This window comes from Paraburkholderia silvatlantica, from assembly GCF_003096715.1.
Taxonomy (GTDB): domain Bacteria; phylum Pseudomonadota; class Gammaproteobacteria; order Burkholderiales; family Burkholderiaceae; genus Paraburkholderia; species Paraburkholderia silvatlantica.
In genome coordinates this window covers 56,768-170,130 of sequence record NZ_QEOL01000014.1, presented here as the reverse complement: position 1 = coordinate 170,130, position 113,363 = coordinate 56,768, and the positions used below count along the sequence as shown (strand labels likewise).

The 113,363-nt window shown below is 66.4% G+C and carries 103 protein-coding genes and 6 tRNA genes (1 of these 109 cut by a window edge); 61 read left to right on the top strand and 48 right to left on the bottom strand.

Annotation, left to right across the window (positions count from 1 at the left end; translation table 11 throughout):
- Positions 1–403, bottom strand: the 5' end (the start) of a protein-coding gene (locus tag C7411_RS19835; RefSeq protein WP_110387428.1) for a M48 family metallopeptidase. Its footprint begins 875 nt before the window's first position; the window shows 403 of its 1,278 coding nt (coding positions 1–403); it begins with the start codon at positions 401–403; its stop codon lies off the left edge, out of view.
- A 112-nt stretch (positions 404–515) separates the two neighbouring features.
- Between C7411_RS19835 and orn the strand changes: the two genes are divergently transcribed.
- A complete protein-coding gene (orn, locus tag C7411_RS19830) occupies positions 516–1,145 on the top strand; it encodes an oligoribonuclease (RefSeq protein WP_110387427.1) in 630 nt (209 codons plus the stop codon).
- A 64-nt stretch (positions 1,146–1,209) separates the two neighbouring features.
- Here the strand turns inward: orn and mog are convergent, their stop codons facing one another.
- Both mog and yjgA read right to left on the bottom strand, forming a co-directional pair.
- Positions 1,210–1,845, bottom strand: a complete 636-nt coding sequence (gene mog, locus C7411_RS19825; protein ID WP_110387426.1) for a molybdopterin adenylyltransferase — start codon at positions 1,843–1,845, stop codon at positions 1,210–1,212.
- Positions 1,832–2,446, bottom strand: coding sequence for a ribosome biogenesis factor YjgA (gene yjgA / locus C7411_RS19820; protein ID WP_221206927.1), 615 nt, complete (start codon positions 2,444–2,446; stop codon positions 1,832–1,834). Before yjgA ends, mog begins: the two co-directional genes overlap by 14 nt.
- Positions 2,447–2,732: 286 nt before the next feature.
- On the opposite strand from yjgA, the gene pmbA reads away from it, so the two are divergent.
- On the top strand, positions 2,733–4,103 hold the full coding sequence (pmbA, locus tag C7411_RS19815; RefSeq protein ID WP_110387425.1) for a metalloprotease PmbA: 1,371 nt from the start codon (positions 2,733–2,735) through the stop codon (positions 4,101–4,103).
- Between the two features lie 12 nt (positions 4,104–4,115).
- Here the strand turns inward: pmbA and C7411_RS19810 are convergent, their stop codons facing one another.
- The 9 genes from C7411_RS19810 to C7411_RS19770 form a co-directional block, all read right to left on the bottom strand.
- Positions 4,116–4,613: a dihydrofolate reductase gene (locus C7411_RS19810; protein ID WP_110387424.1), complete on the bottom strand. Its 498-nt coding sequence runs from the start codon at positions 4,611–4,613 to the stop codon at positions 4,116–4,118.
- Between the two features lie 97 nt (positions 4,614–4,710).
- Entirely contained in the window at positions 4,711–6,237 is a 1,527-nt protein-coding gene (locus tag C7411_RS19805; protein ID WP_243413246.1) for a sigma-54-dependent transcriptional regulator, read from the bottom strand.
- A gap of 16 nt (positions 6,238–6,253) precedes the next feature.
- Complete coding sequence (locus C7411_RS19800) at positions 6,254–7,747, bottom strand: hypothetical protein (protein WP_373682691.1); 1,494 nt, start codon at positions 7,745–7,747, stop codon at positions 6,254–6,256.
- A gap of 151 nt (positions 7,748–7,898) precedes the next feature.
- Entirely contained in the window at positions 7,899–8,744 is an 846-nt protein-coding gene (locus C7411_RS19795) for a peptidase C39 (protein ID WP_110387421.1), read from the bottom strand.
- A gap of 13 nt (positions 8,745–8,757) precedes the next feature.
- On the bottom strand, positions 8,758–9,480 hold the full coding sequence (locus tag C7411_RS19790; protein WP_181431389.1) for a C39 family peptidase: 723 nt from the start codon (positions 9,478–9,480) through the stop codon (positions 8,758–8,760).
- A 116-nt stretch (positions 9,481–9,596) separates the two neighbouring features.
- The gene (locus tag C7411_RS19785; RefSeq protein WP_110387419.1) at positions 9,597–11,174 is read right to left on the bottom strand and encodes a cell wall anchor protein; all 1,578 of its coding nucleotides are present in this window, start codon (positions 11,172–11,174) and stop codon (positions 9,597–9,599) included.
- Between the two features lie 27 nt (positions 11,175–11,201).
- Positions 11,202–11,855 (bottom strand): hypothetical protein, encoded by a 654-nt coding sequence (locus tag C7411_RS19780; protein ID WP_243413245.1) that lies wholly within the window; start codon positions 11,853–11,855, stop codon positions 11,202–11,204.
- A complete protein-coding gene (locus C7411_RS19775; RefSeq protein ID WP_181431388.1) occupies positions 11,852–12,352 on the bottom strand; it encodes a hypothetical protein in 501 nt (166 codons plus the stop codon). Before C7411_RS19775 ends, C7411_RS19780 begins: the two co-directional genes overlap by 4 nt.
- 120 nt (positions 12,353–12,472) lie before the next feature.
- Entirely contained in the window at positions 12,473–13,015 is a 543-nt protein-coding gene (locus tag C7411_RS19770) for a hypothetical protein (RefSeq protein WP_110387417.1), read from the bottom strand.
- A gap of 546 nt (positions 13,016–13,561) precedes the next feature.
- Between C7411_RS19770 and C7411_RS19765 the strand changes: the two genes are divergently transcribed.
- Together C7411_RS19765 and C7411_RS19760 are read left to right on the top strand one after the other, a co-directional pair.
- Positions 13,562–14,947, top strand: a complete 1,386-nt coding sequence (locus C7411_RS19765; RefSeq protein WP_110387416.1) for a sigma-54 dependent transcriptional regulator — start codon at positions 13,562–13,564, stop codon at positions 14,945–14,947.
- 179 nt (positions 14,948–15,126) lie between these two features.
- Positions 15,127–16,098 (top strand): thymidylate synthase, encoded by a 972-nt coding sequence (locus C7411_RS19760; RefSeq protein ID WP_110387415.1) that lies wholly within the window; start codon positions 15,127–15,129, stop codon positions 16,096–16,098.
- A gap of 106 nt (positions 16,099–16,204) precedes the next feature.
- Here C7411_RS19760 and C7411_RS19755 read toward each other — a convergent pair whose 3' ends face one another.
- Positions 16,205–18,721, bottom strand: a complete 2,517-nt coding sequence (locus C7411_RS19755; protein WP_110387414.1) for a DUF6600 domain-containing protein — start codon at positions 18,719–18,721, stop codon at positions 16,205–16,207.
- A 230-nt stretch (positions 18,722–18,951) separates the two neighbouring features.
- The gene (locus C7411_RS19750; protein WP_110387413.1) at positions 18,952–19,674 is read right to left on the bottom strand and encodes an ArsR/SmtB family transcription factor; all 723 of its coding nucleotides are present in this window, start codon (positions 19,672–19,674) and stop codon (positions 18,952–18,954) included.
- Positions 19,675–19,890: 216 nt separating this feature from the next.
- Between C7411_RS19750 and C7411_RS37580 the strand changes: the two genes are divergently transcribed.
- The 3 genes from C7411_RS37580 (at position 19,891) to C7411_RS19740 (ending at position 21,879) form a co-directional block, all read left to right on the top strand.
- A complete protein-coding gene (locus C7411_RS37580; protein WP_165822842.1) occupies positions 19,891–20,037 on the top strand; it encodes a hypothetical protein in 147 nt (48 codons plus the stop codon).
- A 102-nt stretch (positions 20,038–20,139) separates the two neighbouring features.
- The gene (locus tag C7411_RS19745) at positions 20,140–21,249 is read left to right on the top strand and encodes a GlxA family transcriptional regulator (protein ID WP_110387412.1); all 1,110 of its coding nucleotides are present in this window, start codon (positions 20,140–20,142) and stop codon (positions 21,247–21,249) included.
- Between the two features lie 126 nt (positions 21,250–21,375).
- Complete coding sequence (locus C7411_RS19740) at positions 21,376–21,879, top strand: acyl-CoA thioesterase (RefSeq protein WP_042261109.1); 504 nt, start codon at positions 21,376–21,378, stop codon at positions 21,877–21,879.
- A 95-nt stretch (positions 21,880–21,974) separates the two neighbouring features.
- Here C7411_RS19740 and fumC read toward each other — a convergent pair whose 3' ends face one another.
- From fumC to C7411_RS19715, 5 genes are all read right to left on the bottom strand, one after another.
- A complete protein-coding gene (gene fumC, locus C7411_RS19735; protein WP_110387411.1) occupies positions 21,975–23,384 on the bottom strand; it encodes a class II fumarate hydratase in 1,410 nt (469 codons plus the stop codon).
- Between the two features lie 261 nt (positions 23,385–23,645).
- Complete coding sequence (locus tag C7411_RS19730) at positions 23,646–25,334, bottom strand: phospholipase D family protein (protein ID WP_373682688.1); 1,689 nt, start codon at positions 25,332–25,334, stop codon at positions 23,646–23,648.
- Positions 25,335–25,523: 189 nt separating this feature from the next.
- Positions 25,524–26,486: a ketopantoate/pantoate/pantothenate transporter PanS gene (gene panS / locus C7411_RS19725; protein WP_110387410.1), complete on the bottom strand. Its 963-nt coding sequence runs from the start codon at positions 26,484–26,486 to the stop codon at positions 25,524–25,526.
- 190 nt (positions 26,487–26,676) lie between these two features.
- A complete protein-coding gene (locus C7411_RS19720; protein WP_110387456.1) occupies positions 26,677–28,083 on the bottom strand; it encodes an MATE family efflux transporter in 1,407 nt (468 codons plus the stop codon).
- Between the two features lie 145 nt (positions 28,084–28,228).
- A complete protein-coding gene (locus C7411_RS19715) occupies positions 28,229–28,450 on the bottom strand; it encodes an RNA-binding S4 domain-containing protein (protein ID WP_028206712.1) in 222 nt (73 codons plus the stop codon).
- A gap of 307 nt (positions 28,451–28,757) precedes the next feature.
- Between C7411_RS19715 and C7411_RS19710 the strand changes: the two genes are divergently transcribed.
- Positions 28,758–29,270 carry a hypothetical protein gene (locus C7411_RS19710; RefSeq protein WP_110387409.1) on the top strand — a complete coding sequence of 171 codons (513 nt, stop codon included), beginning with the start codon at positions 28,758–28,760 and terminating at the stop codon, positions 29,268–29,270.
- Positions 29,271–29,457: 187 nt separating this feature from the next.
- Entirely contained in the window at positions 29,458–31,716 is a 2,259-nt protein-coding gene (locus C7411_RS19705) for an ATP-dependent helicase (RefSeq protein ID WP_243413248.1), read from the top strand.
- A gap of 45 nt (positions 31,717–31,761) precedes the next feature.
- Here the strand turns inward: C7411_RS19705 and C7411_RS19700 are convergent, their stop codons facing one another.
- From C7411_RS19700 to fdxA, 8 genes are all read right to left on the bottom strand, one after another.
- Positions 31,762–32,523 (bottom strand): DUF4088 family protein, encoded by a 762-nt coding sequence (locus tag C7411_RS19700; protein ID WP_110387407.1) that lies wholly within the window; start codon positions 32,521–32,523, stop codon positions 31,762–31,764.
- A gap of 134 nt (positions 32,524–32,657) precedes the next feature.
- Positions 32,658–32,981 carry an AzlD domain-containing protein gene (locus C7411_RS19695; RefSeq protein WP_110387406.1) on the bottom strand — a complete coding sequence of 108 codons (324 nt, stop codon included), beginning with the start codon at positions 32,979–32,981 and terminating at the stop codon, positions 32,658–32,660.
- Positions 32,978–33,751 (bottom strand): AzlC family ABC transporter permease, encoded by a 774-nt coding sequence (locus C7411_RS19690; protein ID WP_110387405.1) that lies wholly within the window; start codon positions 33,749–33,751, stop codon positions 32,978–32,980. The genes C7411_RS19695 and C7411_RS19690 overlap by 4 nt, the downstream gene beginning before the upstream one ends.
- A gap of 91 nt (positions 33,752–33,842) precedes the next feature.
- Entirely contained in the window at positions 33,843–34,745 is a 903-nt protein-coding gene (locus C7411_RS19685) for a helix-turn-helix transcriptional regulator (protein ID WP_110387404.1), read from the bottom strand.
- A 28-nt stretch (positions 34,746–34,773) separates the two neighbouring features.
- Positions 34,774–35,265, bottom strand: a complete 492-nt coding sequence (locus C7411_RS19680) for a CreA family protein (RefSeq protein WP_110387403.1) — start codon at positions 35,263–35,265, stop codon at positions 34,774–34,776.
- Between the two features lie 108 nt (positions 35,266–35,373).
- A tRNA-Asn gene (locus tag C7411_RS19675) sits at positions 35,374–35,449 on the bottom strand.
- Between the two features lie 81 nt (positions 35,450–35,530).
- Positions 35,531–35,606, bottom strand: a tRNA-Asn gene (locus tag C7411_RS19670).
- Positions 35,607–35,766: 160 nt separating this feature from the next.
- Entirely contained in the window at positions 35,767–36,090 is a 324-nt protein-coding gene (fdxA, locus tag C7411_RS19665; protein ID WP_110387402.1) for a ferredoxin FdxA, read from the bottom strand.
- A gap of 326 nt (positions 36,091–36,416) precedes the next feature.
- Here fdxA and pncB point away from each other — a divergent pair, with 326 nt between their 5' ends.
- The 5 genes from pncB to C7411_RS19640 all read left to right on the top strand — a co-directional run bounded on the left by pncB (position 36,417) and on the right by C7411_RS19640 (position 42,432).
- Entirely contained in the window at positions 36,417–37,631 is a 1,215-nt protein-coding gene (pncB, locus tag C7411_RS19660) for a nicotinate phosphoribosyltransferase (RefSeq protein WP_110387401.1), read from the top strand.
- An 82-nt stretch (positions 37,632–37,713) separates the two neighbouring features.
- Positions 37,714–38,376, top strand: a complete 663-nt coding sequence (locus C7411_RS19655) for a LutC/YkgG family protein (protein WP_110387400.1) — start codon at positions 37,714–37,716, stop codon at positions 38,374–38,376.
- Entirely contained in the window at positions 38,366–39,802 is a 1,437-nt protein-coding gene (locus C7411_RS19650) for a sodium:proton antiporter (RefSeq protein ID WP_110387399.1), read from the top strand. The genes C7411_RS19655 and C7411_RS19650 overlap by 11 nt, the downstream gene beginning before the upstream one ends.
- Before the next feature lie 105 nt (positions 39,803–39,907).
- Entirely contained in the window at positions 39,908–40,897 is a 990-nt protein-coding gene (locus tag C7411_RS19645; RefSeq protein ID WP_110387398.1) for a 2-hydroxyacid dehydrogenase, read from the top strand.
- Positions 40,894–42,432, top strand: coding sequence for a DNA recombination protein RmuC (locus C7411_RS19640; protein ID WP_110387397.1), 1,539 nt, complete (start codon positions 40,894–40,896; stop codon positions 42,430–42,432). Before C7411_RS19645 ends, C7411_RS19640 begins: the two co-directional genes overlap by 4 nt.
- A 79-nt stretch (positions 42,433–42,511) precedes the next feature.
- On the opposite strand, the gene C7411_RS19635 is transcribed toward C7411_RS19640, so the two are convergent.
- The 6 genes from C7411_RS19635 to C7411_RS19610 form a co-directional block, all read right to left on the bottom strand.
- Entirely contained in the window at positions 42,512–43,009 is a 498-nt protein-coding gene (locus C7411_RS19635) for a GNAT family N-acetyltransferase (RefSeq protein WP_110387396.1), read from the bottom strand.
- Positions 43,009–43,284 (bottom strand): hypothetical protein, encoded by a 276-nt coding sequence (locus tag C7411_RS19630; RefSeq protein ID WP_028212919.1) that lies wholly within the window; start codon positions 43,282–43,284, stop codon positions 43,009–43,011. Before C7411_RS19630 ends, C7411_RS19635 begins: the two co-directional genes overlap by 1 nt.
- A gap of 67 nt (positions 43,285–43,351) precedes the next feature.
- Positions 43,352–44,656, bottom strand: a complete 1,305-nt coding sequence (gene moeA / locus C7411_RS19625) for a molybdopterin molybdotransferase MoeA (RefSeq protein ID WP_110387395.1) — start codon at positions 44,654–44,656, stop codon at positions 43,352–43,354.
- Between the two features lie 107 nt (positions 44,657–44,763).
- Complete coding sequence (mobA, locus tag C7411_RS19620) at positions 44,764–45,396, bottom strand: molybdenum cofactor guanylyltransferase MobA (RefSeq protein WP_243413243.1); 633 nt, start codon at positions 45,394–45,396, stop codon at positions 44,764–44,766.
- Positions 45,397–45,403: 7 nt separating this feature from the next.
- Positions 45,404–46,525: a GTP 3',8-cyclase MoaA gene (gene moaA / locus C7411_RS19615; RefSeq protein ID WP_110387393.1), complete on the bottom strand. Its 1,122-nt coding sequence runs from the start codon at positions 46,523–46,525 to the stop codon at positions 45,404–45,406.
- A gap of 164 nt (positions 46,526–46,689) precedes the next feature.
- A complete protein-coding gene (locus tag C7411_RS19610; RefSeq protein ID WP_110387392.1) occupies positions 46,690–49,908 on the bottom strand; it encodes an Rne/Rng family ribonuclease in 3,219 nt (1,072 codons plus the stop codon).
- Positions 49,909–50,789: 881 nt separating this feature from the next.
- Between C7411_RS19610 and C7411_RS19605 the strand changes: the two genes are divergently transcribed.
- Genes C7411_RS19605 through C7411_RS19590 form a run of 4 tightly spaced genes read left to right on the top strand, consistent with a single transcriptional unit; the run spans position 50,790 to position 53,981 of the window.
- The gene (locus tag C7411_RS19605; protein ID WP_110387391.1) at positions 50,790–51,833 is read left to right on the top strand and encodes an RluA family pseudouridine synthase; all 1,044 of its coding nucleotides are present in this window, start codon (positions 50,790–50,792) and stop codon (positions 51,831–51,833) included.
- Positions 51,834–51,866: 33 nt separating this feature from the next.
- Positions 51,867–52,526 carry an HAD-IIIA family hydrolase gene (locus C7411_RS19600; protein ID WP_110387390.1) on the top strand — a complete coding sequence of 220 codons (660 nt, stop codon included), beginning with the start codon at positions 51,867–51,869 and terminating at the stop codon, positions 52,524–52,526.
- The gene (locus tag C7411_RS19595; protein ID WP_042261152.1) at positions 52,523–52,927 is read left to right on the top strand and encodes a Rieske (2Fe-2S) protein; all 405 of its coding nucleotides are present in this window, start codon (positions 52,523–52,525) and stop codon (positions 52,925–52,927) included. The genes C7411_RS19600 and C7411_RS19595 overlap by 4 nt, the downstream gene beginning before the upstream one ends.
- A 49-nt stretch (positions 52,928–52,976) precedes the next feature.
- Positions 52,977–53,981, top strand: coding sequence for a S49 family peptidase (locus tag C7411_RS19590; protein ID WP_110387389.1), 1,005 nt, complete (start codon positions 52,977–52,979; stop codon positions 53,979–53,981).
- A gap of 101 nt (positions 53,982–54,082) precedes the next feature.
- Here the strand turns inward: C7411_RS19590 and C7411_RS19585 are convergent, their stop codons facing one another.
- Together C7411_RS19585 and C7411_RS19580 are read right to left on the bottom strand one after the other, a co-directional pair.
- On the bottom strand, positions 54,083–54,814 hold the full coding sequence (locus C7411_RS19585; RefSeq protein WP_110387388.1) for an SAM-dependent methyltransferase: 732 nt from the start codon (positions 54,812–54,814) through the stop codon (positions 54,083–54,085).
- Complete coding sequence (locus tag C7411_RS19580) at positions 54,811–55,449, bottom strand: Maf-like protein (protein WP_110387387.1); 639 nt, start codon at positions 55,447–55,449, stop codon at positions 54,811–54,813. The genes C7411_RS19585 and C7411_RS19580 overlap by 4 nt, the downstream gene beginning before the upstream one ends.
- A 487-nt stretch (positions 55,450–55,936) precedes the next feature.
- Here C7411_RS19580 and C7411_RS19575 point away from each other — a divergent pair, with 487 nt between their 5' ends.
- From C7411_RS19575 to nagZ, 22 genes are all read left to right on the top strand, one after another.
- Entirely contained in the window at positions 55,937–56,578 is a 642-nt protein-coding gene (locus C7411_RS19575) for a DUF177 domain-containing protein (protein WP_110387386.1), read from the top strand.
- A gap of 134 nt (positions 56,579–56,712) precedes the next feature.
- On the top strand, positions 56,713–56,892 hold the full coding sequence (gene rpmF, locus C7411_RS19570; protein ID WP_042261161.1) for a 50S ribosomal protein L32: 180 nt from the start codon (positions 56,713–56,715) through the stop codon (positions 56,890–56,892).
- A gap of 146 nt (positions 56,893–57,038) precedes the next feature.
- On the top strand, positions 57,039–58,178 hold the full coding sequence (gene plsX / locus C7411_RS19565) for a phosphate acyltransferase PlsX (RefSeq protein ID WP_110387385.1): 1,140 nt from the start codon (positions 57,039–57,041) through the stop codon (positions 58,176–58,178).
- Entirely contained in the window at positions 58,178–59,167 is a 990-nt protein-coding gene (locus C7411_RS19560; RefSeq protein ID WP_110387384.1) for a beta-ketoacyl-ACP synthase III, read from the top strand. The genes plsX and C7411_RS19560 overlap by 1 nt, the downstream gene beginning before the upstream one ends.
- A gap of 124 nt (positions 59,168–59,291) precedes the next feature.
- Entirely contained in the window at positions 59,292–60,230 is a 939-nt protein-coding gene (fabD, locus tag C7411_RS19555; RefSeq protein WP_110387383.1) for an ACP S-malonyltransferase, read from the top strand.
- A 48-nt stretch (positions 60,231–60,278) separates the two neighbouring features.
- Entirely contained in the window at positions 60,279–61,028 is a 750-nt protein-coding gene (gene fabG, locus C7411_RS19550; RefSeq protein WP_110387382.1) for a 3-oxoacyl-ACP reductase FabG, read from the top strand.
- Positions 61,029–61,195: 167 nt separating this feature from the next.
- A complete protein-coding gene (gene acpP, locus C7411_RS19545) occupies positions 61,196–61,435 on the top strand; it encodes an acyl carrier protein (RefSeq protein ID WP_004197638.1) in 240 nt (79 codons plus the stop codon).
- 192 nt (positions 61,436–61,627) lie between these two features.
- Positions 61,628–62,869 carry a beta-ketoacyl-ACP synthase II gene (gene fabF / locus C7411_RS19540; RefSeq protein WP_110387381.1) on the top strand — a complete coding sequence of 414 codons (1,242 nt, stop codon included), beginning with the start codon at positions 61,628–61,630 and terminating at the stop codon, positions 62,867–62,869.
- Positions 62,870–62,949: 80 nt separating this feature from the next.
- Complete coding sequence (locus tag C7411_RS19535) at positions 62,950–63,363, top strand: protein YgfX (RefSeq protein WP_243413242.1); 414 nt, start codon at positions 62,950–62,952, stop codon at positions 63,361–63,363.
- 112 nt (positions 63,364–63,475) lie between these two features.
- Complete coding sequence (gene rpoE / locus C7411_RS19530; protein WP_027795258.1) at positions 63,476–64,075, top strand: RNA polymerase sigma factor RpoE; 600 nt, start codon at positions 63,476–63,478, stop codon at positions 64,073–64,075.
- 88 nt (positions 64,076–64,163) lie between these two features.
- The gene (locus C7411_RS19525) at positions 64,164–64,805 is read left to right on the top strand and encodes a sigma-E factor negative regulatory protein (RefSeq protein WP_110387454.1); all 642 of its coding nucleotides are present in this window, start codon (positions 64,164–64,166) and stop codon (positions 64,803–64,805) included.
- Between the two features lie 5 nt (positions 64,806–64,810).
- Entirely contained in the window at positions 64,811–65,872 is a 1,062-nt protein-coding gene (locus C7411_RS19520) for a MucB/RseB C-terminal domain-containing protein (RefSeq protein WP_110387453.1), read from the top strand.
- 24 nt (positions 65,873–65,896) lie between these two features.
- Positions 65,897–67,414, top strand: a complete 1,518-nt coding sequence (locus tag C7411_RS19515) for a DegQ family serine endoprotease (protein ID WP_110387380.1) — start codon at positions 65,897–65,899, stop codon at positions 67,412–67,414.
- An 18-nt stretch (positions 67,415–67,432) separates the two neighbouring features.
- The gene (locus C7411_RS19510; RefSeq protein WP_110387379.1) at positions 67,433–67,756 is read left to right on the top strand and encodes a glutaredoxin family protein; all 324 of its coding nucleotides are present in this window, start codon (positions 67,433–67,435) and stop codon (positions 67,754–67,756) included.
- Positions 67,757–67,930: 174 nt separating this feature from the next.
- Positions 67,931–69,724, top strand: a complete 1,794-nt coding sequence (gene lepA, locus C7411_RS19505) for a translation elongation factor 4 (RefSeq protein WP_110387378.1) — start codon at positions 67,931–67,933, stop codon at positions 69,722–69,724.
- Positions 69,725–69,757: 33 nt separating this feature from the next.
- Complete coding sequence (gene lepB / locus C7411_RS19500) at positions 69,758–70,654, top strand: signal peptidase I (protein ID WP_110387377.1); 897 nt, start codon at positions 69,758–69,760, stop codon at positions 70,652–70,654.
- Positions 70,655–70,874: 220 nt separating this feature from the next.
- Positions 70,875–72,044, top strand: a complete 1,170-nt coding sequence (rnc, locus tag C7411_RS19495; protein ID WP_110387376.1) for a ribonuclease III — start codon at positions 70,875–70,877, stop codon at positions 72,042–72,044.
- 54 nt (positions 72,045–72,098) lie between these two features.
- A complete protein-coding gene (gene era, locus C7411_RS19490) occupies positions 72,099–73,004 on the top strand; it encodes a GTPase Era (protein ID WP_110387375.1) in 906 nt (301 codons plus the stop codon).
- Positions 73,005–73,022: 18 nt separating this feature from the next.
- On the top strand, positions 73,023–74,036 hold the full coding sequence (recO, locus tag C7411_RS19485; RefSeq protein WP_243413241.1) for a DNA repair protein RecO: 1,014 nt from the start codon (positions 73,023–73,025) through the stop codon (positions 74,034–74,036).
- The gene (pdxJ, locus tag C7411_RS19480; protein WP_110387374.1) at positions 74,033–74,797 is read left to right on the top strand and encodes a pyridoxine 5'-phosphate synthase; all 765 of its coding nucleotides are present in this window, start codon (positions 74,033–74,035) and stop codon (positions 74,795–74,797) included. Before recO ends, pdxJ begins: the two co-directional genes overlap by 4 nt.
- Before the next feature lie 56 nt (positions 74,798–74,853).
- The gene (gene acpS, locus C7411_RS19475; protein ID WP_110387373.1) at positions 74,854–75,252 is read left to right on the top strand and encodes a holo-ACP synthase; all 399 of its coding nucleotides are present in this window, start codon (positions 74,854–74,856) and stop codon (positions 75,250–75,252) included.
- A gap of 44 nt (positions 75,253–75,296) precedes the next feature.
- On the top strand, positions 75,297–76,337 hold the full coding sequence (nagZ, locus tag C7411_RS19470) for a beta-N-acetylhexosaminidase (RefSeq protein WP_110387372.1): 1,041 nt from the start codon (positions 75,297–75,299) through the stop codon (positions 76,335–76,337).
- Between the two features lie 90 nt (positions 76,338–76,427).
- On the opposite strand, the gene C7411_RS19465 is transcribed toward nagZ, so the two are convergent.
- The 4 genes from C7411_RS19465 to earP form a co-directional block, all read right to left on the bottom strand.
- On the bottom strand, positions 76,428–77,813 hold the full coding sequence (locus C7411_RS19465; RefSeq protein ID WP_110387371.1) for a sigma-54-dependent transcriptional regulator: 1,386 nt from the start codon (positions 77,811–77,813) through the stop codon (positions 76,428–76,430).
- A 329-nt stretch (positions 77,814–78,142) separates the two neighbouring features.
- Positions 78,143–78,352, bottom strand: a complete 210-nt coding sequence (locus tag C7411_RS19460; protein WP_042261231.1) for a CsbD family protein — start codon at positions 78,350–78,352, stop codon at positions 78,143–78,145.
- Positions 78,353–78,653: 301 nt separating this feature from the next.
- Positions 78,654–79,211: an elongation factor P gene (gene efp / locus C7411_RS19455; RefSeq protein ID WP_042261233.1), complete on the bottom strand. Its 558-nt coding sequence runs from the start codon at positions 79,209–79,211 to the stop codon at positions 78,654–78,656.
- A gap of 191 nt (positions 79,212–79,402) precedes the next feature.
- Positions 79,403–80,587 (bottom strand): elongation factor P maturation arginine rhamnosyltransferase EarP, encoded by a 1,185-nt coding sequence (gene earP / locus C7411_RS19450; RefSeq protein WP_110387370.1) that lies wholly within the window; start codon positions 80,585–80,587, stop codon positions 79,403–79,405.
- 202 nt (positions 80,588–80,789) lie between these two features.
- Here earP and uvrC point away from each other — a divergent pair, with 202 nt between their 5' ends.
- The 6 genes from uvrC to C7411_RS19420 all read left to right on the top strand — a co-directional run bounded on the left by uvrC (position 80,790) and on the right by C7411_RS19420 (position 85,057).
- Positions 80,790–83,033 (top strand): excinuclease ABC subunit UvrC, encoded by a 2,244-nt coding sequence (gene uvrC, locus C7411_RS19445; protein WP_110387369.1) that lies wholly within the window; start codon positions 80,790–80,792, stop codon positions 83,031–83,033.
- Positions 83,034–83,155: 122 nt separating this feature from the next.
- Positions 83,156–83,746, top strand: a complete 591-nt coding sequence (gene pgsA, locus C7411_RS19440) for a CDP-diacylglycerol--glycerol-3-phosphate 3-phosphatidyltransferase (protein ID WP_042261239.1) — start codon at positions 83,156–83,158, stop codon at positions 83,744–83,746.
- Between the two features lie 168 nt (positions 83,747–83,914).
- Positions 83,915–83,990 (top strand) — tRNA-Gly (locus C7411_RS19435).
- Positions 83,991–84,069: 79 nt separating this feature from the next.
- Positions 84,070–84,145, top strand: a tRNA-Gly gene (locus C7411_RS19430).
- A gap of 139 nt (positions 84,146–84,284) precedes the next feature.
- Positions 84,285–84,358, top strand: a tRNA-Cys gene (locus tag C7411_RS19425).
- Positions 84,359–84,568: 210 nt separating this feature from the next.
- Positions 84,569–85,057: a GNAT family N-acetyltransferase gene (locus C7411_RS19420; protein WP_110387368.1), complete on the top strand. Its 489-nt coding sequence runs from the start codon at positions 84,569–84,571 to the stop codon at positions 85,055–85,057.
- A gap of 39 nt (positions 85,058–85,096) precedes the next feature.
- Here the strand turns inward: C7411_RS19420 and C7411_RS19415 are convergent, their stop codons facing one another.
- From C7411_RS19415 to C7411_RS19405, 3 genes are all read right to left on the bottom strand, one after another.
- Positions 85,097–85,981 carry a cytochrome c oxidase assembly protein gene (locus C7411_RS19415; protein ID WP_110387451.1) on the bottom strand — a complete coding sequence of 295 codons (885 nt, stop codon included), beginning with the start codon at positions 85,979–85,981 and terminating at the stop codon, positions 85,097–85,099.
- Between the two features lie 110 nt (positions 85,982–86,091).
- On the bottom strand, positions 86,092–86,559 hold the full coding sequence (locus C7411_RS19410) for a copper chaperone PCu(A)C (RefSeq protein WP_110387367.1): 468 nt from the start codon (positions 86,557–86,559) through the stop codon (positions 86,092–86,094).
- A gap of 66 nt (positions 86,560–86,625) precedes the next feature.
- A complete protein-coding gene (locus C7411_RS19405) occupies positions 86,626–87,219 on the bottom strand; it encodes an SCO family protein (protein ID WP_110387450.1) in 594 nt (197 codons plus the stop codon).
- A gap of 360 nt (positions 87,220–87,579) precedes the next feature.
- Here C7411_RS19405 and otsB point away from each other — a divergent pair, with 360 nt between their 5' ends.
- Positions 87,580–88,332, top strand: a complete 753-nt coding sequence (gene otsB, locus C7411_RS19400) for a trehalose-phosphatase (protein ID WP_110387366.1) — start codon at positions 87,580–87,582, stop codon at positions 88,330–88,332.
- A gap of 112 nt (positions 88,333–88,444) precedes the next feature.
- Complete coding sequence (gene otsA / locus C7411_RS19395) at positions 88,445–89,872, top strand: alpha,alpha-trehalose-phosphate synthase (UDP-forming) (RefSeq protein WP_110387365.1); 1,428 nt, start codon at positions 88,445–88,447, stop codon at positions 89,870–89,872.
- A 156-nt stretch (positions 89,873–90,028) separates the two neighbouring features.
- Here the strand turns inward: otsA and C7411_RS19390 are convergent, their stop codons facing one another.
- Positions 90,029–91,864: an ABC transporter ATP-binding protein gene (locus C7411_RS19390; RefSeq protein WP_110387364.1), complete on the bottom strand. Its 1,836-nt coding sequence runs from the start codon at positions 91,862–91,864 to the stop codon at positions 90,029–90,031.
- 778 nt (positions 91,865–92,642) lie between these two features.
- On the opposite strand from C7411_RS19390, the gene C7411_RS19385 reads away from it, so the two are divergent.
- From C7411_RS19385 to C7411_RS19375, 3 genes are all read left to right on the top strand, one after another.
- Positions 92,643–93,707, top strand: coding sequence for a glycosyltransferase family 4 protein (locus C7411_RS19385; protein WP_110387363.1), 1,065 nt, complete (start codon positions 92,643–92,645; stop codon positions 93,705–93,707).
- 334 nt (positions 93,708–94,041) lie between these two features.
- A complete protein-coding gene (locus C7411_RS19380) occupies positions 94,042–95,001 on the top strand; it encodes a hypothetical protein (protein ID WP_110387362.1) in 960 nt (319 codons plus the stop codon).
- Positions 95,002–95,092: 91 nt separating this feature from the next.
- Positions 95,093–95,554: a DUF2214 family protein gene (locus C7411_RS19375; RefSeq protein WP_110387361.1), complete on the top strand. Its 462-nt coding sequence runs from the start codon at positions 95,093–95,095 to the stop codon at positions 95,552–95,554.
- 136 nt (positions 95,555–95,690) lie between these two features.
- On the opposite strand, the gene C7411_RS19370 is transcribed toward C7411_RS19375, so the two are convergent.
- The 4 genes from C7411_RS19370 to C7411_RS19355 all read right to left on the bottom strand — a co-directional run bounded on the left by C7411_RS19370 (position 95,691) and on the right by C7411_RS19355 (position 97,958).
- A tRNA-Val gene (locus C7411_RS19370) sits at positions 95,691–95,765 on the bottom strand.
- A gap of 48 nt (positions 95,766–95,813) precedes the next feature.
- The gene (dnaQ, locus tag C7411_RS19365; RefSeq protein WP_110387360.1) at positions 95,814–96,560 is read right to left on the bottom strand and encodes a DNA polymerase III subunit epsilon; all 747 of its coding nucleotides are present in this window, start codon (positions 96,558–96,560) and stop codon (positions 95,814–95,816) included.
- A 58-nt stretch (positions 96,561–96,618) separates the two neighbouring features.
- Positions 96,619–97,068, bottom strand: coding sequence for a ribonuclease HI (gene rnhA / locus C7411_RS19360; protein ID WP_110387359.1), 450 nt, complete (start codon positions 97,066–97,068; stop codon positions 96,619–96,621).
- A complete protein-coding gene (locus C7411_RS19355) occupies positions 97,065–97,958 on the bottom strand; it encodes a class I SAM-dependent methyltransferase (RefSeq protein ID WP_110387358.1) in 894 nt (297 codons plus the stop codon). Before C7411_RS19355 ends, rnhA begins: the two co-directional genes overlap by 4 nt.
- A gap of 20 nt (positions 97,959–97,978) precedes the next feature.
- Here C7411_RS19355 and gloB point away from each other — a divergent pair, with 20 nt between their 5' ends.
- The 6 genes from gloB (at position 97,979) to C7411_RS19325 (ending at position 106,970) form a co-directional block, all read left to right on the top strand.
- Positions 97,979–98,815 carry a hydroxyacylglutathione hydrolase gene (gene gloB, locus C7411_RS19350; protein ID WP_110387357.1) on the top strand — a complete coding sequence of 279 codons (837 nt, stop codon included), beginning with the start codon at positions 97,979–97,981 and terminating at the stop codon, positions 98,813–98,815.
- 155 nt (positions 98,816–98,970) lie between these two features.
- On the top strand, positions 98,971–100,614 hold the full coding sequence (locus C7411_RS19345) for a transglycosylase SLT domain-containing protein (protein WP_110387356.1): 1,644 nt from the start codon (positions 98,971–98,973) through the stop codon (positions 100,612–100,614).
- A gap of 573 nt (positions 100,615–101,187) precedes the next feature.
- Positions 101,188–102,324, top strand: coding sequence for a glutamine-hydrolyzing carbamoyl-phosphate synthase small subunit (gene carA / locus C7411_RS19340; protein ID WP_110387355.1), 1,137 nt, complete (start codon positions 101,188–101,190; stop codon positions 102,322–102,324).
- 147 nt (positions 102,325–102,471) lie between these two features.
- Entirely contained in the window at positions 102,472–105,726 is a 3,255-nt protein-coding gene (gene carB, locus C7411_RS19335) for a carbamoyl-phosphate synthase large subunit (RefSeq protein WP_110387354.1), read from the top strand.
- A gap of 218 nt (positions 105,727–105,944) precedes the next feature.
- Positions 105,945–106,421, top strand: coding sequence for a transcription elongation factor GreA (gene greA / locus C7411_RS19330; RefSeq protein ID WP_042261359.1), 477 nt, complete (start codon positions 105,945–105,947; stop codon positions 106,419–106,421).
- A gap of 87 nt (positions 106,422–106,508) precedes the next feature.
- Positions 106,509–106,970, top strand: a complete 462-nt coding sequence (locus C7411_RS19325; RefSeq protein WP_110387449.1) for a DUF4149 domain-containing protein — start codon at positions 106,509–106,511, stop codon at positions 106,968–106,970.
- A gap of 55 nt (positions 106,971–107,025) precedes the next feature.
- On the opposite strand, the gene C7411_RS19320 is transcribed toward C7411_RS19325, so the two are convergent.
- Entirely contained in the window at positions 107,026–107,571 is a 546-nt protein-coding gene (locus tag C7411_RS19320) for a YhbY family RNA-binding protein (RefSeq protein ID WP_110387353.1), read from the bottom strand.
- Between the two features lie 273 nt (positions 107,572–107,844).
- Between C7411_RS19320 and C7411_RS19315 the strand changes: the two genes are divergently transcribed.
- From C7411_RS19315 to glmM, 4 genes are all read left to right on the top strand, one after another.
- Positions 107,845–108,507, top strand: coding sequence for an RlmE family RNA methyltransferase (locus C7411_RS19315; RefSeq protein ID WP_110387352.1), 663 nt, complete (start codon positions 107,845–107,847; stop codon positions 108,505–108,507).
- 192 nt (positions 108,508–108,699) lie between these two features.
- The gene (gene ftsH, locus C7411_RS19310) at positions 108,700–110,586 is read left to right on the top strand and encodes an ATP-dependent zinc metalloprotease FtsH (RefSeq protein ID WP_110387351.1); all 1,887 of its coding nucleotides are present in this window, start codon (positions 108,700–108,702) and stop codon (positions 110,584–110,586) included.
- Between the two features lie 110 nt (positions 110,587–110,696).
- Complete coding sequence (gene folP, locus C7411_RS19305) at positions 110,697–111,611, top strand: dihydropteroate synthase (protein ID WP_373682681.1); 915 nt, start codon at positions 110,697–110,699, stop codon at positions 111,609–111,611.
- A gap of 101 nt (positions 111,612–111,712) precedes the next feature.
- A complete protein-coding gene (gene glmM / locus C7411_RS19300) occupies positions 111,713–113,065 on the top strand; it encodes a phosphoglucosamine mutase (RefSeq protein ID WP_110387349.1) in 1,353 nt (450 codons plus the stop codon).
- Positions 113,066–113,363 lie beyond the last annotated feature (298 nt).

Sequence of the window (113,363 nt, the reverse complement as noted above, 5' to 3'; positions counted from 1 at the left end):
CGAACTGGCGGTAGTAGTCGAGCGGCAGTTCGACCAGACCGGAAATGGCGAGCACGGCTCCGATCAGCGCGATCTGGCCCACATAGTCGCGCCCGATCGCATCCGAGATGCCGAGATCGAGCGCCTGCACGCCGCCGAGCAGCGTGAGCGCGATCAGCACCACGGCGCCGAGCACGATCTCGATCATGCCGAGGCGCGTGCGCGCGACCGTGTAGTCGGCGGCTCGCTGATGCGCGGCGAGCGGGATGGTGGCGGTGAACTGGGCGGGCACCGCGCCGCGGTGTGCGGCCACGAAGCGGATCTGCCGCGACGCGAGCCAGAGCCTGGTCGCGACCATGGCGAGCACGGCCACGACGAACAGCGCGCTGAAGGACAGCGCAGGGGAGGGGGACAGATTAGGCATCCAGGAAGTCCGTGGTATCTATGCGACAATTATATGTTCTCGCCGGCCGGGCATCGCATCCTGTCGATGCCGCGCACGCGCCGCGCCTCCAACGCTCTCCAGGTTGCCTTTCATGACTGACATTACCGCTGCCGGCGCGCCGCTCATCGAGCGCACCGACATGAACCTGATCTGGCTCGATATGGAAATGACGGGCCTCGATCCCGACAACGACCGCATCATCGAGATCGCCGTGGTGGTGACGAACTCGACGCTCGACAAGCTCGTGGAAGGCCCCGTGCTGGCCATCCATCAGCCGGAGCCGGTGCTCGACCGCATGGACGAATGGAACCGCAACACGCACGGCCGCTCGGGCCTGACCGAGCGCGTGCGCGCCTCGACCGTCACGGAAGAAACTGCGGCCGAGCAGATCATGGCGTTCCTTTCGCAATACGTGCCGCCGGGCAAGTCGCCGATGTGCGGCAACTCGATCTGCCAGGACCGCCGCTTCATGGCGCGCTGGATGCCCACGCTCGAGCGCTTTTTCCACTACCGCAACCTCGACGTGAGCACGCTCAAGGAACTGTGCCGACGCTGGCAGCCGACCCTCTACAAGGGTTTCCAGAAGCGCGCGATGCACACGGCGCTCGCCGACATCCACGAGTCGATCGACGAACTCAAATACTACCGCGAGCACTTCCTCGTTCCGGCGCCGGGCATCGTGCCCGACGTGGCGGCAGGCGAGGCCGGTCCGGCGCTCTGAGCGCCGGCGGGACACGCGGCAGCGGCACTGCCGCTGCCGCGCGATCAATGAAGACGTTCGAGTGTCAGGCGCGCGGCGCCCGCTGCGCGCTTTTGGGCCGGAACGCCGGCACGACGTCCGGATCGGTTTCGATATACGGGCCGCCGATCAGGTCGATGCAGTACGGCACCGCAGCGAAAATGCCCGGCACCTTCACGGCGCCCTGATCGTCGCGCAAGCCTTCCAGCGTTTCCCTGATCGACTTCGGCTGCCCCGGCAGGTTGATGATGAGCGCCGCGTGGTCGCCGTTCTCGCGGATCACGGCGACCTGGCGGGACAGAATCGCCGTCGGCACGAAGTTCAGGCTGATCTGGCGCATCTGCTCGCCAAAGCCCGGCATTTCCTTCGTCGCCACCGCGAGCGTCGCCTCGGGTGTCACGTCGCGGCGCGCGGGGCCGGTGCCGCCCGTCGTCAACACGAGGTCGCAGCGCAGGCCGTCCACGAGCGCCGTGAGCGTCGCGGAGATCGTCGCCGCATCGTCGTGGATCAGGCGCGTTTCGGCGCGCCACGGCGTTTTCAGCGCATTGCCGAGCCACTCCATCAGCGAGGGAATGCCTTTGTCCTCGTAGACGCCGCTCGTCGCGCGATCGCTGACCGACACAAGGCCGATCACCAGTTCGTCACGCATTGGGCCGGATTCGCTGCGCTCAGGCTTCGTCATCTTCGCGGTCCTCGTCGGCACGCCCGTCTTCGTGGTCTTCGCTTTCGTCGGCGCCCTGGGCGCTCGCGTCCTTGATCCACTGGAACAGCTCGCGGAAGGACCTGGGCGGCTTGCTCTGCTCCTGCTCGCGGCGCGCGTTGCGGATCAGCGTGCGGCCTTCCTGCGGGTCGGCAGCGGGATGCTGGCGGATGAATTCGGTGAGCGCGGCGTCGTCCGCGAGCAGCTTGTCGCGCGTGCGCTCGATCCAGTGCAGGCGCGCCGTCGCGGCCTTGTTCACCCCGCGGTGCTCGTCGAGCTTCGTGCGCAGCGCGGCGACTTCGGCTTCGGTCAGGCCGCGCATCATGCGGCCCACGTACTGGAGCTGGCGGCGGCGGCCTTCGTGGTCGGTGATACGGCGGCACTCGTGGACGGCGTCCGCGAGGTCTTCGGTCATCGGCATGCGCTTGAGCGCGTCTCTCGGCAGTTCCACGAGGGCCTGGCCGAGTTCCTGGAGCGCTTCCATGTCGCGCTTGAGCTGCGATTTGCTCGGGCGATCGTAGCCGTTGTCGTCCTGGTCGGCGACGGCGTCGTTCATCGGTTGAATGCGGGTTTTGCGTTTCATGGGGCGTATTGTAGCGTGCGCGCGCGTGCGGCTCGGGCTGGAAGGCGGCGGACGGCGGCGCCGGCGGCCCGATGCCGGGTGGTCGTTGGTGCGGCAGCGGGTGCGGAGCCCAGGCGACGAAAGTGCCTGCGATGCGTGTTCACATACCTTGCTATGATCGCGGGATGCGCTTCGCGGACGCAGCGCGTTCCGAAGCACCCGAAGCGCACCTGAAGCGCACCCGAAGCGACACAGCGAAACACGACATCAGCGGGCCGCACCGGCCCAGAACCGGACCGTAACGACAATGGCAGCAGACATCGAAGCCCGGCAACGCTTTTTCCCGCACACCCAGGACGAGCTGAAGGAGATCGCCTCAGACATCCTGCGGCACGCCAACGCGCTCGGCGCGAGCGACGCCGCGACCGAGATCTCCGAAGGCGACGGCTTGTCCGTCTCGGTGCGGCGTGGCGAGGTCGAGACCATTGAGCACAACCGCGACAAGATGGTCGGCGTGACCGTCTATATCGGCAACAAGCGCGGCAACGCAAGCACCTCGGATTTTTCGCCGCAGGCGCTCAAGGACACGGTGGCGGCCGCGTACAACATCGCGCGCTTCACCGCCGACGACGACTGCGCGGGCCTCGCCGAGCGCGATCTGCTCGAAACCGCGCCGCGCGACCTCGACCTCTATCACCCGTGGAATCTGTCCGCCGACGAAGCCGTGGATATCGCGCGCCGCGCCGAAGACGCGGCCTTCGCCGTCGACCCGCGCGTGAAGAACTCCGAAGGCGCGAGCGTGTCGGCACAGCATTCGCAGTTCGTGCTCGCGACCTCGGGCGGCTTCATGCACGGCTACCCCTACTCGCGCCACTACATCTCGTGCGCGCCCATCGCAGGCGTTGGCCGCAACATGCAGCGCGACGACTGGTACACCTCGCGGCGCAGCGCGGCCGAACTGGCCTCCCCCGAAGCCGTGGGGCGCTATGCGGCCGAGCGTGCGCTTTCGCGCCTGAACGCGCGCAGCCTCGACACGCGCAAGGTGCCGGTGCTGTTCGAGGCGCCGCTCGCCGCGGGCCTGCTGGGGGCATTCGTGCAGGCCGTGAGCGGCGGCGCGCTGTACCGCAAGACGTCGTTCCTCGTCGACAGCCTGGGCAAGCCGGTGTTCGCGCCGCACATCCAGATCGTCGAGGATCCGCATGTGCCGCGCGCGGCCGGCAGCGCGCCGTTCGACGAAGAGGGCGTGCGCACGCAGCGCCGCGAGGTCGTGAAGGACGGCATCGTGCAGGGCTATTTCCTTTCGTCGTATTCGGCGCGCAAGCTCGGCATGCAAACCACGGGCAACGCCGGCGGCTCGCACAACCTGCAGCTCCAGAGCTCGCTCACGAAGCCCGAAGACGATTTCGAGGCGATGCTGAAGAAGCTCGGCACGGGCCTGTTGCTGACCGAGCTGATGGGGCAGGGCGTGAACTTCGTGACGGGCGACTATTCGCGCGGCGCGTCGGGCTTCTGGGTGGAGAACGGCAAGATCCAGTACCCGGTGGAGGAAATCACGGTGGCTTCCACGCTGCAGGAGATGTTTCACCACATCGTCGCCGTGGGCGCGGATACGCTCGCGCGCGGCACGCGTCAGACCGGCTCGGTGCTGATCGAGAGGATGACGGTGGCGGGGCAGTAAGCGCCTTTTCGATCAATCCCGCCGCACGTAGCGCACGAACGCGAAATCGAAGTCGTTCGGCGCATTCGCATGCAGCGTCTCGCGCGACGTTTCCTGCCACACGTCGGGGTCGGGCGCGGGGAAGGTGGCGTCGCCCTCGAAGTCCGCGGAGATTTCCGTCACCACGAGTTCGTGTGCGAGCCCGAGTCCCTCGCCGTAGAGCTGCGCGCCGCCGATCAGGAACGCCGTGGGCGCCTGATCCTGCGCCGCGAGCGCAAGCGCCTCGCCGAGGCTCGTGGCGGTGTCGCAGCCGGGAAAGCGCTTGCCCGCGTCGCGCGTCACGACGATGTTGCGGCGGCCCGGCAAGGCGCGGCCGATCGACTCGTGCGTTTTGCGGCCCATGATGATGGGCGCGCCCATGGTGGTGCGCTTGAAGAACGCGAGGTCTTCGGGGAGCCGCCAGGGCAGCGCGTTGTCGCGGCCGATCACGCCGTTGCGGGCGCGGGCGACGATGAGGGTGAGCGTCGTCATCGAAAGGGTAGAGGTGCGAGGTTGCAAGCGGTTCGCAGCGATTCTACCTGAGCGCGCCGGGCGCCCAGGCGCGCTTGCTCCACGCGGGCCGGGTGTTTCAGTCGTGCAGGTCGGGCGGCAATTCCGCCTGGTTCTCCGCTTCGCCGCCGAAGAACGTTTTTTCGTCTCGCAGGCCGTGCGTGCCCATCAGCCGGTAAAGCGTCACGCGCGAGATGCCGAGATCGGCAGCGGCTTCCGTGAGCCGGTGCCGGTGCCGCAGCAGCGCCGCCTCGATGGCTCGCCGCTCCGCGGCCTCGCGCGCCTGCGCGAGCGTGACCGTCTGCTGCGCCGTGAAGTGCGCGAGATCGAGATCCTCCGCCGAGATCAGCTTGCTTTCGGCCATCACGATCGCGCGGCGCACGCGGTTGATGAGCTCGCGCACGTTGCCCGGCCAGTTGTAGTTGTACAGGGCCTCGATGGCGTCGGGCGTGAAGCCGCGGATGCGGCGCGCGCTGTCCTGCTTGAACTTGTGCAGCACGTGGTGCGCGAGAATTTCGATGTCCTTGCCGCGCGCGCGCAGCGGCGGCTCGTCCACGCGCAGCACGCACAGGCGGTGAAAGAGGTCGGCGCGAAAGCGTCCGTCGCGCATCGCCGCCTCGAGATCGACGTGCGTGGCCGAGATGATGCGCACGTCCACGGGAATCTGCTCGTGGCCGCCCAGGCGTTCGATCTTGCCTTCCTGCAAAAAGCGCAGCAGGCTTGCCTGGCTTTCCATCGGCAGGTCGCCGATTTCGTCGAGAAAGAGCGTGCCGCCGTTGGCCGATTCGACGCGCCCGATCTTGCGCTGGTTCGCGCCCGTGAACGCGCCGCGCTCGTAGCCGAACAGTTCGGATTGCAGAAGATGATGCGGGATCGCGCCACAGTTGATCGGCACGAACGTCGCCTTGCGCCGCGCGGAGCGCTCGTGGATCGCGAGCGCCGTGAGTTCCTTGCCGGTGCCCGATTCGCCCGAGATGAACACGGTGGCGTCGGTGTTGGCCACCTTGCGGATCGTGCGAAAGAGCTGCTGCATCGCTTCGCAGGTGCCGACCATCTCGTCTTCGTCGGGGCTCCCGGCGGCGGCCGGCGTGTCGAGATCGCACAGCGACACCATGCCGAACGCGTGGCCGACGAGGTAATCGAGCGTCGCATGCGCGACCGGCACATGGACGTAGTCGAAACAGTAGTGGCGGATCAGGCGCCGCACCTCGGCGTCGGTGAGGCGCGAATCGTCGGTGAGCGCGATCCATCCCACCTGCTGCAGCCGCAGGATCGTCTCGAGGCCCGCGAACTCGCGCGGCGCGAAACCCGTGAGATCGACGATGCCGGCATAGGCCGCCTCCGGCTTCACGAGGCGCGAGGCCTCGTGCACCGTGCGCGCGACCGCGATTTCCCAGCCGCGGCTCTTGAGGTAAGCGCACAGCAGCGGGTCGGGCGCGCGCGCGACGTACAGCAAGGTGCGCTCGATAGCCGCCTCGGGCTTCGCATCGCGCGCGCGGCCGGCGTCGGGGACATCCCCGGCAAGCGGTTGCCCGCCCACGGCGAAACGCTGCCCGGCTCCGGCGAGCGGTGTCACAGTGGCGCCCAGATGGGAGGATTCGCGCACGATCGGCCTCATGTCATCAGAAGGTGTAGGGGAAACGCACGCCGACGACGAAGTTCGGTGCATCGGGCGTGAGCCCGACGGAAACCGCGCCGTTGATCGTCAGGTGCTTGTTGACCACGTGATTCAGGCCGAAGTTGAGCACCGAGGCCGTCGTCTCGCTGCCCGGCACGCCAGTCCAGCTGCCGCCTGGCGCCCTGGTCTTCGACTGCGGCTCGATGGCCATGGTGTACGAGATGCTCGCCGAGTCCTTGTCCGAGAAGGCGAGCGCGACGCCGCCGCCGAACTGGATGATGTCGCCGAGCTTCACTTCGGCCGGCTCGGTCTGCCCGATGACCGAGGAGATGTCGGAGAACGAGCGCGAGATGTTGTACGTGTACGAGAAGCTGCCGAACAGCACCACGGGGTCGTAGGTCTTCAGCACCGAGATGCCGGCCGTCACGTTCCAGAAGCCCGTGCCGGTGGGCAGCTTGCTGGGGGCGACGAGATTGGTATTGTCGGGCGTGATCTGCTGAACCTTGATGCCGAACGGCGAGGTGCCGGTCGCCGTCTTCACGCGCAGGCTGCCGACCACGTCCGGAATGTTGCTGGTTTCCTTCAGGAACTGGTAGTAGATCCCGAAGTTCACGTCGCCGATGGCGTTCGAATTGACCGACGCATCCGTGAGCGTGCTGGCCGAGCCGCCCGCGCCGCCGACGATGAAGGTGCTGTGCCGGTAGACGTAAGGCACGTCCACATCGATGCTCATGCGGTCGGTGAGGCCGTAGCGCGTATCGAGGTCGGCCGTGATCGTGTGCGACTTGGTCTGCCCCAGATTGATGTTGCCGAGGAAGATCGCGTCGAGTGCAAGAAAGCCCGAAAGCTGCAGCTGGCGGCGATCGTAGTAACTGTCGCTGATGCCCCAGTCCAGCGTCAGCCTGTGGTCGAAGAGCGGCGCGTGCTCGCGCTGCACGACCGCTTCTTCGGCTTGCGTGCGGGACGGCTCGGCGCTCTTTTGCGTCTCGCCCACAGTCGGGCTGCCGTTGCTGGGGTTCACGCCCGGGTTGATACCCACGGGCGCGCCCTGCTGCGGCCCGCTCGCGGCCGAGGTGCCGGTCGCGCCGTTGGTCACGCCCGCGTCGGGCGAGGGCGGATTCACCGGCACGCCCGTGGCCGTGCCGGTGAGCGCTCCGGGCGCCGTCGCACCCGGCAGCGCCTGGGCGAGCGGCGGCAGCGGCACAGGCAGACCGTCTGCGCCCGGCTGTTCCGCGACCGCCGCGTCGGAAGCGGCGCCGGGCGCGCCCGCACCCGGCATGCCGCGGCCGCGTTGCGCCATTTCGAGGTTCGTCACCTGGCGCTCGAGTGACTGGATTTGCCGCTGCTGCTCGTCGACCACGCGCATGAGCGTATTCAGGCGCTCTTCGATCGACTGGCTTTGTAGCGCCTGCGCGTGGGCGGACTGCGAGAGCGCGAATAACAAAACCGCTGCTGGAATGGCGGCCGGCGACACGTGGGGCGCGGCCGCCCTGGACATCATCTTCATTGTTCTTCCCCCGGGATCGAATGCGGGCGCCAACCGGAACCCCCAGGTCCCATGCCCGCGCACGTCGATGCTCCTCCTTCAAAGTCCTGCTTCTCGCGCGGGTCCTCGCCCGCGTGGCGGTCTCCCTGGTGGTACGTCCCGGTTAATGGAGATTGCGCAGCGCCTGTAATACGCCGGTTTGCCGGATCATTCGCGACGTCATCTGCTGCGTCTGCAGACTCAGTTGCAGCTGGTTGGCAACCTGCTGGTTATTGCCCGCAACCTGGAGCAGCTGGGCGATCGCGCCTGCCTGCTGCGCGTTGCCCGGCACGATGTTCTGCGTGGCGATGCCCGCCGGCGTCTGCAGCGTCACGTTGACGCCGTGACTGCCGAACGAGATGCCCGCTCTTATGCTGCCGGTCGCGTTCGATGCCGACGCGCCCGGCTGGTTGGCGGCGCCTGGCAGATTGGCGAGCTGCGGCGCGTTGTTGTCATAGGAGAGGGTTGCGGCATTGGCGCCCGTATTGCCGTTGCCGGCCACCTGGGTGATCTGCGAGACGCCGTTGACCGAGACGCTCTGGCCGCCGGTGGCCGTCGCGTTCGGGTTGGCGCCGCTATTTGCGCCCGTGGTCCCGCCCTGCGTCGGGTCGATCACGTTTGCATACGTCTTCACCTGCGCACTCACCTGGTTGGCCGCGTTCTGGGCGACCGCGAGCGCGCCTTGCGCGACTGCGGTCGCGCCGTTTGGCAATTGCCATTGAGAAAGCAGGTTCAGAACGAACCCGGAAATCATGTCGCTGCCGGCATATTTGCCGGTCTGATGCGCGAGCACGTCGTCGCCGACGGCTTCGCAGCGGATGCCTTGCGCCTGCGCGTCGGCGTTCGAGAGAAACGCCGGCATCGGTTGCGGCAGGCCGATGCCTTCAGCCGCTAGCGCACCGCTCGAAAAAGCGCAGGCGAGCGCGGAGACGGCTGCCGCGATGCCACACTGTGAGAGGTTGCGTTTCATGATTCTTGGGACTTCAGAACATGACGGCCTTATCGAGGCCGTATTCGAAGAAGGGAGTCGCCGCGGTGCCGTTGAGCAAGGCTTGTTCGCGCAGCTTGAGCGCGAGCGACTCGTTGTTCTGCAACAGCGGAGAGTCCTCCAGGAACGGTTTGCCGAGCACCGCGAAGACGAGGCCGTTCCACGTCCTCGCGAAGTCGTCTTCGGCGACGATACGGTTGCCGAGCGCGGGGTCCGCAATGAAGATGCGGCCGTTCTCGGCGTGCTTGACGATCACGAAGTGCTCATAGCCATCGATGTTCATGAGCACCAGCACGGGAATCTGCAGGTGGTAGAGCGCGTCGGTGTTGACGCGAAAACCGCGGCCGCGCAAGCCGATCGTCTCGACGAACTTCTTCATGTCGAGCATGGAGAAGCCGTTCTTGACGACCACCTCGGGCGTGGAGAACACCATCATCTGGCGAATCAGCTCAGGTTCGGGGATGTCGATGCCGTAGCCGTACTTGAGCAGTGTGGCGAGTGCGGCGGCGCCGCAGCTGTAGTCGTACTGCTGGCTGACGATGCTGCGATAGCGCAGGTCCCGCATCGAGTGGACCGGAAGCTTCACCGGCACGCCGATGAGGTGGGTCGCGTCGAGCGTCGACTGCTGCGCATGCGCAGGCACAAGGGCCGCGCTGGCCGAGAGCGTCAGCGCGACGACAAACATCCTTGAGGCCGGGGTCGATACGGGCCCGGACATGGTGGTCTCCTGCCTTCTGGTATGCGCGCCGGCTGCGGTGGGACAGCCGGCGCGCGTTGCTTGCTGCGTTTTCTGCCCTGGGGCGAGCCCAGTTCCTGCGGTGCTGCCAGCCGTGCCTAGTGGCCGTTGTTCATCGCGGCGATTGCCATGCCGTTGTGCTGCAGGTTGCCGATGCCGCCGGCAATGTTCACGCCGATGTTGCCTTGCGCGCCGGTGAGCGTATTGGCGCCGAGGCTGGCCGTACCCTGGAACTGGCCAGTTGCCGCCATGGCGGCGTTTTGCGAGTTGTTATCCGTCGCGACCATCGCAGCCGTCGAGAAGGCCCCCTTGGTTGCCGTCGTCACGGAGCCGGCGAGGCTGTTGTTCTGCGCGTTGCCGATACCGGATGCGACGTTCACGCCGACGTTGCCCGACACGTTGGCGAGCGAGCCGTCGCCGACCGACGCATTGAGATTGAAGTTCTTCACGGTGGCCTTCCCGCTGGAGGCTTGCGTGTTGAAGATCTGCGCGTTGCCGAACACGTTGCCCATGTCGACAGAAGCGAGCGCGACATCGTTGCTTTGCGCGTTGTTGATGCCTTCCGCGATGTTCACGCCGAGGTTGCCCGTCACGCCGGTTGCCGCGCCGTTGCCCGTGTTGGCGTCGAGCGTGGCCGCCTTTTGCGTGTTGATGTGTTCGGTGACGGAGCCCGTCGTGTGCTCGTCGACGGTCTTGAGCGTGTCGTTCACGTCATAGCCCCAGCTCTTGCTCGAACTCGAGCTTCTCGACGACGAATGCTCGTGAAGGCTCGCGTTGGCGCTCACTGAGCTGTCCGAATGCGCATACGTGTTCGTCGACTTCTTCGAGTCTGAACTCGAGCCATTCGCGTAGGCCGAAACCGAGGCGCTGCCTTTGCCGTTGGCATAGGCCGTCCTGGTATTGGACGAGCTGTTGTCCGTGTTCTTCGCGTTGTTCACGTCCCAGTTCGCGCTGACATTCGTCGTGTCGCTGTTGTTGTGCGTATTGGTGGTCGTGTGCGACGTGCTTTCCTTGCCGCTGAGGTCGATGCTCGCCGAGCCGTTCTTGAAGTTGCCGGAATGCGACCACTTTGCGCTGGCGTCCAGGCTGCCATTGCCGCTTTGCGAATGCGTCGACGTGTTGTCGCCCTTGCTGCTATAGCTCGTTCCGAGGGACGCGCTGCCCTTGTCGCTATAGGTGCTGGACGTCTTCGAGTCGCTCGTATTGCCGCTGTTGGTGCTGACGGAATACTCGCCGCTGATGCCGGCGTTGAACTTCTTGTCGAAGCTCGAGTTGTTCGACGAGGTCGTCGTGGTCGAAGCATTGGACTGGTGCGCGCTCGCCTCGACGTTCAACGAGGACGACGTGCTCGACGAACTCGACTTCGAGTTCTGCCAGACTGTGTTGGTGCCCGTTCCCTTCGCACTGAGGTTGTAATTGTTGTACGTCGTCGTCTTGTTGCCGCTCGTGTACGTCTGTGCCTGCGGAAGGAGCGTGCCGCCACCGGTCGTCTGGCTGTTATTGATGACGGCGCCGGCGGTGCTCGAAACCGAGACGCAGCCGAACAGCCTGACAAAGCCGTCCATAAAAACGGTGTCGATTACGCCTGTGGTGTTGAAAAGTACTGCCGATGGAGCTGCGTAAGCGGAACCAGCCGCCGACGCAAGAACTGCCGCTGCTATGAGGGTGCGCTTCATGATTTCGCTCCGATACTGAGTGGTCAGTTAAAAAAGAGTGCCCGCCGGGGGACGGAGCACAAAACTGTTTGCCGTAGCATTACCGGCGCCGGCTGTCTGGTTCACCTGCACGAGGCCCGTCGCATTCCTGAATGCCGCATTGTCGATGCGTACCTCACGAATACCCCCTGCCTGGGCCATTTGCCCCTGACCGCCGCTTTGAGCAGCCGCCGCGGACAGTTCCCCGTCCGAGACCGCCACTACACCAATCGCCCCGCTGCTGATGAGAGCAGTGTTGCGCTGGACATTGCCCACGCCCGCCGACTGATTCACCATCATTGCGCCGTTCGTGTTTGCAAAAGCGCCTGCACCTATCGTCGCGCTCGCGCCTTTGAGCCGCGCCGTGACGCTGGCGAGCTGGTCGTCGCCGTTCACGTTGATCGACACGTTGCCGGTCGTGATCGTCAGCTGGTTGGCCTGCGCGTTGTCGAGACCCGCGGTCTCGTTCACCGTGAGCGCGCCGGTCGTCGACGTGGCGGCGCCCGGGGCGATGCTTGCCGTCGCGCCGACGCTTACCTGGGCCTGCGCCGCGCTCGCGAAGGCGAGCGCGGCGCAGGCGAGCGCGCCGGGAAGCGCCGTGCGCAACGTGCGCAACGTGCGCAACGTGCGCAACGTGCGTGACGTCTGGATCGAACGCCTCATTTCATGCCTCCCATGGCGCCCGTGAGCGGGGCGAGCGCGCCTGTGATCGTTGAGGAAATCGTGCCGCCGAGGCCGGCGCCGACGCCGGCGCTCGCGCCGGCCCCGGCCGCCACGTTCGAGCCGGTCGCGCTGCCCGTGAGAATGCGCGTGAGCGCCTCTACGCCGGCGGTTTGCGCGCTCAATGCGCCGTTCGCGTTCACGCCGCTCGAGCCGTGCGCGTTGGTGAGATCCGTGTCGGTGACGAGCGTCGCCATCGCCGGATCGAAGCTGTTCCTGGGAAAGGTCGTGGCGCGCACGAGTACGGGATCCTGACTCTTCGGCACGTTGTCGAAGGCGCTGCGCGGGGTGATGTCACGTTCGACGATGATGTCGCCGGGGTTCGTGACCTGCTGGGCGGCCACGCCCGCCGTGACGCTTGCGGCCAGGAGGCCGCACAAGGCGGCGGCGGCCTGGACCGAACGGCGGCTTGCGCCGCGCGTCGAGTTGCGAACTGCCATTCTGGTCTCCTCCGGCCGGAGTCGGCGCATCGGCGCCTCGTCCGGTCCTTTCGTCCTGGCTTCGCGCGTTTGCAGCGAACAGGACACCGCGCGGCAAGCGGCGCGGGTGCTATCTCATCGTTACTTTCTTGTGTAGCTCGCGAGGTTGCCCTGCGCGTTCTGGGTGGCGTCGACGGGGATCGGCAGCGGTGCGGGCGGCGCGATTTCGTCCCAGAGCGTCACGTTGTTGCCGCGCATCAGTTGCGGGGTGGCGGCCACCATCACCATGCCGACGGCGCCGCCGCGCTGGCGTGAAAGCGTCTGGTCGTCGAGCGAGCCGATGCCCGCGAAGACGCCTTCGTTGCCAAAGGCGACAGGGTCGGCCGGGGCTTGGGCGCCGGCAGCCATGGTGCTGGCCGGGTCCGCGGCGCTCGAGGGGGCATCGCCGGCCGGCGCGCTCACTGTGAACGTGGCGGGAACGAGCGCCGCAGGTGTTGCAGGAACGACATCCGGGGCGGCGTTCGCGACGCTGGCAACTGCGCCTGGCGCGGCAGGCGCATCGTCCACGGCCTGTGCGCGAGCACCGGGCGAGAGGACGAGGAGGGCGGCGGGAACGAGCATGGCGGCGCATGCACTGCGGTAGCCAATAACACTGCGCCGGACCTGCTGGATGTTGAGTCGCATGGCGTATCTCCTGGTGCGAGACATTTAGCGAAACGTGTGCCATCGCCCGCAATCCATTGATACGCTTCGAACCGCACTATTGCCTGCAAATTTTGAATGGCGGATATTCGCCAAAATGTTTCAACGCTGAAACGTGAGGCCGTTTAAACCCGTTTGGAATGCGATACGGGTTTCAAAGGAGAACGTTTGCGCGCCGGCTGCTTAACGATTGAGAGAAAGGAAACATCCGTAATTATTTCTGCACTGACAAAATACCGGCAAACTGATGGAAACATTTCCATCGGTCCCTTATCCATTCCTGTTGCATAAATTCTATCCAAGTGCCACGAGGCTATAGTAAGCTTCAGAAAATGCCGTAATACCTAAAAGAAAAAGCCCGCGACTGGGCAAGTTGACACACACGCCACAACTCGGGGATTCACTGTCAGCAAAAGCATGCGCGTTCACTGTTTTCAGGCACGCGAAAGCCGCTTTTTGCTGCGTGTCTGTACATTCAGGTGCGTGCCGTCATTTCCAAACGATGGTGTTGGCAAGAGGATCTGAATAATGGAACCTGCAACGCGGCAATTGGTGTACGTGACGCGAAGACCGGTCGAAGCGTTGAACGAGCGGTTCCACGAGCGTGGCTGGCAGGTGGAGATCGTCGGCAACGCAAGGGACGCGCGGCGCGCCTTCCGCGCAGGGATGCCTGCGGGCGGGCTGCTCGATCTTTCAAGCGAATTTCACCTGCATGAGATCGGTTCGTTCGAGCCGTGCCTCACGCTGCCCAACGTCGGCTGGGTCGCTGCGACCACGACGGGGCAGCTGCAGGATGCAACGCTGCGCCGTCTGGTGCGCGATTACTGTTTCGATTACGTAACGGTCCCCTGGAACGGCGATCGCATCGTCGATTCCGTCGGCCACGCGTATGGCATGGTTTCGCTCGGCGAAGTCGCCTCGAACGACACCACGGGCGGCGCCGAAGGCGAAATGGTGGGCTCCTGCGAGGCGATGCTGGCGCTGTTCCGCTCGATCCGCAAGGTCGCGCTGACCGATGCGCCGGTGTTCATCTCGGGCGAGTCGGGCACGGGCAAGGAACTCACGGCCGTGGCGATCCACGAGCGCTCGGCGCGCCGCAACGCGCCGTTCGTGCCGATCAACTGCGGCGCCATTCCCCCGCACCTGCTGCAGTCCGAGCTGTTCGGCTACGAGCGCGGCGCGTTCACGGGCGCGAGCCAGCGCAAGATCGGCCGGGTCGAATCGGCCAATGGCGGCACACTCTTTCTCGACGAAATCGGCGACCTGCCCATGGAAAGCCAGGCGAGCCTGCTGCGCTTTCTGCAGGAAGGCAAGATCGAGCGCCTGGGCGGCCATCAGTCGATTCCCGTGGACGTGCGCATCATCTCGGCCACCCACGTCGACATGCGCGCGGCGATGGTGGAAGGCCGCTTTCGCCAGGACCTGTATCACCGTCTGTGCGTCCTGCAGATCGACGAGCCGCCGCTGCGCGCGCGCGGCAAGGACATCGAGCTGCTCGCGCGGCACATGCTCGAGCGCTTCAAGAAGGACGGCAGCCGGCGCCTGCGCGGCTTTTCGCCCGACGCCATCGCGGCCCTGCACAACTACAGCTGGCCCGGCAACGTGCGCGAGCTGATCAACCGCGTGCGGCGCGCCATCGTGATGTCGGAGGGGCGTGCGATCACGGCGCGCGATCTCGAACTCGGCGACTACGTCGAGGTGGTGCCGGTCTCGCTCGCGCAGGCGCGCGAAGCCGCCGAGCGCCAGGCCATCGAGCTCGCGCTGCTGCGCCACCGCGGGCGACTTGGCGACGCCGCGCAGGAGCTCGGCATCTCGCGCGTGACCCTGTACCGGCTCTTGTGCGCGCACGGCATGCGCCATATGGAAAGCGAGCCGCTCGCGCCGCATCCGGGGGGCCTCGCTTCGGGCGGTTGAGGCGGGGCGGGGTGGCGGCTGGCGTTGCGCCCTTGTCCCCGCTGCGTGATGGACGCGCGGGGTGCGCGGGGCGCGCGCTTTTCGGCGCGGCCGACCCGGGACGCGCGCGGCGGGTAAAATCCTCTTTTTCCACCCTGAATCCGAACCGGGCGGCCACGCGCCCGACGAGGGAACCGCGCATGAAACAGTATCTCGAGCTCGTCCGCTCGATTCTCGACACCGGCACCTGGCAGGAAAACCGCACCGGCATCCGCACGATCAGCCAGCCGGGCGCCATGCTGCGCTTCGACCTGCGGGAGGGCTTTCCCGCGGTGACGACGAAGAAGCTGGCGTTCAAATCGGCCGTGGGCGAGCTGATCGGATTTTTGCGCGCCTCGCGCAGCGCCGCCGACTTCCGGGCGCTGGGCTGCAAGGTCTGGGACGCCAACGCGAACGAGAACGCCCAGTGGCTAGCCAACCCGTACCGCCAGGGCACGGACGACCTGGGCGACGTGTACGGCGTGCAATGGCGGCGCTGGCCCGCTTACAAGGTGCTCGACGCCGATGCCGCCGCACAGCTCGCCGACGCGCAGTCGCGCGGCTACGCGCGCGTGGCAGGATTTACCGAGGATGGCCGCCCCAAGGTGCTGCTCTACAAGGCGGTGGATCAACTGCGCCAGTGCCTCGATACGATCATGAGCAACCCGGCCGACCGGCGAATTCTGTTTCATGGCTGGAATCCGGCCGTGCTCGAAGAGATCGCGCTGCCGGCTTGCCACCTGCTGTACCAGTTCCTGCCGAACCCAATAACGCGCGAAATCTCGCTGTGCCTCTATATCCGCAGCAACGATGTGGGCCTCGGCACGCCGTTCAACCTGACCGAAGGCGCGGTGCTGCTGCATCTCGTTGGCCGGCTGACGGGTTATACGCCGCGCTGGTTCACGTACTTCATCGGCGACGCGCACATCTACGAGAACCAGCTCGACATGCTCAACGAGCAGCTGCGCCGGGAGCCCTACGCGAGCCCGCGTCTGGCCATCTCCGAGCGCGTGCCCGTGTATGCGAAGACGGGCATCTACGAGCCGGAGTGGCTCGAAAAGGTCGAGCCGTCCGACTTTTCGCTCGTCGACTACCGGCATCACGAGCCGCTCACCGCGCCGATGGCGGTGTGAGGCGCTTGCATTGACGTTAGCGGCCGGGTAGCCGCGTTGATAACCGCGCCATGAAAAAGCCCGCGAACGGCGACGTTTGCGGGCTTTTTCGTTGACGGCGCAGCGATCAGCCGTGGTGGCGATCGTCGTGATTGTTGCCGCTTGCGCGCTCTTGCGGATGAGGCGCGGGCTGCGGACGCGGTTGCGGTTGGGGCTGCGGGCGGGCTTCCGCGCGCGGCTGCGGCTGGGGCTGCGGATGGAATTCCGGGCGCGGCTGCGGCTGCGGTTGCGGACGGGCTTCGGCGCGAGGCTGCGGTTGCGGCTGCGGGTGAAATTCCTGACGCGGCTGGGGCTGCGGCTGGGCGCGAACCTCCGCACGTTGCTGGGGCTGCGGCTGCGGACGGACTTCAGCACGCGGTTGGGGCTGCGGTTGCGGCTGAGCTTGCGCCGGCGGACGGAACTCGGGGCGCGCCGCGGGCTGTTGCGCCGGCCGCGCCTCGGCTTGCGGCGGCATTTGCGCGGCGTGTTGCGCCGCAGCCGGCTCGGGCATCCGTTGCTGCGCCTGCGGCTGGCCACGCGCCGCGTCACGCTGCTCCTGCATCGCGACGGCGGGCGGCCTGCCCGCCTCGTTGCCCGGTTGGCCACGCATGGCCATCGGCGCATGTGGCTGCGTCCAGGCCGGCTGATGCGCTTCGCCGCGCGCCGCGTTCGCCGCGTTCATCGCGCCCGGACCAGGCTGGCCGGCGGCGGGCGCACCGCCTTCGGGCCGGCCCGCAAACTGCGGCGGACGCGGCACGCCATGTTCTTGCGCGGCGGGCGGCACGCCCGGCTGGCCATGCTCGGGGCCGCGCGGCATGGCGTTGGCGGCCGCGGCGCCCGGTTGAGGCGCGCCGCCAGCCATACCCGGACGGCCGGCTTGCGCCTGCGGGGCCGCCGGTCTGGGCGTCGCGCCAGGCAGCGGTGAATGCGGCGCCACGACGCGCACGTTCTGCGCGGGCCACGCGCCGTGCGCAGCTGGAGAGAACGGCGAGGAGGGCGCATGTGCAGGCGCAGAAACGCGCACCACGGGCGCGCCCGCACCCGGCACCGTGCCGCCGGCATGGGCGAAGCGCTGCGCGAGGTTGTCGTGGAACGCGGGCGGCGCGACCGGCGCGCGCGTGGCGACAACCTGACGCTGATTGAGCGACGCGGGCGGCCGGTAGTCGGCGCGGCGCATGTTGGGTCCGAAACTGCCCTTCACGGGCGCGATGCCGGGCGTGCCCGGGTCGATGCGCGCATTGCGCCATTGCCGCGGATCGACACGTTGCGCGAACCGCGAGACCGGCTGACCGTGGACGAACGCCGTGGCCGGCACCGCCGTCACGGCACCCGGCGCGCGATAGTTCACGTAGGTGTTGTGAACGTTGATATTCGTGATGTTGACGTCGCGCCTGACATTGTTGACGACGACAGTCTGGTTCACGCGCTCGTAGTAGTGCGGGCTCCAGCCGCCCCAGTGCGGATGCCACGGCTCGCCCGGCCCGAGCGCGAACCACGCGACGCCTGCGGCCGCGACGCCGCCTACTGCGAGGTTGACGCCCCAGTCCGTGCCGCCGTCTCCCCCGCCCACGAACGCGACCAGCGCCGGCGCATAGACGGGCGGCGCGCTCTCGACGATCGGCCCCGGCACCCACGCCCACGAATCGTCGACGTACGCCCAGCGTCCGTAGTGGTACGGCGCGAAGCCCCAGGGCGCGTCGTCGACCCACGTCCAGCCCCACGGCGCCTGCCACACCCAGTGGCCGTCGTGATACGGCGCCCAGCCCGCGGGCACCGAGTTCGGCGTCCAGACTTCGCCGTACTGCGGATCGCTGCGCCACGTGCCGTTGTTGTCGAGGTCCTGGTAGCCCGGGACGTCGCGCGAGACGTAGCGCGCCGAGACCGAGCGGTCCTCGGCGGCGTCGCGCGCGAGCGCCCACTGGTCGAAGGCGTCAGGCGGCGGCGCCTGGTCGCTCGCCACCTGCTGCAGGTCGGTGCCGGCGAAGCGGATCTGCTGGCCAGCCGACATCGGCGTCTGGCCGTTTTCGCCGTACACGGTCACGTTCCCGCTGCGCACAGTGACGGTCGTGCTGCTGCCGTCGGGCGCCACATCCACGCGATAGTCGCCGGGGCTCGTCACGCCGAGCGCGAGGTTCGGCGTGTCGATTTCATACGAGCTGCCGGGCGGCACTTCGCGCACACGCGTCGAGAGCGTGCCCTGCGCGACCTTGAGCTGGGCGGTCTGATCGTCGAGATTGAGGACGTCGAGGCTCGTTTGCGCGCCGAGGCGCACCGCCGTTGAGCCGATGTGCAGTTCCGAGCGCCCGTTGGCGTCGTTCCAGAGCTGGTCGCCGGTCGTGAGCGGGCGGTTGAGCTGCGCGTACGACCAGTCGCTCGCGCCGGCCGGCTCGGTGGTCACGGCACCGGCCATGTAGTCCAGACGCGCGACGCGGCTCGGCGGATCGCCGCCCGTCGCGGCGGGGGCGGTCGCGGCATCGGGCGGCGCCGCCTGCGCGAAGGTAGCGGGCGCGGCGGCGAGGTTCAGCGCCGCGAGCGCGGCGAGCGCAAACAGCGTACGGCGCGAAGTGCGCCGAAACTGGGTGATCGTAGGTGTGCGTGTCGTCATCATTGTTCTCCCGTCGACGGGATTGGGCGCCCCTAGTGCCGTAGCGCTTGGCGCCATCCCATGCTGGGCACTGTATCCGGAGGGCTTGTTTCCATGCTCGCGGATTTGTTAAGGCTTATGCACCAGATGTAACAGAACGTGCGACCGCAGGCGAAACGCGCATTTTTGCGCGCGAAATCGGCGATTTTGTCGGGTATTTGTCAGCTGATTCGGTTCGCGCGCCCGCTGTTTCAGGCATCCGCGATCGCGTCAAACTCGCGCTGTCCCTTGGGCGTGATGCGCAACACGCGCGGGCGGCTCGTGCGTTCGATCCAGCCGCCGTGCGTCCACGAATCGAGCAGCGCCGCGCCGAGTGCGCCGCCCAGGTGCGGCCTGCGCTCGCTCCAGTCGAGGCAGGTACAGGCAAAGCGCCGCCGCCGCGCGCGCAGCGCCGCCACGTCCACGCCCCAGGCCGCGAGACGCGCCGCGCCCTCGGGCGTGGCTTCGAGCGTGTCGCCGTCGCGCACCAGCAGGCCGCCGTCCACGAGGCGCTCGAACACCTGCACGGCCACTTCGCCGGCCATATGGTCGTAGCAGGTGCGCGCATGGCGCATCTCGAGCGGCACCGTACGCGCGGGGCGCGGCGCCGGGCGCTGCGCGGTGACGGCGTTGGACACCTGCGCGACGTTCATGAGCGCCTCGATCGCCGCGGCTATCTCGGGGTTGGCGATGCGGTAGTAGCGGTGGCGGCCGCGCACGTCGAGCGCGAGGAGCCCGCCGTCGGTCAGGCGCGCGAGGTGGCCGCTCGCCGCTGAAGGCGAAAGGCCCGCGATCATCGTCAGTTCGCCTGCGGGCCGCGCGCTGCCGTCCATCAGCGCCCACAGCATGGCGGCGCGGCCGGGATCGGCGAGCAGCGCGGCAACGCGTGCGAGGCCCGGGAAGTGGCTCGATTCGTCGGGGGCGGGGAGATTCATGGCGGCTCCTTCGTGGCTGGCGATGGCGGCTGACGTCGCCCACACCGTTACTTTAGCGAAATGGCGCATTCGACGTTTCAGTTTACGGTGAAGTGTCGATTGCCGGCGTTCGATGGCACCGCGATGGGGTCGAAGCATGGCCTGCTGCGGTGCGGACTGCGGCGCGCAGGAGCACCGCGCTAAAATCGTTTCTTCACGCAAATGGCCTGGCCTCTCATGAAACGCTTCCTCGCTCTATTTGCCGCCGCCGCGCTTGCCGCCTTGTGCACCGCCTGCGCAGGCGTTTCCGCGCCGTCGTCGAGCGGCACGAGCGGCATCACGATGTACGGCACGATCGACGAGGGCGTCACGTTCCGCAAGTGAGCAGGCACGCGTCATCTGGCAGTATTTGATGCCACTTTGACCTGACTGCCAAATCCGCGCGTGCGATGATGTGGACACATCGTCAGCATCGAGTCCGCCGCCATGCCGTCTCAACCGCCTTCCCATGCCGCCGCACGCCATGTCGTGTTCGCCGTCGCACCCGAGCTCGTGCTGCTCGACGCCTGCGGCCCCATCGAGGCGTTCTGGCGCGCCGAGCTGGCGATGCGTGCAGCGAGCGGCACAAGCGGCACAAGCGGCACAAGCGGCACAAGCGGCACAAGCGGCACAAGCGGCACAAGCGGCACAAGCGGCACAAGCGGCGGCGAGCCCTGCGCCTACCGCACGACGCTCGCCTCCGTCGCCGGCGGCGTGCTGTCCACGTTCGCGGGCATGCCCATCGTCACCGAGCGGCTCGACACGCTCGACCCCGTCACGATCGACACGCTGATCGTGCCCGGCGTCCCGATCTACGACACGGCGGACACCACCACCACGCTGCAATCCGAACTCGTCGCCTGGATCGCGGCGGCCGCGCCGCGCGCGCGCCGCGTCGCGTCGGTCTGCACGGGCGCGTTCTATCTCGCCGCGGCGGGCCTGCTCGACGGCCGCCGCGCCGCCACGCACTGGCGCAACGCCGCCCAGCTCGCGCGGCGCTTTCCCCGCGTCGAAGTCGATCCCGAGCCGATCTTCATCCGCGACGAGCGCGACGGCCGCGCCGTGTGGACGTCGGCGGGCGTGACGGCGGGCATCGATCTCGCGCTCGCGCTGATCGAGGAGGACTGCGGCCATGCGGTCGCGATGCAGGCGGCACGCCGCCTCGTCGTGTTCATGAAGCGGCCCGGCGGCCAGTCGCAGTTCAGCGAGGCGCTCACGGCTCAGGCCAGCGCGGGCGCGGAGTTCGACGCGCTGCACGGCTGGATGGCCGCCAATCTGCACGGCGAGTTGAGCGTCGAGCGCCTCGCCGAAGAAGCGCGCATGAGCCCGCGCACGTTCGCGCGCCGCTATGTCGATGCGGTGGGGCGCACGCCGGCGCGCACGGTCGCGGCGATGCGGGTGGAGGCCGCCGCCCACGCGCTCGTGCAGTCGCGCCGGCCGCTCAAGCGCATTGCGGCGGACTGCGGTTTCGGCACCGAGCAGAATCTGCGGCGCGCATTCGAAAGGTCGTACGGCGTGCAGCCGCTCGACTACCGCGCGCGATTCGCAGCGAGCTGAAAACACCGCGGACGGCGTTTCGCAAGCGGCTGCGACCGTCTGTCTTATTGCGCTCGTATAATCAACGCCTCCTCACCCCATCATACGAGCCGCCGTACGCGGCTTTTCGCCATGAGCCAAGCCGAGATGAAGACGCCTACCCAGCCGCTGGACCGTTCGGAAACGACGTTCCGGTTCCTCGCCGAGCCGAATTCGGTGAACTTCGGCGGCAAAGTGCACGGCGGTGCGCTGATGAAATGGATCGACGAGACGGCGTATGCGTGCGCCGCGGTCTGGTCCGGCCGCTATTGCGTGACGGTGAGCGTGGGCAATATCCGCTTTCGCCGGCCGATTCTCGTCGGCAACATGGTCGAGTTGCGCGCGCGCGTGGTCGCCACGGGCCGCACGTCGATGCATATTCACATCACCGTGCACGCCGGCGACCCCAAGAGCGGCCAGCTGCGCCTCACCACGGACTGCCTGATCGTGTTCGTGGCCGTCGACGAAAACGGCAATCCGGTTCCCGTGCCGACCTACGTGCCGGAAACGGACGAGCAGAAGCGCCTCGCGAAGTACGCGCTCGACGTGAAGGATGCACTCGACGCGATCGTCGAACTCAAGCCCGAGGAAGTGGCGAAAGGGCAGGTTTGATAAAGAGAAGGCGCGCTGTTGCGCCAGCATGAAAAGCGGGCGGCGAGGGTATGAACCACGCCGCCCGCGTCGCGTTTTAGCCCCGCAAACAGCGCTTATTGCTTCGCGTTGCCCACCATCTCGCCGGGCTTCACCCACTCGTCGAACTGCTGCCCGGTCACGTGTCCCAGCGCAAGCGCGGCGGCCTTGAGCGTGGTGCCTTCCTTGTGCGCCTTCTTGGCGATCTGCGCGGCCTTGTCGTAGCCGATGTGCGGATTGAGCGCCGTCACGAGCATGAGCGATTCGTTGAGCAGCGTATCGATGCGCGAGCGGTTCGGTTCGATCCCCACCGCGCAGTGATCGTTGAAGCTGAGCGCGCCGTCGGCGAGCATGCGGATGGACTGCAGCACGTTGTGCGCGATCATCGGGCGGAACACGTTCAGCTCGAAGTTGCCGCTCGCGCCGCCCATGTTCACGGCCACGTCGTTGCCGAACACCTGGCAGCAGAGCATCGTCACGGCTTCGGATTGCGTCGGGTTGACCTTGCCCGGCATGATCGAGCTGCCCGGCTCGTTCTCGGGAATCGACAGTTCCCCCAGGCCGCAGCGCGGGCCGCTCGCGAGCCAGCGAATGTCGTTGGCGATCTTCATGAGGCTCGCGGCCACCGTCTTGAGCGCGCCATGCGCGAACACGAGCGCGTCGGCGGCGGCCATCACCTCGAACTTGTTGGGCGCGGTGACGAAGGGCACGCCAGTGAGCTGCGCAATACCCTCCGCCACCTTGTGCGCGAACTGCGGATGCGCGTTCAGGCCGGTGCCCACGGCCGTGCCGCCCTGCGCGAGTTCGTAGAGATGCGGCAAGGACGATTCCACGTGCCTGATGCCGTGATCGAGCTGCGCGACGTAGCCCGAGAACTCCTGGCCGAGCGTGAGCGGCGTGGCGTCCTGCAGGTGCGTGCGGCCGATTTTCACGATGTCGGCGAAGGCCCTGGCCTTCGTGTCGAGCGTATCGCGCAGCGTCCTGAGCGCCGGCAGCAGATGCTTGACGATGCCGTAGGCGGCGGCCACGTGCATCGCGGTCGGGAATACGTCGTTGGACGACTGGCCGCGGTTGACGTCGTCGTTCGGATGCACCTTGCGCGCCTCGCCGCGCTCGCCGCCCAGGATCTCGCTCGCGCGATTCGCGATCACCTCGTTGAGGTTCATGTTGGTTTGCGTGCCGGAACCCGTTTGCCAGACCGCGAGCGGGAATTCGCCCGCATGTTTGCCCGCGATGATCTCGTCGGCGGCCTGCATGATGGCGCGGGCCTTGGTCTCGTCGAGCACGCCTAGCGAAAGATTCACTTCGGCTGCGGCGCGCTTGATCGTCGCGAGCGCGGTGATGAGTTCCGGCGACTGCTTTTCGGTGGAGATGCGGAAGTTCTGCAGCGATCGCTGCGTTTGCGCGCCCCAAAGCTGCTGGGCGGGCACGGCGATCTCGCCGAACGTGTCGCGCTCCATGCGGACGTTTTCGTTGCTTGCGGTCATTTGATACTCCGGTGATTGAGGCGGCGCCTTCGGCTCGCGCAGCTTGCGCTGGGTGGGAGGGCGCCGCTTTCGTGACGGGTTCGGATCCGCGTGGTGGCTGGGCTGCGGCGGCGCTGCGCTTCTCGCGTGGCAACTGCGGCGCCAGGCGCTGCGCAAGCGGCCTGGCGGCTGGCTCGACGGCGGAGGGTACGGCGTAAGTCAAGCGTCCTGCGTTGAGCTCGTCCGATAGCGACGTGCGCTCAAAGCCGTTTTACAGCCGTTTCACAACTGGCTGTCGACCGGCAACAGCAAGAATAGCCCGGTTAGGACATTTCTGTAGAAACCCGCGCCAGGGTCGAGGTTGTAGGTGTGGATCATGCCGTTCTCCTCGTCGGTCCAGACGAGCGGCGAGTTGACCGTCGTGCCTTTGAGCAGCGCCAGTTGCGCGGGGGTCGCGAGCGTTACGCGATAGCTCACCTGCGCAGACGTCGCCCGCTTGAACAGATCGGCGACTTCATGCGCGATCGGCGGACTCTCCACGGTGAGCGCAAGCTCAGTGTTCAGGCGCGCGGAACGCGGATCGAGATTGAGCGAGCCGATGACGAGCGCGCTTTCGTCGATCACGTAGGCCTTGGCATGCAGGCTCGCGCGCGAGCGCGAACCTACGACGCCGAAGCGCTGCTCGTCGTCGCGCTCGCCCTGCTGCGGCTTGAACTCGTAAAGCTCGGCGCCGGCCTCGAGCAGCGGCACGCGGTAGGGGCTGTAGCCGGCCTGCACCGCCACGGCGTCGGTGGCGGCGAGCGAATTGGTGAGGATCGCCACGCGCACGCCGCGCGAGGTGAGCGCGCGGATGGACTGCACGCCCGTGTCGTGCGGCACGAAGTACGGCGAGAACACCAGCACGCTGCGATGTGCCTGATGGATGCGATCGAGCAGCGCGCGCATGGCGTCGCCCAGCTCGCCTTGTTCGGTGCCCGCGATCTTGCCGGGCGAGTCGGCCACGAACGCCCATTTTGCCCAGACGAGCCCGAGCGTGTTGTCCGTGATCTGCTGCGCGAGCGGCGTGGCGTTGAGCGGTTTGGCGTTGTAGGGTTCGGCGCTTTCGCGCCAGTGCTTGCGCAGGTCCTCGCGTGCGGCGTCCAGATCGTGTGCGTCGAACTTCTGATGATTGAGCACGCGCAAGGGGTAGGAGATCGAGCTGTTCCAGTACTCGTCGAAGCTGGCCGAGACGCTTTGCGCGACCGGGCCCGCCGTGAGCACGTCGAGGTCGCGGAAGTCGATCGTCGGGCTCGCGTTGAAGTATTCGTCGCCGAGATTGCGGCCGCCGACGATCGCCATTTCGTTATCGACGATCGTCGCCTTGTTGTGCATGCGGCGCGTGAACTGGTCGACGTTCGTGAAGAAGTTGCGCGTGCGCAGGTACATCGATTCGCTCGTGCTGCCGTACGGATTGAACACGCGGATCTGGATGTTCGGATGGCTGTTGAGCGCGGCCATCAGGCGGTCGATGTCGTGAAAATTCAGGTCGTCGACCAGCATGCGCACGCGTACGCCGCGATCGGCTGCATAGAGCGCCGAGCCGAGCAGCAGCTTGCCGGTGGTGTCCTCGTTGGCGATGTAGTACTGCATGTCGAGCGTTTTCGTCGCCGCGCGCGCGAGCGCGACGCGCATCTGCAGCGAATCGGTGCCGGTGGCGAGCAGGCGAAAGCCCGATTCGTCCGGGTGAGCGGCAACGGGCGCGGCGAGCGCGGCGCCGAGCGGCGTGGCGCCGGCTTGCCGGGCCGGCAGCGCCGCGCTCGTCTCGCGCGGGTAGTCCGTGGCGGGCGGCCGCGTCGCGCAACCGGCGACCAGCGCGAGGCAAACGAGCGCGAAGAGGGCACGCGGGGGGGCATGCAGCGGGGCACGCGGCGGGGTGCGCCGCAAGGTCATGCGTTGCGTGACGGCTTCGGATCGGGCGGAATGCGCGGGCAAACGGATTCTCCATGGCGGCGCGGCCCATGATGGTTCGTTTTCATTGCACGGCTTCCCGAAGATTCTACGAGAAGCGGCCCGCCCAGGCTCGCGTCGGCGGACACACTGCGTCTGCAAATTCCGGGCCGCAAGCATCTGATGTTTGAGCTCGGTTTGAGCGCGGCCGCCAGCGCCCGGGCGCCGCGCGGATCAACCGCGCTCGGGCGACGCGTTCGGGGCGCCTTGTGCATCGCGCGCGCTGCCGCGCGCCGGCTTGCCGGCCCAGTAGCCGGCGAGCACCGACCCCGAGAGGTTGTGCCACACCGAGAAAAGCGCGCCGGGCAGCGCGGCGAGCGGCGAGAAGTAGAGCTTGCCGAGCGTCGCGGCGAGGCCCGAGTTCTGCATGCCCACTTCGATGGCCAGCGTGCGGCACACCGACTCGTCGAAGCCGAGCAGGCGGCCGCCCCAGTAGCCGCCGAGCAGGCCGATGCCGTTGTGCAGCACGACCCCGAGCGCGACGAGCGGGCCGACCGTGGCGATGCTCGCGTGCGTGCCGCCCACCACAGCGGCGATGATCGCGAGGATCGACACCATGGAGACGAGCGGCAACACGGGCTCGACGCGGCGCACGGCTGAGCCCGCGAAGCGGTTCACGACAAGGCCGATGGCGATCGGCAGGCCGACGATCTGCAGGATGCTCATGAGCATGCCGCGCACGTCGACGACGATCGAGGCATCGACGTAAAGGCGCGTCAGGAGCGGTGTCGCGAATACGCCGACCAGGGTGGAGAGCGCGCTGATCGTCACCGACAGCGCAACGTCGCCGCGCGCGAGATAGATCATCACGTTCGATGCCGTGCCGCTCGCCACGCTGCCCACGAGCACCATGCCCGCCGTGAGATCGGGCGGCATGTGCAGCACCTTCGCGATCGCCCAGGCGGCGAGCGGCATGACGAGATAGTGCAGGAAGATGCCCGCGGCGACCGGCGCGGGCCGCGTGAAGACGCGCTGGAAGTCGGCGAAAGAGAGCGTGACACCCATCGCCAGCATGATGGTCATCAGGAGCGTCGTGACGTGCGGAGCGATCGGCGCGACGAGGCCCGGATCGAAGTAGGCCAGCAGGGAAACGAGGACGGCCCAGAGCGGGAAGAGGCGGGTAATCGGGGCAAGCATGAAGGGATGGTCCGTGAGTGGGTTCGTTATGCGTTGGCGCACGGCAAGCGGCGCCGGGGTGGCCGGCGGCGCTTGCGGGCGCGGCTGTCTCCAAACTGTTCTTGCCCTCGTGGGACGGACGCCGCCTGCGGCGCCAGGCGCGTATTTTAACCGCTTGAGCCAATGCGGCCCGGCCGGTCAAGTCATCGCTTCAACCCACGCTGCCCGTTGCGGCGCGAGCCTGCGAGCGCAGGCTCATCCGGTGAAAGCGCCACGTCATGAGCACGGCCACGGTGGCGAGCCCGGCCGCCAGCCCCCACCAGAGCCCGAGCGCGCCCAGGCCGAAGTGGAACGCGAGCGCGTAGCCGAGCGGGAAGCCGATGCCCCAGTAGCCGAGCGTGGCCGCGAGCATCGGCACGCGCGTGTCCTTCAGGCCGCGCAGGCAGCCCGACCCCACGGTCTGCGCGCCGTCGACGATCTGGAAGATGGCCGCGACGCCGAGCAGCGTGGCGGTCAGCGACACCGTGTGCGCATTGGCCGGGTCGTCGAGATGCAGGTAGAGTCCGACGATCCAGCGCGGCGCAAGCACCATCACGAGCGCCGAGAGCGACATGAAGCCGACGCCGAGCCCTAGCGCGACGAAGCCCGCATGGCGCGCCGCGCCCGGCACGCCCGCGCCGGACCAGTAACCCACGCGCACGTTGGCCGCCTGACCGATCGCGAGCGGCACCATGAACGTGACGGAGGCCACGTTCAGGGCGATCTGGTGCGCCGCGAGCGGCGTCTCGCCGAGCAGGCCGGCGAGCAGGCCGGTGGCGAGAAAGAGCGTCGCCTCGACCGCATAGGTGATCGCAACCGGCCAGCCGATCGTGAAGAGTTCGCCCATCAGCGGCGCCGTCGGCCTGCGCGCGACGACGAAACGCTGGTGCGAAGGCCGCAGGTGCAGCAGCGCCATCAGCACGAACGCGGTGAGCCATACGGTGAGGGTCGTCGCCACCGCCGAGCCGAGAAAGCCGAGCCGCGGCAGACCCCACGCGCCGTGGATCAGCCCGTAGTTCAGAAAGCCGTTGATGAACACGCACGCAATCGACACCCACAGAAGGCGCCGCGCCGCGCCGATGGCGGGCAGGAACGAGCGCATGAGCCCTACGCCGATGAGGCTGGCGGGCGCCCCCCAGCGCAGCACAGCCGTGTATTCGCCGATGTGATGCGCAAGCAGCGTCGGCTCCCCGAGGGCGCGCAGGATCGGCTCGGCGAACGAGAGCAGTGCGAACGCCGGTACCGAGAGCAGCAGGGAGAGCGCGAAGCCGGTCCAGTAGATGTGCGGCACGTGGTTTTCGTTGTCGGCGCCGCGCGCTTGCGCGACGCTCACGCTGACCGAGGTCAGCACGCCCTGCAGCACGGTCACTACCACGAAGAACAGGTTGGTGCCAAGGCCGCCCGCGGCGAGCGCGTCGGCGCCGAGCGAGCCGAGCAGCACCGTGTCGGTTACGCTCATCGCCATCTGCGAGAGCTGGGCGATCGCGAGCGGCCCGGCGAGGCGCGCGGTATCGGCGGCATGGCGGCGCAGCGTGGGCGGCGCGGAAACGGCGCGGCGGGAAAGCGTGGTTCGAGTCATGAAAAACAAGCGGCGCGAGACAAGCGCGCCGCGCGGCAGGGTTCGTCTGTCAAAACTGAAAGCTTATTGCGAGACAGCGACCTTGTCGATCCAGATGCTCAAATCTGGTGCATGGCTGGCGCCTGCGGGCACGTTCCGGCAGCGCTTACTCGCTCGCCTTGATGGCAATGCGCGTGTCGCCGAGGAGCACGGCCTGGCCCGCGCGGATCTTGCACGTCTTGCGCAGCTCGACTTCGCCGTCCACTTTCACCGCGCCCGAGGCGACGATCTGTTTGGCCGAGCCGCCGCTGTCGGCGAGTCCGGTGATTTTCAGGAGGTTGTGCAGTTCGACGTAGTCGCCGGTCAGCGTGAAATCGAGGTTGGGCATGGCGGATTGCAATTCGAAAGGCGTGCGGCTGGCGCGCGAAGGGTGAGCATCATAAGCGATGGCGGGCTTGCCAGCGTCGGTCACCGCATTGCTCACGTCGAGGGGCCAGATGTTATGAATTCGTCAGCAAATGAAACGTTGCGTAACGTCGCGGGACCCGACGGCGATCTTCATACCAGAATGGTTTCACCCGGATCGACCGCGCCGCTCAGGTTTGCCCGAGCGGCTCCTTCGAGCGGGGGCGCGTTTGTGGCGGGCTTGCCCGTGCGCAAAAGCGCCTTCGGAACCACTGCACAGAGGATACGCCATGACCCAGATTCGCAAGCTGCTCACTGTTACCGCCGCTTTTGCCACCGTGACCACTGCCGCCGTATTCGCGCAGGGCGCGTATGCTCAAAACGCGGCCCAGGGCGCGACCCAGGCCGGCGAAGCCCCGACGATGGCGCCTTCCGGCGCACCGGCCATGGCGCCGGGTGCCGCCCCGGCCCAGCTGACCGGCCAGGCGCCGAGCCAGGCGCCAGCGGCCGCGGGGATCGCGCAACCCGCGCCCGCGCCGCAGGCCCTGACCGCCCCACAGTCCGCCGACCCGCTGGTGCAAAAGCGCAACGCGAACGCGGCGGCGAACGCCGAATACCGCAGCGCGAAGAAGTCGGCGAACGCCGGGTACAGCGACGCGAAGCAGCAGGCGAAGTCGCAGTACAAGGCGCAGGTGAAGGACGCGAAAATCAACCACAAGGCCGACCGTCAGGCCAACGACTCGGAAATGAAGGACCAGATGAACGGCATGTCGGCCCAGCAGCAGGGCGGCCAGTCGCAGTAACGAACGGCCGGTGCCGATGGCGCCCGCGCCTTCTGGGGCGCCGGCCTTCGCCAGGGCTTGTGAGCGGCGGCGTCCGGCGACGGGCGCCGCCGTTTCATTGGCGGCTCCGGAGTGCCGGTGGGTGTCCATCGGTGCCGGCGGCGGCGAAACGCGCCGCGGCATTGTCGTTAAATCCCGCCAGATCGCCATGGAATCAGGCGCTTGCGGACGCATGGTGTATGGATATACAGTATGCGTCGCTCCTTCCCGATTCGCCACATTCATCGTCCCAGCGCCCGCCGTGTCCACTGTTTCCGTTGCCGACTCCTCCGTCTCCGATGCCAGCCCGGCGCGCGCCGAAGCGGTCAATGCCGTTTCTGCGTGGCTCGCGAAACTCAACGACGCGCAGCGCGAGGCCGTCGAGCACGGCGGCGAAGCGGGCTATGCGCCGGGTTCGGCGCTGCCGGGGCCGCTGCTCGTGATCGCGGGCGCCGGGTCGGGCAAGACGAATACGCTCGCGCACCGCGTCGCGCATCTGATCGCAGGCGGCGCAGACCCGCACCGCATTCTGCTGCTCACGTTCTCGCGCCGCGCCGCGCAGGAAATGACGCGGCGCGTAGCGCGTATCGCCGCGAGCGCGCCGGGCGCGGCCGCCGCGCTCGCGCAGGGGCTCACCTGGGCGGGGACCTTTCACGGCGTGGGCGCGCGCTTGTTGCGCGAGTACGCGGATCACATCGGCCTTTCGCCGGCGTTCACGATCAACGACCGCGAGGACTCCGCGGATCTCATGAACCTCGTGCGCCACGAACTGGGTTTCTCGGCCAAAGAAAAGCGCTTTCCCTCGAAATCGACTTGCCTTGCGATCTATTCGCGCGCGGTCAACACGGGCGACTCGCTCGCCCACGTGCTCAACCGTTCGTTCTCGTGGTGCCTCGAGTGGGAGCCGCAGCTGCGCACGCTGTTCGCGTCGTACGTCGCCGCCAAGCAGAAGCAGAACGTCCTCGACTACGACGATCTGCTGCTCTACTGGGCGCACATGGCCGCAGAGCCCGCCATTGCCGTCGATCTCGCGGGGCGCTTCGACCACATCCTCGTCGACGAGTACCAGGACACCAACCGCCTGCAGGCCTCGATCCTGCTCGCGCTCAAGCCCGATGGCCGCGGCCTCACCGTGGTCGGCGACGACGCCCAGGCGATCTATTCGTTTCGCGGCGCGACCGTGCGCAACATCCTCGACTTCCCGGCACAGTTCGACCCGCCCGCGCGTCAGGTGACGCTCGAGCGCAATTACCGTTCGACGGCGCCGATCCTCGCCGCCTCGAACGCCGTGATCGACGCGGCCGCCGAGCGCTTCACCAAGAACCTGTGGACCGATCGCCCCTCGCAGCAGCGCCCGCGCCTCGTCACCGTGGCCGACGAGGCCGCCCAGGCGCGCTACGTCGTCGAGCAGATTCTCGAGGCGCGCGAAGCGGGCATGAAACTCAAGCAGCAGGCCGCGCTGTTTCGCGCGGCGCACCACAGCGCGACGCTCGAAATCGAACTGGCGCGGCGCAATATCCCGTTCGTGAAGTTCGGCGGACTGCGTTTTCTCGACGCCGCGCACGTGAAAGACGTGCTGGCCGTGCTGCGCTGGGCCGAGAATCCGCTCGACCGGGTGGCCGGGTTTCGCGTGACGCAGTTGCTGCCGGGCGTCGGGCCGGCCAACGCCGCGCGCCTGCTCGACCAGGTGGCCGCGTGCACGGGCGCGTATCGCGCCGCCGAGGCGCTCGCGGCGTTCGCGCCGCCGCCGCGTGCGGCCGAGGACTGGCCTGCGTTTGCGTCGCTCGTCGACAGCCTCTCGATGCGCTCGACGCCGTGGCCCGCCGAATTCGAGCGCGTGCGGCGCTGGTACGAGCCGCACCTCGAGCGCAATCACGAAGACGGCCAGGCGCGTCTCGCCGACTTGCTGCAGATGGAGAGCATCGCGAGCACCTACGCCTCGCGCGAGCGTTTTCTCACCGAACTCACGCTCGATCCGCCCGACGCGACGAGCGCCGAATCCGCGGATCCGCTGCTCGACGAGGACTATCTGATCCTCTCGACGATTCATTCGGCGAAAGGTCAGGAGTGGCGCAACGTGTTCGTGCTCAACGGCGTGGACGGCTGCATTCCGTCCGATCTCGGCGCGGGCAGCGACGACGAGCTGGAGGAGGAGCGGCGGCTGCTCTATGTCGCGATGACGCGCGCGAAGGAGGATCTGCACATCGTCGTGCCGCAGCGCTTTTATGTGCACAATCAGGTCGCGTCGGGCGACCGGCACGTGTGGGCCTCGCGCACTCGCTTCATTGCGACGCCCATGCTGCCGCTGTTCGAATCCCGCGCGTGGCCGCCCGCGCCGCTCGCGAGCGCGCCGAGCGCGGCTGGACTCGCCGCCGCCGCGCAGGCGAAGGTCGAAATCGCCGCGAAGCTCAGGAAGATGTGGGATTAAGGAGGCGAGTTGGGGGCGCGCCGCTTTCGGAGCGCGCGCCCGTGCTCAGCGCCGCTGCTCGCGTGCCGTGCTGCGCGGCGGCGGCATGAAGAAGTTGCGCATCCACGCGGCAAGGCGCGTGAAGACGTCGTCGGGTTCCTCGACGAAAATCTCGGGCTTGAGCAGGCGCAGATACTCCATGATCTGCTGCGCTTCCTGTTTCTGGAACACGCCATGCGTGACGCCGAGCCTCAGCAGCCCGCGCAGTTCGCCCAGACGCTCGCGTGCCGCGCTGCCGCTAGCCTGTTCGCAGCCGATCTTCGCTTCGTACGCACGCTGGCGCAGCGACTCGGTCAGACGCCACGCCGGCGTCTGCATCGACTCTTCGAGCGCCTGGATGTCCTGCACGCCCGACTTGATCTGCGCCGCCAGCGGATCGACCAGCGTGTCGTCGCCCTGGGCTTCGCTCACGATGGCCGCCGCCCAGTCGCGGCACTGTTTCGAGAGTTCGTCGGGCGTCCACTCGGGGCGCGACGCGAAGCCGAAACCGAATTCGCCCGCCTGACGCATCAGGATCGAGACGACCTCGGGAAATTCCTTGTCGAGCGTGCGCTTGGCCCACGCGTACTGGCCGCCTTGCAGGAGCCGCTGCACGGCGTGCTCCGTGAGCGGCGTCATGTTGTCGAGCAGCTTCGCGCGCAGGTAGTCCTCGAATTCCGGCGTGGCGAACTGCGGGTCGAGTTTGAGCGAGACGCGCAGGAACGCGTCGAAATCCTTGCGCAGCGACGCAAGCGTTTCATCCTTCAGGTTGAGGGTGATATGCCCCATTGTGGTTGCCCCGGTGTAATCCTTGTCGCTTCTCGCGTGCTCTCGCCGTTCGAGCAGTGGCCTGCCAGAACAGGCCTTGACGGGTTTAACGGCGCACCGGGGTGAAACTTGAGCGTAAGGGGCGAGGCGCGGCTCTAGCGCACGACGACGCCTTGCCAGAGGAAGAACACGCCGAGCCCGATCGCGATGGTGAGGAGCGGGCGCCTCGTGAGCGCGCTGACGACGATCGCCGCGAGCGCGCCGACGAGCTGCGGGTTGCGCCAGGTCAGTTCGGCGCCTTGTCCGTGGGGGGAGACAGCCATCGGCACGATGATCGCCGTGAGCACCGTGACGGGCACGAAGCCGAGCGCCGTGCGCACGAGCGGCGGGAACGCCAGCCGCTCGCCGAGCACGAACACCGCAGTGCGAATGACCAGGGTGATGAGGGCCATGCCGAGAATCAGGACGACGTAGTTCATTGCCCGGCTCCTGCGGTGCGCCGGAGGTTATGGGATTTGCGGGAGGACTCGCTGGCGGCGCGCTCGCCGCGCGAGGAGCCTGGGCGCGAGAGCGCAACACCCACGAGCACGCCCGCGAGCACGGCGCCGAGCAGCCCGAGCTTGTACGGCCAGCCCTGCCAGAAAAACGCGAGCGCGCCGGCGGTCGCGGCGGCGGCGAGGTAGCGCAGGGCAACCAGCTGCGGCACGACGATGGCGATGAAGGTCGCGACCATCGCGAAATCGAGGCCGAGCGACTGCAGACCCGGGAACGCCGCGCCGAACAGCAGGCCGGCCGCAGTCCAGAGTTGCCAGTTCAGGTACATCGCGAGTCCCGAGCCGAGGAAATGCCACGGCGAGACGTCGTCGCCGGGCGGATGGCGGCGCAAATGCGCCCACGCGACGGCGAAGACCTCGTCGGTGAGCAGGCCGCCGAGCACGAGGCGCCAGCGCAGCGGCAGGTGCGAGACATAGGGCGCGAGCGTCGCGCTGTAGAGCACGTGCCGCAGGTTCACGATGAACGTGGTGGCGAGAATCACGGCGAAGCTCGCGTGCGAGGCGATCAGCCCGAGCGCAATGAACTGCGCCGAGCCGGCGAACACGGCGAGCGACATGAGCTGGCCGTGCCAGAGCGAAAGCGGGCCCGAGGTGACGAGCGTGCCGAAGATCACGCCGAAGGGCGCGGCGCCCACCATCATGGGGATCGTGTCGCGCGCGCCGGCGACGAATTCGGCAAGGCGGTTGGGATGCATGGTCAAACTGTCCTCCTGATACACGGGGACAGCATAGCGGGCGGCCTTGCGCGTGGCTTGTACGTTCTTGCGGCGGGACGCGGGCCCGCGTTCAGGACGATTGCCAGCGTCCCGGCGGCACGCCGAACATGCGCCGAAAGTGCCGCGTGAAATGGCTCTGGTCGGTGAAGCCGCTCGCCGCGGCGACATCGGCGACTGTCGCGCCTTCGCGCAGCGGGGCGAGGGCGCGTTGCAGGCGCAACTGGGTGCGCCAGGCGTGCGGCGGCAGGCCGGTAGCCTGCGTGAAGAGCCGCGTGGCATGAAACGGCGAAAGGCCGACCGCCTGGGCGAGATCGGCCACGCGCAGCGGTGTAGCGAGATCGGCGGCGAGGAGCGCCTTCATGGTTTCCACGCGCGGGTCGTTCGGGCCGTGCCCGAGCGCCGCCTCGCGCGTGCGGCCGTAGCGCGTGAGCAGCGTCGAGAGCGCGTCGAGCAGCGAGCCTTCCACGGCGAGCGGATCGGCGCACGGCGCCAAAGGCGATGCCGAACTGGCGCTCGCGCCGGATTCCGGCACGGCCGCGGCGCGCCGCCAGTCGGCGTCGGCTTCCAGCAGCCGGTGGGCGCGCGCGAGCCTGCGCGCGAGATCGAGATCGTGGATCACCTCGGCGTCGAACCACGGCAGCGGCTGCGCGCGTCCGGCGATTTCGCCGGCGAGTTCGTGCAGGAAGTCGACCGGCACGTACATCACCCGGTAGCGCCAGCCTTCCTCGTCGGCGCGCGAACCCGTGTGCAGCTCACCCGGATTGATGACCGGCACGCTGCCCGTTGCGGCAACGTGCTGCGTCCCGCGATAGCGAAAGCATTCCGCGCCGCCCTCGATCACGGGGATCGTGTAGGCCTCGTGCCAGTGCGGCGCGAACGTGTGTTCGTGGTATTCGGCCGTGACGAGATCCGCGCCGGGCAGAAGCGGCGTGCGCCAATAGCGGGCACGGTCTCGAAAACGGGAGTCGGTCATGGTGAAGGATCCTGCACAGATCCCCAGTTTAGCGCAGCGGAATCGCCGTGCCCGCGGGCACCGGCACGGCCGTGACGCTGTTCTTGGCGCTGCCGCTCACTACGCGGTCGCTGTAGGTCAGATACACGAGCGCGTTGCGCTTCGCATCGACCACGCGCACGACGTGCAGCGTCTTGAAGAGGAGCGACATGCGCTCGTTGAAGACATCGGCCTGCTGTTTGAGCGCACCGGTGAACGAGATCGGCCCGACCTGCCGGCACGCAATCGACGCCTCGGTCGGATCTTCCGCAATGCCGAGCGTGCCCTTCACGCCGCCCGTGCGTGCGCGGGAGACGTAGCAGGTGACGCCTTGCACCTGCGGATCGTCGTAGGCCTCGACGACGACCTTGTCCGAGCCGGTCAGGCGGAAGTTGGTGTTCACGCTGCCGATCTGCTCGGCGTGGGCGGCGGCGCAGGCGACGAGGCTTGCACAGGCGAAGAGCGGGCGCGCGAGGCGAGCGCCAAGGCGGGTGGATTTCATGCGGATTCCCGAAGATGACGAAGCGACATTATCGGGGAGGGCGGCGTGCGCCTGGCGCGCAGCAAAAGAAAAAGGGGTTGCGTGCAAACACGCAACCCCTCGATATTTTGGCTCCCCGACCTGGGCTCGAACCAGGGACCTACGGATTAACAGTCCGGCGCTCTACCGACTGAGCTATCGGGGAACAGCAACACAGCTACAACGCTTTAGTCATGAAAAAGCCCGTTCTGCGCTGTGATCGACACGAACGGGCTTTTGCGAATTCTGGCTCCCCGACCTGGGCTCGAACCAGGGACCTACGGATTAACAGTCCGGCGCTCTACCGACTGAGCTATCGGGGATCAACAAAAGCAGAGAACGAGATTCTATGGGGTCCGGCTGGGCCTGTCAATACCCTGTCGCGATCCGATGTGTTCAGGGCAATCCGCTGTGCAAGCGACGGTCCATTCAGGCGACGGGGCGACACCCCGAACAAGCGATCCGCGCGCGATTACCGTGCAATTACCGTGCAAGAAGCGCGAGCTTGTCCTTCACGTCCTTGAATTCGTCAGCTTCCGGCAGCGGGGCCTTGGTCTTGGTGATGCTCGGCCAGCCCTTCGCGAGCTCGGCGTTCAGTTCGATGAACGATTGCTGGTCGCCAGGCACGTCTTCCTCGGCGTAGATGGCGTTCACCGGGCACTCGGCAACGCACACGGCGCAGTCGATGCACTCGTCCGGGTCGATCGCGAGGAAGTTGGGACCTTCGCGAAAGCAGTCCACCGGGCACACATCGACGCAGTCGGTATAGCGGCACTTGATGCAGCTTTCGGTCACAACGTGAGTCATTCAGGCAGCTCCTGCAAGCTTTTTGTATCGGGGGATGGCGGTTCGCCAAAAGCGCTATTGTAACTGATGAGGAATTACCCCAACCACAGGCCCGCAACCGTCCTTAGATCGTTTCGTGATTAGTTTATATGCGGGGGCGATCCGCAGCGTTTTACCCCTTGTGCGCGAGGGGCCGTGCCGGCGGGCACGCGGCGCGCGCAGGCATTCGGGTAACATGGACGCACCGCTGGCGCCTGCCGCCCGGAACCGCTACGGGGCATCTGCCCGGCAGCGTGTCCGGTTCCCGCTTCGCGGGCGCTATCCGATTGCAGTCCGGCTGGCCCATCATGATCATTACTTCGCTGCTCGATACCGATCTCTACAAATTCACCATGATGCAGGTGGTGCTGCATCATTTCCCCGCGGCCAATGTGGAATACCGTTTCCGCTGCCGCACGCCGAACGTCGATCTCGTGCCCTACGTCGACGAGATCCGCAGCGAGATCCAGAAGCTGTGCAGGCTGCGCTTCGCCGAGACCGAGCTCGACTACCTGCGCAAGATGCGCTTCATCAAGAGCGACTTCATCGACTTTCTCGCGCTCTTTCACCTCAATGAAAAGTACATCTCGGTCACGCCTTCGCCCAAGGCCAACGGCGAGATCGACATCGCGATCAAGGGGCCGTGGCTGCACACGATCCTCTTCGAGATTCCGGTGCTCGCGATCGTCAACGAGGTGTATTTCCGCAACACGCAGCATCATCCGCAGTACGAGGAGGGGCGCGAGCGCCTGCGCCACAAGATCGAGCTGCTCGGCGCGAAGCCCGAATTCGCCGACTGCAAGATCGCCGATTACGGCACGCGCCGCCGCTTCTCGAAGCGCTGGCACGAGGAGGTGATCCTCACGCTCAAGGACGATCTCGGCGAGCAGTTCGCCGGCACGAGCAACGTCTACTACGCGATGAAGCACAACCTCACGCCGCTCGGCACGATGGCGCACGAGTACCTGCAGGCGTGCCAGGCGCTCGGGCCGCGGCTGCGCGACTCGCAGATCTACGGTTTCGAGATGTGGGCGAAGGAGTATCGCGGCGACCTGGGCATTGCGCTCTCGGACGTCTACGGCATGCAGGCCTTTCTGCGCGACTTCGACATGTACTTCTGCAAGCTCTTCGACGGCGCGCGGCATGACTCGGGCGATCCGTTCGAGTGGGGCGAGCGCCTGCTCAAGCATTACGAGGACAACCGCTGCGATCCGCGCACGAAGACGATGATCTTCTCGGACGCGCTCGACATTCCCAAGGTGCTGCGCCTGTACGAGCGTTTCGGCGACCGTTGCCGCCTCGCGTTCGGCGTGGGCACGAACCTCACCAACGACCTCGGCTATCAGCCGCTGCAGATCGTCATCAAGATGGTCCGCTGCAACGGTCAGCCCGTCGCCAAGCTCTCCGATTCGCCGGGCAAGAACATGTGCGACGACAAGGCGTATCTCGCCTATCTGCGCCAGGTGTTCGGCATCGAGCAGCCCACGGAGGAAGAGGGCGAGGGCAACCGGGCGGCTGAATAAGCGCGCCCGCGAGACCCGCAGATCGCAGGCGGCGCCCCGGTATAATCGGCGCGTCGCCTTTCTTCATCCGACGAGGACATTCATGGACACGACGGCCGCCCGCCGCAGCATACTCGCGCGCATTCGCGCGGCGCAGGGACGCGAAGCCACGCCTGCGGCGCACGAGCGGCAAGCGGTGGCCGACTACCTCGCGCTTCATCCCGAAGGTCCGCGGCCGCCGCTGGAAGGCGATCTCGTCGCGCGCTTCGTCGGCGAGGCGCGCAAGATGTCGAGCTCGGTCGACGAAGTCCAGCAGCTCGCCGACGTGCCCGCCGCCGCGCAACGCTATCTCGCCGGGCACGGCCTGCCGATGCAGGCCGTCGCGTGGCAAACGCTCGACGCGTTCGACTGGGCCGGCGCGGGACTCGCCGTTCAATTTCGCAAGCCCGAAGATCGCGATCTCGTCGGCCTCACGGGCTGCTTTTGCGCCACGGCCGAAACCGGCACGCTGGTCCTGCTCTCCAGCCGCGAGACGTGGGCCTCGGGCGCGCTGCTGCCCGAAACGCACATCGCCGTCGTGCCCGCTTCGCGCATCGTCGCGGGTCACGAAGACGCCTTCGCGCTGATGCGCGCCGAACGCGGCGAACTGCCGCGCGCGGTCAACTTCGTTTCGGGGCCTTCGCGCACCGGCGACATCGAGCAGACCATCGTCCTTGGCGCACACGGGCCGTATCGCGTGCATGTGATCGTCGTGCATGGCGCGTAAGCGCAGTACGGCGAGCGCTTACGCGGGGACGCTCTGCGCGGCGCTGACGCTCTTCGGCACGAACGCACACGCGGCGGCCTTCGACGGCGCATCGCCCGGCGCCGCCTGGGCGCTGCCGTTCGCCGGCATGCTGCTGTCGATCGCGTTCTTCCCGATGTTCGCGGCCACGTTCTGGCATCGCCACTTCGGCAAGATTTCGGCGGCCTGGGCGCTTGCGTTCCTGCTGCCGTTCGCGGCCACGCATGGCGTCGGCGCGACGTATCCGCTTTTCGTGCACGCCGTCGTCGACGAATATCTCCCCTTCATCGTCTTGCTCGGCGCGCTCTATACGATTGCGGGCGGGATCTGCGTGTACGGAAATCTGCGCGGATCGCCGCGCATGAACACGGCTATCCTCGCGCTCGGCACCGTGCTCGCGAGCGTGATGGGCACAACCGGTGCGGCAATGCTGCTGATCCGCCCGCTCCTGCGCGCGAACGACAACCGCCGGCACAACGTGCACGTGGTCGTGTTCTTCATCTTTCTCGTCGCGAATGCGGGCGGTCTGCTCACGCCGCTCGGCGATCCGCCGCTTTTCCTCGGCTTTCTCAACGGCGTGGGATTCTTCTGGACTGCGCAGCATCTCGCGTGGCCGTCGCTGTTCGTTTGCGGCGTGCTGCTCGCGGTGTTCTACTCGCTCGACAGCTGGTATTTCAGCCGTGCCGGGGAAACGCGCGCCGCTTCGCTCGACCCGACGCCGGATACAGACGCGCTCTCCATCGGCGGCAAGGCGAATTTCGTGCTGCTCGCCCTGCTCGTCGCGCTCGTGCTGATGAGCGGCGTGTGGCGTCCCGGTATCGTCTTCGAGGTCGCGGGCGCGCACCTGCAGTTGCAGAACCTCGTGCGCGATGCGGGACTCGTTGCGCTCGCACTCATTTCGCTCGCGTTCACGTCGAAAGCGGCGCGCGCCGACAACGGTTTCGAGTGGGCGCCGATCATCGAGGTGGCCAGGCTCTTCGCGGGCATTTTCGTGACGATCACGCCGGTCATCGCGATGCTGCGCGCGGGCGAGGCGGGCGCGTTCGCTGCGCTGATCCGGTTCGTGAACGGCGCGGCGGGCCGCCCCAACGACGCGGTGTACTTCTGGGCGACGGGTCTCCTCTCGTCGTTTCTCGATAACGCGCCCACCTACCTCGTGTTCTTCAATCTCGCGGGCGGCGACGCCAATGCGCTCATGTCCGGCGGCGCGAAAACGCTCGCCGCGATCTCGGCGGGCGCGGTGTGGATGGGCGCGCTCACCTATATCGGCAACGCGCCGAACTTCATGGTGAAGGCAATCGCGCAGTCGCGCGGCGTGCGCATGCCGGGTTTCTTCGGCTATCTTGGCTGGTCGGGCGTGCTGCTCGCGCCGGTCTTTCTCGCGGCCACCTGGCTCTTTTTTGTCTAGCCACAAGCCGCTTGCGGGCCGGTCTGCGAAAAGTGCGCGAGACTTCCCGGAGCGCCCCGTCACGCGCAACAATGACGGACATCGACTGAAATGTGGAGAGCAACGATGCAAAAGATTCTCGTGGCGCGCCCGATCTTTCCCGACGTGATCGATCGGCTCAAGCAGTATTTCGACGTGGACTGGAACAACGGCGAGGCGCTTGCGCCCGAGGCGCTGCACCAGCGTCTCGCCGACAAGGACGGCGCGCTCACCGCGGGCGACCCGATCGGCGCCGCCGCGCTCGCCGCCGCCCCGCGCTTGCGCGTGGTGTCGAACATGGCCGTGGGCTACAACAACTTCGACATGGCCGCCTTCAACGCGGCCAACGTGCTCGGCACCAACACGCCCGACGTGCTCAACGAAACCACGGCCGACTTCGGCTGGGCGCTGATGATGGCGGCCGCGCGCCGCGTGACGGAATCGGAGCACTTCCTGCGCGCCGGCAAGTGGGACAAGTGGTCGTTCGACGCGTTTCTCGGCTCGGACATTCATGGCGCCACGCTCGGCGTGATCGGCATGGGCCGTATCGGCCAGGCGCTCGCGCGCCGCTCGCGCGGCTTCAACATGCGCGTGGTGTATCACAACCGTTCGCGCGTCGCGCCCGAGATCGAGCGCGAGCTGAACGCCGAATATCTGTCGAAGGAAGCGCTGCTCAGGCAGGCCGACCACGTCGTGCTCGTGCTGCCGTACACGGCGCAGAACCATCACACGATCGGCGCAGCGGAACTCGCGCTGATGAAACCCACCGCCACGCTCACCAACATCGCGCGCGGCGGCATCGTCGACGACGCGGCGCTCGCGCACGCGCTGCGCACGCGCCAGATCGCGGCGGCGGGCCTCGACGTGTTCGAGGGCGAGCCTCGCGTGCATCCCGCGTTGCTCGAAGTGGAGAACGTCGTGCTCACGCCGCACATCGCGAGCGCGAGCGAAGCCACGCGCCGCGCCATGGCGAACCTCGCCGCCGACAACCTCATCGCCGCGCTCGGCGAGGGGCCGCGCGCGGGGCAGCCGCCCAATCCGGTCAATCCCGCCGTGCTGGGGCAAGCGCGTACATGAGTGCGCTCGCCGTCATGTCGCTGGCGATCGTTGCGCTGGCGAGCGCGTTTGCCGTGACGCTCGTGGCGTTGCTGCGCGCGCGTCAAGGCCATGGCGACGCCGACGCTCAGGCCACGCTCGACGCGCTCGATCAACTGAGCGACCGCCTCGCCGCCTCGACGGATACGCAGGCGCGCGCAGCCGAGCGCATCGAGCGCGAACTGCGCAACGAGATCGCGCGCACGGCGCAGAGCTCGCGCAGCGAGTTCGGCGGCGGCTTCGCGCAGGTGCAGCAGGCGCTGGCGGCGCAGCTCGGCAGCATCGCGACCGTACAGAACAGCCAGATCGACGGTTTCGCACAGCAGCTCGCCAAGCTCACGGCGGCCAATACGCAGCAGCTGGACGCGGTGCGCCAGAGCCTGCATCTGCAGGCCCAGCAGGCGCGCGACGAGCAGGGCGCCGCGCTGCGCCACTTCGGCGCGTTGCTCACGCAGCAGCTCGGGCAACTCACCGAAGTCAACGACCGGCGTTTCGCCGAAGTGCGCGCGACGCTCGAACAGCGCCTCAAAGACATCGAAGCGAACAACGCTGCGAAGCTCGAGGAAATGCGCCGCACGGTCGACGAGAAGCTGCACGCCACGCTCGAACAGCGCCTTGGCGAGTCGTTCAAGCTCGTTTCCGATCGGCTGGAGCAGGTGCATCGCGGGCTTGGCGAGATGCAGACGCTGGCCGCGGGCGTGGGCGACCTGAAGAAGGTGCTCACCAATGTGAAGACGCGCGGCACCTGGGGCGAAGTGCAGCTCGAAGCGCTGCTCGAACAGATGCTGACGCCCGAGCAGTATGCGAAGAACGTCGCAACGGTGCCGCGGAGCACGGAGCGCGTCGAATTCGCGATTCGCCTGCCGGGACGCGGCGTGGGCGGCGCGGAGCAAGGCGAGCCGGTCTGGCTGCCGATCGACGCCAAATTCCCGCGCGAAGACTACGAGCGTCTCATCGATGCGCAGGAACGCGCGGACGTGCTCGCGATCGAGGAGGCCGGGCGCGCGCTCGAGTTGCGCATCCGCGCGGAGGCGCGCACGATCGCCGAGAAGTACGTTGCGCCGCCGCACACGACCGATTTCGCGCTGCTGTTCCTGCCGACCGAAGGACTGTACGCCGAAATCCTGCGCCGCCCGGGCTTGACCGATGTCCTGCAGCGCGACTACCGCGTGAGCGTGGCGGGGCCGACCACGCTTACGGCGCTCCTCAACAGCCTGCAGATGGGCTTTCGCACGCTCGCGATCGAGCGCCGCTCGAGCGAGGTGTGGCAGGTGCTGGGCGCGGTCAAGACGGAGTTCGGCAAGTTCGGCGACGTGCTCGCGCGCACGAAGTCGCAGCTCGAAACGGTCACGCGTTCCATCGAGGCGGCGCAGGTGCGCACGCGTGCGATGAACCGCAAGCTGCGCGACGTCGAGGCGCTGCCGGGCGAGGCCGCCGCGAATCTCCTCGGCGACGCGCCGCGTAACGGCAACGGCAACGGCGAAGCAGAAAACGAAGCGGGATTCGGCGACGAGTGACCCAACCTGCGGGCCAAAAGAAAACGGGCCGCCTGATCGAGGCGGCCCGTGTGCATTCGGGCGCATGCGGTGCGTTTGCTTACCCGATCATCGTTTCACCGGTCGCGGCGAGCTTGTCGAGCGCGTCGCCGGTCATGCGCACGACGCGCCAGTCGGGCAGCACGGTCGCGCCGAGCTTTTCATAGAAGCCGATGGCCGGCGTGTTCCAGTCGAGCACGGTCCACTCGAAGCGGGCGCAGCCGCGTTCGACGGCGATCGCCGCGAGCGCGCGCAGCATCGCCGTGCCGAGGCCGGTGCCGCGCTGCGACGGCTGCACGTAGAGGTCTTCGAGATAAAGACCGCGGCGGCTCAGGAACGTCGAGTAGTTGTGGAAGAAGAGCGCGTAGCCGACGATGCGGCCGGCGTCTTCCGCCACCAGCGCTTCGGCGGCGGGGCGCGTGCCGAACAGGGCGTCGGCGAGGCCGTCGGCCGTGCCCGTGAACAGATGCGTGAGCTTCTCGAACTCGGCGAGCTCGTACATCAGCGCGTGCATCGCGCCGACGTCGGCGGCCGTGGCGGCGCGGATCGTCGCGGCCATCACGCTTCCTCGGGCACGTCGGAGAGATGGATCTCGATGCCGCCGAAGCGCGAGGCTACCCAGTTGTAGGCGTGGCAGGCGATCCACAGCAGGATGAAGCCGACGATCGCGTTGAGCAGCAGCGCGCTGAAGATGGTCGAGAGTTCGACCGAGCCGTAGCGCACGAACGCCACGAGCACGCCGAGCAGCACGATCGGCACGCTGAAGGTCAGGTACACGAGGATGAGCGCCTTGGCGGTCTGGCCCGCAGCGATGAACGAGATCTGTTTTTTCATAGTAGTCGGTCTGTTATGCAGGTGTGGACGTGTGGTTGGGTTCGATGGCCTCTGAGGCGCCGCCGCACTAGACGAGTCCATCGAACAGCATGATGTCGACGGCGTCGCCGGCATCGAGATCGCCGGCTTCATGGGCGAGCACGATGAAGCAGTTCGCCTCGCTCATCGTGCTGAGCGCGCCCGAGCTTTGCGAGCCGGTCGGCGCGACGCGCCATTGGCCGCTGGCGTCGCGGCGCGCGAGGCCGCGCTGGAATTCCGTGCGGCCCGCGCGCTTTTTGATCGGCTGATCGCTCAGCGCCGGCACGAGCGGTACGGACTGCGCTTGCGCGCCCGCCATCGCCATCAGAGCGGGGCGCACGATCTGGTAGAACGAGACCATCGTCGCGACCGGGTTGCCGGGCAGCCCGAACAGGAGCGCCGCGCGGCCGGCGCCCGGGCGTCCGCCCGACCAGATGCGGCCGAACGCGAGCGGGCGGCCGGGGCGCATGGCGAGGCCCCAGAACGAGACGTCGCCGAGCGTTTGCAACTGGGTGCGCGTGAAATCGGCTTCGCCGACCGAGACGCCGCCGGAGGTTAGCACGACATCGGCGGTTTCGGCAGCGAGTTTCAGCGTGGCGGCGAGCGCCGCGGGGTCGTCGCGCACGACGCCCAGGTCGATCGCCTCGACGTTCAGGCGCTGGAGCATCGCGCCGAGCACATAGCGGTTGCTGTCGTAGATGCAGCCGGGCTCGAGCGGCTCGCCTGGCGAGCGCAATTCGTCGCCGGTCGAGAAGTAGGCCACACGCAGGCGCTGCTTCACGTTCGCCTCGACGAGCCCGAGCGAGGCCAGCAAGCCAATGTCGGATGCGCGCAGCACGCGGCCGGCTGCGAGCGCCACGCTTGCGCGCGCGAGATCTTCGCCCTTGCGGCGGGCGTTCGCACCGCGCGTGACGGCGCTCGCATCGAAAACGATGACGTCGCCCTGCATGGACACCTGCTCTTGCGGCACGACGGTGTCGCAGCCCGCGGGCATCGGCGCGCCAGTCATGATGCGCACGCACGCATGCGCGGCCACTTCGCCCACGTAGGGGTGACCGGCGAAGGCCTTGCCGCATACGGTGAGCGAGAGGCCGCCGGCGGCATCGGCGAGCGCCGCGGCGTCGAACGCATAGCCGTCCATCGCGGCGTTGTCGTGCGCGGGGACGTCGATCGGCGAAATCACGTCTTCGGCCAGCACGCGCGCCAGTGCCTCACGCAGCGGTACGCGTTCGCTCGCCGCAAGAGGCGTCGCCCACTGCAGCACGATGGCCTGCGCGGCGCTGACGGGCAAAGCTTGCGGATCGTACTGGCTGATGCAGCCGGCGCTGCCGGAGGGATGGTTAAGCGTGGTCATCGAATGAGGAAGCGTCGCATCCGCACGGCGTGTGCGGCGATCGTCCAGGCGGGCGTGCCGGCCGCGTGCCGGGGACGGCGGCTGGCCGGGTGCCGCCCGACTGCAATTCAGGCGCGTTCGAGTTCGGCCAGTTCCTGTAAGGAATTGATATTGTAAAACGCACGTTCGTCGGCAAAGGCGACTTCGGCGGCCGTGTGGCGCGCGTACCACGCACGCACCTTGCGCTCGCCGGCGCAGAGGAACGCGGCGAGGTCGTCGGCGAGCGAGGTGCGCACGAGCGCGAACACAGGATGCAGCGAGACCTCGCCGGCGGCATTCGTGGTGGTCGCAGTGACGATGTCGGCGCGCGCTGAGAGCGCGGCGTGGGTGAGGCGCTCGGCGAGGTCGGCTGGCAGCCACGGCGAGTCGCAGGGCGCCGTGAGGAGCCATTCGGTTTGCGCCGCGCGCAATCCGGCGAGAAGCCCTGCGAGCGGGCCGGGGAAGCCGGGCAGCGTATCGGCGAGCACGCCCGCCCGCCATGGCGCGCCGAGTGCAGCATAAGCGTCGCCGTTGCGGTTCGCGCTGATAGAGAGGACGCCGACTTGCGGCGCGAGGCGCGCGAGCACGTGCGCTGCAAGCGGTTTGCCGTGCAGCATCTGCAGGCCCTTGTCCGCGCCGCCCATGCGCTGGCCGCGGCCGCCCGCGAGCACGAGGCCCGTGATCGATGCGGTGGCAATGGGGGGGGCGCTCACCGGCGTCATGGGCTGCTCAGCCGCCGATATAGGACATTTCGATGCGGCGCTCATCGGAGGCCGCCGGCGCCTGCGCGCTGCCTCGCAACTGCGAATAGCGGTCGGCGCGGCCTTCCCATACCTGCGCGATGGCGCCGGAGATCGCCATGTCGGTGGCGCCGTTGCGCAACAGCGCGCGCAGGTCGTAACCCATCGTGGCGAACAGGCACAGGTACAGCTTGCCTTCGGTCGAAAGGCGCGCGCGTGTGCAGTCGCCGCAGAACGCGCGCGTCACGCTGGAGATCGCGCCGATCTCGCCCGCGCCGTCCGCATAGCCCCAGCGTTGCGCCGTTTCGGCGGCATTGTGGGGCTCGAGCGGCACGAGCGGCCAGTGCCCGGCAAGGCGTGCGACGACCTCCGCCGACGGCAGCACTTCGGACATGTTCCAGCCGTTCGAGGTGCCCACGTCCATGTATTCGATGAAGCGCAGCGTGACGCCCGTGCCGCGGAAGTGCCGCGCGAGCGGCACGATCTCGCCGTCGTTCGTGCCGCGCTTGACGACCATGTTGACCTTGATCGGCGCGAGCCCCACGGCTTGTGCGGCCGCAATGCCGTCGAGCACGTCGGCCACCGCGAAGTCGGCGTCGTTCATGCGGCGAAAGAGGGCGTCGTCGAGGGCGTCGAGGCTCACCGTCACGCGTGTGAGGCCCGCGTCGCGCAGGGCGCGCGCCTTGCGGGCAAGCAGCGAGCCATTGGTGGTGAGCGTGATGTCGAGCGGTTCGCCTGCGGGCGTGCGCAGCGCGGCGAGGCGCTCGATCAGGAACTCGATGTTCTTGCGCAGCAGCGGCTCACCGCCCGTGAGGCGGATCTTGGTGACGCCATGCGCGACGAAAAGCCGCGCGAGCCGCTCGATTTCTTCGAGCGAAAGCAACGCGGAATGGGGCAAAAACGGATAGTCCTTGTCGAACACGGCTCGCGGCATGCAGTACACGCAGCGGAAATTGCAGCGGTCCGTGACTGAGATGCGCAGGTCGCGCAGGGGTCTGGCGAGCGCGTCGAAGACTGCGCCGGATGGCGCACGCTCGGTTCCCGCGGCCGGCCTGGGCAATTCGGGCGGCAGCGATCGAACGTCGGCAACAGGGATGATGCGTCGTGTCATGGTCTCTTCGTTCTCGCGTTGATTCGATTTTAGCCGAACCTGCAACCGCCTACAGACGAGGGAGAACGCTGATATATCAAAAAAAGCCCGCCGGGTGGGGCGGGCTTTTTGGGGGGGCGCGCCAGACTCGAGGTCCGGCGCGCGGCCAGTTGCGCTTGCAGCGCTTACGGCTGGCGCGTGGTTTCGACCTGCTGCATCGGCGTGGTGTCGACCGGTGGCAGCGGTTTGCGCTCGCGCGGCGTGCGCGCGGGCTTCACCCGTTGCGCGGCGGCTTGCTGCGCGGCGCGCAGCTTGTCGGCGTCCGTATTGACCCAGACGAGACCCGCCGATTCCAGCATCGGGCGCAGCGTGTCTGCGGCGCTCGCAGCCGTGGGAGCTGCCGTTGCCACCGGGGCCGGATGCGGCGCGGCCGGCTCGGTGATCGCGACGACCGCGGGAGCGGCGGCTACCGCTTCCTGCGCCGGCTCCGGTTGAGCGACGGGTGCTGCTGCCGCTGCCACGGGCGCTTCGGTGCGCGGTGCTTCGACGCGGTCTTCCCGCACGACAGGCTGCGCTTCGACCTGGACCGGCTCGACCGGGGCTGCCGGCGTGACAGGCTCTTCCGCTGCGGCAGGCGCCACAGGAGCGACAGGTGCGGCGGGCGCCGCAGGTTCCTCGGCCTTCGGCTCGACCACGTGGGCGGTTTCGACGCTCACCGGTGCGGCTTCGGCAGGTGCCGGCGCTTGCTCTGCAGCGGGCGCGACGGTTTCGACTTGCGTCGTCGTCACGGCGGCGGGCGCGTGCCCGGCTTCGGCGAGGACGGCTGCGGCCGGCAGCGCGGTCACGACAGTCTCGACAGCAGCTTCGGTGCGCGCTTGCGCGGCCGATGCTTCATGCACTTGGGCAGCAACGGCAGGCTGCTCGATCGCCGGTTGAGCGGGTGCGGCCTGCTCTTCGCCTTCCGGTGCGTCCGCACCCGGCGTCAGGCCTGCTGCTTCCGTCTCGCGCTCGCGGCGACCGCCACGGCGGCCGCGGCGGCGGCGGCGGCGTTCTTCGCCTTCACGCGGTGCGCCTTCTTCGTCGGCACCGGCGCTCACGCCTTCGGGCAGTTCTTCCGTTTGCGGCGCCTCGACGCCTTCAGCGCCAGCCGATGCGGCGTCAAGACGCGCTTCCTGGGCTTCGGCGGCCTCGGCTTGCTGACGGCGGCGCGACTCATTGCGTTCGCTGCGTTCACCACGCTCGCGGCGCTCGCCACGTTCCTGACGCTCGCCGCGTGCGGCGCCGGCTTCCGCTGTCACATCGCTACGTTCCTGGCCGCGCTCGACGCGTTCGATGCGCTGTTCGCGTTCGGCGCGCGCTTCGCGCGGTTCACGCTGCTCGCGCGGTTCGCGTTGTTCACGCGGCTCGCGGGCACCACGGCCTTCGCGGGCTTCACGCGGCTCCCGCTGTTCGCGCGGCTCGCGTTCCTCACGGCGGCCAGCCGGCTGACCGGTACGAGCGCTGCCTGCGCTTTCGCCGCGGCCTGCCGCGTCGCGGCCGCCGGAACGGCGATTGCGGTTGCGCTCGCCGCCGCCGGGCTTCTCACCGCGCTCGGTACGCGCTTCGCGGGTCGGACGGGCGGTCTTTTCCGGTTGCGCGACCGGTGCCGGCGCGGGCGCCGCAGCCGGTGCGCCGCCGAAGAGGCGCTTGACCCAGCCAAAGAAGCCGCCGCCCGCGGGCGTGACGGCCATCTGCGCCGCGACGGGCGCGGTCTCGGCCGGCTTGACCGGCGCGCTCGGCGCCGGACGCTCCGGCGTGATGCCCTTCACCGCGGCTTCCTGCTTGGGCTTGGCTTCGGCGGTGCGCTTGCTGTAGCCGGTTTCCGACTCGAGTTCGCGAGCCGCTTCCTCAGCCATCTTCCACGAGGCGCGCGGGTCGTCGAGGCGCGCATCGTCGTGACGCAGGCGCTCGAGCTTGTAGTGCGGCGTTTCGAGGTGCTTGTTCGGGATCAGAACGACGGCGACCTTGAAGCGCGACTCGATCTTGTTGATTTCCGAGCGCTTTTCGTTGAGCAGGAAGGCGGTGACTTCGACCGGCACCTGGCAATGAATTGCCGCGGTGTTTTCCTTCATCGCCTCTTCCTGGATGATGCGCAGGACCTGAAGCGCCGACGATTCCGTATCGCGGATATGACCCGTGCCGTTACAGCGCGGGCAGGTCACGTGGCTGCCTTCCGAGAGGGCGGGGCGCAGACGCTGGCGCGACAGCTCCATCAGGCCGAAGCGCGAGATCTTGCCCATCTGCACGCGGGCGCGGTCGTGGCGCAGCGCGTCCTTCAGGCGTTGCTCGACTTCGCGCTGGCTCTTGGCCGACTCCATGTCGATGAAGTCGATCACGATCAGGCCGCCCAGGTCGCGCAAGCGCAGTTGGCGCGCCACTTCGTCGGCGGCTTCGAGGTTCGTGCGCGCGGCGGTTTCCTCGATGTCGGCGCCCTTGGTGGCGCGCGCCGAGTTCACGTCGATGGCGACGAGCGCCTCGGTGTGGTCGATCACGATCGCGCCGCCCGAGGGCAGCGGCACCGTGCGCGAATACGCCGTCTCGATCTGGTGCTCGATCTGGAAACGCGAGAAAAGCGGCACGTCGTCGTGATACCGCTTCACCTTATTGACATTGTCCGGCATCACGATATCCATGAAGGCGCGCGCCTGGTCATAGATCTCGGTGGTGTCGATGAGGATTTCGCCAATGTCGGGCTGGAAGTAGTCGCGGATCGCGCGAATGACGAGGCTCGATTCCAGGTAGATCAGCATGGGCTGACCGGACTGGCCGGCCTGCGACGCGGCTTCGATGGCGCGCCACAGTTGCAGCAGGTAGTTCAGGTCCCACTGGAGCTCTTCGGCGGAGCGGCCGATGCCGGCCGTGCGCGCGATGATGCTCATGCCGTCCGGCAGTTGCAGCTGCGCCATGGTTTCGCGGAGCTCCTGACGGTCGTCGCCCTCGATGCGGCGCGAGACGCCGCCGCCGCGCGGGTTGTTCGGCATGAGGACGAGGTAGCGGCCGGCGAGCGAGATGAACGTGGTGAGGGCGGCACCCTTGTTGCCGCGCTCTTCCTTCTCGACCTGGACGATCAGCTCCTGGCCTTCCTTGAGGGCGTCCTGAATGCGCGCGCCGCGCATGTCGATGCCTTCGCGGAAGTATTGGCGGGCGACTTCCTTGAACGGCAGGAAGCCGTGGCGGTCTTCGCCGTAGTTGACGAAGCACGCTTCGAGCGAAGGCTCGATGCGGGTGACGATCCCCTTGTAGATGTTGCCTTTGCGCTGTTCGCGCCCGGCGGTTTCGATGTCGATGTCGATGAGCTTCTGTCCATCGACGATGGCGACACGCAGTTCTTCCTGCTGTGTCGCGTTGAACAGCATTCGTTTCATTGAACGACTCCAGTGCGTTCGCGCGCGAGCCGCACGGTGCGCGGCGGCGACGCCAGGCAGCACGGTGCGGGCCGCGGCGAGCCGCGCCTTATTGTGTTGTCACAAGCACGCTGGAGCGGGAACGATGGCGGGGAGAATTGCCTTTTCTGGGCGCCGGTCCGGCGTTGCGTTGCCGTGGACGGGGCCGCGTGGGCACATGCGAAATACGTCTTCAAGAAGCGAAGAGACATGCCGCGGGTTCGCGACGGCAACGTTTTCCTGCGCTTCCAGTTCACCTGCCTGCCGTGGCCATCGATGTGCCGATGGTTGTGCTCATCGTGTGCACATCGCACTGGCCTTGGCAGACGCCGGCCGCAGCGGCGAACCGCGCGCGCTTGCGACTGGATCAGGTTCGCGGCCTCCAGATTCAATCAGGGCCGCGCACGGGAAGCTTTCAGGAACAACGCCCGTCTTCCCCCTCGGGGTGTCTCGCCACTTTTGACGTCGCCGTGTCCCGCACCTTGCCGGGACGCTTCGGGCGCTCGCCGTATTTTCGCCACCGGCGCCTCCTGCGGCGGTCACTTCGACCGCGCGGCGGGACGCGCCGGATAAATTCTTTATACCAATGTTCCGTTACCGGCGGAGCCGCCCCTGACCGAACGTGCCTGTGGGCGCCGTCCCTGCCGGAGTGGTGATCCGTGCGTGCAACTCGTTGCTTCTCATCAAGCGGGGTGAGCAACCAGCCCCGGGCGCAAGTAAAATAACCGTTTATCGCTTGCAGCCTGCGCTCGCCGCGTGGTCCAAGTCCAGGATAACCCTCTTGGGGTTCGCAGGACATTTGGCCGTTTGGCCTGGGCCATTTGGCCTACCGTTGCGTCGGCGCTGGGCAAATTATATTCAGAATGAAAGGGTTAGGCAAAATATCCCAGAATCAGGTCGCAAGCGACCAGGTTTCGTTCGTCGAAATCGACGAGGGCGCGGCCGGTCAGCGCATCGACAACTTTCTCGTGCGCGTCTGCAAAGGCGTGCCGAAAAGCCACATCTATCGCATTTTGCGCAGCGGGGAAGTGCGCGTAAACAAGGGTCGGGTCGATGCGCAGTATCGGCTCGCGGAAGGCGACATCGTGCGCGTGCCGCCGATCCGCACGTCGCAATCGAGCGCGCCGGCCGGTGCCGCGCCTGTGCCGGCGGCCCAGTTTCCCGTCATCTACGAGGACGACGCGCTGCTCGTCATCGACAAGCCCGCCGGCGTGGCCGTGCACGGCGGCAGCGGCGTGGCGTTCGGCGTGATCGAGCAGTTGCGCGAGGCGCGCCCGCAGGGCAAGTTTCTCGAGCTGGTCCACCGGCTCGACCGCGAAACGTCGGGCGTGCTGATGCTCGCCAAGAAACGCGCCGCGCTCGTGGGCCTGCATGCGCAGATGCGCGATAACCAGACCGACAAGCGCTATTTCGCCTGCGTCCACGGCGAATGGGCGAGCGACTGGGGCCGTCGGCGCGCCGTGAAGGAGCCGCTTCACAAGTATCTGACCCCGGAAGGCGAGCGCCGCGTGCGCGTGCAGCCGGACGGCTTGCCCTCGCATACGGTGTTCAATCTCGTCGAGCGCTGGCCGGGCTACGCGCTTCTCGAAGCCGAGTTGAAGACCGGCCGCACGCACCAGATCCGCGTGCACCTCGCTCACCTCGGCCTGCCGATCGTCGGCGACGCCAAGTACGGCGACTTCGCGCTCAACAAGGACCTCGCGCGCACGGGCGCGCGGCCGGGCATCAAGCGGATGTTTCTGCATGCGCACCGGCTGAAGCTCGCTCACCCGCTTACGGGCGTTCCGTTGCAGTTCGAGGCGCCATTGCCGGCGGACTGCCGCAGCTTCGTCGACGCGTTGCGCGCGCAGCGCGAGGAAGGCGCGGCGACCGACGCGGCCCGACCTGACGCGGCGAGTCCCGAATGACACCGAATCTGACAGCGTTTGGAGAAGTCCTGCATGGCTCGAGAGTTATTTGACCTGATTGTGTTCGACTGGGACGGCACCCTGATGGACTCGACCGCCCATATCACGCACAGCATCCAGGCGGCGTGCCGCGACCTCGGCCTGCCCGTGCCCGGCGACGAGGCGGCGAGCTACGTGATCGGCCTCGGCCTGCGCGAGGCGCTGCAGATTGCCGCGCCCACGCTCGATCCGGCCGATTACCCGCGGCTCGTCGAGCGCTATCGCATCCATTATTTGCTGAAGGACCAGCAGACCGAGCTGTTCGCCGGCGTGCGCGAGATGCTCGCGGAACTGCGCGACACCGGCTACCTGCTCGCCGTGGCGACGGGCAAGAGCCGCGTGGGGCTGAACCGCGCGCTGGCGGATTCGCGGCTCACGAGCCTCTTCGACGGCACGCGCTGCGCCGACGAAACCTTCTCGAAGCCGCATCCGGCCATGCTTCAGGAGCTCACGCGCGAACTGGGGCAGGATCTGGGCCGTACGGTGATGATCGGCGACACGACGCACGATCTGCAGATGGCGATCAACGCGGGCGCGGCGGGCATCGGCGTGGCGTATGGCGCGCATGCGTCCGGCGCACTCGAAAAGCTCGAGCCGCGCTTCGTCGCGCCGGACGTGGCCGCGCTCGCGGGCTGGCTGCGGGAGAACGCATGAGCGCGGCGCCCGGGGCCGCGACGCTCGAGCCGGTGCGCGTCTGCGCGGCCGATGAACTCGCCGAGGGCGGCGCGGGGCGGCGCATGAACGCGACCTATGCGGGCGGCGACGCCGTGGTGTTTTTCGTGCGCTACGGCGGCGAGGTGTACGGCTACCTGAACCGCTGCGCGCACGTGCCGATGGAACTCGACTGGGTCGAGGGCCAGTTCTTCGAGTCGTCGGGGCTCTATCTGATGTGCGCCACGCACGGCGCGATCTACCAGCCCGACACGGGCAAGTGCGTGGGCGGCCCATGCCGGGGCGGGCGTTTGCGCCCCGTGCGCGTCGAGGAACGCGACACGCCCGAGGGGCGTGCGGTATTCTGGCTGCCGGACGACGCTTTGCGTCCGACCCCAACCTGACCTCTGACCTTCGACCCCTTTCGACCCCTTTCGACCGTTAACCGCTCGCATGTCCGACAATCCGACCCCTGATTCGAACGAAGCGCCCCGCGCCGCTTCGTCAGACCGCGGCGCCCCCGCGCCTGGCTGGGAGCGCGAGGCGCTCGAACGCATCGCGCTCGCGGCCATCACCGAGCAGCGTGCGGCGCGGCGCTGGCGCATCTTCTTTCGCTTCGCGTTTCTCGCCGTGTTCGTGGTGATCGCGTGGGCGATCCTCGACCTCTCGGGTGCGCGCGTGGAGAGTGAAGGGCGTCATACGGCGCTTGTTTCGCTCGACGGCGAAATCGGCTCCGACACGTCGGCGAACGCCGACGACATCATCAGCGCGCTGGACAGCGCCTTCGACGACGACGGCACCGCGGGCGTGATCCTGCACATCGACAGCCCCGGCGGCAGCCCGGTGCAGGCCGGCATCATCAACGACGAGATCCACCGTCTGCGCACCAAGTACCCGGCTATCCCGCTGTACGTGGTGGTGGGCGACATGTGCGCTTCGGGCGGATATTACGTCGCAGCGGCCGCCGACAAGATCTATGTCAACAAGGCGAGCATCGTGGGCTCGATCGGCGTGCTGATGGACGGTTTCGGCTTCACCGGCCTCATGGACAAGCTCGGCGTCCAGCGGCGCCTGCGCACTTCGGGCGAAAACAAGGGCTTCTTCGATCCCTTCTCGCCCGACACGCCGAAAATGGACGCGCACGCCCAGGAGATGCTCGACCAGATCCACCAGCAGTTCATCGACGCTGTGAAGGCCGGCCGCGGCACGCGTCTGAAGGACTCGCCGGATATCTTCTCGGGCCTGTTCTGGACCGGCCAGAAGAGCGTGGAGCTCGGTCTCGCGGATGGCTACGGCGACACCGATTACGTAGCGCGCGAAATCATCAAGGCGCCGGACGTCGTCGATTACACGGTCAAGCAAAGCCTCACCGATCGCGTGGCCAAGCGTGTGGGCGCGAACATCGGCTCGGCGGCCATGCATTCGCTGCTGATGGGCGGCAAGGTATCGGTGCACTGAGCGGCGGCGGTGCGTTAGCTTCCCGTCGGGCCGTAGAAAAATTGGCCGCTGCGCGATGGCTGCGCCGCGGCCAATTCTCTTTTTAGCGCGTCGAAGCCCGTTCAGTGCGCGAGCAGCAGGAAGATTGCCGGCCGCTTGTGCAGTTCGGGCGCGGGCTTCTGTTTCCAGTCGGATACGGCGCGGCTCACGATCGTCTCGGTGGGCAGCGTGAGATCGGCGGCGACGCACACGAGCGTGGAGGGCGCGCAGGTCGCGAGCAGCGCGTCGAGCAGCGCGCGGTTGCGGTAGGGCGTCTCGATGAAGATCTGCGTCTGCTTGCTCTTGCGTGAGATCTGCTCCAGATCGCGCAGCTTTTTCACGCGCTCGTTCGCGTCGACGGGCAGGTAGCCGTGAAACGCGAAGCTCTGGCCGTTCAGGCCCGACGCCATCAACGCGAGCAGAATCGAGCTCGGGCCCACGAGCGGCACGACCTTGATGCCGCGCTCGTGCGCGCGCCGCACGAGCAGCGCGCCCGGATCGGCGACTGCGGGTACGCCAGCCTCGGAAACGAGCCCCGTGTCGATGCCCGCAAGCAGCGGTGCGAGCAGCTTGTCGATCTCGCCTGCGGGCGTGTTGACATTGAGTTCGCGGATTTCGATTTCCTGGATCGGACGCGTCGTGCCCACGCGCTTGAGGAAGGCGCGCGTGGTCTTCGCGTTTTCGCCGATATAGCTTGCGAGCGCGCCCGCGCGTTCGCGCACGGGCGTGGGCAGGACGGCGTTGAGCGCGGCGTCGTCGCCGTCGCCCAGCGTGTTGGGGATCAGATAGAGGGTGCCCTTTGCGCCATTCGTCATGCTCGTGTCTCCAGCAACGGATAGCCCGCGGCAAGCAGCATGCGCGTGAGTGCGATGAGCGGCAGGCCAATCAGGGCGGTGGGGTCGTCCGATTCGATCGCGTCGAGCAGCGCGATGCCAAGCCCTTCCGATTTCGCGCTGCCCGCGCAGTCGTAAGGCGTTTCGGCGCGCAGATAGGCGTCGAGCGCGGCATCGGGCAGGTCGCGAAAGCGCACCTTCGTGACGACATCGACGGTATCCGTTTGGCCAGTTGCGGTGTCGAGCAGGCTCAGGGCGCTATGGAACAGCACTTCGCGGCCGCGCATGGCCTGCAGTTGCTCGAGCGCGCGTGCGTGCGTGCCGGGTTTGCCGATCTGGCGGCCGTCGAAGGTGGCGACCTGATCGGAGCCGATCACGAGCGTGCGCGCCGCGCCCGCGGGCAGGGCGGCAGCCACGGCGCGGGCCTTCGCAGCAGCGAGGCGCAGCGCCGTCGCTTCGGGCGTTTCGCCGGGGTGCGGCGTTTCGTCGACGGCGGGCACGGCCGTGTCGAAGGGAATGCGCAGACGCTCGAGCAACTCGCGCCGGTAGCGCGAGCTAGAGGCGAGGATGAGGGCGGGGCGGCCCGTGCGCGGGGCCTGCGAGGAAGAATCCTGCATGTTCGATCGGGGTATCAAAGCGGCTGCGAATGTAGCTGTGAAGGTGACGGGAGAAAAGGCGGCTGTGGTCTGGTGATGTTTGGTGATTTGTCAGGCGATTTTCGGGTGGATTTCGCGTCGAAAACGGGGGCGGATATCCTGCAAAACGCTGTCTGAGGCTCCCGAAAACCGCGCTCGCACAGATACTTGCGTATGCGAGCTTAAGTGTTTGACTCGCAAAGATAAAGGCGATATGATTTTGGGCTTTTCATCGGTATGCTCTCGTTGCACGTCTTGTGCGGGCGCCTGAATCTTGCGGCGTTACGGCTCGGTCTTGCGACGTTACGGCTCGAAAAACCTTGCCGGCAGCGGTGTGTCGATGGCGAATTTGGGCAAACGCAGGTCGATAGAGGCAAGTGCGGGCCGGCAAGGCTGGATAGCTGCGAGCCGCCAACGGCTTTCGCGCATCGCTCGCCGGCCGCCCAAGCCTTGAAGCAGGAGAGCGCACATGACCGAACATTCTGGCAAGCCTGCCGGCGCCGAACTGAACCCGCGCGACTTCGATATCTTCGAATTCGCGCGCAGCGAGCGCGAAGCGGCAGGCGTCGTGCGCGTCTCGCAACTGCCGCGCATGTTAAACGAAGTCCCGGCCGAGGCGCCAGATCGCGACACCGCGTTCACCTGGCAGGCTGCGGGCTTTACCCGGCAGGAATTGCAGGACAACGGCGCCGCAGGGCCGCAGCCATACCTGCGGCTGGCTGTTCACGGTGGCGCGTGGCTCACGTGCCAGCGGTGCCTGGCTCCCTACGAGCAGGCATTCAATGCGGATGCGACCTTCCGTATCGTCCAGACGGAAGAAGAGGCGGACGAGTTTCCGCTCGACGACGATGAAGTCGAAGTGATCGTGGGCTCGCGCCATTTCGATCTCGTCGACTTGATCGAAGAGGAGCTGTTGCTCTCGCTGCCGCTGGTGCCGAAGCACGAAGTCTGTCCGGAAATTCACGAAAGCCTCGCCTCGGGTCCCGACGGCGCGGAGGGCGTGGATTCGGTGGACGACGTGCCGGAGCAGGAAGTCGAGCCGGAAGAGCGCGTCAACCCGTTTGCCGCGCTCGAATCGCTCAAGAAGGACGGTCCTGGCGGCAAGCACTAAGGTAAGCCTTGGGCGGCTGCGTGGGGCAGGCAGTACCCGACGCGTGGGCCTGAGCCCGGAGTCCGGCTATCCTCCAGGGGTGGCGGCGGCCGGACCGGGCTGTGTTAGAATTCGGAAAATTTTCAGGAGTTATCATGGCAGTTCAACAAAACAAGAAGTCGCCGTCGAAGCGCGGTATGCACCGCTCGCACGATTTCCTCACGGGCGCGCCGCTGGCCGTCGAGCCGGGCACGGGTGAAGTGCATCTGCGTCACCACATCAGCCCGAACGGCTACTACCGCGGCAAGAAAGTCGTCAAGACCAAGAACGACTAATCGTTTCAGCGTGCGGCGCAGTGTCTCGCAGTATCGATGACCCTGGTGCCGCATCTGACGATTCCGTTCGCTTGACCATATTTCGGCTCGGCAAAAAAGGCGGCATTCAACTGCCGCTTTTTTGTGCCTGAAATCCGTCGCATTCCATGACTGTTACGCTCACGATAGATTGCATGGGAGGCGACCACGGCCCGTCTGTGACGGTGCCTGCCGCAGTCCATTTCGTCCGCTCGCACCCCGACGCGCATCTCATGCTCGCGGGCGTCGAGTCGGCGGTTCGCGCCCAGTTGAAAAAGCTGAAGGCAGCGGACCATCCCGCGCTGACCGTCGTGCCCGCCACCGAGGTCGTCGAAATGGACGATCCGGTCGAAGTCGCCCTGCGCAAAAAGAAAGATTCGTCGATGCGCGTCGCGCTCAATCGCGTGAAAGAGGGCGAGGCGCAAGCCTGCATCTCGGCCGGCAACACCGGTGCGCTGATGGCCGTTTCGCGCTACGTGCTCAAGACGTTGCCTGGCATCGAACGCCCGGCTATCGCCTTCGCGCTGCCGAACCCGCGCGGTTACACGACGATGCTCGACCTCGGCGCGAACGTCGACTGCGAACCGCAGCATCTGCTGCAATTCGCGGAGATGGGGCACGCGCTCGTCGCGGCGCTCGAGGGCAAGGATCGCCCAACCATCGGGCTCCTGAATATCGGCGAAGAAGTCATCAAGGGCAACGACACCATCAAGCGCGCGGGCGAGCTCCTGCGCGCGAGCACGCTGAACTTCCGCGGCAACGTCGAAGGCAACGACATTTACAAGGGTACCGTCGACGTCATCGTCTGTGACGGTTTCGTTGGGAATGTCGCGCTCAAGACGTCGGAGGGCCTCGCACAGATGCTCAACGACATGATCAAGGAAGAGTTCGGCCGCTCGTGGCTCACCAGGCTCATGGCGATTGCCGCGCTGCCCGTGCTCATGCGCTTCAAGAAGCGTGTGGACCATCGGCAGTACAACGGCGCGGCGCTGCTCGGCTTGAAGAGTCTCGTCATCAAAAGCCACGGCTCGGCGGATGCCTACGCGTTTGAGTGTGCGATCAATCGCGGGTATGATGCCGTCAAAAATGGCGTGCTGGAGCGCCTCGCGCACGCCATGGAAGAAAACGCCGGTTCGCTCGAACAGGCGGCAGACGAGCCCGGCGGCGCCCAGAACGTGCAAGCCGCGCAGGCGGGGCGAGCTACCAGCGCGCCCAGCCAGGCAGCGGGCGAGGTGCCGCCCGGCGCCGCATCATCCTCGAAGGCATAATGGCTCAATCGACTCTCTATTCCCGCGTGATCGGCACGGGCAGCTATCTTCCGCCTGATCGCGTCACCAACCAGGAACTGGCCGAACGGCTCGCCGCGAAAGGCGTCGAGACGAGCGACGAGTGGATCGTGGCCCGCACGGGCATTCACGCGCGCCACTTCGCCGCGCCCGACGTCACGACGAGCGATCTCGCGCTTGCGGCGTCGCAGCGTGCGATCGCGGCCGCCGACGTCGATCCGCAGTCGATCGACCTCATCATCGTCGCCACTTCCACGCCCGATTTCGTCTTCCCGAGCACGGCCTGCCTCTTGCAGAACAAGCTCGGCATCCGCAATCACGGCGCGGCGTTCGACGTGCAGGCCGTGTGCTCGGGCTTCGCGTACGCCGTTTCGGTGGCCGACAGCCTGATCCGCGGCGGCCAGCATCGCACGGCGCTCGTGGTCGGCGCGGAAACCTTCTCGCGTATTCTCGACTTCAACGATCGCACCACCTGTGTGCTGTTCGGCGACGGCGCAGGCGCGATCGTGCTGCAGGCGTCGAGCGAACCGGGCGTGCTTTCGAGCGCGCTGCACGCCGACGGCAGCTACGCGCACATCCTCTGCACGCCGGGTAATGTGAACGGCGGCGTGATCGCCGGCAACGCGTTCCTGTACATGGACGGTCAGGCCGTGTTCAAGCTGGCCGTGAACGTGCTCGAAAAGGTCGCGATCGAGGCGCTCGACAAGGCGCAGCTCAGCGCCGATCAGCTCGACTGGCTGATTCCGCACCAGGCCAACATCCGCATCATGCAAGGCACCTGCCGCAAGCTCGGTCTGCCCGCCGAGCGCATGGTGGTGACGGTGGGCGAGCATGGCAACACCTCGGCGGCCTCGATTCCGCTCGCCTTCGACGTTGCGGTGCGCGACGGCCGCATCAAGCGCGGCCACAACGTGCTGATCGAAGGCGTCGGCGGCGGCTTCACCTGGGGCGCCTCCGTCATCCGCTTCTAGGCATCCTGAGCGGGCTCTCGCGCTCCCGCAGCCGGTCTCTGCGCGCGACGTGCATGTTGCGCGCAGCCGGCGGCGGTTCATCCGGGTGCATTGCGCACCCGTATTGATCGAATTTGAGGATGTTATGAAATTCGCGTTCGTTTTTCCCGGACAAGGCTCGCAGGCCGTCGGCATGCTCGACGCCTTCGCCGATCACGCCATCGTGCGCGAGACGCTGCAGGAAGCGTCCGATGCGCTGGGCCAGGACCTCGGCAAGCTGATCGCCGAAGGCCCCGCCGAAGAACTCAGTCTCACCACCAACACGCAGCCGGTCATGCTCACCGCCGCCTACGCCGTCTACCGCGCGTGGCAGCAGGCGGGCGGCCCTCTGCCTGGCATCGTCGCGGGCCACAGCCTCGGCGAATACACGGCGCTCGTCGCCGCCGGCGTGCTCGCGTTTCGCGACGCCGTGCCGCTCGTGCGTTTTCGCGCGCAGGCGATGCAAAGCGCGGTGCCGGTGGGCGAGGGCGGCATGGCCGCCGTGCTCGGTCTCGACGACGACGCCGTGCGCGCAGTCTGCACGGAGGCTGCGGCCGCGAGCGGCGGCGTGGTCGAAGCCGTGAACTTCAACGCCCCGGCGCAAGTCGTGATCGCGGGCCACAAGGGCGCGGTCGAAAAGGCCTGCGAAATCGCCAGGGCAAAGGGCGCCAAGCGCGCGCTGCCGCTGCCGGTTTCGGCGCCGTTCCACTCGTCGCTGCTCAAGCCCGCCTCGGATCAGCTGCGCGAGTACCTCGCGAACGTTACGCTGAACGCGCCGCAAATTCCCGTGGTGAACAACGTCGACGTGGCATTCGAAACCGACCCCGCAAAGATCCGCGACGCACTCGTGCGCCAGGCCGCGGGCCCCGTGCGCTGGGTCGAGTGCGTGCAGGCCATCGCGGCGCAAGGCGCGACGCACGTCGTCGAATGCGGTCCGGGCAAGGTGCTTGCGGGCCTCACGAGGCGCATCGACGGCAACCTGGTCGGCGCTTCGGTGCTCGATCCGAAGTCGCTCGACGAGGCGCTCGCGCTTCTGAAGGCCTGAGCGCATACGCCACCACCGCTAGCTAACGGATTCTCACGGATTCAAACGATGGAAAAGACTCTCGACAACCAGGCCGCGATCGTGACCGGCGCCACCCGCGGCATCGGCCGCGCGATCGCGCTGGAACTGGCGCGCCAGGGCGCGACGGTGATCGGTACGGCAACGAGCGAAGCCGGTGCGCAGGCCATTTCAGCCGCTTTCGAAGCAGAGGGCCTGAAGGGCCGCGGCGCCGTGCTCAACGTGAACGACGCCGCTGCGGCGGAAGCGCTCATCGACGCCACGGTCAAGGAATTCGGCGGTCTGGCGATCCTCGTCAATAATGCCGGCATCACGCAGGACAACCTGGCGATGCGCATGAAGGACGACGAGTGGGACTCGGTCATCGACACCAACCTGAAGTCGGTGTTCCGCCTCTCGCGCGCCGTGCTGCGCCCGATGATGAAGGCGCGCACGGGCCGCATCATCAACATCACCTCGGTGGTGGGCTCGTCGGGCAACCCGGGCCAGGCCAACTACGCCGCCGCCAAGGCCGGCGTGGCGGGCATGACGCGCGCGCTCGCACGCGAAATCGGCAGCCGCGGCATCACCGTGAACTGCGTGGCGCCCGGTTTCATCGATACCGACATGACGAAGGACCTGCCGGCGGAGCAGCAAGCCGCGCTCAAGCAGCAGATTCCGCTGGGCCGCCTCGGCAGCCCGGACGACATCGCGCATGCGGTCGCGTTCCTCGCGTCGCCGCAGGCAGCCTACATCACGGGCGCGACGTTGCACGTGAACGGCGGCATGTATATGTCTTAACCGGATTCAGGTACTATCCGCGCCTTGATGCGCTTGATGCAAAACATTGCGCAAGCGCCGTCGCGGATAGCCTTCCGGAACCTTGAGCGCCGCTTTTCAGCCAGGTCAAACCTGATAAAATGCGCGCACTCGCATTCATGAGCTAACTTTTTTCCCTTGGAGGGGTAATGGACAACATCGAACAGCGCGTCAAGAAGATCGTCGCCGAGCAACTGGGCGTCGCCGAAGCGGAAATCAAGAACGAAGCTTCGTTCGTGAACGATCTGGGCGCCGACTCGCTCGACACCGTCGAACTGGTCATGGCTCTCGAAGACGAGTTCGGCATGGAAATCCCGGACGAGGAAGCCGAGAAGATCACGACGGTTCAGCAAGCGATCGACTACGCTCGCGCGAACGTCAAGGCCTAAGCGCCAGATTCCCGTCTGGGCCGCGCATCGCATGCGCGCTGGCGGCCCGCGAGGACGCTCGGCCGTGAAACCGCATACGCCTGCCGCACTCGCTGCTGGGCATCTGCCGGTCAACTAGCCACAGGGCTCACAGGAGCATTTCCTGTGGCCTCTGTGGCTTTTGTTTTTGTCATCTATGGATAAGGGGTTACCGTGAGCCGTCGTCGAGTTGTTGTTACAGGCCTGGGGCTGATTTCGCCTGTTGGCAATAATGTTGCCGACGGCTGGGCCAATCTGGTCGCCGGGAAGTCCGGCATCGCCAACATCACGAAGTTCGACGCGACGAACTTCTCGACCCGCTTTGCCGGCGAAGTGAAGGGCTTCAACGTCGAAGACTACATGCCGGCGAAAGAAGCGCGCCACATGGATACGTTCATCCATTACGGCATCGCGGCGGGCATGCAGGCGATCCAGGACAGCGGTCTCGAAGTCACCGAAGCGAACGCGGAACGGATCGGCGTGAACGTCGGCTCGGGCATCGGCGGCCTGCCGATGATCGAAGTCACGCAAACCGAACTGCTCAACCGCGGTCCGCGCCGCATCTCGCCGTTCTTCGTGCCTGCCTCGATCATCAACATGATCTCGGGCCATCTGTCGATCAAGTACGGCCTGAAGGGCCCGAATCTGGCGATGGTCACGGCTTGCACGACCGGCCTGCACTGCATCGGCGAAGCGTCGCGTCTGATCGAATACGGCGACTGCGACGTGATGATCGCGGGCGGCGCGGAATCGACCGTCTCGCCGCTCGGCATCGGCGGCTTCGCGGCGGCGCGCGCGCTCTCGCAGCGCAACGACGATCCGGCGACGGCCAGCCGTCCGTGGGACAAGGACCGTGACGGTTTCGTGCTCGGCGAAGGCGCGGGCGTGATGGTGCTCGAAGAGTACGAACACGCGAAGGCGCGCGGCGCGAAGATCTACGCGGAAGTCGGCGGCTACGGCATGAGCGGCGATGCGTATCACATGACCGCGCCGCTGGAAGACGGCGACGGTGCGCGCCGCTGCATGATCGCCGCGATGAAGAACGCGGGCGTCAACACCGGCGAAGTGAACTGGCTGAACGCGCACGGCACGTCCACGCCGCTCGGCGACCTCGCGGAAACGACGGCGATCAAGCGCGCCTTCGGCGATCACGCGAAGGACATCGTCGTGAACTCGACCAAGTCGATGACGGGTCACCTGCTGGGTGGCGCAGGCGGCCTCGAGTCGGTGTTCACGGTGCTTGCCGTGCACAACCAGGTGTCGCCGCCGACGATCAACATCTTCAACCAGGATCCGGCATGCGACCTGGACTACTGCGCGAACACCGCGCGGGACATGAAGATCGACGTCGCGCTGAAGAACTCGTTCGGGTTCGGCGGCACGAACGGCACGCTCGTCTTCAAGCGTCACGCTTGATCCCGCACGACGAGACAGCGGCCGCGCCGAATCCTTCGGCCGGCCGCGTTCCTCCTGCTTACCCCTCGCGGCGCGCGGGCGTGCCGCTGGTTTCCCTGCGTCCGTCGCTTGTGCTGCAACTGCTCGTTGCCGCGGGTTTGGGCGTGGCCGCGGCGGCCGTCTACACGACGCTCGCACCCTGGTTCGGCGCCTGGCAAGCCTTGCCGGTTACGCTGGCGTTCCTCGCGACCGGCGGTCTTGCGGCTGCGGCGTGGCGACGCAAGCAACCGATCTTCCTCGAAATCGGGTCAGATTTTCTCGCGGCCTATTCGCGCGATGGCGCCTGCATCGCTGCCGGGCGGCTCGCCGGCGCGTCGCAATGGGGCGCATGGCTGCTCGCGCTCATCGTGGAGCAGGGTGCCCGCCGCGCGACGATTCTCGTCGCCGCCGACGCCATTCCGGCGGAAGCCTTTCGTGTGCTCGCCGTGCGCGCGCGCAGCGCGGCCGGTCGCTGAGCTCCCCTCGCTGTAAAGCTTGTAACCGCTGTTACTCGCGTAACGTGAGACCGTGGCGGGGACGCTACAATGGTGCCCCCACGTCTACTTCATGTGCTAACGGATTTTTCAGGTGAGCGAAAAAGAAATTGATCAGGTTCTGGTCGAGCGCGTGCAAAAAGGCGACAAGGCCGCGTTCGAGCTCCTGGTCTCGAAATACCACCGCAAGATCATCCGGCTGATCTCGCGCCTCGTGCGGGACCCCGCCGAGGTCGAGGACGTGGCCCAGGACGCCTTTATCAAGGCTTACCGCGCACTACCGCAGTTTCGTGGCGAATCGGCTTTCTATACGTGGTTGTACCGAATTGCTGTCAATACGGCGAAGAACTACCTTGCGACCCAGGGAAGACGCGCCCCAACTTCGACTGAGGCAGATGCTGAAGAAGCGGAAACTTTCTCGGACGCCGATCAACTAAGGGATATCAATACGCCCGAGTCGATGTTGATGAGCAAGCAGATCGCACAGACGGTCAATGCTGCGATGGCGGTTTTACCGGAAGAGTTGCGCACCGCCATTACGCTTCGGGAAATAGAAGGCCTAAGCTACGAGGAAATCGCCGAGATGATGGGGTGCCCGATCGGCACCGTCAGATCGAGAATTTTCCGCGCTCGGGAAGCCATTGCGGCAAAATTGCGTCCGCTGCTGGACACTCCGGAAGGCAAGCGCTGGTAAGAAGAACCAGCTTCGCCCCCGGGCGGCGACGCGATTCACCAGAATGAGTGGGTGTCACTGGGACGTCTGTTAGGGAATGGGGAGCATCATGGGTTCGGTCTCGATGCAATCGGTATCAAGCTCGCGCGGCGAGCGTCTGTCCGCCTTCGTCGACGGTGAAGCGACGGCGCAGGAGCATCTGAACGGAAATTTTCTGGAACTCGACGGCGAAGGGCGCGCAGCCTGGTCGGAGTACCACCTGATCGGCGACGTGCTGCGCTCTGACGATCTGGCCCTCAGCCAGGCCGCGAGCCGCGCCTTCATGACGGGCTTCGCGGCGCGCTTCGAAGCGGAGCCGCATCTGCTCGCACCCGCCGCGCTGCCGCAGCCGCAGGCTCGCCGCAATGCGCGCGTGGGCCGCATTCTGGCGCTGCGCCGCCGCGTGATGCCGTCGCTGGCCGTGGCCGCCGCGGCCGCCACGCTCACGTGGATCGTCATGCCGCAAATGCGCGGCGTGGGCATGGCCGGCGCGCCGCAAATCGCCGCCGTACAGCCGCAGGGCGACGGCGTGCAGCGCGTGGCGATGAACACCCCGCAGGCGTCTGTCGCGGGCGCTCAGGACGCTAACATCATCCGCGACGCCCGGCTCGACGAATATCTCCAGGCGCATCAGCAGTTCGCGCAGCAGCCGGTCATTTCGGATTCCATGCCGTACATCCGCTCAGCCGCCCTCACCACGCAAGGCCAATAAGTTTGATGCAGACATTGCGGTTGAATAAAAAGACGATCTGGGGGCGGTTGCCGGCATTCCTGTGCTGCGCAGCCGTGATGTTCACCGCTCTGTCTGTCGCCCCGCGCGCCCACGCGCAAGGCGCGTGGGCGGCCGATGCCGCCACGCGCCAGAGCGCGGCGCAGTTGCTCGACCGCATCCAGCAGGCCGCCCAGCAGCAAAGCTACGAAGGCACCTTCGTCTACCAGCGCGGCGAGTTCGTGCAGTCCTCGCGCATCACGCACTACGCCTCGAAGCAGGACGGCGAGTTCGAAAAGCTCGAAAGCCTCGACGGCAAGCCGCGCACGATGCTGCGCCACAACGACGAGCTCTTTACCTTCGTGCCCGAGCGCAAGCTGCTCGTCGTCGAAAAGCGCCAGAACAAGGACGCTTTCCCGGCGCTGCTGTCGACGAACGGGGAACAGGTGCTGGGCGTGTACGAGCCGAAGATGCTCGCCAACGACCGGGTGGCGGGCCTCGACAGCCAGGTGATCCAGCTCGACCCGAAAGACAGTTTCCGCTTCGCCTACAAGCTGTGGGCGGACGCGAAAACCGGTCTGCTGCTGCGTTCGCAGATGCTCGATCCGTCGAACGGCCAGGTGCTCCAGCAGCTCGCGTTCACGCAGGTGCGCATCGGCGGTCCCGTCGACAAGACGCCTATCGTGAACGGCATGCGCAATATCGAGGGCTGGAACGTGGTGCGCCCGCCGCTGCAGCCGGTCGATATCGAAGCGCAGGGCTGGTCGTTCGGCCAGGCCGCGCCGGGATTCCGGAAGATTCGCGAAGTGCGCCGGCCGATGGCGGCGCGCGACGCGAGCGATCCGCCCATTCCGGTCGATCAAGCCGTATTCTCTGACGGACTGTCCACGCTTTCCGTGTTTATCGAACCGGTCAAGAACAACAGCCGCAAGGAAGGCTCGGGCAGCAGCGGCGCGACCCACGTGCTCGTGAAGCGCAACGGCGACTACTTCATCACGTTGCTTGGGGAAGTGCCCCAGAGCACGTTGCAGCAGTTTGCGTCTGCCATAGAATACAAGGCTCCCAGGTAACTCCTTCCTTCGGCTGACTTCGATATGACGATTCTCCCGCTGCGCAAATTCTTCGCGGCCGCGGTCGTGGCGGCGTGCCTGCCGTTCGCACCGCACGTGGCATCGGCGGCGCCGGCTGCCAATCTGCCCGACTTCGCCGACCTCGTGGACAAAGTGGGACCGTCGGTCGTCAATATCCGCACCACGACGCGTGTCTCCTCGGCGCAGCGCGGCCTCCCGCCGGGCATGGATCAGGGCGACATGTCGGAATTCTTCCGCCGCTTCTTTGGCATCCCGCTCCCGCAAGGGCCGCAGGGTGGGCAGGGCGGCGGTCAGGGGGGCAGCCAGGGCGCAAATCCGGGCAGCGGTTCGGACTCCGGCCCGGACAGCGGCAACGACACCGAACAGAACAGCGGCGTCGGCTCGGGTTTCATCCTCTCGAGCGACGGCTACGTGATGACCAACGCGCACGTGGTCGACGACGCGGACAGCATCTACGTGACGCTCACCGACAAGCGCGAATTCAAGGCGAAGCTGATCGGCGTGGACGATCGCACGGACGTCGCCGTGGTGAAGATCCAGGCCGCGAATCTGCCGGCCGTGACGATGGGCGACTCGAACAAGGTGCGCGTGGGCGAGTGGGTCGTGGCAATCGGTTCGCCGTTCGGCCTCGAGAACACCGTGACGGCGGGCATCGTGAGCGCGAAGGGGCGCGACACGGGTGACTATTTGCCGTTCATCCAGACCGACGTGGCCGTGAATCCCGGCAACTCGGGCGGTCCGCTCATCAACATGCAGGGCGAGGTGATCGGCATCAACTCGCAGATCTATAGCCGCACCGGAGGCTTCATGGGCATCTCGTTCGCGATTCCGATCGACGAGGCCATGCGCGTGGCCGATCAGCTCAAGTCCACGGGCAAGGTCACGCGCGGCCGCATTGCCGTGGCCATCGGCGAGGTGACGAAGGACGTGGCCGACTCGCTCGGTTTGCCCAAGGCGCAGGGCGCGCTCGTCTCCAGCGTCGAGCCGGGCGGCCCGGCCGACAAGGCGGGCATCCAGCCGGGCGACATCATCCTGAAGTTCAACGGCACGAGCGTCGATGCCGCGACCGATCTGCCGCGCATGGTCGGCGACACGAAACCGGGCACCAGAGCGACCGTCACGGTCTGGCGCAAGGGCGCAACGCGCGATCTGCCGATCACGATCGCCGAGATGCAGACCGACAAGAGCGCGAAGGCCGACCAGAAAAAGGCGCCCGAACCCAAGCCGCGCGTGATGAGCGCTCTCGGCATCGCGGTGGTCGATATCCCCGCCGATCAGCTCGCCCAGCTCAAGATGAAGGGCGGCGCGATGGTCGACTCGGTCGATGGCCCGGCAGCGCGCGCCGGCCTGCAGAAGGGCGACATCATCCTGCGCGTGGGCGATACGGATATCACCAGCGCGAAGCAGTTCCAGGATGTGACGGCGCATCTCGACCCGCAGAAGATGGTGGCGGTGCTCGTGCGTCGCGGCGACAACACGCAGTTCGTGCCGCTGCGCCCGCGCGCGCCGGGGCAGAAGTAAAGCGCGGTGCGCACGCCCATGCGGTCTTCGTCGGCGGCGCCGGGCGCGCTCGAACGGGCGAGCGCGCACCTCGTGCTCTACGGACGCGCGTGGTGTCATCTGTGCGAGGACATGCGCGTGGCGCTCGAGCCGCTCGCCGCCGCGGCGGGTGCGCGTCTCGACGTCGTCGATGTCGATTCCGACCCCGAGCTCCAGGCGCGTTACGACGAGCTCGTGCCGGTGCTCGTTTGCGACGGCATCGAGCTGTGTCACTACCATCTCGACGAAGCGCGCGTGCGCGCAACACTGGGCCTGTGCGCCGCCGCACCGGGCGGGCCGCAGCCGCCCTCGGGCGGTGCTTGAAACGCGCGCGCAGGAGCGTCGCGCGATGTGTCAGCGTGCCATGCACATCCGCTACATCACCGGCCGGTTCGCCCGTGGGACCCCTTTTCGGCTAAAATAGTCCGGTTTTTCATCTATTTACGAGGCGTGCCCAGCTATCGTTGGGGCGCGCCTTTTTCGCTTGATCGGCACTGAATGGATCATATTCGTAACTTTTCGATCATTGCGCACATCGACCATGGCAAGTCGACGCTCGCCGATCGCATCATCCAGCTGTGCGGCGGCTTGTCCGACCGCGAAATGGAATCGCAGGTGCTCGACTCGATGGATCTCGAGCGCGAGCGCGGTATCACGATCAAGGCGCAGACGGCTGCGCTCACGTACAAGGCGCGTGACGGCAAGGTCTACAACCTGAACCTGATCGATACACCGGGGCACGTCGACTTCTCCTATGAGGTGAGCCGCTCGCTGTCCGCGTGCGAGGGCGCGCTGCTCGTGGTGGACGCGAGCCAGGGCGTCGAGGCGCAGACGGTGGCGAACTGCTACACCGCGATCGAACTCGGCGTGGAAGTCGTGCCGGTGCTCAACAAGATCGATCTGCCCGCCGCCAATCCCGAGAACGCGATCGAAGAGATCGAGGACGTGATCGGCATCGACGCCACCGACGCGACGCGCTGCAGCGCGAAGACCGGCCTCGGCGTGGAAGACGTGCTCGAAGCGCTGATCGCCAGGGTGCCGCCGCCCAAGGGCGATCCGCAAGCGCCGCTGCAGGCGCTCATCATCGACTCGTGGTTCGACAACTACGTGGGCGTCGTGATGCTCGTGCGTATCGTCAACGGCACGCTGCGCCCGAAGGACAAGATCAAGCTGATGGCCACCGGCGCGCAGTATCCGGTCGAGCACGTCGGCGTGTTCTCGCCGAAGTCGCGCAACCTCGAGCAGCTTTCGGCGGGGCAGGTGGGTTTCATCATCGCCGGCATCAAGGAGCTCGCCGCGACCAAGGTGGGCGACACCGTCACGCTCGCGGCGAATCCTGCGCCCGAGCCGTTGCCGGGTTTCAAGGAAGTGAAGCCGCAGGTGTTCGCGGGCCTCTATCCGGTCGAGGCGAACCAATACGACGCGCTGCGTGAATCGCTCGAAAAGCTGAAGCTCAATGACGCCTCGCTGCAATACGAGCCGGAAGTTTCGCAGGCGCTGGGCTTTGGCTTCCGTTGCGGCTTCCTCGGTCTTTTGCACATGGAAATCGTGCAGGAGCGTCTCGAGCGCGAGTTCGACATGGACCTCATCACCACGGCGCCGACGGTGGTGTATGAAGTCGTGCAGGCGGACGGCACCCAGATCATGGTCGAGAACCCGGCGAAGATGCCGGAGCCCTCGAAGATCGGCGAGATCCGCGAGCCGATCGTGACGGTGAACCTGTACATGCCGCAGGACTACGTGGGCTCGGTCATCACGCTCTGTACGCAAAAGCGCGGCAACCAGATCAACATGCAGTACCACGGCCGCCAGGTGCAGCTCACATACGAAATTCCGATGGCGGAAATCGTGCTCGACTTCTTCGACCGTCTGAAGTCGGTGTCGCGCGGTTATGCGTCGATGGACTACGAGTTCAAGGAGTACCGCACTTCGGACGTCGTGAAGGTCGACATGCTGATCAACGGCGACAAGGTCGACGCGCTGTCCATCATCGTCCACCGCTCGCAGTCGCAGTACCGCGGCCGCGAAGTCGCGGCGAAGATGCGCGAGATCATTCCGCGCCAGATGTACGACGTGGCCATTCAGGCCGCAATCGGCGCGCACATCATCGCGCGCGAGAACATCAAGGCGCTGCGCAAGAACGTGCTGGCCAAGTGCTACGGCGGCGACATCACGCGCAAGAAGAAGCTGCTCGAAAAGCAGAAGGAAGGCAAGAAGCGGATGAAGCAGGTCGGTTCGGTCGAGATTCCGCAAGAGGCCTTCCTCGCCATCCTTCGTGTCGAAGATAAATAAGTAACGTAAATAAGCCGGACAACGGATCTCTACATGAATTTTGCGCTGATACTCTTTGTGCTCGTCATCTTGACGGGCGTTGCGTGGGTTGCAGACAAACTGGTGTTCATGCCGCGCCGGCGCCTCGCCGCCGACGCGGCGGTCGCGGAGTTCGACCGCCAGCAGGAGCGTGTGGGCGAGCGCTTCGCCGATGAAAACGCGCCTGTCACGCGCCAGAACCTGCGCAACGAAAAGCTGCGCCAGCCGTGGTGGCTCGAGTACACCGCGAGCTTCTTCCCCGTCATCCTGATCGTGTTCCTCGTACGCTCGTTCGTCGTCGAGCCGTTCAAGATTCCGTCGGGTTCGATGGTGCCCACGCTGCTCGTGGGCGACTTCATCCTCGTGAACAAGTTCGACTACGGCATCCGTTTGCCGATCACGAACACGAAGATCACGCGGGGCCGCCCTCTCGAGCGCGGCGACGTGGTCGTGTTCCGCTATCCGAAGGATGAGTCGGTCGACTACATCAAGCGCGTGATTGGCCTGCCGGGCGACGTGGTCGCCTATCAGGACAAGCAGCTCACGATCAACGGCAAACCAGTGCCGGAAGCGCCGCAGGGCGACTTCTTCGACGAAGAGCGCATTGGCTACGCGAAGCAGTTCACGGAGGACCTCGGCAACGGCCGCAGGAACAACATCCTCAACAACCCCGCGGTGCCGCCGTTCATCGTGGGCGCAGAGGACTATCCGTATCGCGACAACTGCCAGTACAACGCGCGCGGCGTGATCTGCAAGGTGCCGCCGGGCCATTACTTCATGATGGGCGACAACCGCGACAACAGTGCGGACAGCCGCTACTGGGGCTTCGTGCCCGACGCGAACATCGTGGGCCGCGCGTTCTTCATCTGGATGAACTTCAGCAACCTGCGTCGCATCGGTTCGTTCGAGTAATGCGTATTGGCTCGACGTGTGATGCACGTCGGGCACGCGCGCGAAGCAGTCGTCGAAGCAGCAACAAAAAGCGTATGCGCGAACAGACGTCATATTCGCATCACGCGCATTGCATCTTCGCGCTCTACTTGAAGAATCCCCGGTAACGTCGCTTCGTCACGGTTTTTCGCTCGCCGCCCCCAGTTTTCGCCGGGGGCGGCGGGCGCGTTATACTCTCCCCATGCCTCAATCTCCGTTGGAAAGCCGTTTGCGCTACGAATTTCGCAATGCGGAATTGCTGCGCCAGGCTTTAACCCACCGCAGTCACAGTGCCACGCATAACGAACGCCTTGAATTCCTCGGTGATTCGGTTCTGAATTGCGCGGTGGCTGCCCTATTGTTCCAACGTTTTGGCAAGCTTGACGAAGGCGACCTCTCGCGCGTGCGTGCGAACCTGGTCAAGCAGCAGTCGCTCTACGAAATCGCTCAGGCCCTCAATATTGCCGATGGCCTGCGCCTCGGCGAAGGCGAGTTGCGCAGCGGCGGCTTCCGCCGCCCGTCGATCCTCGCCGACGCGCTGGAGGCGATCTTCGGGGCGATCTTCCTCGATGGCGGCTTCGATGCCGCCCAGACGGTCATCAAGCGGCTCTACGTGCCGATCCTCGATCACATCGATCCGCGTACGCTCGGCAAGGATTCCAAGACGCTGCTGCAGGAATACCTCCAGGGTCACAAGATCGCGCTGCCCACCTACACGGTCGTGGCGACGCATGGTGCGGCGCACAATCAGCAGTTCGAAGTCGAATGCACGGTGCCGAAGCTCGACGTGAAAGTGTCGGGCTCGGGCGCGAGCCGTCGCGCCGCGGAGCAGGCCGCGGCGAAGAAGGCGCTCGACGAGGTCATGGCCGCGGCGCCCGCGCTGGTTGCGAAGCCGCGCCGCTCGAAGGGCGCGCGCGCTGCCAAACCGGAGCCCGAGGTCGTCCCCGGTGTGACCGGCGTACAGGGCGCACTCGATCTGCGCTCGCCGGAGCGCCGCGAGCGTCTCTCGGCGCGCAGCGAGCGTGCGGCGCAGGCCGCGGCAGCCGAAGGCGCGCCGCTCGCGGTGATTCGCGCGGCGCACGTCCAGGAGCGTCCGGCGGAGAAGGACAAACCCGCTGAAAGACCCGCGGAGAAGGCCGAACGCGGTGCGGACAAGGCAAGCGACAGGCCTGCCGACAAGGCCGCGGGCTTCGACGCCGTACCGAGCGCCGGCTCCATCGGCCACCGTTCGGCCGCCGTGAAAGCCGAGGCGGCGCTGCGCACCGTCGAGCGCGCGCAAACCGCAACGACCGGCGGCACCAGCGCCGATGCCGGGACGCACGCCGAAGCCACGACGGCCATTCCCGTGCGCGCGGCCGATGCCGGCCACTGATTCCACCGAGGCGCGCCGCGAGCGCGCCTCCCGTTTTTCTATTCCGGTCCGATCATGAACGCTCCCACCTCCACTCCTGCCGGTTTCCGTTGCGGCATGGTCGCGATCGTCGGCCGTCCGAACGTCGGCAAATCGACGCTGATGAACGCGCTGGTCGGCCAGAAGATCAGCATCACGTCGCGCAAGGCGCAGACCACGCGTCATCGCATCACCGGCATCAATACGATCGACGACGCGCAGTACATCTTCGTCGACACGCCCGGCTTCCAGACGCGCCACAGTACGGCGCTCAACCGCTCGCTGAACCGCGCGGTGACCTCCACGCTCAGCTCGGTCGACGCCGTGCTGTTCGTGATCGAGGCCGGCAAGTTCGGCCCCGACGACCAGAAGGTGCTCGACCTGATTCCCCCGGGTGCGCCCACGATCCTGATCGCCAACAAGATCGACCGCGTGAGCGACAAGGACACGCTGTATCCGTTCATCCAGCAGGTGCAGGGCCTGCGCGAGTTCCGCGAGATCGTGCCGCTCTCGGCCAAGGATCCCGCCGACATCAAGCGCCTGCTCGCGACGCTCAAGCCGTATCTGCCCGAAGGCGAGCCGATCTACGGCGAAGACGACCTCACCGATCGCAGCGAGCGCTTCCTCGCTGCCGAAATCCTGCGCGAGAAAGTGTTCCGCTGGACCGGCGACGAACTGCCGTACACGAGCACGGTGCTGATCGACAAGTTCGAGCAGGAAGGGCGGCTGCGCCGCGTCTTCGCGACGATTCTCGTCGAGCGCGACACGCAGAAGGCGATGGTGATCGGCCAGAAGGGCGCGAAGCTCAAGCAGATCAGCACCGAGGCGCGGCTCGACATGGAGAAGCTGTTCGACGGCCCCGTGTACCTCGAAACCTTCGTGAAGGTGAAGAGCGGCTGGGCCGACAACGAAGCCGGGCTGCGCGCCTACGGTTACGAGTAAGCACGACGGGCACCGCGTATGAGTGACGGCGCAGCCGGAACCCTGCACGACGACCGGCCCGCGCACGATGAAGCGCAGGCCGACGAGGCAATCGCCGCGGACCAGGCGTCCGGTTCCCGCGGCGCGCGGCGCTCGGCCGCGAAAGGCGCCACAGGCAAGACGGGCGCGAGAAGCACGAAGGCGGCCAAAGGCGCCGCCACGCGCGACACGATGACCGAGAGCGCCGAGGCCACGCTCGAAGGCCGCGCCGAATCGCGCAGCGGCCGCAAGACCACCGCGCGCTCCCAATTGCCGCGCGCCTCACGCAGCACGACCCCCGATTACCGCATCGCCGAGCAGCCGGCTTTCGTGCTGCACAGCTATCCGTACCGCGAGACGAGCCTCATCATCGATGTGCTCTCGCGCGATCATGGCCGCGTGGCGCTCGTCGCGAAGGGCGCGAAGCGTCCGCATTCGGCGTTGCGCGGCGTGCTGCAAACCTTCCAGCCGCTCGCGCTTGCGTGGACCGGCAAGGGCGAGGTGCGCACGCTCACCGGCGCCGAGTGGGTCGGCGGCATGTTGCCGCTGACCGGCGACGCGCTGCTGTGCGGCTTCTACGTGAACGAGCTGCTCGTGAAGTTCATCGCGCGCGAAGACCCGCACCCCGAACTTTTTCGCCACTACGTCGTGACGCTCACGCGCCTCGCGCACGACGAGCCGCCCGTGCAGGTGCTGCGCGCGTTCGAGCGTGTGCTGCTGCGCGAGGCGGGCTACGCGCTCGCGCTCAATCGCACCGTGAACCGCAAGGCCGTTGTGGCCGAGGGACGCTATGTGTTCGATCCGGAACGCGGCGTGCGCGAAGCATCGGACGAATGGCCTTCTCAATGGCCCCGGCTTTCGGGGCAGACGTTGCTCGACATGGAAGAGGACGATTACCATCGACCCCAGACGGTTGCGCAGAGCAAGGCGCTCATGCGCTTCCTGCTGAATACGTACCTTGGCGGCACGCCGCTCGCGACGCGCCAGATTCTGATCGACTTGCAGAACCTATGAGCTTCTTTCTCACTTCGCCCAACGTGATCGACCTCGGTGTCAACATCGACCACGTCGCCACGCTGCGCAACGCGCGCGGCACCGCTTATCCCGATCCGATCCGCGCGGCGCTTCTCGCCGAAGAGGCGGGCGCCGACGCCATCACGCTGCATCTGCGCGAGGATCGCCGCCATATCGTCGACGCCGACGTGCGCGCGCTGCGCCCGCAGCTGAAGACGCGCATGAACCTCGAATGCGCGGTGACGTCCGAGATGCTCGACATCGCGTGCGAGATCCAGCCGCACGACGTTTGCCTCGTGCCCGAAAAACGCGCGGAACTGACGACCGAAGGCGGCCTCGACGTCGCGGGCCACTTCGACGCCGTTGCCGCCGCCTGCCGTCAGCTTGCCGATGCGGGCTGCCGCGTCTCGCTTTTCATCGACCCGGACGAAACGCAGATCCGCGCCGCACACGAAACGGGCGCGCCCGTGATCGAGCTGCACACGGGCCGCTACGCCGAGGCGCGCGACGCCGGCGAGCAGGAACGCGAATACGAGCGCGTGGTCACCGGCGTGAACTGCGGCAACAGCCTCGGCCTGAAAGTGAACGCCGGCCACGGTCTGCACTACACGAACGTGCAGCAGATCGCGGCCATCGAAGGCATCGTCGAGCTGAACATCGGCCACGCGATCGTTGCGCACGCCATCTTCGCGGGTTGGGAGAACGCGGTGCGCGAAATGAAGGCGATCATGGTTGCGGCGCGTCTGGGCACGCGCGGCTGACTGCAAGCCCGCGCCTTCGCGAGCGCGCGCAATCGACAGACATCGACGGGAGTCTCATGGCGATTTACGGTATCGGCACCGACATCATCCAGGTGAGCCGCGTGGCGGCGGTCATGGAGCGCACCAACGGCCGCTTCGCGCCGCGCGTACTCGGCCCGGACGAACTCGCGGTCTACGAGGCGCGCAGGGCGCGCTCGGCGGCGCGGGGTCTCGCGTATCTGTGCACGCGGTTCTCCGCGAAAGAGGCGTTCTCGAAAGCGATCGGCCTCGGCATGCGCATGCCGATGACCTGGCGCGCCATGCAGACCCTCAACGAGCCGGGCGGCCGGCCGGTGATCGTCGCTTCGGGCGAACTCGCGCAGTGGCTCGACGAGCGCGGCATCACGGCGCGCGTGAGCATCACGGACGAACACGACTACGCGGTGTCGTTCGTGGTTGCGGAAATCAACGGCTGATATCTTTCGCCGTGCATTGCGCGGCATCTACGTAAAACGCATCGATGAAGAATATTCCCGGGCCAGTCATGCTCGACGTGGTCGGTACCACGCTGAACGACGACGACGTGCGACGCCTCGCGCACCCGATGACCGGCGGCGTGATCCTGTTCGCGCGCCACTATGAGAACCGCGCGCAGCTCGTCGCGCTGACCGACGCCATCCGTTCGGTGCGCGAAGACCTGCTGATCGCCGTCGACCACGAAGGCGGCCGCGTGCAGCGCTTTCGCACCGATGGCTTCACCGTGCTGCCCGCCATGGGGCGCCTCGGCGCGTTGTGGGACAAGGACGTGCTGCTTGCCACCAAGCTCGCCACGGCGGTGGGCTACATCCTCGCGAGCGAACTGCGCGCGTGCGGCATCGATCTGTCTTTCACGCCGGTGCTCGATCTAGGCTATGGGCAGTCGAAGGTGGTGGGGGACCGCGCTTTCCACCGCGATCCGCGCGTCGTCACGCTGCTCGCCAAGAGTCTCAATCACGGGCTCTCGCTCGCGGGCATGGCCAATTGCGGCAAGCATTTCCCGGGGCATGGCTTCGCGACGGCGGACTCGCACGTCGCGGTGCCCGTCGACGAGCGTCCGCTCGAAGCGATCCTCGGCGAAGATGCGCAGCCCTACGACTGGCTCGGTCTGTCGCTCGCGGCGGTGATGCCGGGGCATGTGATTTATCCGAAGGTCGATTCGAAGCCCGCGGGTTTCTCGCGCATCTGGGTCGAGGAAGTTCTGCGCAAGCGGCTGCGCTTCACGGGCGCGATCTTCAGCGACGACCTCTCGATGGAGGCCGCGCGTCAGGGCGGGACGCTCACCGAGGGCGCGCGCGCGGCGCTCGAAGCGGGCTGCGACATGGTGCTGATCTGCAACCAGCCGCACGAGGCCGAAAAGGTGCTCGACGCGTTGCGCAGCACGGAGCCGCGCCGCGCCGCCAAGGCTTCGGGCTTGCGCATCAGGCGCATGCGCGCGCGCGGCAAGGCGCAGCGCTGGGACAGGATGGTGGCGGATCCGGGGTACATCGAGGCGCAGGCACTGCTGCGCAGCGTGTTGCCTTGATGCCCTGATTGCCGCGCCGGCAAAATGAAAAAGGCGGTCCTTCGGAAACGAAGGGCCGCCTTTTTTACAACGTGCGTGCGTTTTGCCGATTCAGTTCAGCCGCATGCGCTGCAGCTTGTTGTAGAGCGTCTTGGGGCTGATGCCGAGCAACGATGCGGCGCGGTGCCGCGTGCCGCCCACGGCGTCCAGCGTCGCGCGGATCAGCATTTCCTCCACGTCGGCGAGCGGCGTGCCCACGGTGACCTGCACGCGGCCGCCGTTCATGTCGCGCGGGCCCGCGCCGCTGCTTTCCTCGGCCTGCAAGGTTTCCAGCACCTCGCCGGAAGCGTGCCACGCGCGCCTGACCCGTTCGTGCAACTCGCGCACGTTGCCGGGCCAGTCATAGGCCAGGCACTCGCGGATGAACGAGGGCGCGACGAGCCGCGTCGCGCCGGCCAGACCGTGTGCCTGGGCTTCCTGATTGAGTTCGTCGATGCACGCGAGCGCGAGCAGGGCGGCGTCGTCGTCGCGCTCTCGCAGCGGCGGCAGCTGGATCGCCGCGGCATCGAGGCGCAGCCACAGATCGTCGTGCAGCGCGCCCTGCTGAACGGCTTCGCGCGGTATCGCGCGGGTGGCCGCGATCAGGCGGAAATCGGTGCCTACCTCGCTGTTGCCGCCTACGCGCATGAAGGTCTGCGAATCGAGCGCGCGCAGCAGCGTTTGCTGCTGCTCGCGCGGCAGGTCGGTCAGCTCGTCGATGAAGAGCGTGCCGCCGCTCGCCTGATCGACGAGACCCGGCTCGCGTTGTTCCGCGCCGGTGAACGCGCCGCGCTCGTGACCGAACAGTACGCTCGCAAGCGGGCGGCCCGCGGCAGCTTCGGCCACGAGCGAGCGCGCGTCGCACACGATGAAAGGCCCCTTGCGGCGGCGGCTCAGCTGGTGCAACGTGCGCGCAGCGACTTCCTTGCCCGTGCCGGCTTCGCCGTGCACGAGGAGCGCCGCCTCGGTGGGCGCGAGTTGTTCGAGCGTGTCGTAGACATGCTGGATCGCGCTGCTGCGCCCGAGCATCGGCCCGAAGTGGCCCATCTTGCGCAGTGTGGCGCGCAGCGCGCGGACTTCCTCGGTCAGCTCGTAAGGGCGCGGAATGCGCGCGAGCAGGCTGCGCAGGCGCGGAATGTTGACGGGCTTGAGCAGATAGTCCCAGATGCCGTGGCGCAGGCCTTCGATCGCGCTTTCGACCGTGGCGTTGCCGGTCATCACGATCACGGGCAGCGCGCCGCCTGGCGGCTGCGCGGGCAAATGCGGCAGCAACTCGAGGCCGCCGCCATCAGGCAGGTTCAGGTCGACGAGCACGACGTCGGGGATGAAGCGCGCAAGGGCGGCGCGCGCTTCGGCAAGGGTGGCAGCGGTGTCGACGGAGAATCCGTCGGCCGACAGGATCGCAGAGAGACCTGACAGGCTATTGGGATCGTCTTCGACAATCAGGGCGTGTGGCATGGCGGTAGCGGCTTACGGATGAGCGCAGTCGCGCCGGCGCTGCGCGCGCGGGGCCGCGCATGCGCCCCGGCAGGCAGCCGCGCGGCGCGCGGGAGCGCGGCACGATGCGAAAGATTTCACCGAGATCACGGAGATGTCTCGTAGCAGGGTGTTCAGTTCCGGTCCTCCCAGTAGTGCTGCGCCAGAGCGGGGGCCGGCCGCTTTGCCCGGCAGCGTGGCGGCCGGGCAGCGGCACAAGACCGAAGCGCGAAGCGCTTGCGGCTTGTGTGCAACCCCCTGTTTGCCTGCAAGCGGGCGACGACCGTAGCGCCCATGCCATGGCCGGTGCGTCAGTCGCGTGGTCGGTGCGCGTTGAACCAACGGCGCACTTCCAGTTCCGCCTCGTCACGCGTCTTGCCGTAACGTTCCTGGATCAGCCCGGCGAGCCGATCCGCTCGGCCTTCGGCCTTTGCGAGTTCGTCGTCCGTCAACTCGCCCCACGCCGCTTTGGCCTTGCCGATCATCTGCTTCCACTTGCCTTCGGCAATGTCGTTGTTCATTGTGGTTCTCCTGATAAGGGGAAAGAGCGTGGAACGCGTGCTCTCTCACCCCACAGCAGAAACCGTGCCGCGGGAGTCACTTTGACCGGTGCGCGCCGCTTGCCCGCCGAAGGCGGCAAGCACGCAATCCGTTGTGCATAACCGGTAAGGTTTTCCGCAGCACTCTCAAACATACACGTTCGGCAAAAAAAGAAAAAGCGCCCCGAGAGGGCGCTTTCATGGCGGTGTCAGCCTTTGCCGCCGGGGCAGCGGGCGGCGCCCAAGGCGGCCTGAGTCCGCCTTCAGGCTGCCTTAAGCGACTTTAGGCGCGGCTGCGGTACTCGTTCGTCCGCGTGTCGATTTCGATCTTGTCGCCGATGTTGCAGAAGAGCGGCACTTGCAGCTCGAAGCCGGTGTGCAGCTTGGCGGTCTTCAGAACCTTGCCCGACGACGTGTCGCCCTTGACGGCCGGTTCCGTGTAGATGATCTCGCGCACGAGTACGGTCGGCAGTTCGACCGAGATGGCCTTCTCGTTGTAGAACACGACTTCGCAGGCCATGCCGTCTTCGAGGTAGTTGAGGGCGTCGCCCATCATCTCGCCTTCGACTTCGTACTGGTTGTAGTCGGCGTCCATGAACACGTACATCGGGTCGGCGAAGTACGAGTACGTCACTTCCTTGCGATCCAGCACGACGACGTCGAACTTGTCGTCCGCCTTGTACACGGTTTCCATGCCCGCGCCGGTCAGCAGGTTCTTGAACTTCATCTTCACGACGGCGGCGTTGCGGCCCGACTTGTTGTATTCGGCCTTCTGCACGACCATCGCGTCGTTACCGATCATCACGACGTTGCCGACGCGGAGTTCCTGTGCGGTCTTCATAGTAAAAAACTGTCCTGTCCAGATTAAGTAGCTTCGAGTGTGCTCGACGGCAAACGTCGCAAGCGGATTCGGTTGCTGCTGCTGTGCTGCTGCTGGTGCCGCTGCTGCAGTTGCTGCGACCCCCTTTCATGCGTGCACGATGAGGGGCGCGAAACTCGAAGCGCTTGAGACGGCTGCCGTCGGATAACCGCTTATTTTAACTGACTTTTTGCGAATTCGGCGAGATTTCCGGCGAGATCGCCAACCTGCCCGAGTTCGGCGGCCCAGGCGTTGGCGCGCGCCGCATAGGCGGGCAGATGCTGCGCAAAATCGGCCCAGTCCGGCGTGCCGCGGCCATTCCACGCATGCCAGAAGCGTTCGAGTGCGGCGCGCGGGGCCGCTGGCAGGGTGCGGCCGTAGTGCGCGAGCGCGGCGTCGAGCTTCGGCAGATGGGCGTCGTCGGCTTGCGGGTAGATGTGCCATACGAACGGTCGCGCAGCCCATTGCGCGCGCACGAACGAATCCTCGCCGCGCACGAAATTGAGGTCGCTCGCCCAAAGCAGAGGGTCGTAAGCGCGCTGCTCGGTGAACGCAAGCGCGTGCGCGCGTAGCGCGCCGCGTGTGGCCTGCGAGCCTGCGCCAAACGCCGGCTCCCCGAAAAAGCGCGCGAGCGCGCCAGAGATGCGGCCCTCCGGCACGAGCAGGACCACGGGCTTTGCGCCGTCGCGCCATTGCTCGAGCAGCGGGTCGACGGCGGGGTTCTCGTAGGCGAAAAGCGAGATCACGATGGCGTCCGGCCCGGGTGGCGGACCGCCCGTGGCGCGCTGCCACCATGCGGTGCGGGCGTCGTGCGAGCGCTCGAAGTCCGCGCGCCCGGCATCGAGCGCGCGCTCCTTGAGCACGCCGCCCGTGCCGGGGCCGAGGCCAGGAAAGAAGAAATGCTTGGCGAGCGCGTAGCGCGGGTGCGGCGAAGGCCGCAGATGAAAGTCGGCCACCCAGTCTTCGGCGCTCAGATATTCGAGATCGAGCCAGACGGGCTTGCGCGCGCGCTCGGCCATCGCCGCGACATAGACGCCTGGCAGCTCGCACGCGAACGCCTCGATCACGACGTCGGCGATCTGCAGCGTGTCGCCCGCATGCCCGGGCTCGTGCCAGTGCTCGACGAGCACGCCTTCGACTGTTTGCGTGGCGCGGTCCGGGTCGAGCGCGGGGCAGAGCTTCTGGAACGCGTGCAGGTCGTCGACGAACAGGCGCACCTGCCAGCCGTGCTCGTGCGCGAGCTGGCGCGCGAGCCGCCAGCACACGCCGATGTCGCCGAAATTGTCGATGACGGCGCAAAAGAGGTCGCAGGCGATGGTGCTCTCGCTGGCGGCGGTGGGTGGGGAGGCTTCTGTCATGGGTAGCGGGCGACGCGGAGAATCCAGACCGCCGTGCTGCAAGCGCATGCACAACGCCCGGCCGGCAAGTTCGGCGCAGGTTCCGTGCGGCATGGAATGATCTAAACTTGCGATTTTAGGACACAGCCATGAACGCGTCGCGACGGCGGCGCGCCATGCAACGTCTCACTTCTCTCGACGCACCGCCCGTCCCCGAAACTGGATGACCGACACCGACGTTTTCGACCCGAAAAAGGCGCTCGCGCAGCTGCCGCATCTGCCGGGCGTGTATCGCTACTACGACGCGCAGGGCGCGGTCCTCTACGTCGGCAAGGCGCGCGACCTGAAAAAGCGCGTGTCGAGCTACTTCACCAAGACGCAGCTTTCCCCGCGCATCGCGATGATGGTCACGCGTATCGCGCGCATCGAAACCACGGTCACGCGTTCCGAGGCCGAGGCGCTGCTGCTCGAGAACAATCTCATCAAGGCGCTCACGCCGCGCTACAACATCCTTTTTCGCGACGACAAGTCATACCCGTTTCTCAAGATCACGGGGCACAGGTTCCCGCGCATGGCGTACTACCGCGGCGCGGTGGATCGCCACAACCAGTACTTCGGGCCGTTTCCGAGCGCCTCGGCGGTGCGCGAGAGCATCCAGATCCTGCAGCGCGTGTTCCAGTTGCGCACCTGCGAGGACTCGGTGTTCAACAACCGCACGCGGCCTTGCCTGTTGCATCAGATCGGGCGCTGCACGGCGCCGTGCGTGGGTGCGATCGGCGAAGAGGATTACGCGCGCGACGTGCACAACGCGTCGCGCTTTTTGCTGGGCCGTCAGAACGAGGTGATGAAGGAACTGGAGACGAAGATGCACGCGTTTGCCTCCGAGTTGAAGTTCGAGCAGGCGGCGTCCGTGCGCAACCAGATGAGTTCGCTTTCGACCGTGCTGCACCAGCAGGCCATCGAAACGGGCAGCGAGAGCGACGTCGATATTCTTGCCGTGGTGGCGCTGGGCGGGCGCGTTTGCGTGAATCTCGCGATGGTGCGCGGCGGCCGGCATCTGGGCGACAAGGCTTATTTCCCCGCGCATGTGGAGCGCGCGCTGACCGACGAGGAGGGCGGCGTCGCCCAGGAAATCGACAGCGAGACCGTGGTCGCAGCGAGCGCGCTGAAGTCGCTGCCAGCGCTCGCGCGCAAGACGCTGGAGGATTACGTCGAGCAGGCGCATGCGGACGACGCACAAGACGATGCGGCGCTCGAAGCGGACCCGCTCGATCCGCTGACGATGGCGGCCGATCTTGCGGGCGATGACGACGCGGCAAGCGATGCTGAATCGGCCACACCCGCCGGCACGCCCGCTCCCGAGTCGCAGGCGGATGCGCGCAAAAAGCGCGAGATCGGCATCGAATCCGAAGTGCTCGACGCCTTCATCGCGCAGCACTACTTCGGCAACCGCGTGCCGCCCGTGCTGGTGGTGAGCCATCCGCCCGCGAACCACGAACTCGTGGAGGTGCTGAGCGAGCAGGCCGGGCACAAGGTCACGCTGCTGCGTCAGCCGCAAGGTCAGAAGCGCGCATGGCTCGCGATGGCCGAACAGAACGCGCGGCTCGCGCTCGCGCGTCTGCTCTCCGAACAGGGCTCGCAGCAGGCCCGCACGCGCACGCTCGCGCAACTGCTCGGGCTCGAACTGGACGATCTCGCGCATCTGCGCATCGAGTGCTTCGACATCAGCCACACGATGGGCGAGGCGACGCAGGCCTCATGCGTGGTCTATCACCATCACAAGATGCAGTCGGCCGAGTACCGGCGTTACAACATCGCCGGCATCACGCCCGGCGACGACTACGCCGCCATGCGCCAGGTGCTCACGCGGCGCTACGAGAAGATGGTCGCGCAAGCGGCGCGCGCCGAAGCCGGCGACGCGCCCGCGCCGCCCGTGCCGGCGCCCGATCCGGCCGACCCGGATGCAGTGGCGCAAGCCATCGAGGCCAGCGAGGCAGTCGAAGTTTCGCCGCCCGGCGGCACGCTGCCCAACATCGTGCTGATCGACGGCGGCAAGGGGCAGGTCGAGATCGCGCGCCAGGTGTTCACCGAACTGGGTCTCGATCCGGCGATGCTGGTGGGCGTGGCGAAGGGCGAGGGCCGCAAGGTCGGCCTCGAGACCCTCGTGTTCGCCGATGGCCGTGCGCCGCTCGAGCTCGGCAAGGAGAGCGCCGCGCTCATGCTCGTCGCGCAGATCCGCGACGAGGCGCACCGATTCGCCATCACGGGTATGCGCGCGAAGCGCGGCAAAACGCGCCAGACTTCGCGTCTCGAAGAACTGGAGGGCGTGGGGGCGAAGCGTCGCCAGCGCCTGCTCGCGCGCTTTGGCGGCCTGCGCGGCGTGATGGCGGCAAGCGTGGAGGATCTGGCGAGTGTGGAGGGCATCTCGCGCTCGCTCGCCGAGCAGATCTACCAGCAGCTTCACTGATGCGGCGGCGTCGTGGGCCGGGTCCGGCCTGGCCATTCCTTACGGTTGCTTGTGGCACGTGCGGCGACGCGGCACAATTGCATCTCCCATCATTGCCTCTCCCCGACAGATAGCGCCAGCCGATGCCGTTCAATATTCCGATTCTCCTGACCTGGCTGCGGATCCTGGCGATTCCGCTCGTGGTCGGTGTGTTCTATCTGCCGCAGACGATGCTTTCCCCGATGCAGCAGAACGTGCTGGCGATGCTGCTCTTCGTGCTGGCGGCGCTCACCGACTGGTTCGACGGCTTTCTCGCGCGCAAGTGGAATCAGACTTCCTCGTTCGGCGCATTTCTCGATCCCGTCGCGGACAAGCTCATGGTCACGGCGGCGCTGCTCGTGCTCGTGCATCTGCAGCGGCTCGACGCGGTGATCGCGCTTGTGATCGTCGGACGCGAAATCGCGATCTCGGCGCTGCGCGAGTGGATGGCGCAGATCGGCGCGTCGAAGAGCGTGGCCGTGAATTCGCTCGGCAAGTTCAAGACCGCGTGCCAGATGGTCGCGATTCCCATGCTGTTGTTCTACGCGCCGCTTACGCTCGGCGGCGTGACGCTATTCGACTCGCGCGTGTGGGGTGCGTGGCTCATCTACGTGGCCGCGTTCCTCACGATCTGGTCGATGCTCTACTACATGAAGCTCGCGTGGCCCCAGATCCGCGAACGGGGGAGCTTGTGAATCCCCATTTTCCAAAAAGATCACACGAAGGGGTTGACACGATTCTGCGGGTTATACATAATCTCACTTCTGCGCTGCACGACACGGTAGCAAGTGAGCAGATGCGGTAGAGATCGCGGAAGATAAGCCGAAGTTAGCTGAAAAATCGGCAAAGTCTGAAGCAGGTATGCGGGAGTAGCTCAGTTGGTAGAGCGCAACCTTGCCAAGGTTGAGGTCGCGAGTTCGAGACTCGTCTCCCGCTCCAGAATTTTAGGTGCGGCGTTTTTGCAGTAACGAAAGACGAAGTGCCGAAGCAGTAAAAGTCGCAGTAAAGCAGGACATTTGCGGGAGTAGCTCAGTTGGTAGAGCGCAACCTTGCCAAGGTTGAGGTCGCGAGTTCGAGACTCGTCTCCCGCTCCAAATGCCAAGGGGAAGCAGCGCTTCCCTTTTTGTTTGGCAGGCTTTGGTCGGCGCATCAAGCCATCAAACAAATCTGTCCGGTCGTTGCGGGCGCAAGCAGTTTGCCTCATGTTTGTCGCACTCCGGTCAGTCCGCTTCTGGCGCGATAGCAAAGCGGTTATGCAGCGGCCTGCAAAGCCGTGTAGGCCGGTTCGACTCCGGCTCGCGCCTCCAGATGCAAAACAAAAGCCACCTACGGGTGGCTTTTGTTTTTTGTGCCCGCTTTGCTGCGTTTTTCTCGATACATCGACGCGCTGGGCTTCTTTTTCGAAGAGATCGCGGCCGGCGCAAGTGAGCGCTGTGCACACAGTGGCAGGTTTGTGGCGCGCGCGGCGCGCGGCATAATCGTCGTCATTGACGATGCTTTGAGGGAAATCACCGACCATGACCGTGCAGTCCACCGCCTTGCCGCTGCCCCAATTCGACTGGCAATGGAAAGCCTTTGATGCGCTCGACGCGCGCGAGGTCTACGCCATGCTCAAGCTGCGCTCCGACGCGTTCGTCGTCGAGCAGAACTGCGTGTATGGCGATATCGACGGTCTCGACTTCGGCGCGTGGCATCTGTTCGCATGGAGCGAGCAGGGCGGCGTGCGAGAGCTTGCGGGCTATTTGCGCGTGCTGCTGCCCGACGCGCAGGACGCCGACGTGCGCATCGGCCGCGTGGTGACGTCGCGAAACCACCGCGGCATCAAGCTCGGCAACGCGCTGCTCGAACGCGCCATCGCGCAGATCGCGCGCCAATGGCCGCACGTCGCGATGCGTCTGCATGCCCAGGCGCATCTGCAGAGGTTCTACGGCGCGTTCGGCTTTTCACCCGTTGGCGAGATTCACGACGAGGACGGCATTGCGCACGTGTGGATGCGCTCGGCCTGACTTAACGTTCATCGCACCTTGCGCGGGACCTCGATTCCTTTACGTGCGCAGGGTGCGCCCTTCCTCCTGACGCTCGCCGTCGGCCGCACGCATGCCGCTGCGCCGCTCCCGCTGCAAGCGTCCACGCGCGGATAGCCGCATCCAGTGGCGCAGCGCGACCAGTGCGCCGACCACGCTCATCATCGACCCCGGAATCCACAGCAGCAGCCCGCCGATCTGCTGGTCGCGCATGGGCGATAGCCAGGTGAACGCGCGGCCGCAGATCGAATAAACCGGGTAAAGCTCGCGCGGCGTGAAGAAGATGAACGCGCCGAGCACGATCTGTGGCGGAATCGCCGCGATCACGACGAGCACGCGCTTGCCCGGCGAGAGGCGCGCGGGCGGCGCGGGGCGCGAGTCGAGCACGAGCCACCAGAACAGCAGCCCGTCGATCACCATGCTCCAGTTCATGACGCGGTAGAGACGCCAGTCGAGCATCGCGATGAAGTGGATGGGCGAAAAGAGCCAGAAATAGATGAGCCCGACGAAGAGCCCGACCGCGACGACGGGATGCATGACGATGTCGAGCGCCACGCGCACGGGCCGCGCGGCGAGCGCGGGGCGCACGAAGCGCTGCCGCCACCCGAACGGAATGCCCGCGCGCAGCGCCGCGCCCGGGTAGGCGAGCGCAACGAAGAACGGCCCCAGATGGTGCAGCACCAGGTGCTGCGCGCGATGCATGAAGAACTCGTGCTCGAAATAGTAGTCGAGACGCGTATGCAGCACGACGTAGAGCGCGCCAAGCCCGAACCAGAACGAGATCTGGCGTGCAAGCGACACCTGCGCGTGCCGCTTGCCGCGCACGAACAGCACCGCCGCAAGCAGGGTGCAGATCATCACGGTCGGCGAGGGCTCCCAGGGCTGGAGCCAGTAGAGCAGGGTCATCGCGAGCATGGCGGCGGCCTCATCGCGGATTCAACATGCTTGCGCGCGCAGCTAATGGCCGATGCGGTGGCAAATGCGGCAAAGGTGCGCGCGCTGGCATGGCGGCGGCCTTACTGCCCGGAGGGCGGCTTGACTGCGAACGGCGTGTCGAGCGTTTCGCCGTCCGAGAACTGCAGCTTCACGTTCACCGTGTCGCCCGGCGCGACCTTGTGTTTCGCCTTCTCCAGCATCAGGTGGTAGCCGCCCGGCGCGATGGCGAGCGTGCCGTGCGCAGGCACCGTCGCCTTGTGCACCATGACCATCTTCTGCGTCGAGCCGTTCGAAACCGTCTGATGCAGCATGACCATGCCATAAGCGTCGCTCGATACACCCACGAGATCGACCGGCTGGTCGCCGTCGTTCTTGAGCGTTACGTAGCCTGCGGCCGGGAGGTCGTTGGGCAGCCAGCGCACCCATGCGCCTTGCGCGCTCAGCGTGCCGGCCGCGGCGTGTGCGGCGCTCGCGAAGGCGGCGAGCGCGCCGAAGGTGCTCAGCGCGCAGCCGAGCGAGACGGTGAGTGATTTGAGGTTCTTCGTCATGACGTTTCCTGTTGCGATTGCTGTTGCATCAAAACCCGATGATTGAGCCGGCGAGACCGCACGCGCTCACGCCGTGTCGTTGATGACGCGGCGCAGGTCATGCGCGATTGCGTCCGGTGTGTCGTGGTCGGTGGCGAGCAGGCGCGCGTGGCCTTGCGCGTCGAACACATAGACGGCCGAACTGTGCGTGACTTCGTAGCTGCCGTCGGGGCCGCGCTTTTCCATCTGGTAGGCCACGCGGTAGCGCCGCGCGAGCGACTCGATCTGGGCGTCCGTGCCGGTCAGGCCGCGCGCATGCCGGGCGTCGAACGCGCCGACATAGGCGTGCAGTGCCTGCGGCGTGTCGCGCGCCGGATCGACGCTGATGAAGAGTATCCGCACTTTGTCCGCCTCGGGGCCGAGCTTCGCTATAACCTGCATCAGGCGCGCCATGGTTTCCGGACAGACATCCGGGCAGTGCGTGTAGCCGAAGTAGACGAGCGTCGTGTCTCCGCGAAAACTGGCGCCCGTCACGCTTTGGCCGTTGTCGGCCGTGAGCGCGAAGTCGAGGTCGGGCAGATGGCCGCTCACGTTCGTGAGCTGCCACGGTTCGCCCGGATGCGAGCACGCCGCAAGCAGCACCGTGCCCGCCACCGCCGCCGCATGCCGCAGGCTGCGCATGCCGCCGCGAAGGCGACCGCTCAGGCGGGTGCGGAACGTGCGCAGCGCGGGATCGAAGGTGGGGAACAAGGGCAACCTCGTCGGCTCGATTGGACTACGTTGGCCGCGCTCGCTCAGAACGCCGGGCCCGGCTTGCCGCTGCGACTGTATCAAAATTGGGTCCGCGCGGTCGCGAGCGCCCCGGTCGCACGGATCGCTCGCGTCGATATGCCGCATCTCCGAGTCCCGGGATGCCTGCACAGGCGGTCAGCCCCGCACTTTCTCGATAATCGATCCAAGGCGCGGTAAGATTCGCACACTTTCCCTGGGCGCAGCCCGGGGCCATACCCGGCCAGCAGGCCGATGGGTGAAAAGAACGCAATGCAAGCACTTCCGGCAGTCCTGCCGCCTGAACAGACGGCATTTTTCTTCGATTTCGACGGCACGCTCGTCGATCTCGCGCCCACGCCCGATGGCGTGCTCGTCCGTCCGGACATGCTCGCGCACCTGCGCGAGTTGCGCCGCGCGACGCACGGCGCGGTGGCGATCGTCTCCGGGCGCGGCATCGAGAGCATCGATGGTTTTCTCGGCATGCCCGATCTGCCCGTGGCCGGCCTGCACGGCGCGGAGCGGCGCGACGCCAACGGCGACACGCAGCGCGTCGGCTTCAACGACGAGCGCTTGCTGCACATGGAGCAGGTGCTCGCGGAGGTGGTGCGCACGCATGCGGGCATGCTGCTCGAGATCAAGGGCGCGTCGCTCGCGCTGCACTACCGGAACGCCCCGGAACACGAGGGCACCGCGCGCGCCGCGACCGAGCGCCTTGCCGCCGACTACGCCGACGCCTACGTGCTGCAGCCGGGCAAGATGGTCTACGAAATCAAGCCGAAGGACGTCGACAAGGGCCGCGCCCTGCGCGCATTCCTCGGCGAGCCGCCGTTCGCGGGCCGCCGCCCGGTGTTCGCCGGCGACGACCTGACCGACGAGAAGGGCTTCGCCGTCGTCAACGCGCTGGGCGGGCTGTCGATCAAGGTCGGCGGCGGCGACTCCATCGCGCAGGCGCGCGTCGACTCGGTCGAAGCGTTGATCGGCTGGCTCGCGTCGCTCGTTGCGGCCATGCCGGGTGCCCGGTGATTGCGCGCATGCCTTACTTCATTGCCCACGTAGAGTGCCGGCCTTGCCCGAGCCGAGGCGCCGCCTCGCGCGCGCCACGCTTTCCCGATTTCCTGCACGGAACCCGCCCCTCATGAGCCGATTGATCATCGTGTCGAACCGCGTCGCGCCGATTTCCGAAGGCGGCCCGGCCGCGGGCGGCCTCGCGGTGGGCGTGTACGACGCACTCAAGGAAACCGGCGGCATGTGGTTCGGCTGGAGCGGGGACGTGCTCGCCTCCGGCCAGCCGCAGATCGTGCTCGAAGAGCGCGGTGCCGTGACCTTCGCCACCATCGGCCTGCTGCGGCGCGACTACGACCAGTATTACCGCGGTTTCTCGAATGCGACGCTCTGGCCCGCGTTCCACTACCGCGCCGATCTCGTCCAGTACGACCGCCACGAGTACGAAGGCTATAGCCGCGTGAACGCGTGGCTCGCACAGCAGCTCGTGCCGCTGCTGCGCGAAGACGACGTGATCTGGGTTCACGACTATCACCTCATTCCGTTCGCCCAGGCGTTGCGCGCGGCGGGCGTGAAGAACCGCATCGGCTTTTTCCTGCACATTCCGTTTCCGGCCTCGCAGGTACTGCTGGCGGTGCCGCCGCATCGCGAGCTGGTGCAGGCCCTGTGCGCGTTCGACCTGCTCGGCTTCCAGACCAGGCCCGACCTGCGCGCCTTCTGCGACTACATCGTGAACGAGGCAGGGGGCACGACTGCGCTGCAGCCGGACGGCCTCACGCGCATCGAGGCGTTCGGGCAGACGCTCTGCGCGGGAGATTACCCGATCGGCGTCTATCCCGACGAGATCGCCGAACTCGCCAGGGCCGGCGAGCGCGGCAAGCCGGTGCGCACGCTCAAGTCCACGCTGCACGGGCGCAAGGTCATCATGAGCGTGGACCGGCTCGACTACTCGAAAGGGCTCGTGGAGCGCTTTCGCGCCTTCGAACGCCTGCTCGACCACACGCCGGCGCAGCGCAACAAGGTCTCGTTCGTGCAGATCGCGCCGCCCACGCGCGCCGACCTGCATGCCTATCAGGACATCCGGCTGCGCCTCGAGGCGGAGTCGGGGCGCATCAACGGACGTTACGCGGAACTCGACTGGACGCCGATCTGGTACATCCACCGCCAGTACGAACGCGCGGTGCTGGCCGCGCTGTTCCGGGCGTCGAACGTCGGCTACGTCACGCCGCTGCGCGACGGCATGAACCTGGTCGCCAAGGAATACGTGTCGGCGCAGGATCCCGAGGATCCGGGCGTGCTCGTGCTCTCGCGCTTCGCCGGTGCCGCGCAGGAGCTTTCGGGCGCGCTGATCGTCAATCCGCTCGATATCGACGGCATGGCCGATGCGCTGGGCACCGCGCTCTCCATGCCGCTTGCCGAGCGCCTCGCGCGCTATCAGGACATGATGGCCCAGTTGCGTGAGAACAATGTCTCGGTCTGGCGCGACCGCTTCATGCGCGATCTCGGCCGCGTCGGCGTGCGACAGGCGAGCCTGCCGGCGCTCGAGCGCGCGCAGGGCTGAACACCCGCGCCTCGCACACCGACGCGAGAGCGAAAAGAAACCGCTTCAGTCGATGCACTGAAGCGGATTTTTTTTGCGTCCGGGCGTTTGGGGCACCGCTGGGGCAACGCTGGGGCACCGCGCAGCGGGCGAGGCGCCCGCTGCGCAATGGTGTCATCAGGCCACGTGCTTTTCGTCGGTCTTCTTGCTGCCCAGATGCAGCGTGGACTGCTTGCCGTATTGCTTGGCGAGGAGGTCGCGGTAGAGACCCGGGCGGTTGCGCAGTTCTTCCGGGGTGCCGTCGTCGATCACCTTGCCCGCGCTCATCACGATGATGCGGTCGAAGTTGTTGAGCGTGGAGAGGCGGTGCGCGATCGCGATCACCGTGCGGCCCACCATCAGTCGGTCGAGCGCCTGCTGGATGGCTTCTTCGGACGCGCTATCGAGCGCCGAGGTGGCTTCGTCGAGCAGCAGGATCGGCGAGTTCTTGAGAATGGCGCGCGCGATCGCGATGCGCTGGCGCTGGCCGCCCGACAGCTTCACGCCGCGGTCGCCCACGAGCGTGTCGTAGCCCTCGGGCATCGCCTCGATGAATTCGGCGCAGCGCGCCTCGCGGGCCGCAGCGAGCACTTCCTCGCGGCTCGCCTCGGGGCGGCCGTAGGCGATGTTTTCATAGATCGAGCGGTGCAGCAGCGAGATGTCCTGCGGCACGAGCGCGATGGCATGGCGCAGGCTGTCCTGGGTGACGTGCGCGATGTCCTGGCCGTCGATCTTGATGGCGCCGGACTGGGTGGCGTAGAAGTGCTGGAGCAGCGCGAGCACCGTGGTCTTGCCCGCGCCGGATTTGCCGATCAGGCCCACGCGCTGCCCGGCCTCGATGCGCAGGTCGAAATGGTCGAGGATCGGTTTGCGGTGCGGATACGCGAAGGTCACGGCCTCGAAATCGACGCGGCCGCCCTGGGCCACGAGCTCGCTGGCGTCGTCGCGGTCGGGCATGCCGTGCGGCTCCAGCAGCGTCTGCACGGCCTCGGCGAGGCGTGCCACGTGCTGGGTCACATCCACGAGCGCCACGGCCAGATCGCGCGTGCCGTGCAGGATCGTGAAGCCGAGCGAACTGACCAGCACGATGTCGCCCGACGTCGCCTTGCCCTGATCCCAGAGCCACAGCGCCCAGCCAAGCAGGCCGGCCGACAGCATGGCCGTGATCACGGCATGCAGCAGACGCAGCTTTTCGAGGTAGAGCAGGCTCGATCGGCGCGCGTCGAGTTCGGCCTTCACGGTCGAGCCAAAGCGCTTCTGCTCGCGGAACGTCATGCCGAAGGCGCGCACGAGCGCCATGTTGCCGATCACGTCGACGAGTTCGCCGTCCACCGCGGCCGCCTTGGAGGCGAAGGTGTGGTGGCGCGACGAGCCGCGCCCGGCCAGCTTGAAGAGGATCACCGAAAGGATCGCCGAGCAGACGAGGAGGCCCGCCGCCATGAGCGGATTGACGGCGATGATCATGACGATCGCGCCGGCCACGGCGATACAGGGCGGCAGCACGTTCCACGCGGTGGTGTTCTCGGCCGTGTAGACGGCGTTCGACGTCGCGGTGATGCGGCTGGCGAGCGTACCGGGCTGCTTTTCGGCGTAGTAAGTGGGCGAGTGACCGCTCAGATACTGAAAGAGGTCGCGCCGCAGGTCGCCCGTCACGGCGACGAAGGTATGCGCCGCGAACCAGCCGCCGACCCGCCAGAGCAGGTTGTCGGCGGCGATCAGGCCGACGAGGATGGCGAACGCGCTCCACAGCGGGCCCGGATGATGGCGTCCCGCTCCGAGCACATCGATCAGATGCTTGATGGCGTACTGCGATGCAAGCGCGCAGCCGACGGCCGCGAACACGCTGACGAGCACGACAGTGTGGGCGAGCGGATGGCGCTTGATGTAGCGGAAAAGGAACGCGAGCGGGCGCCGCGCATAGCTCGCGAGCTTTGCGTTGTGGGCGTTACGCTGAGCGATGGTCAGATGTTCCAATTGATCGGGTGGTCGGTCTGACGGAACTTCGTCCGTGCAAGTTCAAAGGAAGATGGCGGGCGCTGAAACGATGAAGGGCTTCGGGCGCACGGCAACGAAGGCGGACTTACCGCATTGTAAACACCCCATGCGCCTGGCGCACCGCCTGTGCCCGGCGGACGCGCATCATATCGCGACACGATAGCGCGGGATACAGATTGGGGACACGTTGTTGCAGCGGAGGTTCAACAGGAATCCCGGACCGTTTTAGAGACAGGTGTTTTAGAGATAGAATTACTGGTTGCATTCGGAAAAGCGCTGTGCTTGCTCGCAACACGCCGTCCGCCGATTGCGAACAGGCAACGAGCAGGACCGATTCATGCGCGTTGGGGCCGCGACAATCGCGCACAGTTGTTTCCCGCAGTGCAGCATCCAATCTAGAACTCTCTTGGAAAACAAGGGGTTGCGGAGTGTTTCCGGTTTGTAACAACGTAAAGACTTTGAAATGATCTAGCCGGTATTTACCCTGGACCGGGATAATGCCGACTCGGACGACGTAGGGAATTTGACAGCTTCTCTGTCAACGGCCGCGAACCCTGCGCGTTTACCGCCTGAACCGCCGCGTGTGCGCTCTCCTGCCGCTTCACAACTGCGTCGGTCTGTGTCCGGATTCCCGGCGCGGTTAGCGGTACGGAACGCCTGTAAGGCGCGTGGCGACAAGGAAGCCGCAGCCTGCATAGGTCGATTGTCAAATTTGCAGTCTATTGCCCGATTTATTACGAGGAAGGAGTTCACCACTATGCGAATCGCTCAAATCGCTCCGTTGCACGAGGCGGTTCCTCCCAAGCTGTACGGCGGCACGGAACGGGTGGTCTCCTACCTGACCGAAGCGCTGGTCGAACAGGGCCACGATGTCACGCTGTTCGCCAGCGGCGATTCGGTCACCTCGGCAAAGCTCGAAGCGTTCTGGCCGCAGGCACTGCGCCTCGACCCCACGATTCGCGACGTGATGGCTCCGCACATGCTGCTGCTCGAAGAAGTTCGCCGCCGCGCGGACGAGTTCGACGTGCTGCACTTCCACATCGACTACTATCCGTTCTCGCTGTTCCAGCGCCAGCCGGTGCCGTTCGTCACGACCATGCACGGCCGTCTTGACCTGCCGGAACTGCAGCCGGTGTTCAATGCGTTCAACGACGTGCCGGTGGTGTCGATCTCGGACAACCAGCGCATTCCGCTGCAGCAGGCCAATTGGCAGCAGACCGTCTATCACGGCCTGCCGGAAGACGTGCTCACGCCGATTCCGAATGTCGAGCCCGGCTACCTCGCTTTCCTCGGCCGCGTCTCGCCGGAGAAGGGCCTCGACCGCGCGATTCGCATCGCCGGCCAGGCCGGCATGAAGCTCAAGGTCGCCGCCAAGATCGACAAGGCGGACCGCGCCTACTACGAAGAAGTCATCAAGCCGCTGATGGCGCTGCCGCATGTCGAGTACATCGGCGAAATCGGCGAGCATGAAAAGCGTGAGTTCCTCGGCAACGCACATGCGCTGGTGTTCCCGATCGACTGGCCGGAGCCCTTCGGCCTCGTCATGATCGAAGCCATGGCCTGCGGTACGCCGGTCATCGCGTTCAAGCGCGGCTCGGTGCCGGAAGTCATCGAGAACGGCGTGTCGGGCTTCGTCGTCGAAGACGAAATCAGCGCAGTCGCGGCGCTCAAGCGTCTGTCGTCGCTGCCGCGCGAGAAGGTGCGCGCCGCGTTCGAGGCACGCTTCTCGTCGAAGGTGATGGCACGCAACTACGTGGCCGTGTACGAAGAACTGCTGCGCCAGAAGCATCGCACCGTGCTGCGCGAAGTCAACGCCGGCTAAGTTCCGTTCCGGAACTGGACGCGCTGCGGCGCGCCCGGTTTTCCCGCTTTTCCAACGCCCCGGTGCCCGTGCACCGGGGCGTTGTCGCATTCGCGGCGGCGGCGGGTGAGGCGCACGCTTAATGTCCCTATAATGGCCGTGCCGTAAAATCCGCGGCGCCCACGAAAACGGGCTTTGCATGGGACCCGGGTAAGACGCTAAAGCGTCAACTCAGGTCGACAGCTTTGCATGGGACCAGAGTACAACGCTAAAGCGTTAACTCTGGTCGACAGCTTTGCATGGGACCCGAGTAAGACGCTAAAGCGTCAACTCTGGTCGACAGAGGAGAATACCCTTGGCCAGAACCCGACCGACGCCCACGGCCACCGTACCCGGTGCCGGGACGCTTTTCGCGCTGCGCGCGATCGGTCTCGTGATCCTCGCGCGCTGGCTGCACTCGATGGCGCAAATGAACTTTGTCGCCGCGCTGGAAGGCATGGCGTCGTCGCCGGCGGCGAGCCTGAATCTCGTCTTCCTGTTTCTGTTGATCGTGCTGCCGGGCGCAAGGGCCCGCGTCGAGCGGCCGTTTCACCCGCTGCCGCAGTGGCTGCGCCAGGCGCTGCGCTTTTTCGGCGTGCTCGGCTTTTTGTTCGCGATCGGCTCGATCGGCGTGTTCGTCTGGACCGCCGGCTGGCGGCGCACCTTCCACGCCGTGGCCGACACCAACGGTTGGCTCGTCGCCGCGCCCGCGCTCTATGCGGCCGTGGTCTGGATCTGCCGGCCTCGCGCGCTCTGGCGCAGCAACTTCGCGGCGCGGCGCTTCGCGATCGGGCGCTTCGCCGTTTCGATCGATGCCGCGACGCGCACAACGGTCGTCTGGCAGGAAAGCCGCAAGGTCGGCCAGTACGATGCCCGCGAGTTGTCGGTGCGCTGGCTCACCGGTGCGCTGCAGGGTGGGGCCGTGGCCTCCAGACCCGCGCTATTGCCCGCACCGGCGCAGCCCGGCCACCCTGCGCCGGCTGGCGTCGCCGAACCGGTTGCCGCCGTGGATTGCGCGGATTCCAGCGCAGCGTTGGGGGCCGGCCAGTCTGCGGCCACGCCCGAGCCGGGGGCGCCCGCTTCGCCGCGGCCGGCATCGGCGTCCTCTGCCGCCGCGCCTGCGGGCAAGCCCGCGCGCCGCGCAAAGATCGAATTGCTGTGGGATTCGCCGGCTGCGGCGGGCCACAACCGTCAGACTGTGTTTCGCGTGGGGCTCGGCTCCGAAGGCGACCGCACGGCTGCACGCGCTCTCGACGCCGCGCTCAAGCAGGTCTGACGACCCGCGGCCTGGCCGCATTGCGCCACGTCCGCGCTCGAGCCGCTTTACCATTGCTTGCCGTTCCTGTCGTCCACTGGAAGGAGTTGCAATGCTGATACGCTGGTTGCTCGCCGCCGTTCATCTGCTCGCCTTCGGCTTCGCGCTCGCTTCGATCCTGCGGCGCACGCGCGGCCTGCGCCGCTGCACGTCCACCGAAGACCTGCCGATGATCTTCAGCGCCGACAACGGCTGGGGCGGCTCCGCGGTCGTCCTGATCGTCACGGGTGGAATGCGTGCCTTCGGCGGCTTCGAGAAGGGCGCTGAGTATTACCTCCATGAACCGCTCTTTCTCGTGAAGATGGGCGCGCTCGTGCTGATCCTTCTGCTCGAAATCGCACCCGTGATGGCGCTGCTGCGCTGGCGCATCGCCGTGCGGCGCGGCGACGTGCCGGATCTCACCGGTGCGTCGAAATACGCACGCATCGGCAGATGGCAGACGCTTTTGCTCGTCGTGATGGTGTTCGCGGCCACGGGCATGGCGCGCGGCATCGGCCTCGACACTGGCGAGTAGGGCGCGCGCAGTTCTCAAGTCCAGTTCGCAACGCAGGAAGCCCGCGCAAAGCCGAAGCCCAAAGCAAAATGCCTCGTTGCTTGCGCAACGAGGCATTTTATTCTTCGGTGTTTGTCGTTACCAACACCAGGAATTCTGGTGGGTAGTACTGGGATCGAACCAGTGACCCCTGCCGTGTGAAGGCAGTGCTCTACCGCTGAGCTAACCACCCGAAGAGAGTGAGATTATGCAAGGTGTTTCCGATCTTGTAAAGTCCTTTTTAAGCATTTTGCGCATCGGCCGAACTGGCTTCGGCGGGAGCCGGCGCAGCGCGCCAAACCGACGTCCCTTTGATCGCCTTGTCGAGACCGTCGAGCACGGCGTTGTGTTCGGCGATTTCTTCCTCGCTCGCCATGATCACCGGCAGATCGATCGACTCGAGCTGGATGCGCGGCGCGGCGGCCGCACCGGGCGCGGCGTTCTCGCCCAGCATGTCGATGACGAGACTTTCCTGGCCGCGCGTCATCGCCAGGTAGACCTCGGCGAGCAGTTCCGAGTCGAGCAGCGCGCCGTGCAGCGTACGGTGCGCGTTGCTGATGCCGAAACGATCGCACAGGGCGTCGAGCGAGTTGCGCTTGCCGGGAAAGATCTGCTTGGCCTGCACGAGCGTGTCGATCACCTCGCCGCAGTGTTCCCTGAACGCCGGCTTGCCGAGCAGCGCGAGTTCGGCGTCGAGAAAGCCGATGTCGAACGGCGCGTTGTGGATGATGATGTCCGCGTCGCGAATGAAGTCGAGGATCTCGTCGGCGACGTCGGCGAACTTCGGCTTGTCGGAGAGGAACTCGGTCGTGAGGCCATGCACGGCGAGTGCGCCCGGGTCGCTGTCACGCTCCGGATTCACGTAGAAGTGCAGGTTGTTGCCCGTGAGCCGGCGGTTCACCAGCTCGACGCAGCCGATTTCGATGATGCGGTCGCCCGTGCGGGCGTTCAGGCCGGTGGTTTCGGTATCGAGAATGATCTGGCGCATGTCTTGTAAAACGTGAAAGCGTGAGGCGGCCGCGCGCGGCGGTCCCGGAAAGCGGGTCTCAGAGTTCGGCGAGCGTGGCGACGCCGCGGTTCGCAAGCGCGTCGGCGCGCTCGTTCTCCGGATGGCCGGCGTGACCCTTCACCCAGCGCCACTCGATCTCGTGCCTGGCGACGAGCGAGTCCAGTCGCTTCCAGAGGTCGTCGTTCTTGACCGGCGTTTTGGCGGCCGTCATCCAGTTCTTCTTCTTCCAGCCGTGAATCCACTCGCTGATGCCTTTTTGCACGTATTGCGAGTCGGTGTGCACGATCACCTTGCACGGGCGCTTGAGCGCGTCGAGTGCGGCGATCACCGCCATCAGTTCCATGCGGTTGTTGGTCGTGCCGGCCTCGCCGCCGAACAGTTCCTTTTCCTGCGCGCCGAAGCGCAGCAGCGCGCCCCAGCCGCCGGGGCCCGGGTTGCCCTTGCAGGCGCCGTCCGTGAAGATTTCGACGAAGTCGGGTGTGCTCATGAGTCCTTGTTGCGTGTTGGGGAAGGGGTGGTGGCCGCGGGCTTCAGGCTTGCGGCCAGCACCGGCTTCTTGACCTTCAGTGGGCCGACGAGGCGCATGCCGCGCACGCGCTTGATCGCCGTCACCATGTAGATAGCGCCGAAAATCGGCCACCAGCGGTCGCCGGCGGCTTCCATGAAGCCGTAGCGGCCGAGCCACTGGTCCGTCGCGAGCGGCGGACGATAGCAGCCGAAGCGCCCGCGTTCAAGCTCGAAGCCAAGCAGCTTGATCCAGTCTTTCAGGCGCGTGAAGGCGATCAGGTCCTGGCGCGCGGGCAGGAACGGATGGCCAGTCAGCTTGCCGACCGACTGGCGCGCGCCCCACAGCGAAAGCGAGTTGAACCCGACGATCAGGAGTTGTCCTTCGGGCATCAGCACGCGTTCGGCTTCGCGCAGCAGACGGTGCGGGTCGCTCGTGAATTCGAGCGTGTGCGGCATCACGATGAGGTCGACGCTCTGCGCCTCGAACGGCAGATCGAGATAGTCGCACCAGACGGTGCTGCGGCCCGCGGGCGCGTGAAGCAACGAACCGCCGCCGTCTACCGGGGGGCGGCCTGGTATTGCGCTGCCCGTGCCGGGCGACGTTTGCCCGCCGTTCGGATGCGCTTGGGCCGACGCGCCGGGTATGGAGTAGGGGGCGCTTGCGGCACTGGCGGCGTCGAGCACGAGGCCGCGGCACGACATGCGGTTCTCGCGCAGGGCGTCGAGCTGAGGCAGGCCGAGCTGCAGCGCATGGTAGCCGAATATGTTCGATACCACGCGGTCGAGCTGCTCCTGCTCCCAGCCGAGCACATACCTGCCGGCGGGCGAGGCGCTCCAGGCGGGCCAGTCTATAATCAATCGGTCAGACATGTCGAAGAATACGTCGCCCCATGAAGAGTCCGCTTGAGTACGCGCGTTCGAACGATGCGTGCGCCTACGAGTACGTACCGGTTCCGGCTTTTGAAGACAATTACATCTGGGTCGTTTCGGACGGCCGGAATGCCGTTGCCGTCGATCCGGGCGACGCCGCTCCGGTTCGCGCGTATCTCGCGAAGCGCGGCTGGCGGCTCGTCGCTATTTTACTCACCCATCACCACAACGACCACGTCGGCGGCGTGGCGGACCTGCTCGCCGACGCTCGCGTGCCCGTCTACGGTCCGGCCGGCGAGGCGCTCGGCCCGCTCGATGCGTTCGTCACGCGCCTGAAGGGCGGCGACGCCGTCCATCTGGACGCGCCCGCGCTCGACTTGACGGTGATCGACGTGCCGGGCCATACGCGCGGCCACATTGCGTATTTCCAGGCAGCGGACGCAGCCGGCACGCCGCACGTGTTCTGCGGCGACACGCTGTTCGCCTGCGGCTGCGGACGCCTCTTCGAGGGCACGCCCGCGCAGATGCTCGACTCGCTCGACGCGCTCGCGGCCCTGCCCGGCAACACCCATGTGCATTGCGCGCACGAATACACGTTGTCGAACATTCGCTTCGCGCTCGCCTGCGATCCCGGCAACGCCGATCTGCGCGACTGGAGCCGCGAAGCGGCGGCGCTGCGCGAGCGCGGCGTGCCGACGCTGCCCACGACGATCGCGCACGAGCGCGCCGTCAATCCTTTCCTGCGCGCGGGTGATGCGTCGGTGCAAGCCGCTCTCACCGAGGCGCTGCACGAACCGGTGCCGGACCGGCTGGCGGCTTTCGCAATGATGCGTGAATGGAAGAATCGGTTCCGCTGACCCAGCAAGGTCAGGGGGCATGCTCAACCCAATCGTATGGAATCACGCCCAAGCTGCGGATTTCATGGCTTTTTTTCCCATTAATTCCGATTGACGGAAACCGCCGCGTTCCGTACTATCGGCTGCAAATTCCAGCCATGCGGATGTAGATTTTCATGCGATTCATAATCAGTGCGCTGCTGGTCCTCATGCTCGCCGCCTGTGCGAGCGGGGGGCCGTCTGCGACTTCTCAGGCACCCACCAACGCCCAGGCCAACGCCGACCTCATTCGTAAGACCTCCGCAGCAAAAGAAACCATTAACGTCGATCAAGGCTCGGTCGATCAGCTCACCAGCCCCGATGCCGACCTCTGGGCGCGCATTCGCCGCGGCTTCCAGATGCCCGACCTGCAGAGCGACCTCGTCGACATGAACGCCAACTGGTACGCCCAACGGCCGGACTACGTCGCGCGCATGACCGAGCGTTCGCAGAAGTACCTCTATCACATTGTCGAAGAGCTCGAGGCGCGTCACATGCCTACCGAGCTCGCGCTGCTGCCGTTCATCGAGTCCGCCTACAACCCGCAGGCGCTGTCGGTCGCGAAGGCCGCCGGCATGTGGCAGTTCGTGCCGGGCACGGGCCGCACCTACAACCTCAAGCAGAACATGTGGCAGGACGAGCGCCGCGACGTGCTGGCCTCGACGAGCGCCGCGCTCGACTATCTCTCGCGCCTGCACGACATGTTCGGCGACTGGTATCTCGCGCTGGCCGCTTACAACTGGGGCGAGGGCAACGTGCAGCGCGCAATCGCGCGCAACGAGGCGGCGGGACTGCCGACCGACTACCAGAGCCTGCGCATGCCCAGCGAAACACGTAACTACGTGCCGAAGCTGCAGGCAGTCAAGAATATCGTGATGAACCCGCAGCAGTACGGGCTCACGCTGCCGTCCATTCCGAACCACCCGTATTTCGTGACGGTGACGACCTCGCACGACATCGACGTGGACGTCGCCGCCAAGCTCGCGAACATGACGACGGACGAGTTCCGCTCGCTCAACCCGTCGTTCAAGAAGCCCGTGATTCTCGGCGCGACCGACCCGCAGATCCTGCTGCCGTTCGACAACGCGAGCGCGTTCGAGCGCAACCTGAAGGCCTATTCCGGCCAGCTTTCGTCCTGGACCGTCTACACGACCGACTCGCGCGCCACGCCGGCGGCGATCGCGCAGAAGATCGGCGTGGACGCCGACACGCTGATGTCGGTGAACAAGATTCCGGCGGGCATGCGCCTGAAGGCCGGCTCGACGCTCGTGGTGCCGCGCACCGACGACGGCGACGACGAGGACATCAGTGCCGACGTGGCGGAAAGCGCCGTGCTGGCCATGGAGCCGGACGTGCCCGACACGCGCAAGATGCTGATCCGCATCCGCCGCAAGCAGTCGATGGAAGCGGTGGCGAGCCGCTATGGCGTGTCGCTCGGCCAGTTGAAGGCATGGAACAAGACCCGTCGCGACTCCGTTGCGCCGGGCCAGGTGCTGGTGTTGCACGTGCCGGTCAACAAGGCGATGCCGAGCGAGCCGGGTCCGGAACGTCTGGCAACGAACGTTTCTGGCGGTGGCGTGCAGCGAATCGGCACCCGCGTTGCAGACACCGGGTCGAAGTCGCGATACGATAAGAAGCACGGTCGCGCGCGCACCGAGGTGGTCAAGGTTTCCGAACCGGTCAAGGCCAGGACGGTCAGCGCTGCGCCCAGCAAGGCGTCGAAGGGTGCGGCGAGCCGCCCGAAGGCCGAAACCCACGCGCAGAAGCACCATACAAAATAGCGGCTGGCGAAGGGTGCTCAAACATGCGTTGCGGGGGCAGCGCATGGTATTTCGCTCCGATCACTTTTCCGTTTTTGTTGTGTTTGACGCCGTCACCTCGCCAGGTGGCGGCGTTTTCATTGGCGGGTGCCAAAAATAAAGGGCGTGATTGCGGGCGACGCTTGCCGCCGCGCCCCCGCCCGCTATAGTGGAAAGGGCCGCGCACAGGGCTGCGAGCATGCTTCCCGTCGCCAGCGTCATCGTGAAATTTGAAGGAAAGGTGACTTTCGCGCTATAATTTCAAGGTTTGAGCTTATCAACCCGCACCCTAGCGCCTACCTCCTCCCATCCGTTCATCCGCCGCCCGCGCTTCATCGTCAACTGGCCGGCTGCCGCCCGATCCTGCGTCACCAACGCGCGCTCGTGGCCCGGCGCCCCAACGGTCGACCGCTGATGAGGTCGCACAAGCGAGCGAGCCGCGCGCGCATCCTGATCCTCACAGAAACGGATGCCGACGCCGCAGCCGCTCCCAGGTCGCAAGATCGCAACGTCGGATAACAGGTCGGCACAGGGTGCTCCCCCAAGGAGTCTCCCGTGTTGCCGTCATTCTCTCCCGCTCTGCTCGCGCTCGCCGACGGCACGGTCTTTCGTGGTTACTCGATCGGCGCGCCGGGTCATACGATCGGTGAAGTCGTGTTCAACACGGCCATCACCGGTTATCAGGAAATCCTGACCGACCCGAGCTACGCTCGCCAGATCGTCACCCTCACGTATCCGCATATCGGCAACGTCGGCGTCAATGCCGAAGACGTCGAAGCCACGAAAGTCCATGCCGCCGGTCTGATCATCCGCGACCTGCCCGTGCTCGCCTCGAACTTCCGCATGGAGCGCTCGCTCGGCCAGTATCTGAAGGACGAAGGCGTGGTCGCCATCGCCGGCATCGACACGCGCAAGCTCACGCGTATCCTGCGCGACAAGGGCGCGCAAAACGGCGCGATCCTCGCGGGCTCCGACGACGAAGCCAAGGCCATCGAACTCGCGCGCTCGTTCCCGGGCCTCGCGGGCATGGACCTCGCCAAGGTCGTCTCGACCGGCAAGCCGTACCCGTGGAACACCACGGAATGGCGTCTGGGCGAAGGCTACCGCACGCAGTCGGCGCCGAAGTACAAGGTCGTCGCATTCGACTACGGGGTGAAGCAGAACATCCTGCGCATGCTGGCCGAGCGCGGCTGCGACGTCACGGTCCTGCCGGCGCAGTCGACGGCTGAAGACGCGCTCGCACTGAACCCCGACGGCGTGTTCCTCTCGAACGGCCCCGGCGATCCGGAACCGTGCGACTACGCGATCAAGGCGACGCAAACCTTCATCGAGCGCGGCATCCCGACGTTCGGCATCTGCCTCGGTCACCAGATCATGGGCCTCGCCGTCGGCGCGAAGACCCTGAAGATGAAGACGGGCCACCACGGCGCGAACCATCCGGTGAAGGATCTGGCCGATGGCCGCGTCGTCATCACGTCGCAGAACCACGGCTTCGCAGTGGACGCCGCCACGCTGCCCGCGAACGCGCGCGTCACGCACGTATCGCTCTTCGACGGCACGCTGCAAGGCTTCGAGCTGACCGACAAGCCCGCGTTCTGCTTCCAGGGTCACCCGGAAGCGTCGCCCGGCCCGAAGGACATCGGCTATCTGTTCGATCGCTTCACGGCGCTGATGGACAAGGCGAAGGCATAAGCGCCGCGCACAGCCGAAGCGAAAGAGCAGAGCGGGGTGCGCAGCGAGCCGGTTTGAAGCACGGCCCACGCGCGCATCCGGGCGGCTGGCAAGGAAAGCAGCGAGCCGCCAGACGTAAAAGACACAGGAATATTTAGCGAGAGCGTTATGCCCAAGCGGACAGACATCAAGAGCATTCTCATCATCGGCGCGGGTCCGATCATCATCGGCCAGGCGTGCGAGTTCGACTATTCGGGCGCGCAGGCATGCAAGGCGCTGCGTGAAGAAGGCTACAAGGTCATCCTCGTCAACAGCAATCCGGCGACGATCATGACCGACCCGAACACGGCCGACGTCACCTACATCGAGCCGATCACGTGGGAAGTGGTGGAGCGCATCATCGAGAAGGAGCGCCCCGACGCAATCCTGCCGACGATGGGCGGCCAGACCGCGCTGAACTGCGCGCTCGACCTGCACCATCACGGCGTGCTGAAGAAGTACAACGTCGAGCTGATCGGCGCTTCGCCGGAAGCCATCGACAAGGCCGAAGACCGCCAGAAGTTCAAGGACGCGATGACGAGGATCGGTCTCGGTTCGGCGAAGTCCGGCGTCGCGCACTCGATGGAAGAGGCGCTCAAGGTGCAAGGCGAGATCGCCGAAGCCACCGGCACCGGCGGCTACCCGGTCGTGATCCGTCCGTCGTTCACGCTCGGCGGCTCGGGCGGCGGTATCGCCTACAACCGCGAAGAGTTCGAAGAGATCTGCAAGCGCGGTCTCGACCTCTCGCCCACGCGCGAGCTGCTGATCGAAGAATCGCTGCTCGGCTGGAAGGAATACGAGATGGAAGTGGTCCGCGACAAGGCGGATAACTGCATCATCGTTTGCTCGATCGAAAACCTCGACCCGATGGGCATCCACACCGGCGACTCGATCACGGTCGCGCCGGCGCAAACGCTCACCGACAAGGAATACCAGATCCTGCGCGACGCGTCGCTCGCGGTGCTGCGCGAGATCGGCGTGGATACGGGCGGCTCGAACGTCCAGTTCTCGATCGACCCGCGCACGGGCCGCATGATCGTGATCGAAATGAACCCGCGCGTGTCGCGCTCGTCCGCTTTGGCCTCGAAGGCTACGGGTTTCCCGATCGCCAAGGTCGCCGCGAAGCTGGCCGTGGGCTACACGCTCGACGAACTCAGGAACGAAATCACCGGTGGTCAGACGCCGGCATCGTTCGAGCCGACCATCGACTACGTCGTGACGAAGATTCCGCGTTTCGCGTTCGAGAAGTTCCGCGAAGCCGACCCGCGCCTCACCACGCAGATGAAGTCGGTGGGCGAAGTGATGGCGATCGGCCGCACGTTCCAGGAGTCGTTCCAGAAGGCGCTGCGCGGCCTCGAAGTGGGCGTCGACGGTCTGGACGAAAAGACCACGAGCCGCGACGAGGTCATCCGCGAGATCGGCGAAGCCGGTCCGGACCGCATCTGGTACGTGGGCGACGCGTTCCGCGTGGGCATGACGCGCGAAGAGATCTTCGAAGAAACCGCGATTGACCCGTGGTTCCTCGCGCAGATCGAAGAGATCATCAGGAAGGAAGAGGCGGTCAAGGGCTGCACGCTCGAAAGCCTCTCGAAGGACGAGCTGCGCTACCTCAAGCAGAGCGGTTTCTCGGATCGCCGTCTTGCGAAGCTGCTCGGCAGCAACGCGACCGACGTGCGCAAGCGCCGTATCGAGCTGAACGTACGCCCTGTCTACAAGCGCGTGGACACCTGCGCCGCCGAATTCGCGACGAAGACCGCCTACATGTACTCGACCTACGAGGAAGAGTGCGAGGCGAACCCGACGACCAACAAGAAGATCATGGTGCTGGGCGGCGGCCCGAACCGGATCGGCCAGGGCATCGAGTTCGACTACTGCTGCGTGCACGCCGCGCTCGCCATGCGCGAAGACGGCTACGAAACGATCATGGTCAACTGCAATCCGGAAACCGTTTCGACCGACTACGACACGTCCGACCGCCTGTACTTCGAGCCGCTCACGCTCGAAGACGTGCTCGAAGTCGTGGATCTGGAAAAGCCGGTTGGCGTGATCGTGCAGTACGGCGGCCAGACGCCGCTGAAGCTCGCGCTCGACCTCGAAGCGAACGGCGTGCCCATCATCGGCACGTCGCCGGACATGATCGATGCGGCCGAAGACCGCGAGCGCTTCCAGAAGCTGCTGCAGGACCTGAACCTGCGCCAGCCGCCGAACCGCACGGCGCGCGCCGAAGACGAAGCGCTCAAGCTCGCCGACGAAATCGGCTACCCGCTCGTCGTGCGTCCGTCGTACGTGCTGGGCGGCCGCGCCATGGAAATCGTCCACGAGCCGCGCGACCTCGAGCGCTACATGCGCGAGGCCGTGAAGGTGTCGAACGATTCGCCGGTGCTGCTCGACCGCTTCCTGAACGACGCGATCGAGTGCGACGTGGACTGCATCTCCGATGGCACGGAAGTATTCATCGGCGGCGTGATGGAGCACATCGAACAGGCGGGCGTGCACTCGGGCGACTCCGCCTGCTCGCTGCCGCCGTACTCGCTGTCGCAGGAGACGGTCGCCGAACTCAAGCGTCAAACGGCCGCGATGGCCAAGGCGCTGAACGTGGTCGGCCTGATGAACGTTCAGTTCGCGATCCAGCAGGTGCCGCAGGACGACGGCTCGAAGAAGGACATCATCTACGTGCTGGAAGTGAACCCGCGCGCTTCGCGTACCGTGCCGTACGTCTCGAAGGCGACCAGCCTGCCGCTCGCGAAGATCGCGGCGCGCGCGATGGTCGGCCAGAAGCTGGCGCAGCAGGGCGTGACGAAGGAGGTCGTGCCGCCGTACTTCAGCGTGAAGGAAGCGGTGTTCCCGTTCATCAAGTTTCCGACCGTCGATCCGGTGCTCGGGCCCGAGATGCGTTCCACCGGCGAAGTGATGGGCGTGGGCAAGACCTTCGGCGAAGCGCTCTTCAAGTCGCAGCTCGCAGCGGGCTCGCGCCTGCCGGAGTCGGGTACCGTCTTCATCACGGTGATGGACGCCGACAAGCCCAAGGCCGTGGAAGTCGCGCGCATGCTGCACGAACTCGGCTACGGACTCGTCGCCACGCGCGGCACGGCTGCCGCGATCGAGGCGGCCGGCGTGCCGGTGAAGGTCGTGAACAAGGTGAAGGACGGTCGTCCGCACATCGTCGACATGATCAAGAATGGCGAGATTTCGCTCGTCTTCACGACCGTCGACGAAACCCGCTCGGCGATCGCCGATTCGCGTTCGATCCGCATGAGCGCGCAGGCCAACAAGGTCACGTACTACACGACGATGTCGGGGGCGCGTGCGGCCGTCGAGGGGCTGCGCTACCTGAAGAACCTGGAAGTCTATGATTTACAAGGCCTCCATGCTCGCCTAAACTAAGGCTTCGATTGTCTGTCCAACACTCGACGAGGCAGGCTAAAAAAGCTGAATGTGCCGCGGTTAAGCGGCGTCCCAACAGGGTTTTCAGGCTGCGCCAGACCGCGCAGCCGCCCTCGCGGGATGCACTTAACCGCGGAATTTTTTTATGGCCGCAACGCGCGCGACGAGCGTGCGTGGCGCGGCCTTCTTTAGGCCCTCGTGGGCCGTACGAGTTGTTTATGAGCACGATTCCCTTGACCAAGCGCGGTGCAGACCAACTCCGCGGAGAGTTGCAGCGCCTGAAATCCGTCGAGCGTCCGGCGGTCATCAATTCGATCGCGGAAGCCCGTGCGCAGGGCGATCTGTCGGAAAACGCGGAATACGACGCCGCCAAGGAAAAGCAGGGCTTCATCGAAGGCCGCATCGCCGAGATCGAGTCGAAGCTGGCGGCCGCGCAGATCATCGACCCGGCCACGCTCGAAGCGGACGGCCGCGTGGTGTTCGGCTCGACTGTGGATCTCGAAGACCTCGATTCGGGCAAGACCGTGACCTACCAGATCGTCGGCGACGACGAGGCCGACCTCGAGCACGGCCTGATCTCGGTCAGCTCGCCCATCGCGCGCGCACTGATCGGCAAGTCCGAAGGCGATGTCGCCGAAGTGCAGGCCCCCGGCGGCGTGCGCGAGTACGAGGTCATCGAGGTTCGCTACGTCTGAGGGCGCATCGACGTGAGTACTGCAAGCCATGTGGGTTCCGCCACTTCCGTTTCACTCGTTCCGCACCGGCTCTTCGGGCTGCTGGCCATGTTGTGGGTCGGCAGCCAGCTGACCATCGGCTATGCGGTCGCGCCCATCCTGTTCGCGTCGCTCGAGAGGGTGGTGGCCGGCGAGCTCGCCGCGCAGCTCTTTCGACTCGAAGGCCTGATCGGCGTGGTGTGCGGCGTGCTGCTGCTCGGGCTCTCGAGCGTGCTCGCGCGCCGCGGCGCGCTGGGCTATCGCCGGCTGCGCTGGATTCTGGCCGCCATGCTGCTGTGCGTGCTGATCGGCTATTTTGCGCTGCAGCCGTTCATGAACGCGTTGCGCGTTCAAGCGATGAGCGCGGGCATGGATGTGGCCAGTTCGCCGTATGCGAGCCGCTTCGGCTTGCTGCACGGCGTGTCGAGCCTGTTCTATCTCGTGCAGAGCCTGCTGGGTGCGTGGCTCGTCTGGCTGTTGCCTTCGGCACGCGGCACGCTGGTGCAGCGCGTGGAAACCGCTCCGCGCTGACAGTCGCCTGAAGCCGGTCAGGCGAAAAAAAGCGCGGCTCGAAGGCCGCGCTTTTTTACTTCGAACCCTGGTGGGCCCGCTTGGAACTGGTTTGGCGCTTCTTGGCGCGCTTGATGTTGCCGCCTTGCGTGACGCGCTCGTTGCCCTTGACCGTCACCTTTTGCGCCTTCGGCTTGCGCATGGGGTTGTCGCTGGCCTTGACGACCTTGACGATGCGGGGCGCGGCGCCACGCTTGCCCGCTTCACGCGCGCTCGGTACGTCGGCGGCCGGGCGCGACACGGTGCCGCGGGCGCCGGCGCGCGCGGTCGTAGCCTTCGCGCGGGCTTCCTCGGGCTTGTAGATGACGAGCAGCTTGCCGATATGCTGGATCGGGGCGGCGCTCAGGCGATCGCAGATCTCTTCGTAGATCGCGAGGCGCTCTTCGCGCTCGTCGCCGAACACGCGCACCTTGATGAGCTGGTGCGCGGCAAGGTGAACCTTGATTTCCTTGAGGACGGCGTCGGTCAGTCCCTCGGCGCCGATGAGCACGACCGGTTTGAGCGCGTGAGCCTGGGAACGCAGCTCGGAGCGCTGCTCGGCGGAAAGAGTGAGGGCGGGCATGGGATGTGGCAGACTCGACTAAAATGACGGCGCCGCGCGGGTCGACAGGCATGCATTGATAACCTGGGCAGACGTAAATGCGCTCCGCGAAGAGCGGAGCGCCAGCGGGCGAAGCGCGTCGGAACAACGGAAAACCGTGGGGAACGGCAGGGCGCGGGCAAAAAACGCCGGCGGAGCAACGAACATCCGGCCAGGCGGGCCGCGACGGCCGCACGAATAAAACGCGTATTATCCGCTAAAAGCGCGGAATCACGCAGCAAGAGTTCATCTTTAATGGCAAAAAATCGCTTCAACCAGTCGTGGCTGCACGACCATATCAACGATCCGTACGTGAAAATGGCGCAGCGGGAGGGCTATCGTGCCCGCGCTGCCTACAAGCTCAAGGAAATCGACGAGCAGGACAAGCTGATCCGCCCCGGCATGGTGATCGTGGACCTGGGCGCCGCGCCCGGCAGCTGGAGCCAGTACGCCCGCAACAAGCTCGCGCAGGGCACGAAGCGCGACGACCAGCGGCCCGGCGGTATCGACGGCACGATCATCGCGCTCGACATCCTGCCAATGGAACCCATCTCCGATGTGCAGTTCCTGCAGGGCGACTTCCGCGAGGACGACGTGCTCGCGCAACTGGAAGAATTGGTGGGCGGCCGCCCGGTCGACCTTGTAATTTCGGACATGGCGCCCAATCTCTCAGGGGTCGCGTCGGCCGACGCGGCGCGCATCGAGCACGTGTGCGATCTCGCGCTCGAGTTTTCGCAGAATCACCTGAAATCCGATGGAGCCCTTTTAGTCAAATGCTTCCACGGCAGCGGTTACAGTCAGATCGTCGAGAAGTTCAAGCAGCAGTTCAAGGTCGTGGCGGCGCGCAAACCGAAGGCTTCGCGCGATAAATCGTCCGAAACGTTTATTTTGGGTAGACATCTGAAGCGTCCCCGTTAAACGGGGCATGATTGCCGTGCAAAAGGCGCAATCTGGTCGCACAATGACCCCGAGAGGCGGTCGGGACAAGGCGCTCGGGCTATTCCTGCGGTAGCGAAACGTTATGGCAGGGGCCCGTGTACTGGATTAGAATGCTTTGGTGGTGTCGCAAGGCAAATGTAGGCGCCCATCTATGAGTGAAGGAGTGGTGCTTTGAACAACAACATGTTTTCGAAGGCAGCAGTGTGGCTGGTAATCGCACTGGTGCTGTTTACGGTGTTCAAGCAGTTCGACAAGCCCCGTGTCCAGGAAGGCGTTTCGTACTCGCAGTTCATGGACGACGCGAAGGCCGGCAAGGTCAAGAGTGTCGTGGTGCAGGGGCGGAACCTCACGGTCACTCCGGCTGACGGCCAGAAATACCAGATCGTCTCGCCAGGCGACATCTGGATGGTTGGCGACCTGATGAAATACGGCGTGCAGGTGAGCGGCAAGGCCGACGAAGAACCGAATGCGCTCGTTTCGGCGTTGTACTACCTTGGGCCGACGATACTGATCATCGTGTTCTGGTTCTACATGATGAGACAGATGCAGGGGGGCGGCAAAGGCGGGGCGTTCTCCTTTGGTAAATCGCGCGCCCGCCTGATCGACGAGAACAACAACGCGGTCAACTTCTCCGACGTCGCGGGCTGCGACGAAGCCAAGGAAGAAGTGTCCGAACTCGTCGACTTCCTGCGCGATCCGCAAAAATTCCAGAAGCTGGGTGGACGCATTCCGCGCGGCGTGCTGCTCGTCGGCCCTCCGGGTACGGGTAAGACGCTGCTTGCGCGCGCCATCGCCGGCGAAGCGAAGGTGCCGTTCTTCAGCATCTCGGGTTCGGACTTCGTCGAAATGTTCGTCGGCGTGGGCGCGGCCCGGGTGCGCGACATGTTCGAGCAGGCCAAGAAGCATGCGCCGTGTATCGTGTTCATCGACGAAATCGACGCGGTCGGCCGCCATCGTGGCGCCGGCATGGGCGGCGGCAACGACGAGCGCGAGCAGACGCTGAACCAGATGCTGGTCGAGATGGACGGCTTCGAGGCGAACTCGGGCGTCATCGTGATCGCGGCGACCAACCGTTCGGACGTGCTCGACAAGGCGCTGCTGCGTCCGGGCCGTTTCGACCGCCAGGTCTACGTGGGCCTGCCGGACATCCGCGGCCGCGAACAGATCATGAAGGTGCACCTGCGCAAGGTGCCGATCGCGAACGACGTCGATGCAGCGGTGATCGCTCGCGGCACGCCGGGCTTCTCGGGCGCCGACCTCGCGAATCTCGTGAACGAAGCCGCGCTCTTCGCGGCGCGCCGCGGCAAGCGCATTGTCGAGATGCAGGACTTCGAAGACGCGAAGGACAAGATCTTCATGGGTCCGGAGCGCAAGTCGGCGGTGATCCGCGAAGAAGCGAAGCGCGCCACGGCGTACCACGAGTCGGGTCACGCGGTGATCGCGAAGCTGTTGCCGAAGGCGGACCCGGTGCACAAGGTCACGATCATTCCGCGCGGTCGCGCGCTGGGCGTCACGTGGCAGCTGCCCGAGCACGACAACGAAACGTATTCGAAGGACTATCTGCTGGATCGTCTGGCCATCCTGTTCGGCGGCCGTGTGGCGGAAGAACTGTTCATGAACCTGATCAGTACGGGCGCCTCGGACGACTTCAACAAGGCCACGCAAACGGCCCGCGCCATGGTGACGCGCTTTGGCATGACGGACGCGCTCGGACCGATGGTCTACGCCGACGACGACAGCGATGGCGGCCCGTTCGGCAAGGGCTTCACCCGCGCGATCTCGGAAGCGACGCAGCAGAAGGTCGACGCGGAAATCCGCCGCGTGCTCGACGAGCAGTACAACCTCGCGAAGCGCCTGCTCGACGAGAACCGCGACAAGGTCGAAGCCATGACCGCGGCACTCATGGAGTGGGAAACGATCGATGCCGACCAGATCAACGACATCATGGCCGGCCGTCCGCCGCGTTCGCCGAAGAGCACGCCGTCGCCGGGCGACGCGTCGTCGGGCGGCAGCACGGGCACCGAGGTCAAGCCCGGTAGCGCCACCGCACCGGCGTGATCCTTATCGAGTAAAGTTGCGGGCCGGTGTGATGTTCACATCGGCCCGTTTTGCATTTCTCGCGTGCCGCTGTCCCGCCGCATCTCGTTACACATCTGACGTTTTCTGACGTGCCCAATATCTCTTCGCAAGGTAGTCTCCCACCTGAGCCGCTCGCGTGCGGCCGTTTCACGCTGACGTTCGAGCGTCCGCTCGTCATGGGAATCCTCAACGCCACGCCCGACTCGTTTTCCGACGGCGGCCGCTATCTCGCTTTCGGCGACGCTTTGCGCCGCGCCGAGCAGATGATGCTCGACGGCGTCGATATCATCGACATTGGCGGTGAATCGACGCGCCCGGGCGCGCCGCCCGTGCCGCTCGACGAGGAACTCGAACGCGTGATTCCGCTCGTGGAAAAGCTCAAGGGCGCGAACGTGCCGCTGTCGATCGACACGTACAAGCCCGAAGTCATGCGCGCGGCGCTTGCGGCAGGTGCCGATATGATCAACGACATCTGGGGTTTGCGCATGCCCGGCGCGATCGAGGCCGTGCGCGAGAGCGACTGTGGGCTGTGTGTGATGCACATGCTCGGCGAGCCGCAGACGATGCAGCTGGGCGAGCCGGACTACGTGGACGTCGTGCGCGAAGTGCGCGAGTTTCTCGCCCGGCGTTGCGCCGAACTCGAAGCGGCGGGCGTGGCGAAGGCGCGCATCAGCGTGGATCCGGGCTTCGGTTTCGGCAAGTCGGTGGTCGAGCACAATTACGCGCTGCTTGCGCACCTGCCTGAGACGGCGCCTGAGGTTGCCGCAGGTGTCGCGCCGTATCCGATCCTGGCCGGCATGTCGCGCAAGTCGATGCTCGGCGCGATCGTGAACCGGCCCGCGCCCGAGCGCGTGGCGGCGAGCGTGGCAGCGGCCGTGTGCGCGGCAGAGCGCGGCGCGGCGATCATTCGCGTGCACGACGTTGCGCCCACCGTGGACGCACTCAGGATCTGGGCGGCGATGTGCGACGCGAAGTCCGCCGGGACGTCGGATACACAAGGCTGAGCGATTGCCCGGCAGGCCGCGCCCGGGCGCAAAGTTGCGTCGCAGCGGATGCGGGCGGCCACAATACAGGACAAAGCAGCACCAAACCGAGGGGTAGGAAGATGGGACGTCGTTATTTCGGAACTGATGGGGTGCGCGGCAAGGTCGGCGAGGCGCCGATCACGCCCGATTTCGTACTTCGGCTAGGCTACGCCGCGGGCAAGGTGCTCGCGGGCTCGGCGGCGGCGTCCGGGCCGCGCCCGTCCGTGCTGATCGGCAAGGACACGCGTATTTCGGGCTATATGCTCGAAGCCTCCCTGGAAGCGGGGCTGTCCGCTGCGGGCATCGACGTGATGCTGGCGGGTCCGATGACGACGCCTGGCATCGCCTATCTCACGCGCGCGCTGCGGCTTGCCGCGGGCGTCGTGATCAGCGCGTCGCACAATCCCTACTACGACAACGGCATCAAGTTCTTCTCCGCCGACGGCAACAAGCTCCCCGACGAGGTGGAGACGCAGATCGAGGAGCAGCTCGCGCAGCCGCTTGCCTGCGCGCCCTCCGAGCAGCTTGGCCGCGCCCGCCGCCTGCACGACGCGGGCGGGCGCTACATCGAGTTCTGCAAGAGCACGTTCCCGCAGGCGTTCAATCTGCGCGGCCTGAAGCTCGTGATCGATTGCGCCAACGGGGCGGCTTATGACATCGCGCCGCACGTGTTCCACGAACTGGGCGCGGACGTGATTCCGATCGGGGTGTCGCCGAACGGCTTCAATATCAACGACGGCGTCGGCGCGACCGCGCCCGACGCGCTCGTGCGCGCCGTGCGCGCGAATCACGCGGACCTCGGCATCGCGCTCGACGGCGACGCCGACCGTCTCCAGGTCGTCGATGCACAGGGCCGCCTCTACAACGGCGACGAACTGCTCTACGTGCTCGTGAAGGACCGCATCGCGACCGACGGCAAGGTGGAAGGCGCGGTGGGCACGCTCATGACCAATCTCGCGGTGGAGCAGGCGCTCGAAGGCCTCGGCGTGCAGCTGGTGCGCGCGAACGTGGGCGACCGCTACGTGCTGGAGCAACTTCGCGAGCGCGGCTGGCAGCTCGGCGCGGAAGGCTCGGGCCACATTCTGTCGCTCGACCGTCACACGACCGGCGACGGCATCGTCTCGGCGCTCCTCGTGCTCGCAGCGATGAAGCGCAGCGGCAACACGATCGCGCAACTGCTCGACGGCGTGAAACTGTTTCCGCAGAAGCTCATCAACGTGCGCATCGCGCAGGGCGCCGACTGGAAGGGCAACGCCGGCATCCAGCAGTCGATCGCTTCCGCCGAGGCGGAATTGAAAGGCAAGGGCCGCGTGCTGATCCGCGCTTCGGGCACGGAGCCCGTGCTGCGCGTGATGGTCGAGGCCCGCGAGGAGCGCGACGCGGTGCATTACGCCGAGGCGATCGCCAGCGTGGTCAAGCGTTCGATCGCCTGAGCGCCGGCTATTGAATTGCGCGACTGAGTGACGCCCCGAACTGTTGAGCACGACTCGCACTCCGCCGTCGTGCTCAACGTTTTGTGCGATTTTTTCGGCGTCGCGACAGAAACAGGCAAACGTTTAAAACAATTGCATAGCGGTTCGCAAATCATTTTCGGGGAGGGCCCCGAATTTTTTCATCGGACCCCCTGATGGCCTCCAAACGCCCGCCTCGCGGGCTTTTCAGCCGCCACCGCGCGTGCAGGCCATGCTGTAGCCGCGCCTCGCAAATCGCGCAAAACGCATAGCCACACGC

Bases quoted from the DNA above. Each gene is read 5' to 3' on its own strand.
- orn (WP_110387427.1), top strand. From the start codon at position 516: ATGACTGACATTACCGCTGCCGGCGCGCCGCTCATCGAGCGCACCGAC.
- mog (WP_110387426.1), bottom strand. From the start codon at position 1,845: ATGACGAAGCCTGAGCGCAGCGAATCCGGCCCAATGCGTGACGAACTG.
- yjgA (WP_221206927.1), bottom strand. From the start codon at position 2,446: ATGAAACGCAAAACCCGCATTCAACCGATGAACGACGCCGTCGCCGAC.
- pmbA (WP_110387425.1), top strand. From the start codon at position 2,733: ATGGCAGCAGACATCGAAGCCCGGCAACGCTTTTTCCCGCACACCCAG.
- C7411_RS19810 (WP_110387424.1), bottom strand. From the start codon at position 4,613: ATGACGACGCTCACCCTCATCGTCGCCCGCGCCCGCAACGGCGTGATC.
- C7411_RS19800 (WP_373682691.1), bottom strand. From the start codon at position 7,747: ATGTCCAGGGCGGCCGCGCCCCACGTGTCGCCGGCCGCCATTCCAGCA.
- C7411_RS19795 (WP_110387421.1), bottom strand. From the start codon at position 8,744: ATGAAACGCAACCTCTCACAGTGTGGCATCGCGGCAGCCGTCTCCGCG.
- C7411_RS19790 (WP_181431389.1), bottom strand. From the start codon at position 9,480: ATGTCCGGGCCCGTATCGACCCCGGCCTCAAGGATGTTTGTCGTCGCG.
- C7411_RS19785 (WP_110387419.1), bottom strand. From the start codon at position 11,174: ATGAAGCGCACCCTCATAGCAGCGGCAGTTCTTGCGTCGGCGGCTGGT.
- C7411_RS19780 (WP_243413245.1), bottom strand. From the start codon at position 11,855: ATGAGGCGTTCGATCCAGACGTCACGCACGTTGCGCACGTTGCGCACG.
- C7411_RS19775 (WP_181431388.1), bottom strand. From the start codon at position 12,352: ATGGCAGTTCGCAACTCGACGCGCGGCGCAAGCCGCCGTTCGGTCCAG.
- C7411_RS19770 (WP_110387417.1), bottom strand. From the start codon at position 13,015: ATGCGACTCAACATCCAGCAGGTCCGGCGCAGTGTTATTGGCTACCGC.
- C7411_RS19765 (WP_110387416.1), top strand. From the start codon at position 13,562: ATGGAACCTGCAACGCGGCAATTGGTGTACGTGACGCGAAGACCGGTC.
- C7411_RS19760 (WP_110387415.1), top strand. From the start codon at position 15,127: ATGAAACAGTATCTCGAGCTCGTCCGCTCGATTCTCGACACCGGCACC.
- C7411_RS19755 (WP_110387414.1), bottom strand. From the start codon at position 18,721: ATGACGACACGCACACCTACGATCACCCAGTTTCGGCGCACTTCGCGC.
- C7411_RS19750 (WP_110387413.1), bottom strand. From the start codon at position 19,674: ATGAATCTCCCCGCCCCCGACGAATCGAGCCACTTCCCGGGCCTCGCA.
- C7411_RS37580 (WP_165822842.1), top strand. From the start codon at position 19,891: ATGAAACGCTTCCTCGCTCTATTTGCCGCCGCCGCGCTTGCCGCCTTG.
- C7411_RS19745 (WP_110387412.1), top strand. From the start codon at position 20,140: ATGCCGTCTCAACCGCCTTCCCATGCCGCCGCACGCCATGTCGTGTTC.
- C7411_RS19740 (WP_042261109.1), top strand. From the start codon at position 21,376: ATGAAGACGCCTACCCAGCCGCTGGACCGTTCGGAAACGACGTTCCGG.
- fumC (WP_110387411.1), bottom strand. From the start codon at position 23,384: ATGACCGCAAGCAACGAAAACGTCCGCATGGAGCGCGACACGTTCGGC.
- panS (WP_110387410.1), bottom strand. From the start codon at position 26,486: ATGCTTGCCCCGATTACCCGCCTCTTCCCGCTCTGGGCCGTCCTCGTT.
- C7411_RS19720 (WP_110387456.1), bottom strand. From the start codon at position 28,083: ATGACTCGAACCACGCTTTCCCGCCGCGCCGTTTCCGCGCCGCCCACG.
- C7411_RS19715 (WP_028206712.1), bottom strand. From the start codon at position 28,450: ATGCCCAACCTCGATTTCACGCTGACCGGCGACTACGTCGAACTGCAC.
- C7411_RS19710 (WP_110387409.1), top strand. From the start codon at position 28,758: ATGACCCAGATTCGCAAGCTGCTCACTGTTACCGCCGCTTTTGCCACC.
- C7411_RS19705 (WP_243413248.1), top strand. From the start codon at position 29,458: ATGGAATCAGGCGCTTGCGGACGCATGGTGTATGGATATACAGTATGC.
- C7411_RS19700 (WP_110387407.1), bottom strand. From the start codon at position 32,523: ATGGGGCATATCACCCTCAACCTGAAGGATGAAACGCTTGCGTCGCTG.
- C7411_RS19695 (WP_110387406.1), bottom strand. From the start codon at position 32,981: ATGAACTACGTCGTCCTGATTCTCGGCATGGCCCTCATCACCCTGGTC.
- C7411_RS19690 (WP_110387405.1), bottom strand. From the start codon at position 33,751: ATGCATCCCAACCGCCTTGCCGAATTCGTCGCCGGCGCGCGCGACACG.
- C7411_RS19685 (WP_110387404.1), bottom strand. From the start codon at position 34,745: ATGACCGACTCCCGTTTTCGAGACCGTGCCCGCTATTGGCGCACGCCG.
- C7411_RS19680 (WP_110387403.1), bottom strand. From the start codon at position 35,265: ATGAAATCCACCCGCCTTGGCGCTCGCCTCGCGCGCCCGCTCTTCGCC.
- fdxA (WP_110387402.1), bottom strand. From the start codon at position 36,090: ATGACTCACGTTGTGACCGAAAGCTGCATCAAGTGCCGCTATACCGAC.
- pncB (WP_110387401.1), top strand. From the start codon at position 36,417: ATGATCATTACTTCGCTGCTCGATACCGATCTCTACAAATTCACCATG.
- C7411_RS19655 (WP_110387400.1), top strand. From the start codon at position 37,714: ATGGACACGACGGCCGCCCGCCGCAGCATACTCGCGCGCATTCGCGCG.
- C7411_RS19650 (WP_110387399.1), top strand. From the start codon at position 38,366: ATGGCGCGTAAGCGCAGTACGGCGAGCGCTTACGCGGGGACGCTCTGC.
- C7411_RS19645 (WP_110387398.1), top strand. From the start codon at position 39,908: ATGCAAAAGATTCTCGTGGCGCGCCCGATCTTTCCCGACGTGATCGAT.
- C7411_RS19640 (WP_110387397.1), top strand. From the start codon at position 40,894: ATGAGTGCGCTCGCCGTCATGTCGCTGGCGATCGTTGCGCTGGCGAGC.
- C7411_RS19635 (WP_110387396.1), bottom strand. From the start codon at position 43,009: ATGGCCGCGACGATCCGCGCCGCCACGGCCGCCGACGTCGGCGCGATG.
- C7411_RS19630 (WP_028212919.1), bottom strand. From the start codon at position 43,284: ATGAAAAAACAGATCTCGTTCATCGCTGCGGGCCAGACCGCCAAGGCG.
- moeA (WP_110387395.1), bottom strand. From the start codon at position 44,656: ATGACCACGCTTAACCATCCCTCCGGCAGCGCCGGCTGCATCAGCCAG.
- mobA (WP_243413243.1), bottom strand. From the start codon at position 45,396: ATGACGCCGGTGAGCGCCCCCCCCATTGCCACCGCATCGATCACGGGC.
- moaA (WP_110387393.1), bottom strand. From the start codon at position 46,525: ATGACACGACGCATCATCCCTGTTGCCGACGTTCGATCGCTGCCGCCC.
- C7411_RS19610 (WP_110387392.1), bottom strand. From the start codon at position 49,908: ATGAAACGAATGCTGTTCAACGCGACACAGCAGGAAGAACTGCGTGTC.
- C7411_RS19605 (WP_110387391.1), top strand. From the start codon at position 50,790: ATGAAAGGGTTAGGCAAAATATCCCAGAATCAGGTCGCAAGCGACCAG.
- C7411_RS19600 (WP_110387390.1), top strand. From the start codon at position 51,867: ATGGCTCGAGAGTTATTTGACCTGATTGTGTTCGACTGGGACGGCACC.
- C7411_RS19595 (WP_042261152.1), top strand. From the start codon at position 52,523: ATGAGCGCGGCGCCCGGGGCCGCGACGCTCGAGCCGGTGCGCGTCTGC.
- C7411_RS19590 (WP_110387389.1), top strand. From the start codon at position 52,977: ATGTCCGACAATCCGACCCCTGATTCGAACGAAGCGCCCCGCGCCGCT.
- C7411_RS19585 (WP_110387388.1), bottom strand. From the start codon at position 54,814: ATGACGAATGGCGCAAAGGGCACCCTCTATCTGATCCCCAACACGCTG.
- C7411_RS19580 (WP_110387387.1), bottom strand. From the start codon at position 55,449: ATGCAGGATTCTTCCTCGCAGGCCCCGCGCACGGGCCGCCCCGCCCTC.
- C7411_RS19575 (WP_110387386.1), top strand. From the start codon at position 55,937: ATGACCGAACATTCTGGCAAGCCTGCCGGCGCCGAACTGAACCCGCGC.
- rpmF (WP_042261161.1), top strand. From the start codon at position 56,713: ATGGCAGTTCAACAAAACAAGAAGTCGCCGTCGAAGCGCGGTATGCAC.
- plsX (WP_110387385.1), top strand. From the start codon at position 57,039: ATGACTGTTACGCTCACGATAGATTGCATGGGAGGCGACCACGGCCCG.
- C7411_RS19560 (WP_110387384.1), top strand. From the start codon at position 58,178: ATGGCTCAATCGACTCTCTATTCCCGCGTGATCGGCACGGGCAGCTAT.
- fabD (WP_110387383.1), top strand. From the start codon at position 59,292: ATGAAATTCGCGTTCGTTTTTCCCGGACAAGGCTCGCAGGCCGTCGGC.
- fabG (WP_110387382.1), top strand. From the start codon at position 60,279: ATGGAAAAGACTCTCGACAACCAGGCCGCGATCGTGACCGGCGCCACC.
- acpP (WP_004197638.1), top strand. From the start codon at position 61,196: ATGGACAACATCGAACAGCGCGTCAAGAAGATCGTCGCCGAGCAACTG.
- C7411_RS19525 (WP_110387454.1), top strand. From the start codon at position 64,164: ATGGGTTCGGTCTCGATGCAATCGGTATCAAGCTCGCGCGGCGAGCGT.
- C7411_RS19520 (WP_110387453.1), top strand. From the start codon at position 64,811: ATGCAGACATTGCGGTTGAATAAAAAGACGATCTGGGGGCGGTTGCCG.
- C7411_RS19515 (WP_110387380.1), top strand. From the start codon at position 65,897: ATGACGATTCTCCCGCTGCGCAAATTCTTCGCGGCCGCGGTCGTGGCG.
- C7411_RS19510 (WP_110387379.1), top strand. From the start codon at position 67,433: ATGCGGTCTTCGTCGGCGGCGCCGGGCGCGCTCGAACGGGCGAGCGCG.
- lepA (WP_110387378.1), top strand. From the start codon at position 67,931: ATGGATCATATTCGTAACTTTTCGATCATTGCGCACATCGACCATGGC.
- lepB (WP_110387377.1), top strand. From the start codon at position 69,758: ATGAATTTTGCGCTGATACTCTTTGTGCTCGTCATCTTGACGGGCGTT.
- rnc (WP_110387376.1), top strand. From the start codon at position 70,875: ATGCCTCAATCTCCGTTGGAAAGCCGTTTGCGCTACGAATTTCGCAAT.
- era (WP_110387375.1), top strand. From the start codon at position 72,099: ATGAACGCTCCCACCTCCACTCCTGCCGGTTTCCGTTGCGGCATGGTC.
- recO (WP_243413241.1), top strand. From the start codon at position 73,023: ATGAGTGACGGCGCAGCCGGAACCCTGCACGACGACCGGCCCGCGCAC.
- pdxJ (WP_110387374.1), top strand. From the start codon at position 74,033: ATGAGCTTCTTTCTCACTTCGCCCAACGTGATCGACCTCGGTGTCAAC.
- acpS (WP_110387373.1), top strand. From the start codon at position 74,854: ATGGCGATTTACGGTATCGGCACCGACATCATCCAGGTGAGCCGCGTG.
- nagZ (WP_110387372.1), top strand. From the start codon at position 75,297: ATGAAGAATATTCCCGGGCCAGTCATGCTCGACGTGGTCGGTACCACG.
- C7411_RS19465 (WP_110387371.1), bottom strand. From the start codon at position 77,813: ATGCCACACGCCCTGATTGTCGAAGACGATCCCAATAGCCTGTCAGGT.
- C7411_RS19460 (WP_042261231.1), bottom strand. From the start codon at position 78,352: ATGAACAACGACATTGCCGAAGGCAAGTGGAAGCAGATGATCGGCAAG.
- efp (WP_042261233.1), bottom strand. From the start codon at position 79,211: ATGAAGACCGCACAGGAACTCCGCGTCGGCAACGTCGTGATGATCGGT.
- earP (WP_110387370.1), bottom strand. From the start codon at position 80,587: ATGACAGAAGCCTCCCCACCCACCGCCGCCAGCGAGAGCACCATCGCC.
- uvrC (WP_110387369.1), top strand. From the start codon at position 80,790: ATGACCGACACCGACGTTTTCGACCCGAAAAAGGCGCTCGCGCAGCTG.
- pgsA (WP_042261239.1), top strand. From the start codon at position 83,156: ATGCCGTTCAATATTCCGATTCTCCTGACCTGGCTGCGGATCCTGGCG.
- C7411_RS19420 (WP_110387368.1), top strand. From the start codon at position 84,569: ATGACCGTGCAGTCCACCGCCTTGCCGCTGCCCCAATTCGACTGGCAA.
- C7411_RS19415 (WP_110387451.1), bottom strand. From the start codon at position 85,981: ATGACCCTGCTCTACTGGCTCCAGCCCTGGGAGCCCTCGCCGACCGTG.
- C7411_RS19410 (WP_110387367.1), bottom strand. From the start codon at position 86,559: ATGACGAAGAACCTCAAATCACTCACCGTCTCGCTCGGCTGCGCGCTG.
- C7411_RS19405 (WP_110387450.1), bottom strand. From the start codon at position 87,219: ATGCGCAGCCTGCGGCATGCGGCGGCGGTGGCGGGCACGGTGCTGCTT.
- otsB (WP_110387366.1), top strand. From the start codon at position 87,580: ATGCAAGCACTTCCGGCAGTCCTGCCGCCTGAACAGACGGCATTTTTC.
- otsA (WP_110387365.1), top strand. From the start codon at position 88,445: ATGAGCCGATTGATCATCGTGTCGAACCGCGTCGCGCCGATTTCCGAA.
- C7411_RS19385 (WP_110387363.1), top strand. From the start codon at position 92,643: ATGCGAATCGCTCAAATCGCTCCGTTGCACGAGGCGGTTCCTCCCAAG.
- C7411_RS19375 (WP_110387361.1), top strand. From the start codon at position 95,093: ATGCTGATACGCTGGTTGCTCGCCGCCGTTCATCTGCTCGCCTTCGGC.
- dnaQ (WP_110387360.1), bottom strand. From the start codon at position 96,560: ATGCGCCAGATCATTCTCGATACCGAAACCACCGGCCTGAACGCCCGC.
- rnhA (WP_110387359.1), bottom strand. From the start codon at position 97,068: ATGAGCACACCCGACTTCGTCGAAATCTTCACGGACGGCGCCTGCAAG.
- C7411_RS19355 (WP_110387358.1), bottom strand. From the start codon at position 97,958: ATGTCTGACCGATTGATTATAGACTGGCCCGCCTGGAGCGCCTCGCCC.
- gloB (WP_110387357.1), top strand. From the start codon at position 97,979: ATGAAGAGTCCGCTTGAGTACGCGCGTTCGAACGATGCGTGCGCCTAC.
- C7411_RS19345 (WP_110387356.1), top strand. From the start codon at position 98,971: ATGCGATTCATAATCAGTGCGCTGCTGGTCCTCATGCTCGCCGCCTGT.
- carB (WP_110387354.1), top strand. From the start codon at position 102,472: ATGCCCAAGCGGACAGACATCAAGAGCATTCTCATCATCGGCGCGGGT.
- greA (WP_042261359.1), top strand. From the start codon at position 105,945: ATGAGCACGATTCCCTTGACCAAGCGCGGTGCAGACCAACTCCGCGGA.
- C7411_RS19325 (WP_110387449.1), top strand. From the start codon at position 106,509: ATGTTGTGGGTCGGCAGCCAGCTGACCATCGGCTATGCGGTCGCGCCC.
- C7411_RS19320 (WP_110387353.1), bottom strand. From the start codon at position 107,571: ATGCCCGCCCTCACTCTTTCCGCCGAGCAGCGCTCCGAGCTGCGTTCC.
- C7411_RS19315 (WP_110387352.1), top strand. From the start codon at position 107,845: ATGGCAAAAAATCGCTTCAACCAGTCGTGGCTGCACGACCATATCAAC.
- glmM (WP_110387349.1), top strand. From the start codon at position 111,713: ATGGGACGTCGTTATTTCGGAACTGATGGGGTGCGCGGCAAGGTCGGC.